Annotated in this window: 100 protein-coding genes and 2 riboswitches (1 of these 102 running past the window's edge); of the genes, 68 read left to right on the forward strand and 32 right to left on the reverse strand. The window is 71.0% G+C overall.

The features are described from left to right. The first annotated feature begins 396 nt into the window (after positions 1-396). From ctaC to ACZ43N_RS08050, 4 genes are all read left to right on the forward strand, one after another. Positions 397-1,356 (forward strand): aa3-type cytochrome oxidase subunit II, encoded by a 960-nt coding sequence (gene ctaC, locus ACZ43N_RS08035; protein WP_468095849.1) that lies wholly within the window; start codon positions 397-399, stop codon positions 1,354-1,356. Beyond that, on the forward strand, positions 1,353-3,098 hold the full coding sequence (gene ctaD, locus ACZ43N_RS08040) for an aa3-type cytochrome oxidase subunit I (protein ID WP_468095850.1): 1,746 nt from the start codon (positions 1,353-1,355) through the stop codon (positions 3,096-3,098). Before ctaC ends, ctaD begins: the two co-directional genes overlap by 4 nt. Further along, complete coding sequence (locus ACZ43N_RS08045; protein ID WP_468095851.1) at positions 3,095-3,493, forward strand: cytochrome c oxidase subunit 4; 399 nt, start codon at positions 3,095-3,097, stop codon at positions 3,491-3,493. Before ctaD ends, ACZ43N_RS08045 begins: the two co-directional genes overlap by 4 nt. Before the next feature lie 130 nt (positions 3,494-3,623). Next, on the forward strand, positions 3,624-4,871 hold the full coding sequence (locus ACZ43N_RS08050; RefSeq protein WP_468095852.1) for a L,D-transpeptidase: 1,248 nt from the start codon (positions 3,624-3,626) through the stop codon (positions 4,869-4,871). A 48-nt stretch (positions 4,872-4,919) separates the two neighbouring features. Here ACZ43N_RS08050 and ACZ43N_RS08055 read toward each other — a convergent pair whose 3' ends face one another. Next, a complete protein-coding gene (locus ACZ43N_RS08055) occupies positions 4,920-5,321 on the reverse strand; it encodes a response regulator (protein ID WP_468095853.1) in 402 nt (133 codons plus the stop codon). A gap of 154 nt (positions 5,322-5,475) precedes the next feature. On the opposite strand from ACZ43N_RS08055, the gene ctaE reads away from it, so the two are divergent. The 7 genes from ctaE to ACZ43N_RS08090 all read left to right on the forward strand — a co-directional run bounded on the left by ctaE (position 5,476) and on the right by ACZ43N_RS08090 (position 13,354). Further along, a complete protein-coding gene (gene ctaE, locus ACZ43N_RS08060; RefSeq protein ID WP_468095854.1) occupies positions 5,476-6,096 on the forward strand; it encodes an aa3-type cytochrome oxidase subunit III in 621 nt (206 codons plus the stop codon). Positions 6,097-6,194: 98 nt separating this feature from the next. After that, positions 6,195-7,004 (forward strand): cytochrome bc1 complex diheme cytochrome c subunit, encoded by an 810-nt coding sequence (gene qcrC / locus ACZ43N_RS08065; protein ID WP_468095855.1) that lies wholly within the window; start codon positions 6,195-6,197, stop codon positions 7,002-7,004. Beyond that, the gene (qcrA, locus tag ACZ43N_RS08070; protein ID WP_468095856.1) at positions 7,001-8,059 is read left to right on the forward strand and encodes a cytochrome bc1 complex Rieske iron-sulfur subunit; all 1,059 of its coding nucleotides are present in this window, start codon (positions 7,001-7,003) and stop codon (positions 8,057-8,059) included. The genes qcrC and qcrA overlap by 4 nt, the downstream gene beginning before the upstream one ends. After that, positions 8,056-9,696, forward strand: coding sequence for a cytochrome bc1 complex cytochrome b subunit (gene qcrB, locus ACZ43N_RS08075; protein WP_468095858.1), 1,641 nt, complete (start codon positions 8,056-8,058; stop codon positions 9,694-9,696). The genes qcrA and qcrB overlap by 4 nt, the downstream gene beginning before the upstream one ends. Positions 9,697-9,850: 154 nt before the next feature. Further along, on the forward strand, positions 9,851-10,915 hold the full coding sequence (gene trpD / locus ACZ43N_RS08080; RefSeq protein WP_468095859.1) for an anthranilate phosphoribosyltransferase: 1,065 nt from the start codon (positions 9,851-9,853) through the stop codon (positions 10,913-10,915). 295 nt (positions 10,916-11,210) lie between these two features. After that, a riboswitch (SAM riboswitch) is annotated at positions 11,211-11,327 on the forward strand. A 161-nt stretch (positions 11,328-11,488) separates the two neighbouring features. After that, positions 11,489-12,850, forward strand: coding sequence for an aminotransferase class V-fold PLP-dependent enzyme (locus ACZ43N_RS08085; protein ID WP_468095861.1), 1,362 nt, complete (start codon positions 11,489-11,491; stop codon positions 12,848-12,850). Positions 12,851-12,949: 99 nt separating this feature from the next. After that, the gene (locus tag ACZ43N_RS08090; RefSeq protein WP_468095862.1) at positions 12,950-13,354 is read left to right on the forward strand and encodes a hypothetical protein; all 405 of its coding nucleotides are present in this window, start codon (positions 12,950-12,952) and stop codon (positions 13,352-13,354) included. 376 nt (positions 13,355-13,730) lie between these two features. Here the strand turns inward: ACZ43N_RS08090 and ACZ43N_RS08095 are convergent, their stop codons facing one another. Continuing rightward, the gene (locus ACZ43N_RS08095) at positions 13,731-14,012 is read right to left on the reverse strand and encodes an Lrp/AsnC family transcriptional regulator (protein WP_468095863.1); all 282 of its coding nucleotides are present in this window, start codon (positions 14,010-14,012) and stop codon (positions 13,731-13,733) included. Next, complete coding sequence (locus ACZ43N_RS08100; protein WP_468095864.1) at positions 14,009-14,785, reverse strand: rhomboid family intramembrane serine protease; 777 nt, start codon at positions 14,783-14,785, stop codon at positions 14,009-14,011. Before ACZ43N_RS08100 ends, ACZ43N_RS08095 begins: the two co-directional genes overlap by 4 nt. A 191-nt stretch (positions 14,786-14,976) precedes the next feature. On the opposite strand from ACZ43N_RS08100, the gene ACZ43N_RS08105 reads away from it, so the two are divergent. From ACZ43N_RS08105 to ACZ43N_RS08125, 5 genes are all read left to right on the forward strand, one after another. Further along, entirely contained in the window at positions 14,977-15,216 is a 240-nt protein-coding gene (locus ACZ43N_RS08105; protein ID WP_055541554.1) for a hypothetical protein, read from the forward strand. A gap of 32 nt (positions 15,217-15,248) precedes the next feature. Next, positions 15,249-16,592 carry an NYN domain-containing protein gene (locus ACZ43N_RS08110; protein ID WP_468095865.1) on the forward strand — a complete coding sequence of 448 codons (1,344 nt, stop codon included), beginning with the start codon at positions 15,249-15,251 and terminating at the stop codon, positions 16,590-16,592. A gap of 260 nt (positions 16,593-16,852) precedes the next feature. Further along, on the forward strand, positions 16,853-17,887 hold the full coding sequence (locus ACZ43N_RS08115) for a C40 family peptidase (RefSeq protein ID WP_468095866.1): 1,035 nt from the start codon (positions 16,853-16,855) through the stop codon (positions 17,885-17,887). A 316-nt stretch (positions 17,888-18,203) separates the two neighbouring features. Then, positions 18,204-19,244 (forward strand): C40 family peptidase, encoded by a 1,041-nt coding sequence (locus ACZ43N_RS08120; protein WP_468095867.1) that lies wholly within the window; start codon positions 18,204-18,206, stop codon positions 19,242-19,244. A gap of 85 nt (positions 19,245-19,329) precedes the next feature. After that, complete coding sequence (locus tag ACZ43N_RS08125; protein ID WP_468095868.1) at positions 19,330-20,550, forward strand: Cif family virulence factor; 1,221 nt, start codon at positions 19,330-19,332, stop codon at positions 20,548-20,550. 33 nt (positions 20,551-20,583) lie between these two features. On the opposite strand, the gene ACZ43N_RS08130 is transcribed toward ACZ43N_RS08125, so the two are convergent. After that, complete coding sequence (locus ACZ43N_RS08130; RefSeq protein WP_468095870.1) at positions 20,584-20,955, reverse strand: winged helix-turn-helix transcriptional regulator; 372 nt, start codon at positions 20,953-20,955, stop codon at positions 20,584-20,586. Positions 20,956-21,039: 84 nt separating this feature from the next. On the opposite strand from ACZ43N_RS08130, the gene ACZ43N_RS08135 reads away from it, so the two are divergent. Next, on the forward strand, positions 21,040-21,948 hold the full coding sequence (locus ACZ43N_RS08135; RefSeq protein ID WP_468095871.1) for an NAD(P)-dependent oxidoreductase: 909 nt from the start codon (positions 21,040-21,042) through the stop codon (positions 21,946-21,948). Positions 21,949-21,971: 23 nt separating this feature from the next. Here ACZ43N_RS08135 and ACZ43N_RS08140 read toward each other — a convergent pair whose 3' ends face one another. Beyond that, entirely contained in the window at positions 21,972-23,213 is a 1,242-nt protein-coding gene (locus ACZ43N_RS08140; protein ID WP_468095872.1) for a glycosyltransferase 87 family protein, read from the reverse strand. A gap of 208 nt (positions 23,214-23,421) precedes the next feature. On the opposite strand from ACZ43N_RS08140, the gene ACZ43N_RS08145 reads away from it, so the two are divergent. After that, positions 23,422-24,564, forward strand: a complete 1,143-nt coding sequence (locus tag ACZ43N_RS08145) for a glycosyltransferase family 4 protein (RefSeq protein WP_468095873.1) — start codon at positions 23,422-23,424, stop codon at positions 24,562-24,564. A 60-nt stretch (positions 24,565-24,624) separates the two neighbouring features. Next, positions 24,625-26,262 (forward strand): GMC oxidoreductase, encoded by a 1,638-nt coding sequence (locus ACZ43N_RS08150; protein ID WP_468095874.1) that lies wholly within the window; start codon positions 24,625-24,627, stop codon positions 26,260-26,262. A gap of 18 nt (positions 26,263-26,280) precedes the next feature. On the opposite strand, the gene ACZ43N_RS08155 is transcribed toward ACZ43N_RS08150, so the two are convergent. Then, positions 26,281-28,077, reverse strand: coding sequence for an AMP-dependent synthetase/ligase (locus ACZ43N_RS08155; protein WP_468095875.1), 1,797 nt, complete (start codon positions 28,075-28,077; stop codon positions 26,281-26,283). Positions 28,078-28,385: 308 nt separating this feature from the next. Between ACZ43N_RS08155 and ACZ43N_RS08160 the strand changes: the two genes are divergently transcribed. The 6 genes from ACZ43N_RS08160 (at position 28,386) to ACZ43N_RS08185 (ending at position 33,706) form a co-directional block, all read left to right on the forward strand. Next, positions 28,386-29,183, forward strand: a complete 798-nt coding sequence (locus tag ACZ43N_RS08160) for a metallophosphoesterase family protein (RefSeq protein ID WP_468095876.1) — start codon at positions 28,386-28,388, stop codon at positions 29,181-29,183. A gap of 83 nt (positions 29,184-29,266) precedes the next feature. Next, on the forward strand, positions 29,267-29,707 hold the full coding sequence (locus tag ACZ43N_RS08165) for an SRPBCC family protein (RefSeq protein WP_468095878.1): 441 nt from the start codon (positions 29,267-29,269) through the stop codon (positions 29,705-29,707). 311 nt (positions 29,708-30,018) lie between these two features. Continuing rightward, complete coding sequence (locus ACZ43N_RS08170; protein WP_468095880.1) at positions 30,019-31,188, forward strand: ArsA family ATPase; 1,170 nt, start codon at positions 30,019-30,021, stop codon at positions 31,186-31,188. 57 nt (positions 31,189-31,245) lie between these two features. Beyond that, positions 31,246-31,752: a DUF5304 domain-containing protein gene (locus tag ACZ43N_RS08175; protein WP_468095881.1), complete on the forward strand. Its 507-nt coding sequence runs from the start codon at positions 31,246-31,248 to the stop codon at positions 31,750-31,752. A 95-nt stretch (positions 31,753-31,847) separates the two neighbouring features. Continuing rightward, entirely contained in the window at positions 31,848-32,801 is a 954-nt protein-coding gene (locus ACZ43N_RS08180; protein WP_099963902.1) for an ROK family glucokinase, read from the forward strand. 146 nt (positions 32,802-32,947) lie between these two features. Then, complete coding sequence (locus ACZ43N_RS08185; protein WP_468095882.1) at positions 32,948-33,706, forward strand: endonuclease/exonuclease/phosphatase family protein; 759 nt, start codon at positions 32,948-32,950, stop codon at positions 33,704-33,706. 156 nt (positions 33,707-33,862) lie between these two features. Here ACZ43N_RS08185 and ACZ43N_RS08190 read toward each other — a convergent pair whose 3' ends face one another. Continuing rightward, a complete protein-coding gene (locus ACZ43N_RS08190; protein WP_468095884.1) occupies positions 33,863-34,567 on the reverse strand; it encodes a hypothetical protein in 705 nt (234 codons plus the stop codon). Continuing rightward, complete coding sequence (locus tag ACZ43N_RS08195; RefSeq protein WP_468095885.1) at positions 34,560-35,477, reverse strand: alpha/beta hydrolase; 918 nt, start codon at positions 35,475-35,477, stop codon at positions 34,560-34,562. The genes ACZ43N_RS08190 and ACZ43N_RS08195 overlap by 8 nt, the downstream gene beginning before the upstream one ends. Before the next feature lie 197 nt (positions 35,478-35,674). On the opposite strand from ACZ43N_RS08195, the gene ACZ43N_RS08200 reads away from it, so the two are divergent. The 4 genes from ACZ43N_RS08200 (at position 35,675) to ACZ43N_RS08215 (ending at position 39,737) form a co-directional block, all read left to right on the forward strand. Further along, positions 35,675-36,475 carry a lysophospholipid acyltransferase family protein gene (locus tag ACZ43N_RS08200; protein ID WP_468095887.1) on the forward strand — a complete coding sequence of 267 codons (801 nt, stop codon included), beginning with the start codon at positions 35,675-35,677 and terminating at the stop codon, positions 36,473-36,475. A 69-nt stretch (positions 36,476-36,544) separates the two neighbouring features. Then, complete coding sequence (macS, locus tag ACZ43N_RS08205) at positions 36,545-37,798, forward strand: MacS family sensor histidine kinase (protein ID WP_468095888.1); 1,254 nt, start codon at positions 36,545-36,547, stop codon at positions 37,796-37,798. 77 nt (positions 37,799-37,875) lie between these two features. Beyond that, complete coding sequence (locus ACZ43N_RS08210; RefSeq protein ID WP_468096459.1) at positions 37,876-38,523, forward strand: response regulator; 648 nt, start codon at positions 37,876-37,878, stop codon at positions 38,521-38,523. 185 nt (positions 38,524-38,708) lie between these two features. Further along, complete coding sequence (locus tag ACZ43N_RS08215) at positions 38,709-39,737, forward strand: 6-phosphofructokinase (RefSeq protein ID WP_468095889.1); 1,029 nt, start codon at positions 38,709-38,711, stop codon at positions 39,735-39,737. Positions 39,738-39,842: 105 nt separating this feature from the next. Here the strand turns inward: ACZ43N_RS08215 and ACZ43N_RS08220 are convergent, their stop codons facing one another. Together ACZ43N_RS08220 and ACZ43N_RS08225 are read right to left on the reverse strand one after the other, a co-directional pair. Further along, positions 39,843-41,759, reverse strand: coding sequence for an anthranilate synthase family protein (locus tag ACZ43N_RS08220; RefSeq protein ID WP_468095891.1), 1,917 nt, complete (start codon positions 41,757-41,759; stop codon positions 39,843-39,845). A 120-nt stretch (positions 41,760-41,879) separates the two neighbouring features. After that, positions 41,880-41,936, reverse strand: a complete 57-nt coding sequence (locus tag ACZ43N_RS08225) for a trp operon leader peptide (RefSeq protein WP_101392327.1) — start codon at positions 41,934-41,936, stop codon at positions 41,880-41,882. A gap of 135 nt (positions 41,937-42,071) precedes the next feature. Between ACZ43N_RS08225 and ACZ43N_RS08230 the strand changes: the two genes are divergently transcribed. Beyond that, complete coding sequence (locus ACZ43N_RS08230; RefSeq protein WP_468095893.1) at positions 42,072-43,424, forward strand: class II 3-deoxy-7-phosphoheptulonate synthase; 1,353 nt, start codon at positions 42,072-42,074, stop codon at positions 43,422-43,424. A 152-nt stretch (positions 43,425-43,576) separates the two neighbouring features. After that, complete coding sequence (locus ACZ43N_RS08235; RefSeq protein WP_468095895.1) at positions 43,577-43,819, forward strand: (2Fe-2S)-binding protein; 243 nt, start codon at positions 43,577-43,579, stop codon at positions 43,817-43,819. Positions 43,820-43,850: 31 nt separating this feature from the next. On the opposite strand, the gene bfr is transcribed toward ACZ43N_RS08235, so the two are convergent. Next, the gene (gene bfr / locus ACZ43N_RS08240) at positions 43,851-44,330 is read right to left on the reverse strand and encodes a bacterioferritin (RefSeq protein WP_468095896.1); all 480 of its coding nucleotides are present in this window, start codon (positions 44,328-44,330) and stop codon (positions 43,851-43,853) included. 174 nt (positions 44,331-44,504) lie between these two features. On the opposite strand from bfr, the gene ACZ43N_RS08245 reads away from it, so the two are divergent. Beyond that, positions 44,505-45,152 carry a sulfite oxidase-like oxidoreductase gene (locus ACZ43N_RS08245; RefSeq protein WP_468095898.1) on the forward strand — a complete coding sequence of 216 codons (648 nt, stop codon included), beginning with the start codon at positions 44,505-44,507 and terminating at the stop codon, positions 45,150-45,152. 49 nt (positions 45,153-45,201) lie between these two features. Here the strand turns inward: ACZ43N_RS08245 and ACZ43N_RS08250 are convergent, their stop codons facing one another. The 5 genes from ACZ43N_RS08250 to thiO form a co-directional block, all read right to left on the reverse strand. Then, complete coding sequence (locus ACZ43N_RS08250) at positions 45,202-46,134, reverse strand: deoxyribonuclease IV (protein ID WP_468095900.1); 933 nt, start codon at positions 46,132-46,134, stop codon at positions 45,202-45,204. Positions 46,135-46,290: 156 nt separating this feature from the next. Beyond that, positions 46,291-48,201: a Stk1 family PASTA domain-containing Ser/Thr kinase gene (gene pknB / locus ACZ43N_RS08255; RefSeq protein WP_468095902.1), complete on the reverse strand. Its 1,911-nt coding sequence runs from the start codon at positions 48,199-48,201 to the stop codon at positions 46,291-46,293. Positions 48,202-48,450: 249 nt separating this feature from the next. Beyond that, positions 48,451-49,245, reverse strand: a complete 795-nt coding sequence (locus ACZ43N_RS08260) for a thiazole synthase (protein WP_468095904.1) — start codon at positions 49,243-49,245, stop codon at positions 48,451-48,453. 3 nt (positions 49,246-49,248) lie between these two features. Further along, complete coding sequence (thiS, locus tag ACZ43N_RS08265) at positions 49,249-49,449, reverse strand: sulfur carrier protein ThiS (RefSeq protein WP_468096461.1); 201 nt, start codon at positions 49,447-49,449, stop codon at positions 49,249-49,251. A gap of 23 nt (positions 49,450-49,472) precedes the next feature. Further along, on the reverse strand, positions 49,473-50,648 hold the full coding sequence (gene thiO / locus ACZ43N_RS08270) for a glycine oxidase ThiO (protein ID WP_468095906.1): 1,176 nt from the start codon (positions 50,646-50,648) through the stop codon (positions 49,473-49,475). Beyond that, a riboswitch (TPP riboswitch) is annotated at positions 50,646-50,757 on the reverse strand. (Overlaps the previous gene by 3 nt.) A 52-nt stretch (positions 50,758-50,809) precedes the next feature. On the opposite strand from thiO, the gene ACZ43N_RS08275 reads away from it, so the two are divergent. The 6 genes from ACZ43N_RS08275 (at position 50,810) to ACZ43N_RS08300 (ending at position 55,738) form a co-directional block, all read left to right on the forward strand. Continuing rightward, a complete protein-coding gene (locus tag ACZ43N_RS08275) occupies positions 50,810-51,193 on the forward strand; it encodes an avidin-fold protein (RefSeq protein ID WP_468095908.1) in 384 nt (127 codons plus the stop codon). A 32-nt stretch (positions 51,194-51,225) separates the two neighbouring features. After that, entirely contained in the window at positions 51,226-52,455 is a 1,230-nt protein-coding gene (locus ACZ43N_RS08280) for an NAD(P)/FAD-dependent oxidoreductase (RefSeq protein WP_468095910.1), read from the forward strand. Between the two features lie 94 nt (positions 52,456-52,549). Then, positions 52,550-52,915: an Rv2175c family DNA-binding protein gene (locus tag ACZ43N_RS08285; protein WP_159766865.1), complete on the forward strand. Its 366-nt coding sequence runs from the start codon at positions 52,550-52,552 to the stop codon at positions 52,913-52,915. 149 nt (positions 52,916-53,064) lie between these two features. Beyond that, on the forward strand, positions 53,065-53,727 hold the full coding sequence (thiE, locus tag ACZ43N_RS08290; protein ID WP_468095911.1) for a thiamine phosphate synthase: 663 nt from the start codon (positions 53,065-53,067) through the stop codon (positions 53,725-53,727). Positions 53,728-53,846: 119 nt separating this feature from the next. Next, on the forward strand, positions 53,847-54,770 hold the full coding sequence (gene metF, locus ACZ43N_RS08295; RefSeq protein WP_468095912.1) for a methylenetetrahydrofolate reductase [NAD(P)H]: 924 nt from the start codon (positions 53,847-53,849) through the stop codon (positions 54,768-54,770). A gap of 56 nt (positions 54,771-54,826) precedes the next feature. Next, complete coding sequence (locus ACZ43N_RS08300; RefSeq protein ID WP_468095914.1) at positions 54,827-55,738, forward strand: SCO2102 family sporulation regulator; 912 nt, start codon at positions 54,827-54,829, stop codon at positions 55,736-55,738. 10 nt (positions 55,739-55,748) lie between these two features. Here the strand turns inward: ACZ43N_RS08300 and ACZ43N_RS08305 are convergent, their stop codons facing one another. The 4 genes from ACZ43N_RS08305 to ACZ43N_RS08320 all read right to left on the reverse strand — a co-directional run bounded on the left by ACZ43N_RS08305 (position 55,749) and on the right by ACZ43N_RS08320 (position 61,438). Further along, positions 55,749-57,254, reverse strand: coding sequence for a phytoene desaturase family protein (locus tag ACZ43N_RS08305; RefSeq protein WP_468095915.1), 1,506 nt, complete (start codon positions 57,252-57,254; stop codon positions 55,749-55,751). Between the two features lie 566 nt (positions 57,255-57,820). Further along, positions 57,821-58,453, reverse strand: a complete 633-nt coding sequence (locus ACZ43N_RS08310) for a TetR/AcrR family transcriptional regulator (RefSeq protein ID WP_468095916.1) — start codon at positions 58,451-58,453, stop codon at positions 57,821-57,823. 35 nt (positions 58,454-58,488) lie between these two features. Then, positions 58,489-60,573, reverse strand: coding sequence for a YhgE/Pip family protein (locus tag ACZ43N_RS08315; protein ID WP_468095917.1), 2,085 nt, complete (start codon positions 60,571-60,573; stop codon positions 58,489-58,491). Further along, entirely contained in the window at positions 60,545-61,438 is an 894-nt protein-coding gene (locus ACZ43N_RS08320; protein WP_468095919.1) for an ATP-binding cassette domain-containing protein, read from the reverse strand. Before ACZ43N_RS08320 ends, ACZ43N_RS08315 begins: the two co-directional genes overlap by 29 nt. Before the next feature lie 167 nt (positions 61,439-61,605). Between ACZ43N_RS08320 and ACZ43N_RS08325 the strand changes: the two genes are divergently transcribed. The 3 genes from ACZ43N_RS08325 to ACZ43N_RS08335 all read left to right on the forward strand — a co-directional run bounded on the left by ACZ43N_RS08325 (position 61,606) and on the right by ACZ43N_RS08335 (position 63,730). Then, positions 61,606-62,145 carry an SAV_6107 family HEPN domain-containing protein gene (locus ACZ43N_RS08325; RefSeq protein WP_468095921.1) on the forward strand — a complete coding sequence of 180 codons (540 nt, stop codon included), beginning with the start codon at positions 61,606-61,608 and terminating at the stop codon, positions 62,143-62,145. Positions 62,146-62,280: 135 nt separating this feature from the next. After that, a complete protein-coding gene (locus ACZ43N_RS08330; RefSeq protein WP_468095923.1) occupies positions 62,281-63,051 on the forward strand; it encodes a methyltransferase in 771 nt (256 codons plus the stop codon). Between the two features lie 277 nt (positions 63,052-63,328). Then, positions 63,329-63,730 (forward strand): DUF3040 domain-containing protein, encoded by a 402-nt coding sequence (locus ACZ43N_RS08335; protein WP_055716614.1) that lies wholly within the window; start codon positions 63,329-63,331, stop codon positions 63,728-63,730. 368 nt (positions 63,731-64,098) lie between these two features. Here the strand turns inward: ACZ43N_RS08335 and ACZ43N_RS08340 are convergent, their stop codons facing one another. The 4 genes from ACZ43N_RS08340 to ACZ43N_RS08355 all read right to left on the reverse strand — a co-directional run bounded on the left by ACZ43N_RS08340 (position 64,099) and on the right by ACZ43N_RS08355 (position 69,805). Further along, positions 64,099-66,513 (reverse strand): transglutaminase TgpA family protein, encoded by a 2,415-nt coding sequence (locus tag ACZ43N_RS08340; protein ID WP_468095924.1) that lies wholly within the window; start codon positions 66,511-66,513, stop codon positions 64,099-64,101. Next, positions 66,510-67,874 (reverse strand): DUF58 domain-containing protein, encoded by a 1,365-nt coding sequence (locus tag ACZ43N_RS08345; RefSeq protein WP_468095926.1) that lies wholly within the window; start codon positions 67,872-67,874, stop codon positions 66,510-66,512. The genes ACZ43N_RS08340 and ACZ43N_RS08345 overlap by 4 nt, the downstream gene beginning before the upstream one ends. Then, positions 67,871-68,911 carry an AAA family ATPase gene (locus ACZ43N_RS08350; RefSeq protein ID WP_468095927.1) on the reverse strand — a complete coding sequence of 347 codons (1,041 nt, stop codon included), beginning with the start codon at positions 68,909-68,911 and terminating at the stop codon, positions 67,871-67,873. Before ACZ43N_RS08350 ends, ACZ43N_RS08345 begins: the two co-directional genes overlap by 4 nt. 285 nt (positions 68,912-69,196) lie before the next feature. Beyond that, complete coding sequence (locus ACZ43N_RS08355) at positions 69,197-69,805, reverse strand: beta-class carbonic anhydrase (protein ID WP_468095928.1); 609 nt, start codon at positions 69,803-69,805, stop codon at positions 69,197-69,199. Between the two features lie 355 nt (positions 69,806-70,160). Here ACZ43N_RS08355 and rsmH point away from each other — a divergent pair, with 355 nt between their 5' ends. The 16 genes from rsmH (at position 70,161) to ACZ43N_RS08435 (ending at position 88,139) form a co-directional block, all read left to right on the forward strand. Continuing rightward, the gene (gene rsmH / locus ACZ43N_RS08360) at positions 70,161-71,117 is read left to right on the forward strand and encodes a 16S rRNA (cytosine(1402)-N(4))-methyltransferase RsmH (protein ID WP_468095929.1); all 957 of its coding nucleotides are present in this window, start codon (positions 70,161-70,163) and stop codon (positions 71,115-71,117) included. Between the two features lie 111 nt (positions 71,118-71,228). Beyond that, complete coding sequence (gene ftsL, locus ACZ43N_RS08365) at positions 71,229-71,849, forward strand: cell division protein FtsL (protein WP_468095931.1); 621 nt, start codon at positions 71,229-71,231, stop codon at positions 71,847-71,849. A 5-nt stretch (positions 71,850-71,854) separates the two neighbouring features. Continuing rightward, positions 71,855-73,822 (forward strand): peptidoglycan D,D-transpeptidase FtsI family protein, encoded by a 1,968-nt coding sequence (locus tag ACZ43N_RS08370; protein ID WP_468095932.1) that lies wholly within the window; start codon positions 71,855-71,857, stop codon positions 73,820-73,822. A gap of 83 nt (positions 73,823-73,905) precedes the next feature. Next, positions 73,906-75,582 carry a UDP-N-acetylmuramoyl-L-alanyl-D-glutamate--2,6-diaminopimelate ligase gene (locus ACZ43N_RS08375; protein WP_468095933.1) on the forward strand — a complete coding sequence of 559 codons (1,677 nt, stop codon included), beginning with the start codon at positions 73,906-73,908 and terminating at the stop codon, positions 75,580-75,582. Between the two features lie 4 nt (positions 75,583-75,586). Then, positions 75,587-77,002 carry a UDP-N-acetylmuramoyl-tripeptide--D-alanyl-D-alanine ligase gene (locus ACZ43N_RS08380; RefSeq protein ID WP_468095934.1) on the forward strand — a complete coding sequence of 472 codons (1,416 nt, stop codon included), beginning with the start codon at positions 75,587-75,589 and terminating at the stop codon, positions 77,000-77,002. Further along, positions 76,999-78,072, forward strand: a complete 1,074-nt coding sequence (mraY, locus tag ACZ43N_RS08385; protein ID WP_468095935.1) for a phospho-N-acetylmuramoyl-pentapeptide-transferase — start codon at positions 76,999-77,001, stop codon at positions 78,070-78,072. Before ACZ43N_RS08380 ends, mraY begins: the two co-directional genes overlap by 4 nt. Further along, positions 78,054-79,481, forward strand: a complete 1,428-nt coding sequence (murD, locus tag ACZ43N_RS08390; RefSeq protein WP_468095936.1) for a UDP-N-acetylmuramoyl-L-alanine--D-glutamate ligase — start codon at positions 78,054-78,056, stop codon at positions 79,479-79,481. Before mraY ends, murD begins: the two co-directional genes overlap by 19 nt. A 94-nt stretch (positions 79,482-79,575) precedes the next feature. Then, a complete protein-coding gene (gene ftsW, locus ACZ43N_RS08395; protein WP_468095937.1) occupies positions 79,576-80,895 on the forward strand; it encodes a putative lipid II flippase FtsW in 1,320 nt (439 codons plus the stop codon). Between the two features lie 33 nt (positions 80,896-80,928). Continuing rightward, positions 80,929-82,017 carry an undecaprenyldiphospho-muramoylpentapeptide beta-N-acetylglucosaminyltransferase gene (gene murG, locus ACZ43N_RS08400; RefSeq protein WP_055521865.1) on the forward strand — a complete coding sequence of 363 codons (1,089 nt, stop codon included), beginning with the start codon at positions 80,929-80,931 and terminating at the stop codon, positions 82,015-82,017. A 24-nt stretch (positions 82,018-82,041) separates the two neighbouring features. Then, a complete protein-coding gene (locus ACZ43N_RS08405; RefSeq protein WP_468095938.1) occupies positions 82,042-82,845 on the forward strand; it encodes a cell division protein FtsQ/DivIB in 804 nt (267 codons plus the stop codon). A gap of 279 nt (positions 82,846-83,124) precedes the next feature. Then, positions 83,125-84,318 carry a cell division protein FtsZ gene (ftsZ, locus tag ACZ43N_RS08410; protein WP_468095939.1) on the forward strand — a complete coding sequence of 398 codons (1,194 nt, stop codon included), beginning with the start codon at positions 83,125-83,127 and terminating at the stop codon, positions 84,316-84,318. After that, entirely contained in the window at positions 84,315-85,046 is a 732-nt protein-coding gene (pgeF, locus tag ACZ43N_RS08415; RefSeq protein WP_468095940.1) for a peptidoglycan editing factor PgeF, read from the forward strand. Before ftsZ ends, pgeF begins: the two co-directional genes overlap by 4 nt. A 5-nt stretch (positions 85,047-85,051) precedes the next feature. Next, positions 85,052-85,771, forward strand: coding sequence for a YggS family pyridoxal phosphate-dependent enzyme (locus tag ACZ43N_RS08420; RefSeq protein ID WP_468095941.1), 720 nt, complete (start codon positions 85,052-85,054; stop codon positions 85,769-85,771). A 129-nt stretch (positions 85,772-85,900) separates the two neighbouring features. Further along, the gene (locus tag ACZ43N_RS08425; RefSeq protein ID WP_123544041.1) at positions 85,901-86,542 is read left to right on the forward strand and encodes a cell division protein SepF; all 642 of its coding nucleotides are present in this window, start codon (positions 85,901-85,903) and stop codon (positions 86,540-86,542) included. 60 nt (positions 86,543-86,602) lie between these two features. Further along, positions 86,603-86,899, forward strand: a complete 297-nt coding sequence (locus ACZ43N_RS08430) for a YggT family protein (protein WP_055538813.1) — start codon at positions 86,603-86,605, stop codon at positions 86,897-86,899. Positions 86,900-86,945: 46 nt separating this feature from the next. Continuing rightward, the gene (locus tag ACZ43N_RS08435) at positions 86,946-88,139 is read left to right on the forward strand and encodes a DivIVA domain-containing protein (RefSeq protein ID WP_468095942.1); all 1,194 of its coding nucleotides are present in this window, start codon (positions 86,946-86,948) and stop codon (positions 88,137-88,139) included. Between the two features lie 210 nt (positions 88,140-88,349). Here ACZ43N_RS08435 and ileS read toward each other — a convergent pair whose 3' ends face one another. Continuing rightward, positions 88,350-91,493, reverse strand: a complete 3,144-nt coding sequence (ileS, locus tag ACZ43N_RS08440) for an isoleucine--tRNA ligase (protein WP_468095943.1) — start codon at positions 91,491-91,493, stop codon at positions 88,350-88,352. A gap of 637 nt (positions 91,494-92,130) precedes the next feature. Here ileS and ACZ43N_RS08445 point away from each other — a divergent pair. The 6 genes from ACZ43N_RS08445 to ACZ43N_RS08470 all read left to right on the forward strand — a co-directional run bounded on the left by ACZ43N_RS08445 (position 92,131) and on the right by ACZ43N_RS08470 (position 98,203). Further along, positions 92,131-93,495 carry a TraR/DksA family transcriptional regulator gene (locus ACZ43N_RS08445; protein ID WP_468095945.1) on the forward strand — a complete coding sequence of 455 codons (1,365 nt, stop codon included), beginning with the start codon at positions 92,131-92,133 and terminating at the stop codon, positions 93,493-93,495. A gap of 78 nt (positions 93,496-93,573) precedes the next feature. Continuing rightward, entirely contained in the window at positions 93,574-94,185 is a 612-nt protein-coding gene (gene lspA / locus ACZ43N_RS08450) for a signal peptidase II (protein WP_468095947.1), read from the forward strand. Positions 94,186-94,266: 81 nt separating this feature from the next. After that, the gene (locus tag ACZ43N_RS08455; RefSeq protein ID WP_468095949.1) at positions 94,267-95,211 is read left to right on the forward strand and encodes an RluA family pseudouridine synthase; all 945 of its coding nucleotides are present in this window, start codon (positions 94,267-94,269) and stop codon (positions 95,209-95,211) included. Next, the gene (locus tag ACZ43N_RS08460; protein ID WP_468095950.1) at positions 95,208-95,699 is read left to right on the forward strand and encodes a GNAT family N-acetyltransferase; all 492 of its coding nucleotides are present in this window, start codon (positions 95,208-95,210) and stop codon (positions 95,697-95,699) included. Before ACZ43N_RS08455 ends, ACZ43N_RS08460 begins: the two co-directional genes overlap by 4 nt. A gap of 147 nt (positions 95,700-95,846) precedes the next feature. Continuing rightward, entirely contained in the window at positions 95,847-97,433 is a 1,587-nt protein-coding gene (locus tag ACZ43N_RS08465; protein WP_468095951.1) for a Na+/H+ antiporter, read from the forward strand. Between the two features lie 29 nt (positions 97,434-97,462). Further along, positions 97,463-98,203, forward strand: a complete 741-nt coding sequence (locus ACZ43N_RS08470; protein ID WP_468095952.1) for an SDR family NAD(P)-dependent oxidoreductase — start codon at positions 97,463-97,465, stop codon at positions 98,201-98,203. A 92-nt stretch (positions 98,204-98,295) separates the two neighbouring features. On the opposite strand, the gene ACZ43N_RS08475 is transcribed toward ACZ43N_RS08470, so the two are convergent. Continuing rightward, a complete protein-coding gene (locus ACZ43N_RS08475) occupies positions 98,296-99,411 on the reverse strand; it encodes a mechanosensitive ion channel family protein (protein ID WP_468095953.1) in 1,116 nt (371 codons plus the stop codon). A gap of 162 nt (positions 99,412-99,573) precedes the next feature. On the opposite strand from ACZ43N_RS08475, the gene ACZ43N_RS08480 reads away from it, so the two are divergent. Continuing rightward, positions 99,574-100,143: a dienelactone hydrolase family protein gene (locus ACZ43N_RS08480; RefSeq protein ID WP_468095954.1), complete on the forward strand. Its 570-nt coding sequence runs from the start codon at positions 99,574-99,576 to the stop codon at positions 100,141-100,143. Positions 100,144-100,177: 34 nt separating this feature from the next. Here ACZ43N_RS08480 and ACZ43N_RS08485 read toward each other — a convergent pair whose 3' ends face one another. Beyond that, a complete protein-coding gene (locus tag ACZ43N_RS08485) occupies positions 100,178-101,827 on the reverse strand; it encodes an alkaline phosphatase D family protein (RefSeq protein ID WP_468096463.1) in 1,650 nt (549 codons plus the stop codon). A gap of 249 nt (positions 101,828-102,076) precedes the next feature. Then, positions 102,077-105,223 carry a helix-turn-helix transcriptional regulator gene (locus tag ACZ43N_RS08490; protein ID WP_468095955.1) on the reverse strand — a complete coding sequence of 1,049 codons (3,147 nt, stop codon included), beginning with the start codon at positions 105,221-105,223 and terminating at the stop codon, positions 102,077-102,079. A gap of 213 nt (positions 105,224-105,436) precedes the next feature. Here ACZ43N_RS08490 and ACZ43N_RS08495 point away from each other — a divergent pair, with 213 nt between their 5' ends. Continuing rightward, positions 105,437-106,069: a hypothetical protein gene (locus ACZ43N_RS08495; RefSeq protein WP_468095957.1), complete on the forward strand. Its 633-nt coding sequence runs from the start codon at positions 105,437-105,439 to the stop codon at positions 106,067-106,069. 138 nt (positions 106,070-106,207) lie between these two features. On the opposite strand, the gene ACZ43N_RS08500 is transcribed toward ACZ43N_RS08495, so the two are convergent. The 3 genes from ACZ43N_RS08500 to ACZ43N_RS08510 form a co-directional block, all read right to left on the reverse strand. Further along, the gene (locus ACZ43N_RS08500) at positions 106,208-107,008 is read right to left on the reverse strand and encodes a DsbA family protein (RefSeq protein WP_468095958.1); all 801 of its coding nucleotides are present in this window, start codon (positions 107,006-107,008) and stop codon (positions 106,208-106,210) included. A 113-nt stretch (positions 107,009-107,121) separates the two neighbouring features. Beyond that, positions 107,122-107,808 (reverse strand): hypothetical protein, encoded by a 687-nt coding sequence (locus ACZ43N_RS08505; protein WP_468095959.1) that lies wholly within the window; start codon positions 107,806-107,808, stop codon positions 107,122-107,124. Positions 107,809-107,870: 62 nt separating this feature from the next. Continuing rightward, the gene (locus ACZ43N_RS08510; protein WP_468095961.1) at positions 107,871-109,220 is read right to left on the reverse strand and encodes a DUF2252 domain-containing protein; all 1,350 of its coding nucleotides are present in this window, start codon (positions 109,218-109,220) and stop codon (positions 107,871-107,873) included. Positions 109,221-109,448: 228 nt separating this feature from the next. Here ACZ43N_RS08510 and dnaE point away from each other — a divergent pair, with 228 nt between their 5' ends. After that, a complete protein-coding gene (gene dnaE / locus ACZ43N_RS08515; protein ID WP_468095962.1) occupies positions 109,449-112,988 on the forward strand; it encodes a DNA polymerase III subunit alpha in 3,540 nt (1,179 codons plus the stop codon). 108 nt (positions 112,989-113,096) lie between these two features. Here the strand turns inward: dnaE and ACZ43N_RS08520 are convergent, their stop codons facing one another. Continuing rightward, complete coding sequence (locus tag ACZ43N_RS08520) at positions 113,097-113,261, reverse strand: hypothetical protein (RefSeq protein WP_468095964.1); 165 nt, start codon at positions 113,259-113,261, stop codon at positions 113,097-113,099. 243 nt (positions 113,262-113,504) lie between these two features. Here ACZ43N_RS08520 and ACZ43N_RS08525 point away from each other — a divergent pair, with 243 nt between their 5' ends. Further along, positions 113,505-114,716, forward strand: coding sequence for an NYN domain-containing protein (locus ACZ43N_RS08525; protein ID WP_468095965.1), 1,212 nt, complete (start codon positions 113,505-113,507; stop codon positions 114,714-114,716). 133 nt (positions 114,717-114,849) lie between these two features. After that, positions 114,850-115,343, forward strand: partial view of an ABC transporter ATP-binding protein gene (locus ACZ43N_RS08530; protein WP_468095966.1) — the 5' end (the start) only. 532 nt of this gene lie beyond the right edge of the window; 494 of the gene's 1,026 nt are visible here — the first part of the coding sequence; it begins with the start codon at positions 114,850-114,852; its stop codon lies off the right edge, out of view.

Here is a 115,343-nt window from a genome sequence, read left to right on the forward strand (position 1 = left end):
CAGTTTTTTTCCCATCGACGTTTCCCTTCTGTTGTTTCCCCCCCCCCCCCCCCCCCCCCCCCCCCCCCCCCCCCGACCCGGGCGGGCACAGTGAAAGGACCCCTAAAGCCTGGGGGTGACCGAGGAGGGGTGGGGAACTGCGCGAAGAGCCACAACGCGCGCGGACCCGCCAAATCATCCGAACTCCCGAGCTATGAGGCGCACCCGGCACCCCCGGATAGCCGCTCCAAGTGACCCCCGGCGAGTTGGGACCCCCTCCCCGCGCGACCCCAAATCGCGTCCAGTAGGGTTTGGTCCGCATAAACATCCAAACCCCTGCCCGTCGCAGGGCGGCGACCGACCAGCGAGAAGGCCGCAGCCTGACCTGCGCGGGCGAGACTCTCGGGAAGGCGCTACGTGAGTCCCAACGGCTCCGACCGCTCGCCGCGGCGCCCGATGCGGCGGAAGCTGCTGCAGGCACTGACTGCGGGCCTGGTCCTGGCGACCGCCACCGGTTGCACATACAAGGACTTCCCTCGCCTTGGTATGCCCACCCCGACCACGGAAGAGGCTCCGCGGATCCTCTCCCTGTGGCAGGGTTCCTGGGCGGCCGCGCTCGCCACGGGCGTACTGGTCTGGGGCCTGATCCTGTGGAGTGCTTTCTTCCACCGGCGCAGCCGCACCAAGGTCGAGGTTCCCCCACAGACCCGGTACAACATGCCCATCGAGGCGCTGTACACGGTCGTTCCGCTGATCATCGTCTCGGTGCTGTTCTACTTCACCGCCCGCGACGAGTCGAAGCTCCTCGACATGTCCAAGAAGCCCGACGTCACGGTCAACGTGGTCGGCTTCCAGTGGAGCTGGTGCTTCAACTACATCGAGAACGTCGACGGCTCCACCGGCGACGCGGCCAAGGACGAGAACCTCGCCGCGATCCCGGACCGGTACAAGAAGGACTTCCCGGCCAACGCCGGCGGCGTCTACACCTGCGGTATCCCCGGTGACAAGAACCCGCAGACCGGCAACCCCGGCCCGACCCTCTGGCTCCCCAAGGGCAAGACGGTCCGCTTCGTCCTCACCTCGCGTGACGTCATCCACTCCTTCTGGGTGGTGCCGTTCCTGATGAAGCAGGACGTCATCCCGGGCCACACCAACGCCTTCCAGGTGACCCCCAACCAGGAGGGCACCTTCCTGGGCAAGTGCGCCGAGCTGTGCGGTGTGGACCACTCCCGGATGCTCTTCAACGTCAAGGTCGTCTCTCCCGAGCGCTACGAGCAGCACCTCAAGGAGCTCGCGGAGCAGGGCCAGACCGGTTACGTCCCGGCCGGTATTGAGCAGTCGAAGCACGAGAAGAACCGGGAGACGAACGTACTGTGAGCATCCTCAACGAACCTCAGGGTGCCGGGGCGGCGGGGTCCCACTACGAGGACGAGCAGCCCGTCCGGCGCCAGCGCCGCGGCGAGGTCGCCGTCAAGTGGCTGACGACCACCGACCACAAGACGATCGGCACGCTCTACCTGGTCACGTCGTTCGCGTTCTTCTGTATCGGCGGCGTCATGGCGCTCCTCATGCGCGCCGAGCTGGCCCGCCCGGGCACGCAGATCATGACGAACGAGCAGTTCAACCAGGCGTTCACGATGCACGGCACGATCATGCTGCTGATGTTCGCGACGCCGCTGTTCGCCGGATTCGCCAACTGGATCATGCCGCTGCAGATCGGCGCGCCCGACGTGGCGTTCCCGCGGCTGAACATGTTCGCGTACTGGCTGTACCTCTTCGGCTCGCTGATCGCGGTGGCCGGCTTCCTCACCCCGCAGGGTGCGGCCGACTTCGGCTGGTTCGCCTACTCCCCGCTGTCGGACGCCGTCCGCAGCCCGGGCGTCGGCGCCGACATGTGGATCATGGGTCTGGCCTTCTCCGGCTTCGGCACGATCCTCGGCTCGGTCAACTTCATCACCACGATCATCTGCATGCGCGCCCCCGGCATGACCATGTTCCGCATGCCGATCTTCACCTGGAACGTGCTGCTGACCGGTGTCCTGGTCCTGCTCGCCTTCCCGGTCCTCGCGGCCGCGCTGTTCGCCCTGGAGGCGGACCGCAAGTTCGGCGCCCACGTCTTCGACCCGGCCAACGGCGGCGCACTGCTCTGGCAGCACCTCTTCTGGTTCTTCGGCCACCCAGAGGTGTACATCATCGCCCTGCCGTTCTTCGGCATCATCTCCGAGGTCATCCCGGTCTTCTCCCGCAAGCCGATGTTCGGCTACATGGGCCTGATCGGCGCGACCATCGCGATCGCCGGCCTCTCCGTCACGGTGTGGGCGCACCACATGTACGTGACCGGTGGCGTGCTCCTGCCGTTCTTCTCCTTCATGACGTTCCTCATCGCCGTACCGACCGGCGTGAAGTTCTTCAACTGGATCGGCACGATGTGGAAGGGCTCGCTGTCCTTCGAGACCCCGATGCTCTGGGCGACCGGCTTCCTGATCACCTTCACCTTCGGTGGTCTGACCGGTGTCATCCTGGCCTCGCCCCCGATGGACTTCCACGTCTCCGACTCCTACTTCGTGGTGGCGCACTTCCACTACGTGGTGTTCGGCACCGTCGTCTTCGCGATGTTCTCCGGCTTCCACTTCTGGTGGCCGAAGTGGACGGGCAAGATGCTCGACGAGCGCCTCGGCAAGATCACGTTCTGGACGCTGTTCATCGGCTTCCACGGCACCTTCCTCGTCCAGCACTGGCTGGGCGCCGAGGGCATGCCGCGTCGTTACGCCGACTACCTGGCGGCCGACGGCTTCACCGCTCTGAACACGATCTCGACCATCGCCTCGTTCGTGCTCGGTCTGTCGATCCTGCCGTTCCTCTACAACGTGTGGAAGACCGCCAAGTACGGCAAGAAGGTCGAGGTCGACGACCCGTGGGGCTACGGCCGTTCCCTGGAGTGGGCGACCTCCTGCCCGCCGCCGCGGCACAACTTCCTCACCCTGCCGCGGATCCGCAGTGAATCCCCGGCGTTCGACCTGCACCACCCGGAGATCGCCGCGCTCGAGCAGCTCGCGCACGGCGCTCCCCGCGCCAACGAGCTCGCGGGCAGCGGCAGCGGCAAGGAGGCCGGCAAGTGAAGATCCAGGGCAAGATGTTCATCTGGCTGAGCGTCTTCGTCCTCGCCATGGCGATCGTCTATGGCGTGTGGTCGAAGGAGCCGGCCGGTACCACGGCGCTCTTCCTGGCCTTCGGCCTGTGCATCATGGTCGGCTACTACCTGGCCTTCACGGCCCGGCGGGTCGACGTGGGCGCGCAGGACAACAAGGAGGCCGACGTCGCGGACGACGCGGGCGAGCTGGGCTTCTTCAGCCCGCACAGCTGGCAGCCGCTCTCCCTCGGCATCGGCGGCGCACTCGCCTTCATGGGCGTCGTCTTCGGCTGGTGGCTGCTGTACTTCTCCCTGCCGATCATCCTGATCGGTCTGTGGGGCTGGGTCTTCGAGTACTACCGCGGTGAGAACCAGAACCAGTAACACGCGCCGAGCGCACGGAAGCCCGGACACTCCGACAGGAGGTCCGGGCTTCCCCCGTTTGCCACGCCGGACGTCCCTCACTCGGCCCACCCGGCGCGCCGTGCCCGACGGCCGTTCCTACGTTGAAGCCATGAGCACTGCACCCCGAAACCGCACGGTCGTCAGCTGCATCCTGCTGGTGGTCTCCCTGGGAGCGGGCGTCACCGCCTGTGGTTCCGGCGGCCACCCGCTCTCGGGCACGCCGTACGACGCGGCCGACCAGGTCTCCTTCAACGCCCCCGCGGGCGACGGCGAGAAGGCCGACCCGGACAAGCCCCTGGAAGTCACCGCCGAGGACGACGCGCGCATCACCGACGTCACCGCCGTGGACGCCGCAGGACGCTACGTGGCGGGCGAACTCGCCGCCGACGGCAGCCGCTGGCACTCCACCTCACCACTCGCCGCCAACGCCCGCTACACGGTCCGGGTGAGCACGGAGGACGAGGACGGTGCCCCCGGCCGCGATGAGCGGACCTTCGACACCGGCCGGCCGCGCGCCAAGAAGCGCCTGACCGTCACCTTCGGACCCAAGGGCGGCAAGTACGGCGTCGGCCAGCCCGTCACCGCGGAACTGAGCAGGGCCGTCAAGGACAAGGCGGCCAGGGCCGTCGTCGAACGCGCCCTCAAGGTGGAGTCCACGCCCGCGGCGGAGGGCGCCTGGCACTGGGTGGACGACAAGAAGCTCCACTACCGGCCCAAGGAGTACTGGCCCGCGGGCGCCACGATCAAGGTCCGCAGCACCCTGGAGGGCATAAAGGTCGGGGACCGTCTCTGGGGCGGCAAGGCCAAGCCCCTGACGCTCACCACCGGCGACAAGATCGTCGCCGTCACGGACGCGGCGGCGCACCGGATGACCGTCTACAAGAACGACAAGGTCATCAAGGAGATCCCGGTCACCACCGGGATGCCCGGCTATGACACCCGCAACGGCGTCAAGGTCGTCCTGGCCAAGGAAGGCACCGTCCGTATGACCAGCGCCAGCATAGGCGCGTCGGACTTCTACGACCTGGTCGTCCACAACTCCGTCAGGGTCACCAACAGCGGCGAATACGTCCACGCCGCCCCCTGGTCCACCGGCTCCCAGGGCTACGCCAACGTCAGCCACGGCTGCACCGGCATGAGCAACGCCAACGCCGAGTGGTTCTACGAGACGATCAACGAGGGCGACATCGTCAAGGTCGTCAACTCCGCCGGCGACATGATGGCCCCCTTCGGCAACGGCTTCGGCGACTGGAACCTCGACTGGCAGAAGTGGCGCGAGGGCAGCGCCCTCACCGCCGGCACCAAGCAGGCCCCCCGCACGGAGATCCAGGCGCGCCTGCGCCCCGAATCGGCGTGACGCCGGGCCCGCGCCCCTTCAGGGGGCGCGGGGACACGGGACACGGCCTCAGGCGCTCAGGGCCCGCTTCCCGCGCAGCAGGGAAGCCAGCGCCGAGGCGAACTCCACCGGGTCCACCGGCAGCGTCACCGCCCCGTCCGCCCGGCTCCACGTGGCCAGCCACGCGTCCTGCGGCCGGCCGATCAGCAGCAGCACCGGCGGGCACTCGAAGATCTCGTCCTTGATCTGCCGGCACAGTCCCATGCCCCCCATGGGCACGGCCTCACCGTCGAGGACGCAGACATCGATACCGCCCCTGTCCAGCTCCTTGACGACGGCCGCGGGGGTCGCGCACTCGACGAACTCCACGACGGGGACGTCAGGAGCGGGGCGGCGGCCGGTCGCCAGCCGCACTTGTTCACGGGTGTTGGAGTCGTCGCTGTACACCAGCACCGTGGCGGTCGGGCGCATTGTTCCTCCGTTACGCAGAAGATTCAGACGTCGTACGGACAAGGACCGATGCGCGGATGCTACTCCCTTGAACACCACGTCAGCACCGGTCCCGAAGGGAGCAACACTCCGAACGGCACCCCCCGGAGTGAGGGCGGGATAAGCGACCGACATAATGTCGGTCGTGGCGACAGCAACGACAGTAGATACCGGGCACGCGCACCCGTCGGTCAACCGGCCGAACCTCACCAGCGTCGGAACCATCATCTGGCTGAGTTCCGAGCTGATGTTCTTCGCGGCCCTCTTCGCGATGTACTTCACCCTGCGATCGGTGACCGGTCCGGACTTCTGGCACGAGAAGGCCGACGCCCTGAACTTCCCGTTCTCGGCGACCAACACCACCATCCTGGTGCTCTCCTCCCTGACCTGCCAGCTCGGCGTGTTCGCCGCCGAGCGCGGGGACGTGAAGAAGCTCCGGATGTGGTTCGTCGTCACGTTCGTGATGGGTGCGATCTTCATCGGCGGTCAGGTCTTCGAGTACACCGAGCTGGTCAAGCACGAGGGCCTGTCGCTCTCGTCCGACCCGTACGGCTCGGTCTTCTACCTGACCACCGGCTTCCACGGCCTGCACGTGACGGGCGGCCTCATCGCCTTCCTGCTGGTCCTCGGGCGCACCTACGCGGCCAAGAGGTTCACCCACGAGCAGGCGACCGCGGCCATCGTCGTGTCCTACTACTGGCACTTCGTCGATGTCGTCTGGATCGGCCTCTTCGCCACGATCTACATGATCAAGTAATCGGGCGGACGAGCCGGGCGGACCGTACGCCCGCCTCGATCCCGAGAACGACCCTTCCAGAAGCACCGACGCAGAAGATCCTGACACCGGGGTAATCCGTGAAAAAGCTCTCCGCACGACGACGCCATCCGCTGGCGGCGGTCGTCGTCCTATTCATCGCGCTGGCGGCCTGCGCGGGGCTGTACACCGCTTTGGCGCCCGCGGACAAGGCGGTGGCCGAAGAAACCGCGCAGACCCTCACCATCGAGGAGGGCAAGAAGCTCTATTCCGTGGGCTGCGCGAGCTGCCACGGCACCGGCGGTCAGGGCACCTCCGACGGGCCGAGCCTGGTGGGCGTGGGCGCGGCGGCCGTCGACTTCCAGGTCGGCACCGGCCGTATGCCGGCGCAGCAGCCGGGCGCTCAGGTCCCGAAGAAGAAGAACATCTACTCGCAGGCCGAGATCGACCAGCTCGCGGCGTACATCGCCTCCCTGGGCGCCGGTCCCGAGATCCCGACCGAGAACGCGTACAACCCCGAGGGCGCGGACATCGCCGAGGGCGGCGAACTGTTCCGGACGAACTGCGCTCAGTGCCACAACTTCACCGGCAAGGGCGGTGCGCTGTCCGAGGGCAAGTACGCGCCGAGCCTTGAGGGTGTCGACCCGAAGCACATCTACGAGGCCATGCAGACCGGCCCGCAGAACATGCCGTCCTTCCCCGACACCACGCTGTCGGAGGAGAACAAGAAGGACATCATCGCGTACCTCGAAGCGGTCAACAGCGATGACACCGTGGAGCCCGGTGGCCTCAGCCTCGGCGGACTCGGTCCGGTCAGCGAGGGCCTGTTCGGCTGGGTCTTCGGTCTCGGCACACTGATCGCTGTCGCCGTGTGGGTCGCCGCTCGGACCGCAAAGGCCAAGAAGTCATGAGTAGCCAAGACATTCCAGAAGAGAACCTGCCCGCTGAGCAGGACGCCCCGCACGGTGCGGTGAAGGTCGCGGACGAGGAGAACCCCTTCGCGGACCCCGGCCTCCCGCCCCACGAGCACCGGATCCAGGACATCGACGAGCGGGCCGCCAAGCGGTCCGAGCGCACGGTCGCCCTGCTGTTCACGGTCTCGATGCTGTCCACCATCGCGTTCATCGCCTCGTATGTCGCGATCCCCGTCGACGAGGCGATCTACGTCTGGCCGATCGGGCACATCAGCGCGCTGAACTTCGCGCTGGGCGGCACCCTGGGCCTGGCCCTGTTCTGTATCGGCGCGGGCGCGGTCCACTGGGCCCGCACCCTGATGTCCGATGTGGAGGTCGCCGACGAGCGTCACCCGATCGAGGCCTCGCCCGAGGTCCGCGCGAAGGTCCACGCGGACTTCAAGCAGGGTGCCGCCGAGTCGGGCATCGGCCGTCGCAAGCTGGTGCGCAACACGATGCTCGGCGCGATGGCCATGGTCCCGCTCTCCGGTGTCGTCCTGCTGCGCGACCTCGGTCCGCTGCCCGGCACCAAGCTGCGGCACACCACGTGGGCCAAGGGCAAGAAGCTCGTCAACATGAACACGGGTGAGCCGCTGCGTCCCGCGGACGTCGCGGTCGGGTCGCTGACCTTCGCCATGCCGGACGGCCTGGACGAGCACGACCACGACTTCCAGAAGAACATCGCCAAGGACGCCCTGATGATCGTCCGGATCCAGCCGGACAACATCAAGGACAGGCGTTCACTGGAGTGGTCGCACGAGGGCATCCTGGCCTACTCGAAGATCTGCACCCACGTCGGTTGCCCGATCTCCCTGTACGAGCAGCAGACGCACCACGTGCTCTGCCCCTGCCACCAGTCCACCTTCGACCTCGCCGACGCCGGCCGGGTGATCTTCGGCCCCGCGGGTCACGCCCTGCCGCAGCTGCGGATCACCGTCGGCGATGACGGCTACCTCGAAGCCGTGAGCGACTTCGAAGAGCCCGTCGGTCCTGCCTTCTGGGAGCGCGGATGAGCACTGCAACCACCACAGACGCGCGCGGCAAGCGCGGGAAGGCACCGGCCGGCGAGCGCGTCGCCGACTGGGCCGACGGCCGGCTCGGGATCTACTCCCTGGCCAAGGCCAACATGCGCAAGATCTTCCCCGACCACTGGTCGTTCATGTTGGGTGAGGTCTGCCTCTACAGCTTCATCATCATCATCCTCACGGGTGTGTACCTGACGTTGTTCTTCCACCCGTCGATGAACGAGGTGGAGTACGCCGGCCCGTACGTCCCGCTGCAGGGCCAGCTGATGTCCGAGGCGTTCAACTCGACCATGCACATCTCGTTCGAGGTGCGCGGTGGTCTGCTGATCCGGCAGATCCACCACTGGGCCGCGTTGGTCTTCCTCGCCGGCATGTTCGTGCACATGATGCGCGTGTTCTTCACCGGCGCGTTCCGCAAGCCGCGTGAGATCAACTGGCTGTTCGGCTTCCTGCTGTTCGTCCTCGGCATGTTCACCGGCTTCACCGGTTACTCGCTCCCGGACGACCTGCTCTCCGGCACCGGTGTCCGCTTCATGGAGGGCGCGGTCCTGTCCGTGCCGATCGTCGGCACGTACCTGTCGTTCTTCCTCTTCGGCGGGGAGTTCCCCGGCGGCGACTTCGTGGCCCGGTTCTACTCGGTGCACGTGCTGCTGCTGCCCGGCATCATGCTCGGCCTGGTGGTCGCGCACCTGATCCTGGTCTTCTACCACAAGCACACGCAGTTCGCGGGCCCCGGAAAGACGAACAACAACGTCGTCGGCATGCCGCTGCTGCCCGTGTACATGGCCAAGGCCGGCGGCTTCTTCTTCCTGGTCTTCGGTGTCATCGCGATCATCTCGGCGATCGCCACGATCAACCCGATCTGGACGATGGGTCCCTACCGTCCGGACCAGGTGTCGACCGGCGCCCAGCCCGACTGGTACATGGGCTTCTCCGAGGGCCTGATCCGTGTCATGCCGGGCTGGGAGATCAACTTCTGGGGTCACACGCTCGTCCTGGGTGTGTTCATCCCGCTGGTGATCTTCCCGCTGGTCCTGGTCGCGATCGCGGTCTACCCGTTCATCGAGTCCTGGGTCACCGGCGACAAGCGCGAGCACCACATCCTGGACCGCCCGCGCAACGCCCCGACCCGTACGGCCTTCGGTGTCGCGTGGATCACCTGGTACATGGTGCTGCTGATCGGTGGTGGAAACGACCTCTGGGCGACCCACTTCCACCTGTCGATCAACGCCATCACCTGGTTCGTCCGGATCGCGTTCTTCGTGGCCCCGGTCATCGCGTTCATCGTCACCAAGCGCGTCTGCCTCGGCCTCCAGCGCCGCGACAGGGACAAGATCCTGCACGGTCGGGAGACCGGCATCATCAAGCGCCTGCCGCACGGTGAGTTCATCGAGGTCCACGAGCCGCTCAGCCAGGAGCAGCTGCACACGCTCACGGCGCACGAGCAGTACAAGCCGGCCGAGATCGGTCCCGCGGTCGACGAGAACGGTGTCGCCCGCAAGATCACGCGTGGCCAGAAGCTGCGGGCCAAGCTGAGCAAGGGCTACTACGGCGAGGACAACCAGATCCTCAAGCCCACCGTCGAGGAGTACAAGGAGATCACGAGCGGCCACGGCCACCACTGATCACCCGCTTCGCCACACACGGTCGAAGGGCCCCCGTCCGATCTTCGGACGGGGGCCCTTCGCCGTGCTCGGAGCTGGATAGGGTGAGAGCACTCGATTGCCTTGCGTCCGCGGGCGGTGACTCCCCCGCGGCTACGACCACCAGGAGCGGCTGATGAGCGCTGTGACCCCCGCTGGAGGCGACACCGCGGCGGGCCGTTCCTGGCCCGAGGTGCTGAACGCGCTGCTGTCCGGGCGGGACCAGGACGCCGGCGCCACGTTCTGGGCGATGGACCAGATCATGCGCGGCGAGGCGACGGACGCCCAGATCGCCGGGTTCGTGGTGGCACTGCGGGCCAAGGGCGAGACCGTCGAGGAGATCACCGGGCTGGTGCGGGCGCTGTACGAGCACGCCAACGTCATCGAGGTGTCGGGGCGGACCGTCGACATCGTCGGTACGGGCGGCGACGGCGCCAAGACGGTCAACATCTCCACGATGTCGTCGATCGTGGTCGCCGGTACGGGCGCCAAGGTCGTCAAGCACGGCAACCGGGCCGCGTCCTCGGCCTCGGGCGCGTCCGATGTGCTGGAGAAGCTCGGCGTCAATCTGGAGCTGACGCCGCGGCGGGTGGCGGAGGTCGCCGAGGAGGCGGGCATCACCTTCTGCTTCGCGGTGAAGTTCCACCCGGCGCTACGTCATGTGGCCGCAGCGCGCGGGCAGTTGGGCATCCGCACGGTCTTCAACGCGCTCGGGCCGCTGGCGAACCCGGCGAAGGTGCGGGCACAGGCGGTCGGTGTGGCCGATCCCCGGATGGCGCCCATCATGGCGGGCGTCTTCGCGGAGCGCGGCAACTCGTCCCTGGTGTTCCGCGGCGACGACGGGCTGGACGAGCTGACGACCACGGCGACGTCGCGGGTGTGGGTCGTGCGCGACGGGAAGGTGACGGAGGAGGCGTTCGACCCGCGGGACGTGGGGCTTGAGCTGGTGCCGGTCTCCGCGCTGCGGGGGGCCGACGCGTCCTACAACGCGGATGTCGCACGGCGGCTGCTGGCGGGGGAGACCGGGCCGGTGCGGGACGCGGTGCTGCTGAACTCGGCGGCGGCGCTGGTGGCGCTGGATCCGGGGAGCGGGTCACTGGCGGAGCAACTGCGGGGCGGCATGGAACGGGCCGCGGAGTCGATCGACTCGGGGGCGGCGCGGAGGGTTCTCGAACGGTGGGTCGCGGCGACGAATCGGTAGGGCCGACGCGATCCGTGAGGGCGGCGTGGGGTGCGTTCGCGAGCACGGGCGAGTGGGGGGCTTGTCGCGCGGTTCCCCGCGCCCCCGAAGGCATGGGCCCAGCGGCCCGGCCTTCACCCTGAAAAGCACGGGGCGCAGCCCCGGTCGCTTTTCAGGGGCGCGGGGAACCGCGCGAGAAACGACGATCCACCCGCGCCCGCCAACGAACCGCGCACCCCCGAGCCATTCGGCGCCCGATCCCGCTATCCGGACAGGAGTTGCGCCTCGGCGATCACTTCGCGTACGTTCCTGATCAGGTCATGAGTGACAGCCACAAGGCCCCGGCCGGCTGTCCGGCAACCCTCCGTCCGTGGCGGGGTGCCCCGGGTGAAGACCGGGTCGTAGGCAGCAAGGTCTACGGCAAGCGCGGACCCCTCGCACGCTTGTGAAAAGCGTGGGGCCAGGGGTCCTGGTCGCTCGAGGGAGCCTTCCGTGAGCAAGCGAATGCGATAGGGCCGCCGAGCCCCGCCTCCGCGCACCCTTTTTCCTTCTTCAGCGTGCCTTCCTTCGGCACGCCCTCTCACGGGAGTTCCCATGTCTGTCTCCACCCTTGCCTCCGGCCAGTCCGTTTGTGCCCCGCTGTCCGTTCTCGGCCGAGATGTCACCGTCCCGCTCGTCACCGGCGGCGAGGTCACCTACGCCGCGCTCGACTACGCCGCCAGTGCCCCCGCGCTCCAGCGGGTCTGGGACGACGTGGCGGCGTACGCGCCGTACTACGGCAGCGTGCACCGCGGAGCCGGGTACCTCTCGCAGTTGTCGACGGACCTCTTCGAGAACGCCCGCCGTACCGTCGCCGAGTTCCTCGACTGCCGGGCGGACGACCAGTTGGTCTTCACCCGGTCCACCACGGACTCGCTGAACCTGCTCGCCGCCGCGCTTCCCGAAGACGGCCAGGTGTACGTCTTCGAGACCGAGCACCACGCCTCGCTGCTGCCGTGGCGGAACGCCCGCGTGTCGTACCTGGACGCGCCCCGGACGCCCGCCGAGGCCGTCATCACGCTGGAACACGCCCTCGCCGGCCGGGACCCCCACAGCCCGGCGCTGGTCTGCGTCACCGGCGCCTCCAACGTCACCGGGGAGATCTGGCCGGTGCGGGAACTTGCCGCCGCCGCGCACGCGCACGGCGCGCGGATCGTGCTCGACGCCGCGCAGCTCGCGCCCCACCATCCCGTCTCCGTGCAGGACCTGGACGTCGACTGGGTCGCCTTCTCCGGGCACAAGCTGTACGCGCCGTTCGGTTCCGGCGTCCTCGCCGGGCGCGCCGACTGGCTGCGGGAGGCGGACCCGTACCTCGCGGGCGGCGGTGCCTCCCGCAAGGTGGCCCGGCGTACGGACGGGGGAGTGGACGTCGAGTGGCACGAGACCGCCGCGCGCCATGAGGCCGGCTCGCCCAACGTCATCGGCGCGTACGCCATCGCCTCCGCCTGCAAGGCCCTCACCGAGGCCGGGTTCGACACGCTCGTCGCCCGTGAGCAGCATCTGATCGACACCGTCCGCGCCGGGCTCGCCGAGGTGCCCGAGGTCCGGGTGCTCTCGCTGTTCGGGGACGACGCCCCGCGGGTCGGCGTCATCTCCTTCGTCGTCGAGGGCTGGAACAGTTCCCACTTCGCAGCGGCCCTCTCCGCCGAGTACGGAATCGGCGTACGCGACGGCCTGTTCTGCGCCCACCCGCTTCTCCGCACCCTGCTCGGCAGCGCCCCGCAGACCCAGGGCGAGTGCGGCGCCCCCGAGGCCGCGCCGGGCGAGAAGTCCCTCAACGCGATCCGGGTGAGCTTCGGGGCCGGCACGCCCGACGAGCACGTCGAGCGGTTCGTGGGCGCGGTCAGGGAACTCGTCCGGGACGGCGCCCGGTGGAACTACCGCACCCAGGACGGGCGTTGCGTCCCCGCCACCTGATGCCGCATTGCCCCAAGGGACAACTGTTCGAGGAGGAACGGCCTGCATAGGGTGAGTGGGCGGTCGGTTTTCTGCGGCCGCTCATCACGGGGAGTGCAGATGAAACAGGGGACGAAGGGGCTCGCGGTCGCCGCTGCCCTGACGGTGGGCATGGTGCTGGCGGGCGGGGTGCAGGCGGAGACGGCCGAGGCCGCCATGGGCGACTGCAAGCCCAAGGGTTCCCTCTGCCTGTGGGACGCCAAGAACTACAAACAGAACATCTCGCTGTACAAGGTGCGGGCGTCCCCGTCCTTCAAGTGCGGCAAGGGCGCCTGGAAGCCTCCGCACGCCCACGTCGAGCACAAGCGGCTGCCACGCTCGACGTGGAACCGGACCACCAAGACGTGGTACGGGAAGAACAGCGAGGGTGACATCGAGCAGATCATCCGCAAGACCGGGTTGCGGGGGTCGACCGACCCGGACATCAGCGAGTACAAGTCCATCAGGTCGTACTGCTGGAAGTGACCTCCGACTGAGCCCGTCGGGGCGGTCGCCGGACGGGCGAAGGGCCGCCGCTCGCGCGGCCCCCGGGTCCCGCATGCTCCCCCCGGCGCAATGATCCGCAGCGCCCGCTCGGTGGCCTGCGTGAGAGGCCGCTCGGGCGGAACACGGTCTCGGCGAGGGCCTTGCCGGGCGGTGTCCGGTGGCCGAGGGCGCCCTTCGCGGTGATGACCAGGTCGGCGCAAGCGACGCCCGTTCACCCGTCGGCGTCCGGCAGGCGTGTGCGCCGGGCGTCTGCAGGGCGCCCGCGCCGCGTCCGAGGGGCCCCCGTCGCCGCAGCCGGCCAGGGCCGGCCGTACGCCGGTGTCGAGCGCGGCGCGGACCCGCTCGATCTCTCTCCTCAGCCGTCCAGTCCGATGGCGAACGCGGCCTCCAGGTCGTGCTGCGAGTACGTCCGGAACGCCACATGCGTGTCCGTCCCCAGCACCCCCGGGATCTTGCTGATGCGCCCGGGGATCACCTCGGCGAGGTCCTCATGGGCCTTGACCCGGACCATGGCCACCAGATCGTACGTACCGGTCACCGAGAACACCTCGGTCACCGAGTCGATCGCGGCGATCGACTCGGCGATCTCCGGGATCCGGTCCACGCTGGTCTTGATGAGCACGATCGCGGTGATCACGGCTGGTGTTCTCCCTCGGGGGCCGGAGCTGGGGCATTCGGTTTCACTCTAGTCCTCCGTCCATAACGCCCCCAGGCGTAGACGAACCCCACACCGAACCCGACGAGGTGCGCCAGATAGGCGACCCCCGGTCCGGACGTCTCCCGGCGTGCGGCCAGCCACTGCAGGGTCACCCAGAACGGCAGGGTCACCCACGCCGGGAAACGCAGCGGGAGGAAGAAGAGGAACGGGAACAGGCTCGTCACGCCCGCCCTGGGGAACAGGAACAGGAACGCTCCGAGGACGGCGGAGATCGCCCCGGACGCGCCCACCAGCGACTGCTGCGACCCCGCGTGCGCGACCGCGTACGCCACCAGGGCGAGGTATCCGCAGCCCACGTAGAAGAGGGCGAACTCCACATGGCCCATGCGTTCCTCGACCATCGCCCCGAAGACGAAGAGGAACAGCATGTTGCCGAGGAGATGCAGCCAGGTGCCGTGCACGAAGAGAGCCGTGAGGGGCGTGAGGACCGCGCGCGGCGCGCCGGTGACGAGTTCGACGGGTACGACGCCCCAGCGGCGGAAGTAGGCCCGCTGCGCGGCGAGCAGTTCGTCCCCGGTGCCGTACACGGGGTTCAGGCCCGCCGCCGGACCGATCAGGAAGACCAGACAGCAGGCGGCGATCAGCGCGTACGTCACCGGCGCCGACTCGTTCCGTACGGTCCGGTCGAGCGCCTGCCGTGCGCCGGGGACGGCCCGCGGGCCGAAGACGTGTGCGCTCCACTTGCCGATCATGAACAGAGCATGACGTAACGGGACCCACCCGCACAGACCGCCTCGCCGCCGCAGGGGTTCGTCGCCACCGCCGGAGGCACTCCACGGGCGGACGGGCGGCGAGTACCGGTCAGGCCGTAGGGTTACGAGCCACACGCACCGGGAGTCCGGCGCGCGCATCACGGAGACTGGAAGAAGGAAGAGCAGCCACGATGACGGTTCCCCTGCCGACGGCCACGACCCGCTGGCGCTGCACCCTGTGCGGCAACCTGACGCGGTTCGACGTGACCCGCTCGTCCAAGGTCGTCGAGTACGTTCACCTGGACCTCGCCGGGGAGCCGAAGGTCGAGGAACGCGAGGTGGTCAGTGAGACCATCGAGTCGGTCCGCTGCCGCTGGTGCAACGCCGTGGACCAGGTGGAACTCGTGGACAGGCCGGGCGCCGGCTCCTGACGGAGCCTGTCCCACAGACATTGGGGTGACGGATGGTGGAGACCGCAGGCGGGGGGCCGGGCGACGGCGCCGCTGAGGTGCTCGACCGTCCGCTGCCCGAGGGCGTGCGCCGGCGTGTCGTGCAGATCGTGTCGGACGGGTTCGGCGGCCTGACCGTCGGCGAACTGCCCGCACAGCTCCGGCAGTATGCGCGGTTCGCCCCGAACCGCCGGGTGAAGTTCGCGGGCAACGCGATGGCGGCCGCGGTCGAGAGTGACACGCTTTTCAGACAGCGGATCGGGGAGCGGTTCAGAGAGGCCCACCCGGAGCTGGCCGGTGCCCTGGACACGGGCGCCCCTCCGCCGGCCGCCGACCCGCTGGACGTGGCGGCTGCCGCGTACGTCCTGCGCCCCACGGGCTGGGTGAAGCTGGTCGCGGCGGCCGGCGAGGAGGCCCAGCGGGCGGACGCCGAGCGGGCCGACGAGGAGAACCGTGCCGAACTCGAGCGGCTGCGCGAGCAGCTCGCCGAGGCCCGCGACCACACGAGGGCCGAGACCGAACGGCTGCGCCAGGAGCTGGAATCGGCCAAGAGGGACGCCGACTCGCTGCACCGCAAGCTCCGGGCGGCCCTCAGTGACGTCAAGCGCGGCGAGGCCGCCCTGCGCAAGCTGCATGCCGAGATGGAGGCGCTGCGCGCCGAGGGGCACGCCCAGGTGTCCGCCGCCGAGAGCGAGACCCGGCGGCTGAAGGCCCGGCTCGGCGAGGCGGAGGCCGCCCTGGAGGCCGCCCGGCGGGCGGCCCGGGAGGGGCGCAGCGTCGAGGACATGCGCGTACGGCTGCTGCTGGACACCGTGCTGGACGCGGCCCAGGGCCTCCGGCGGGAGCTGGCGCTGCCGCCGGTCTCCGTGCGGCCCGCCGAGACCGTCGACGCGGTCGAGCCGGGGCGGATGACTCCGAAGGACATCGCCGCCCGCGCGCTGTCCGAGAACGACCCGGCGATCCTGGACCAGTTGCTCGCGCTGCCGCAGGCGCACCTCGTCGTCGACGGCTACAACGTCACCAAGACCGGCTATCCGCAGATGCCCCTGGAGAAGCAGCGGCTGAGGCTTCTCGGCCAGTTGTCGCAGCTCGCCGCGCAGACCGGCGCCGAGGTCACCTGTGTCTTCGACGGGGCCGAGCTGGCCGCGCCCGTGCTGCTGGCGCCGCCGCGCGGGGTGCGGGTGCTGTTCTCCAAGCCCGGCGTCACCGCCGACGAGTTGATCCGGCAGCTGGTGCGGGCCGAACCGCCGGGGCGGCCGGTCATCGTCGCCTCCACCGACCGCGAGGTGGCCGACGGCATCGCCAAGGCGGGCGCCCGGCCGGTGGCTTCGGCGGTGCTCCTCAAGCGGCTTTCCTGACCCTTCGGCCCCATCCGCGCCAACCGCAACGTACGGCCGGTATGACCGAATTGACGGAACTGTTGCGCAACGTAGCGTCAATCGAGCATTACTAGATGTGTGTTGAGTGTAAATAGTGCGCCGCGGGATGCGATTTTTCCCGCCTGGGATTTGAAGTGATCACCATTAGGTCACTAGGGTCTGGGCTCAAACCTCTGGACGGGTGATCGTTGCCGCCGGTCCCCCTCGGGCGATCGCTCACAAGAAGGAGTTCACCTACCGTGGCGTCCCACCGTCGACCCAAGCAGCCGAGTCGTGCACGAGTGAGCGTGCTCACCACCGCCGCCGCCGCTGCCGTGGCACTGACCTCGCAGGCGGCCAACGCCGCCCCCAGCGACAAGCCGAGCAAGGAAGAGGTCAAGGCCAAGGTCGACGCGCTCTACGAGGACGCGGGCCGGGCCACCGACAAGTACAACGGGGCCAAGGAGAAGCAGGAGAAGCTCCAGAAGGAGATCTCCACCATCCAGGACAACGTCGCCCGCGGCCAGGAAGAGCTCAACAAGCTGCGGGAGGGCATAGGCCAGGCGGCCAGTGCCCAGTACCGCACGGGTGGCATCGACTCCTCGATCCAGCTCTTCCTCTCCGCCGACCCCGACGACTACCTGGACAAGGCCGCCACCCTGGACCAGTTGAGCAGCCAGCAGGTCGAGCAGCTCAAGAAGATCCAGGAGAAGCAGCGGGCGCTCGCCCAGCAGCGCCAGGAGGCCGCCGAGAAGCTCGAGGACCTCGCCGAGACCCGCGAGACCCTGGGCAAGAAGAAGAAGGAATACCAGAGCAAGCTCGCCGCGGCGCAGAAGCTCCTCAACACCCTGACCGCCCAGGAGCGGGCCGCCCTCGCCGAGGAAGAGCAGCGCGCCAGCCGCGACGCCGGCGAGCGCGTCGAACTCGGCAAGGACGTGCCCGCCTCCGACCGTGCCGCCGCCGCGCTCGCCGCCGCCGACACTCAGCTCGGCAAGCCCTACGTCTCCGGTGGCAGTGGCCCCAACTCCTATGACTGCTCCGGCCTCACGCAGTGGGCGTACGCCCAGGCCGGTGTGACGATCTCCCGGACCACGTACACCCAGCAGAACGACGGCACGAAGATCGGCCGCAGCCAGCTCATGCCGGGCGACCTGGTGTTCTTCAACAACCTGGGCCATGTCGGCCTCTACGCCGGCAACAACACGGTCATCCACGCCCCCTACCCGGGCAAGGTCGTCCGCTACGAGTCGATGGACACCATCGGTTCCTTCCAGTTCGGTGTCCGGGTCATCTGACGCCACGCACGGCTCGAACGAGGCCGGTTGTCACTCACCGTGACAACCGGCCTCTTTCTGCTTCAAGATCAGGACACGGTGCCGCCCGAACGGGCGAATTCCCGCACCTCGCGCTGACCCCCCGCCCCGCTGATTACCTGCGTCCCGAGGGGGACATCACGCTCTGTGGCCACAGAGGTCTTTGGCTGTGACCGGGTCGCGCGGCTACTGTCGGCCGCGCCTGCCTCACGCGCCGTGAGAACGCCCCGGGAAGAGGGGGCCCCGACGCGGTGCCGAGGGAGGATCCTGTCCGCCGTCGAAGGGAGTGCGGCTTCCCGTGGGGTCCCACAGTCGCCTTGTACCGTCCGGGTTCGACCGGGGCGCAGCCACCGCCCTGGGCGTGCTGTCCGCCGCGGCCGCCGCTCTCGGCGCCATCCCCGTCCAGCAGGCCGCCGCCGAGCCGCACGACCACGCCACCCGTGCCGAGCTGGACCGGCTGTACGAGCAGGCCGAACGGGCCACCGAGGCGTACAACAAGGCCGACGAGCGGGCCGACGAACTGCGCGACCAGGTCGGTGCCGCCCAGGACGCCATCGCCCGCACACAGGAACGCGTCAACACCATGCGGGAGTCGCTCGGTTCGCTCGCCGGCGCGCAGTACCGCGCGGGTGCCATCGACCCGTCGCTCGCCCTGTTGTTCTCCACCGAACCGGACGACTACCTCGCCAAGGCCTCCGCGCTCGACCGGATCAGCACTCACCAGGCGGGCGAACTCCGCGACCTCCAGCAGGCCGTGCGGGACCTCGCCCAGCAGCGCCAGGAGGCCACCGGCAAGCTCGCGGAGCTGGAGAAGAGCCGCAAGGCCGTCGCCGCGCACAAGCGGACCGTCGAGCAGAAGCTCGCGAGGGCCCGTGAACTCCTCAATGCCCTCCCCGACGAGGAGCGCGCCGCGTACGAACGCGCCTCCCGCTCCGGCCGCACCGAGATGGAGCCGGAGACCCCCGGCCCCTCCGGCGCCGTCGCCCCCGGCAGCTCCCGTGCGGCCGCCGCCGTCTCCGCGGCCCGCTCCGCCCTCGGCAAGCCGTACATCTGGGGCTCGGCCGGCCCGCACGGCTTCGACTGCTCGGGTCTGATGGTCTGGTCGTACGCCCAGGCCGGAGTCGCGCTCCCGCGCACCTCGCAGGCCCAGCGGTACGCGGGCACCCAGGTGCCGCTCTCCCGGGCCCAGCCGGGGGACCTGGTCACGTACCGCTCCGACGCCAGCCATGTCGGTATGTACGTGGGCAACGGCCAGGTCATTCACGCCCCCTACCCGGGCGCCCCCGTTCGCTACGACCCCGTCGGCATGATGCCGATCGCGTCGGTCACCCGCCCCTGACCGACGCCATAGCCGCCACCGCCGTACCGGCCCCGGACCCGACCGCCCTGCCGCAGGGTGGCCGGGCCGCCGTACGATCGGGAACGTGGCTGGTCGAAGGCGTGTGCTCGCGGGAGGCACGGGAGTCTGTCTGACGCTGACCCTGCTCGCCGGCTGCGGCGCCGCGGCACCGGACTCCGCGCGCTCCGACGTCGAGGCGATGCTCGCCCGGCGGGCGGCGGCGGTCCTGGAGCGGGACGCGACGGCGTACCGGGCCACCGACGAGCCGACCGGAAGTGCGAGCGGCCAACTGGCCACCGGGGCGGTCGAGTTCGCCAATCTCCGCGAACTGCCGCTGGACTCCTGGTCATACGACCTCACCGGCTTTCGGCGCACCGGCGACCGGGCAACCGCCGAGGCCGCTCTGCGCTACCGGATACGCGGCTACGACAAGGCGCCCGTCACCGCCGTACGGACACTGGTCCTGACCCGGGACGCCGACGGCCGCTGGCGGGTCGCCTCCGACGAGCCGTCGGACAAGGGCACCGAACAGCTCTGGGAGCAGGGGCCGGTACGGGCCGTCCGAGGTGAGCGGAGCCTGGTGCTCGGCGTGGGGAGGTCGGACGCCAACCTGCGGGAGTACGCGCGGCTGGCGGACCGCGCCGTGCCCGCGGTGACCGAGGCCTGGGGCGACGACTGGCCGCGGCGGGTCGTGGTCCTCGTACCGAAGTCGCTGGACGAGATGGCGGGGCTCCTCGGGGCGCCCGCCTCCGGCTACCGGGGGATCGCCGCCGTCACCACCGGGGAGGCCGGGGGCTCGGCCAGGGCGCCGGCGGACCGGATCATCGTCAACCCCGACGCCTACGCCGTGCTCGGCGGGTTCGGCAAGCAGGTCGTCCTCACCCATGAGACGACCCATGTCGCCACCCGGGCCCACACCAACGCCGCCACGCCCCTGTGGCTCTCCGAGGGCTACGCCGACTGGGTCGGCTACCGGGCGACCGGCCGCAGCGCCCCGGAGGTGGCCCCGGAGCTGCTGCGGGCGGTGGCGCAGGGGCGGGTGCCGGACGCGTTGCCGAGGGACGCGGACTTCGAGTTCACCGGCGACTCGGGCCGGCTCGCCCGCGCCTACGAGGGCGGCTGGCTGGCCTGCCGGCTCATCGCGGACCGCTGGGGCGAGGTGCGCCTCGACGAGTTCTACCGCGCCGTCGGCGCCCACGGGAAGCGCGCCGGGGCGGTGGAGGGCGCCCTGGAGGACGTCCTGGGCACGACCCTCCCCGCGTTCACCGAGCGGTGGCGGGAGTACGTACGGGCGCAGCTCGGCTGAGCCCCGGCCCCCCCGGCCGGTGGGCGGGGGCTCCTATCCGCGCGGGATCTCGGCCGCGTCGACCACCTCGGTGCCTTCGCGGCGCATCCGCTCGACACCCCAGGCACCGAGCGGCTCGAGCGCCCGGTTGAGCGTGCGCCCGTCCTCGGTCAGGGAGTACTCCACCCGCGGCGGCACCTCGGCGTACACCTCCCGGTGCACGAGACCGTCCTCCTCCAGCTCACGCAGGTGCTGCGTCAGCATCTTCTCGCTCACCCCCGGCATCCCCCTACGGAGCTCGGCGAAGCGGCGTACGCGATGGGTCTCCAGCTCCCAGAGGATGAATCCCTTCCACTTGCCGCTCAGTACGTCGAACGCGGCGTCGATGCCGCAGATGTACGGCCCCCGTCTCGGCGCCTTCACCATGACCGATCCCCCTTACGGAAAGGTAAGTACCGCAGTAATTAGTGGGTACTTCCGAGCCTAGTTGCGCTGTTCGAGCATGGAGGGGTGAACGCACCCCAGAACCCCCCTACCAGCAAGGACAGTTCCGTCACCGTGATCGGGCTCGGCCCGATGGGCCAGGCGATGACCCGCACCCTGCTTGCCGCCGGCCACCAGGTCACCGTGTGGAACCGCACCGCCGCTCGCGCCGACGGGGTCGTCACCGACGGCGCGACACTCGCGGCGACACCCGGCGAGGCGGTCGAAGCGAGTGATCTCGTGATCCTCAGCCTCACCGACTACCGGGCGATGCACGACATCCTCGACGGCGCCACCGCGTCCCTCGCGGGCCGGACGCTGGTCAACCTGAGCTCCGACACCCCGGACCGCACACGCGAGGCGGTGACCTGGGCCGAGGGCCACGACGCGGCCTTCCTCACCGGAGGCGTCATGGTCCCCGCGCCGATGGTCGGCACGGAGGCGTCCCGGGTCTACTACAGCGGTGACGCCCCGGTGTTCGAGAGCCACCGGGAGGTGCTGGCCCGGCTGGGGACACCGCTGTACCTGGGCGGGGACGCGGGCCTCGCCCAGCTGATGTACCAGGCCCAACTCGCCGTGTTCCTCACCACCTTGTCCGGGCTGATGCACGCCACCGCGATGCTGGGGACGACGGGAACGCCGGCCAGGGACGCGCTGCCGGAGCTGCTGTCCTTCACCGACACGATCGGCGCCATGCTGAGGGCCGGTGAGGAGAACCCCGGCGCCGCGCTCGACGTGGGGGAGCACCCGGGCGATCTCAGCACGGTCACCATGATGGGCGCGACGTCCGACCACATCGTGGAGACCAGTGCCTCACTCGGCCTCGACCTCGCGCTCCCCCTGGCCGTGCAGGCCCACTACCGGCGCGCGATCGAGAACGGACACGGCGGCGACAACTGGACCCGCATCATCGACAGCATCCGGGGCCGCGGCTGATTCCGTCGCCGCGCCGGGCGCGCTCAGGAGTTCAGCGACTCCTTGGTGCGGGCCGTCCGGCCGGGGGCCGCCGCCCGGCGCGGATGCGGGACCGTGCCCCGCCACAGCTCCAGGGCGGCGATGAGCGCGGCCACCACGAGGAGGCCGTTGCGGACGAGGAGCAGGGTGATGCCCAGCCAGTCGCTCATGACCACATGGGCGAACCAGAGGGGGAACTCCAGCACCGTCACGAAGGACGCCAACAGGACCAGAGCGGCGGGCCACAGCATGCGACCGGCCCGGAAACAGAGACAGACGGCCGCGAGACCGACCAGCCACACCATGTACTGGGGGCTGATCACCCTGCTGGTCGTCGTGAACATCAGTACCGCCGTGAACGCGGCGTCCGCGAGGGTGTGCGGGGCGAACCGCCGGGCCCGCACCCGCCACAGCAGCAGCCAGGCGAAGGCCGCCCCGCTGAGCAGCAGGGCCGCGTTGCTGACGACGTCGACATGGTCGCCGAGGAACTCGACCGAGCCGTAGTTCAGCAGCACCTGGCCGTCCCAGCCGAAGTGCCGGGCGATGTGGAGGACGAGGGCGCCGAGCGACTCCACCTCGGTGCCCCGGTCGCGCTGGAAGGTCAGGAAGGCGAAGGAGCCGGGCATCCAGACGGCGAAGACGAGTGACAGGCCCGCCGCCGTGGCCGCCGCGGAGAGCCACGCCGTACGGCCGCGGGCCCCCAGGAACAGCAGCGCCGGCCACACCTTCAGCAGGGCCGCGAAGGCCGTGAGCGCCCCCATCACCCGCGGGCGGCGGCTGCCGGCGAGGAGCGCGGCGACCGCGACCGCCGTCACCATCACGTCGTACCGGGCGTACACCGTCGGGCCGATCAGCGGCAGGGCCACCGTCCACATCCAGACGCCGCGCCGGGTTCGGCCGGGCCTGCCGCCGGTGTGCAGGAGCAGGGCGAGCACCGCCAGGTCGGCGAGAAAGGCGAGGACGAAGAACGCGGAGGCGTACTCCAGGAAGGGCAGCAGCGCGGGGGAGAGGATCGCGAGGGCGGCGGCGGGCGGGTACTGCCACGTCACGTCGTCCAGGGGATACGTTCCGCCGCGCAGCGTGTCGTACCAGCCCCGGTAGATGACCGACACGTCGGTGGTCACGTCCGGGCCCGGGAACACCCACACCTTGAAGACGAACAGCAGCAGAACCAGCCTGGTCGCGCCCCAGACCGCGATCGAGGCGAACGGGGGCCGTCGCGTCCCCGTCATGTCCACCTGAGCCATCCGATGCCCCTGTCCGAAGTGCCGCCGCGCCCGGCGTGCCGTTTCCGCGCGGGTTCCCCCACGATTGTGCGGGTGGGGGACATGATCTCCCGTCCGGCTGAGACGGCGGTGAAGCAGGGGCGGATCCTGTGCGAGGTGGCTCGTGGACGGATCCGTGCGAGGTGCCTCGCGACGGGCGTCCGGGCCCGGTTCGGTAGGGTCGGCGGCGATGCACAAGACCCTGATCGTGACCAACGACTTCCCGCCCCGGCCCGGCGGCATCCAGGCGTTCCTGCACAACATGGCGCTGCGCCTGGACCCCGAGAAGGTCGTGGTCTACGCCTCGACCTGGAAGCGGAACCGGGAGGGCGTCGAGGCGACGGCCGCCTTCGACGCCGAGCAGCCCTTCACCGTCGTCCGCGACCGTACGACCATGCTGCTGCCGACGCCGGGTGCCACGCGCACGGCCGTGCGTCTGCTGCGGGAGCACGGCTGCACGTCGGTGTGGTTCGGGGCGGCGGCCCCGCTCGGCCTGATGGCCCCCGCGCTGCGCAGGGCGGGCGCACGGAGGCTGGTGGCCACCACGCACGGGCACGAGGCGGGGTGGGCGCAGCTGCCCGCCGCCCGGCAGCTGCTGCGGCGGATAGGCGAGGGCACGGACACGATCACCTACCTCGGCGAGTACACGCGCTCCCGGATCGCCACGGCCCTCACCCCCGAGGCCGCCGGGCGCATGGTCCAGCTGCCGCCCGGCGTCGACGAGAAGACCTTCCACCCGGCCTCCGGCGGCGACGAGGTCCGCGCCCGGCTCGGGCTCACCGACCGGCCGGTGGTCGTGTGCGTCTCCCGGCTGGTCCCCCGCAAGGGCCAGGACACGCTGATCCAGGCGATGCCGGCCGTCCTCGCCAAGGAGCCGGACGCGGTCCTGCTGATCGTCGGCGGCGGGCCGTACGAGAAGGATCTGCGCCGTCTCGCCGAGGAGACCGGCGTGGCCGGGTCGGTCCGCTTCACCGGCGCCGTCCCCTGGTCCGAACTGCCCGCCCACTACGGCGCGGGCGACGTCTTCGCCATGCCGTGCCGTACCCGGCGGGGCGGGCTGGACGTGGAGGGCCTCGGCATCGTCTATCTGGAGGCCTCCGCCACCGGCCTGCCCGTCGTCGCCGGTGACTCCGGCGGTGCCCCCGACGCCGTGCTCGACGGCGAGACCGGATGGGTCGTGCGGGGCGGTCACGCGGAGGAGGTGGCGGAGCGGGTCGTCACCCTGCTCGGTGACTCCGAGCTGCGTCGCCGGATGGGGGAGCGGGGGCGCGAGTGGGTGGAGGAACGGTGGCGGTGGGACACGTTGGCCGAAAAGTTGGAGTTGTTGCTGTAGGGGCAAAAGGGGCATTGAGTATCTCTGGTGGGAATGGGGGCGTCCGCCCATCCTGTGTGCATGACAGAGAAACTGACGCAACCTCACCTTTCTCGCCGTCGTATGCTCGGCCTGGCCGCCCTCCAGACGGCCGCCGCCCTCGGCCTCAGCAGAGTCGGCCTCCAGTCGGCCCGCGCCGCCGAACCCGACGCCGTCGACAACGCCCCGGCGATCGTGATCGGTTCGGGCTACGGCGCCGCCGTGGCCGCCCTCCGCCTCGGACAGGCCGGCATCCGCACGGTCGTCCTGGAGATGGGCCGTCTGTGGAACACGGCAGGCCCGGACGGCAAGGTCTTCTGTTCGACGAGGGAACCGGACAGCAGATCCATGTGGTTCAAGACCCGCACGGAGGCCCCGCTCGCCACCTTCCTGTGGCTGGACGTCGTCAACAGGGACATCAGCCCCTACCCCGGCGTGCTGGACCGGGTCCGCTACGCCAACATGTCGGTCTTCCTGGGCCGCGGCGTCGGCGGCGGCTCCCTCGTCAACGGCAGCATGGCCGTCACCCCCCTCCAGTCGTACTTCGCCGAGCAGTTCCCCACCGTCGACACCGCCGAGATGTACGACACGTACTTCCCGCGCGCCCGCGCCATGCTCGGCGTCAACACCATCGACCCGGCGTGGTTCGAGTCCACCGAGTGGTATCGCTTCAGCCGTGTCTCCCGCGCCCACGCCCAGAAGGCGGGCCTGCGGACCACCTTCGTGCCGAGCGTCTACGACTTCGGCCACATGCAGCGCGAGGCGGCCGGCACGGCGACGAAGTCGGCCCTCGCCGGGGAGGTCATCTACGGCAACAACCACGGCAAGAAGAGCCTCGACAAGACGTATCTCGCCGCCGCCCTCGGCACCGGCAACGTCACCATCCACACCATGGAGCGGGCCAAGGGCATCCGCAGGGAGAACGACGGGACGTACGTCGTCACCGTCGACCGTATCGACGACACGGGCACGGTCGTCGAGACCAAGGAGTACGGCTGCACGTACCTCTTCCTCGGCGCCGGGAGCGTCGGCACCACCGAACTCCTCGTCCGGGCACGGGCCAAGGGCACCCTGCCCGCGCTGAACACGAGCGTCGGCACCGGCTGGGGCACCAACGGCAATGTGATGCTCGGCCGGGCCAACCACCTGTGGGACACCGTCGGGGCGAACCAGTCGACCATGCCGGTGCTGGGCATCGACGACTGGGCCAACACCGCCAACCCCGTCTTCGCCGAGATAGCACCGCTGCCCACGGGGCTGGAGCACTGGGTCAGCCTCTACCTCGCCCTCACCAAGAACCCCGAGCGTGCGTCGTTCACCTACGACGCCGCGAGCGACTCGGCAAAGCTCGGCTGGAGCGCAGCCCAGAGCGCGGTCTCCGTCGCCATGGCCAAGAAGCTCTTCGACCGGATCAACGCGGCCAACGGCACGATCTACCGGTACGACCTGTTCGGCTCGTCCAACAAGGTCTTCGCCGACGACTTCACCTACCACCCGCTGGGCGGCTGCGTGCTGGGAAAGGCGACGGACGACTACGGGAGGGTGAAGGGCTACTCGAAGCTGTACGTCACCGACGGCTCGCTGGTGCCCGGCTCGATCGGGGTCAATCCCTTCGTCACCATCACCGCCCTCGCCGAACGCACGATGGCGCGGGTCCTCACCGAGGACGCCGCGCCGTAGTGGTGCATCCGGGGCGGGCTACTTCGCGTAGATCGCCTCGATCTCGTCCGCGAAGTCCTTCGCCACCACGTTCCGCTTGAGCTTCAGGGACGGCGTCAGGTGGCCCGAGTCCTCCGTGAACTGGGAGGAGAGAATGCGGAACTTCCGCACCGATTCCGCTTTCGACACCGCGGCGTTGCCGTCGTCGATCGCGGCCTGGACGGCCGCGTTCAGATCGGCGTCCGCGCTCAGCGACGCCGCGGTGGACCCCGCCGGCTTGCCGTGCTCGGCGGCCCAACGGCCCAGGAACTCCTCGTCGATGGTGACCAGCGCGCCCACGAACGGACGTCCGTCGCCGACGACCATGCACTCCGCGACCAGCGCGTGCGCCCGGATACGGTCCTCGATGACGGCCGGGGCGACGTTCTTGCCGCCCGCGGTGACGATGATCTCCTTCTTGCGGCCGGTGATCCTGAGGTAGCCGTCCTCGTCGAGGGTGCCGATGTCACCGGTGTGGAACCAGCCGTCGGCCAGCGCCTCCGCCGTCGCGCCCGGGTTGTTCCAGTACTCCTTGAACAGGTGGTCGCCGTGCAGCAGCACCTCCCCGTCGTCCGCGATGCGCACGACGGAACCCGGCAGCGGCTGCCCGACCGTCCCGATCTTCTGCCGGTCCCACGGGTTGAACGCCGTCGCCGCACAGGACTCCGTCAGGCCGTAGCCCTCCAGCACCGTGAAGCCGATGCCGCGGAAGAAGTGGCCCAGACGCTCGCCCAGCGGGGCGCCGCCGGAGATCGCGTACTCGCCCTTCCCGCCGAGCACCGCCCGCAGCTTGCTGTAGACGAGTTTGTCGAACACCTTGTGCTTGATCTTCAGGCCCAGGGCCGGGCCCGTCGGGCTGTCCAGCGCCTTGCTGTACGCGATCGCCGTGTCCGCGGCCTTGTCGAAGATCTTGCCCTTGCCGTCGGCCTGCGCCTTGGCCCGCGCGGAGTTGTAGACCTTCTCGAAGACCCGCGGCACACCGAGGATCAGCGTCGGCCGGAAGGAGGCCAGTTCGTCCGTGAGGTTCTTGATGTCCGGCACGGTGCCCAGCTTGATCGGCGCCATCATCGGCGCGACCTGCACCAACCGGCCGAAGACATGAGCGAGCGGGAGGAAGAGCAGCACGCTGCACTCGCCCGTGCGGAACAGGGGCCGCAGCCGCTCCACCACGTTGCCGCACTCGGCGAAGAAGCTGCGGTGGGTGAGGACGCATCCCTTCGGGCGGCCCGTCGTGCCGGACGTGTAGACGATGGTCGCCGGGTCGTCGGCCTTCGCCAGCGAACTGCGCTCCTCGACGGCCGCGTCGGTGACGTCCTGGCCGAGGCGCCCCAGCTCCTCCACACCGCCGCCCTCGATCTGCCACAGGTGCTTGAGCGCGGGCAGCCGGTGGCGCACCGACTCGACGGCGGCCGTGTGCGTGTCCAGCTCCACGATGATGGCGGTGGCGCCCGAGTCGGAGAGGATCCACTCCACCTGCTCCGGCGAACTGGTCTCGTACACCGGCACGGTGACCGCGCCGGCCGACCAGATCGCGAAGTCCAGCAGCGTCCACTCGTACCGGGTACGGGACATCAGTCCGACCCGGTCGCCCGGCTGGACGCCGGCGGCGATGAGCCCCTTCGCGGCCGTCCGCACCTCGGCGAGGAACTGGACCGCGTCGACGTCCTGCCAGACACCGTCCACCTTGCGGGCGATGACGGCGACATCGGGATGCTGCGCGGCGTTTCTGCGGACGATGTCGGTCAGATTGCCGTCCGCGGGGACCTCGTACAAAGCCGGAAGGCTGAACTCGCGCAAGACTGCTGCTCCTCATAGGGCGCCGGCGCCACGACGTACGCGTGTGATGCGACGGTGCGGTCCAAGGCTGGGGCTAGCGCTCAGGTCCCCCTTGGTTCCTCACTGGTTGAAAACCTGAGCATGACTGGACTGCCCGGACGTTACCCGTCGGTATGGCTTCTCCGCGAGGGGGGTGCGGGGAGATGTTTTCCGCGTCACACGTATGGGGTTCTCCGGGAACAATAATCCCCACACTTACTGACTGGCCAGTAACCACAGGTTCGGTCGACTCTGTTCACCTATGCCGCACCCGCCTACGCTTGATCGTCATGGCACCCACACCAGGCGGTAACCGCAGGACACGTATTCATGTGGTCAGTGACGTGCACGGCAACGCGCGCGACCTGGCCAGAGCCGGCGAGGGTGCCGACGCCCTGGTGTGCCTCGGTGACCTGGTCCTCTTCCTCGACTACGCCGACCACTCGCGCGGGATCTTCCCCGACCTGTTCGGCGCCGAGAACGCCACCCGGCTCGTCGAACTGCGCACCGCCCGGCGCTTCGAGGAGGCCCGCGACCTCGGCGCCCGGCTCTGGTCGGGCATCGGGCAGGACCGTTCCGCCGTGATCGAGAAGGCCGTGCGCAAGCAGTACGCCGAGCTGTTCGCGGCGTTCCCGGAGCCGACGTACGCCACGTACGGCAATGTCGATATGCCGAGGCTGTGGTCCGAGTACGCGGGGCAGGGGACGACCGTGCTGGACGGGGAGCGGGTCGAGATCGGCGGCTGGGTCTTCGGGTTCGTGGGCGGCGGACTGCGCACCCCCATGCGCACGCCGTACGAGATCAGCGACGAGGAGTACGCCGCGAAGATCGAGGCGGTGGGAGAGGTGGACGTGCTGTGCACGCACATTCCGCCCGAGGTGCCCGAGCTGGTGTACGACACGGTCGCACGACGCTTCGAGAGGGGGAGCCGGGCGTTGCTGGAGGCGATCCGCCGGACCCGGCCCCGGTACTCGTTGTTCGGGCACGTCCACCAGCCGCTGGCGCGGCGGATGCGGATCGGGGCGACCGAGTGCGTGAACGTGGGGCACTTCGCCGGGAGCGGTAAGCCGTGGGCGTTGGAGTGGTGAGTCCGCACGCGCGGTAGCCTTCACGCTGCACATACGTGCGCACCCACCTCCCTCACCGGACCGTCTCTGGAGGAGCCACGGCGATGGCGGAATTCACCAGTTCGAGCATCACGATCGAGGCTGCGGCGGCCGATGTCATGGGAGTGATCGCCGACTTCGCCCGCTACCCGGACTGGACGGGTGAGGTGAAGGAGGCGGAGGTCCTGAAGGCCGACGGCCAGGGGCGTGCCGAGCAGGTGCGGCTCGTCATGGACGCCGGGGCGATCAAGGACGACCAGACGCTCGCGTACACCTGGACCGGGGCGAACGAAGTGTCCTGGACGCTGGTCAAGTCGCAGATGCTGCGGTCGCTGGACGGGTCGTACATCCTCAAGCCGGTGAGCGACTCGGTGACCGAGGTGACGTACCAGCTGACCGTGGACGTGAAGATTCCGATGCTCGGGATGATCAAGCGGAAGGCGGAGAAGGTGATCATCGATCGGGCGTTGGCGGGGCTGAAGAAGCGGGTCGAGTCGGGGGCCTGAGCCCCTGCCCACCCGCCCCCGACTCGCCCTGGTGACAAAGGTGCCCGTTGAGCGCCCAAGGGGGCAGGGGTGCGCGTGTGTTCGCGGCTGCGCGTGCGCCGTGGCGGGTCGCGCAGTTCCCCGCGCTCCTTCGGGGTGGGCGGTGACTCTTTGACGCCGTCCGCCGCCGCTTTCCTTCGCGCTCTCCCATGGTCGCCGTCTCCAGCCGCGGGCAGTCGTGCCGCTGGGGCGGCACGGGTGGGCGCGGCGGCACCCCGTTCGCGTGGTGAGCGGAATCCCTGGCCCCGTTCGGTGGGTTACCGTTCAGCTCCATGCGCACCATCCTGATCACCGGGCAAGGCGGCAGCGGCCGTACGACGGTCGCCGCGGCCACCGCGGTGGCCGCGGCTCTCGAGGGCTGCCGCACGCTCGTGCTGAGTGCCGACCGGACGGACAGTCTCGGGGCGGTGCTGGGGACACCCACCGGCGCGGCACCCGTACGGGTCGGCCCGGAGCTCACCGCGTGGCGGCCCGACGCCGCCGCGGGCTTCCGCGAGGACCTCGTCGCCTTCCAGGAGCGCGCCGCCTCCGTGCTGGATCTGCTGGGGGCCGGCCGGCTGGACGCCGAGGAGCTCACCCCGCTGCCCGGAGCCGAGGAGCTGGCCCTCCTGCGCGCGCTCCGTGACGCGGCGCTGTCCGAGGCGTACGACCTGCTCGTCGTCGATCTGCCGCCCGCCCCGCAGGCGCTCGCCCTGCTCGGCCTGCCCGAGGAACTGCGCCGCTACCTGCGGCGGTTGCTGCCGGCCGAACGCCAGGCGGCCCGGGCCCTGCGACCGGTGCTCGGCCGGCTGGCCGGCGTGCCGATGCCCGCCCAGTGGCTGTACGAGACGGCCGCCCGCTGGGACGTCGAGCTGGCCGCCGTCGCCGCGGTCGTCGACGATCCGGGCACGACGGTTCGACTGGTCGCCGAACCCGGCCCGGCGGGCGCCGACCACATCCGTGTGGCGAGCGTGGGACTCGCCCTGCGCGGCCTCCCCGTGGACACGCTGGTCGCCAACCGGGTCCTGCCCGAGGCCACCTCGGACACCTGGCTCGCGGGCCTCGTCGCCCAGCAGGACAAGACGCTGTCCGAGTGGCGCGCCACCCACCCCCTGCGGGAGGTCCCCCACCTCGGCCGTGACGCGCGCGGCACCGACGACCTCACCGCTCTCGACGTCCCCCCTGCGGGTGACAGGCCCGCCCGGGTCGAGTGGCCCGTCACCGACCGGCTCGCCGACGACGGCGTGCTCGTCTGGAACATCCCGCTGCCCGGCGCCATACGCGACGAGCTGGACCTCATCCGACGCGGCGACGAGCTGGTCGTCACCGCGGGGCAGTTCCGGCGTATCGTGCCGCTGCCCTCGGCCCTGCGCCGCTGCACGGTCGACGGGGCGGCTCTGCGGGACGGCGAGCTGAGGATCCGTTTCGCACCGGACCCCCGGTTGTGGCCCCGGACCCGGTGAACCCCATACCCCCGTTCGGGTAACGTCGAAGGTACGAACCGTAGGCAGGAGTCCGCCATGAGCGAAGAGCGCCCCACGTCCGATGCCGCTCGTCAGGACGCGGCCGGCCAGGCCGGTGCGGACGAGTACGAGGTGCGGGCGACGGACGCCGACGCCTGGGCCACCGCGTGCGAGGAGGACCTCGCCGCGGAGAAGGCCCGCCGCCGGGCGCAGCACGGGCCGCCCCCGGGCTCGGCCGCCGAGGAACTGCGCAAACTGGTCGACACCGTCGCCGACAAGCTGTCCGGGCTCCAGTCACCGCTGCTCGGCGCGGTGGCGGGCGGAGCGGCCCAGCAGATGGTCAGCCAGGTCGTCCGGCAGGCCAAGGCCGCCGTCGAACCCGTCATCGAACGCAACCCGGACGTCTTCGACCACCTCGCCGCCGCGGGCAACGAACTGCTCGCCGCGTACCGCTCCGCCGTCGAGGCCCAGGAACGCCGCTGGACCACCCGTGACACCGCTCACCGGGAACACCGCGACGAGGACGACGGTCCGGGCCCCGGGGAACGCATCGACCTGGACTGACGCCGGGCTGTCCGCCCGGCGGACGACGGGAGCCCCGGTGCGGGGCCCTCGGGTACGGTTGGCCGTAGCGGGGCTCGACCGAAACTGAGGGATTCATGGGACTCACCATCGGCGTCGACATCGGCGGTACCAAGATCGCGGCCGGTGTGGTCGACGAGGAAGGCAACATCCTCTCGACCCACAAGGTGCCGACCCCGGGTACACCCGAGGCGATCGTGGACGCCATCGCCGCCGCCGTCGAGGGCGCGCGAGCCGGACACGAGATCGTCGGCGTGGGCATCGGCGCTGCCGGTTACGTCGACCGCCAGCGCTCCACGGTCTACTTCGCCCCCAACATCGACTGGCGCAACGAGCCGTTGAAGGAGAAGGTCGAGGCCCGCGTGGGCCTGCCCGTCGTCGTCGAGAACGACGCCAACGCGGCCGCGTGGGGCGAGTACAAGTTCGGCGCGGGCAAGGGCCACCGCAACGTCATCTGCATCACCCTCGGCACCGGCCTCGGCGGCGGCATCATCATCGGCAACAAGCTGCGCCGCGGGCACTTCGGCGTGGCCGCCGAGTTCGGCCACATCCGCATGGTGCCCGACGGTCTGCTGTGCGGCTGCGGCAGCCAGGGCTGCTGGGAGCAGTACGCATCGGGGCGCGCGCTGGTGCGGTACGCCAAGCAGCGCGCCAATGCGACCCCCGAGAACGCCGAGATCCTCCTCGGCCTCGGCGACGGCACTCCCGACGGCATCGAGGGCAAGCACATCTCCATGGCCGCCCGCCAGGGCGACCCCGTCGCCGTCGACTCCTACCGCGAGCTGGCCCGCTGGGCCGGCGCCGGTCTCGCCGACCTCGCCTCCCTGTTCGACCCGTCGGCGTTCATCGTGGGCGGCGGCCTGTCCGACGAGGGCGAGCTGGTCCTCGACCCCATCCGCAAGTCGTACAAGCGCTGGTTGGTCGGCGGGAACTGGCGCCCGGTCGCCCAGGTCATCGCCGCCCAGCTGGGCAACGAGGCCGGCCTGGTGGGCGCGGCCGACCTGGCGAGAGAACCCGACCCGATCATGTGACCTCCGGTCAGCGACGGCCCCGTGCCCCCGAAGGGGCGCGGGGCCGTACCCGTGGGCGGCTCCGCCGCGCGGGCGGGACGAACCACGAACACACCCAGGTCGCAAACGGACAAATACCCCTGTGCTCGGGGCGTATCTTGATCCCCATGGCGACGAACCCGCTGCCCAACTCCCGCACGAACCCCGACGGTTCGGCGACCATCCGCGTCCTCAGCTACAACATCCGCTCGATGCGGGACGACACCGACGCCCTTGCCCGGGTGATCAAGAGCTGCGCCCCCGACCTGGTCCTCATCCAGGAAGCGCCTCGTTTCTTCCGCTGGCGCAAGAAGCTCGCGCGACTCGCCGCGGCCTCCGACCTCGTCACCCTCTCCGGCGGCGCCACCGCCTCGGGACCCGCCCTGCTGTGCGGCCTGCGCGCGACCGTCGAGCGCACCGAGGACGTCCTGCTGCCGCTCACCCCCGGCCTGCACCGACGCGGCTTCGCCACGGCGGTGGTGCGCTTCGGCCGAGCCCGCCTCGGCGTCCTGTCCTGCCACCTCTCCCTGCAGCAGGACGAGCGGTACGAGCAGGGCGGCATGCTCCTCGACCGGCTGGCCGCACTGGGCGTGGAACACGCCGTCGCGGGCGGCGACCTAAACGAACGCCCGGACGGCCGCACGTTCCGGCGTCTGGCCGGCGCACTCCAGGACTGCTGGGCCATCGCGCCCTGGGGCAGCGAGTGCACCTCCACCCCGGCCGACCCGCACCAGCGCATCGACGCCGTCCTGGCCACCCCCGGCATCGAGGTCCTCGGCTGCGGGGTGCCGCTCGACCTGCCGGGGATCACCCGGCGCGACCTGAGGGCGGCCACGGACCACCTTCCGGTCCTGGCCGCTCTCAGGGTGCCCGCCGCGTCGCCCTAGCCGACGGCCACCGGCCGCTGCTTGGGCTCGTTCAGGTTCCTGACCCGTCCTTCGCCGCTCGCCGGATGCGAGTCCCATTCCGGCGGACGACGGCGCCCACAAGGGCGAGGCCCGCCCGGAACGTCCCGGGCGGGCCCCTCGTACGGCGGCGGGGGGTCAGACGACCGCGCCCCGCCCCGGATCGTCGTCGTCCTCGTCCTCGCTCTTCATCCGCATCACCAGCGTGGCGAAACCGCCGAGGAAGCCACCGATGCCCAGGGTGGTCAGCCACCAGGTCATGTCCCAGCCGAGCAGCACGGCGAGCAGCAGCAGGACCGGGCCGCCGACCACGCCCAGCCAGGCGAACTTGGCGGTCGCGTCGGCCTCCGGCAGCGGCGGCGGCTCCGGAGGCACGAAATGGCCCTCGTCGTCGTCATCGTCGTCGTCCTCGGCGGTGTCCTCGCCCACCGGGTCGGGAACGGTGTAGTCCCGCGGGCCGACGCCGGGCGCGAACGCGACCGAGCTGCCCAGGGGCTTCGGGGCCGCGGGTCCGGCACTGTCGGGGGGGCCGCCGGCGGGCTTGTCCGAGGACTCCTCCGGATCGGCCTCCAGCAGCGCCAGGTCCTCCACCGAACGGAATGGCTTGGCGCCCGGCGGGTCGGGCGGCTCCTCGCCGAACCCCGCAACGATGGCCCGCCAGGCGGCGTCCTCGTCGAACGGCACGTGCTGCTCCTCGCCCGGCGAGTCCTCGGACGCGGCACCCGGACCGCCCGATCCGCCGGAACCCGGTCCGCCCGAGCCCGATCCGCGCGAGTCACCGTGGCGCTCACCGAGTGGCGCGCCCTTCTCCTCCGGCTCACGCTCGGAGTCGTGCTCAGCCACCAGTGGCCGTCCCTTCCCTCTGCTCCATGGATCCCGCACCGAACCGCCCCGCGGATCCCGACCCGGACTGTTGTACGGATTCCGTCCCGGACTCCTTCACCGACTCCGCCCCGGAGCCCTCCGCGGACTCCGCCTCGGTCCCCTGCGCGGCATCCGGCGCATCGCCCCCCACGACACGGGTGACGAACGCCAGACTCTCCTCGAAAACGCGGTCCGCGTCGTGGTCCAACGTCGCGACATGGTGGCTGTGTTCCAGCAGGACCTCGGTGACGTCCGTGGACGACACCCGGCCGAGCACCCGCTCGGAGTCGGAAGCCGGCACCACATGGTCCTCGGTGCTGCGCAACAGCAGCAACGGCTGCGTCACCTGGGGCAGTTCCCCGTCGACCAGCCGCAGGAAGGTCCGCAGGGAGTACGCCGCGTGCAGAGGCACCTTGTCGTACCCCAGCTCCGTGACGCCCTCCTTCGCGATGTCGTCGGTGATCCCCCTGGTGGTGGGGACGAAGTGCCGGAGCAGGGGGAGGGCGCGGGCCGCCAGGCCGTGCACCTCGTTGGCCGGGTTGACGAGCACGACGCCGTCGACCGCGTCCCCGTGCTTCGCGGCCAGCCGCAGCGCCAGCGCGCCGCCCATGGACAACCCGGCCACGAAGACCCGCGCACAGCGCTCGCGCAGGGCGCGCAGCTCGCGGTCCACCTCCGCGTACCAGTCCTGCCAGCCGGTGATCCGCAGGTCCTCCCATCGGGTGCCGTGGCCCGGCAGCAGGGGCAGGACGACGGTCAGGTCGTGCTCGGCGAGGTACCGGGCCCAGGGGCGCAGCGACTGCGGGGAACCGGTGAAGCCGTGACAGAGGAGGACTCCGACCTGCCCGCCCTCGTGGCGGTAGGGCTCGGCTCCAGGAAGGACCGGCACGGTTCGGTCTCCTGTTCATGAGAAGGGTGTGAAACGAGTCCCGGTGTGGTTCACCGTACGCGACCGCACTGACACCGACCAGGGGCTTCGGTCGGCGGGGGAGGCGTGGAGGGCGGGGCGCCGGGCTGTTCGTCAGTCGTCCGGGTTAAGGTCTGATCCTCAGAACACAGAGAGGCACTCGGTTGTTGTACGGCGCGATGAAGGTCGCCATCGGGGGACCGCTCAAGGTCACCTTCCGGCCCTGGGTGGAGGGCCTGGAGAACATTCCGGCCGAGGGCGCGGCGATCCTGGCGAGCAACCACCTCTCGTTCTCCGACTCGTTCTTCCTGCCCGCGGTCCTCGACCGCAAGGTCACCTTCATCGCGAAGGCGGAGTACTTCACGACGCCCGGCGTGAAGGGCAAGCTCACGGCGGCCTTCTTCAAGGGCGTCGGCCAGCTCCCCGTGGACCGCTCCGGCGCGCGCGGCGCGGGCGAGGCCGCCATCAAGAGCGGCATCCAGGTCCTGGAGCGCGGCGAGCTGTTCGGCATCTACCCCGAGGGCACCCGCTCGCCCGACGGCCGCCTCTACCGGGGCAAGCCCGGCGGCCTCGCCCGCGTGGCCCTCGCCACCGGCGCGCCCGTCATCCCCGTCGCGATGATCGACACCGAGAAGATCCAGCCGCCCGGCAAGGTCCTGCCGAAGGTGATGCGGCCCGGTATCCGGATCGGCAAGCCCCTCGACTTCAGCCGCTACCAGGGCATGGAGCACGACCGCTTCGTCCTGCGGGCGCTGACCGACGAGGTCATGTACGAGATCATGAAGCTCTCGGGCCAGGAGTACGTCGACATCTACGCGACCGCCGCCAAGCGGCAGATCGCGGAGGCGGCCAAGGCGGAGAAGGAGGCCGACAAGGCCGCCAAGGCCGCTCTCGCCAAGGCCGAGAAGGACCAGGCGGCCAAGGAGCAGGCCGAGAAGGAGCAGGCCGAGAAGGCGGACCGGGACCGGCCGGCTTCGTAGCGGTCGCGTTCCCGGATACGGTCGCGTCCCGACAACGCGTCCGTCGTGGGTGGGGTGGGGGTCGGGCACATGCCGAAGCGCGAGAGAGTCATGAGGATGTCGGTCGAGCTGCCGCTGTGGCGTGCGCTCACCGGCTACCGGGTCCTGACGATGATCTACGCGGTCGGCCTGTTCATCAGCGCGTACGGCAGGTTCCAGCGCCCGTGGCTCGCGATCGTCTACTTCGTGGTGCTGGCCGGCTGGACCCTGGCGACCCTCCCCAAGGTCGCCAACGCGGCCAGCTGCACCAAGCGGTTCCTCGCCGCCGACCTCACCATCGCGGTCGTCGGCATCCTGCTCACCCGGCTCGCCGACTCGCCGGCGCGGATCGAGGGCGGAGGCCCGACGCTGCCGTCGATATGGACGGCGGGCGCCGTCCTGGCCTTCGCCGTCAAGGGCGGCTGGCGGTGGGCGGCCTTCGCCTCCACCCTGGTCGCCGTCGCCAACCTGGTCCAACGCGGCGCGCCCACCCGCGACACCATCCACAACGTGCTGCTCGTGTGGGTCGCCTCCATCGCCATCGGCTATGTCGTCGAGGTCGCCCGCGCCTCCGAGCGCACCCTCGCCCGCGCCCTGGAGATCGAGGCCGCCACCCGGGAACGGGAGCGCCTCGCCCGCGACATCCATGACAGCGTGCTCCAGGTCCTCGCCATGGTCCAGCGGCGCGGCACCGCCCTCGGCGGCGAGGCCGCGGAGCTCGGCCGGATGGCCGGCGAGCAGGAGGTCGCGCTGCGCACCCTGGTCTCCGGCGGCCTCGTACCGGTCTCACGGATCTCGGAGGACGCGGCCGAGGGGGCGCTCGTCCGGGCGGTGGACGAGCCGGACGAGCCGGACGCGACGGAGTCCGGCCACGGCCCGGTGGACCTGCGTTCCCTCCTCGTCCCCTATGCCGGGGCGATGGTCACCCTGTCCGAGCCGGGCGGCCCGGTGGAGCTGGGTGCGCACGCCGCGCGGGAGCTGGCCGCCGCCGTCGGCGCCGCCCTGGACAACGTGCGCCGGCACGCGGGTGAGCGGGCGCGGGCCTGGATCCTGGTCGAGGACTGGCCGGACGAGGTCGTCGTGACCGTACGGGACGACGGTCCCGGCATCCCCGAGGGGCGGCTCGCCCAGGCCGAGGGCGAGGGGCGGCTCGGAGTGGCCCTGTCCATCCGAGGGCGGCTGCGCGACATCGGCGGCACGGCGGAGCTGATCTCGGTGCCGGGACAGGGCACGGAAGTCGAACTGAAGGTACCCAGGGCCTCGGAAGCACCGAAGGACACACGGGGGAAGGCGGAGAAGCGGTGACGGAGCACAACGTGCTGGACGGGCAGGAGCTGCCGGGCGTCGACGGGCGGGAGCAGCCGGGCGGCCCGATCAAGGTCATGGTGGTCGACGACCACCCCATGTGGCGTGACGCCGTCGCCCGCGACCTGACCGAGTCCGGCTTCGACGTGGTCGCCACGGCGGGCGACGGAGAACAGGCGGTGCGCCGCGCCAAGGCCGCCGCGCCCGACGTCCTCGTCCTCGACCTCAACCTGCCCGCGAAGCCCGGCGTCCAGGTCTGCAAGGAACTGGTCGGCGCCAACCCGGCCCTGCGCGTCCTCGTGCTGTCGGCGAGCGGCGAGCACGCGGACGTGCTGGAGGCGGTGAAGTCCGGTGCCACGGGCTATCTGCTGAAGTCCGCCTCGACCGAGGAGCTGATCGACGCCGTACGCCGCACCGCGGTCGGCGACCCCGTCTTCACTCCCGGCCTGGCCGGTCTGGTCCTCGGCGAGTACCGCCGCCTCGCCTCCGAGCCGGCGCCCGCCACGGGCGCGGACGAGCCGGGGGCGCCGCAGCTCACCGACCGGGAGACCGAGGTGCTTCGCCTCGTCGCCAAGGGCCTGAGCTACAAGCAGATCGCCGAACGCCTCGTCATCTCGCACCGCACGGTCCAGAACCACGTCCAGAACACCCTCGGCAAGCTCCAGCTCCACAACCGGGTTGAGCTCGTCCGCTACGCCATCGAACGCGGCCTCGACGACGAGTAGACCGCCGCCCGGGAGGCCGGCCCGACCCGGTGGATCGGCAAATGCGTCGATAGACCAATCCGAGGAGTAAACCAACCGCCCGACAGTTCACCGGAATTGCCCTTACTCGGTCATGTCGAAGTGACCTGCGTCACCATTACGGTGCTGCGGAAGGCTTACGGCAACCGCGGTGAAGGGATATTTCCATGCGGGTCGGAGTACTGACCGGAGGCGGCGACTGCCCCGGGCTCAACGCCGTCATCCGGGGCATCGTCCGCAAGGGCGTGCAGGAGTACGGCTATGACTTCGTCGGCTTCCGCGACGGCTGGCGAGGTCCGCTCGAGAACGACACCGTCCGCCTCGACATCCCCGCCGTGCGCGGCATCCTGCCCCGCGGCGGCACGATCCTCGGCTCCTCGCGCACCAACCCGCTCAAGGAGGAGAGCGGCATCCGCCGCATCAAGGACAACCTCGCCAAGCAGGAGGTCGAGGCGCTCGTCGCGATCGGCGGCGAGGACACCCTGGGCGTGGCCGCGCGGCTGTCGGACGAGTACGGCGTGCCCTGTGTGGGCGTCCCGAAGACGATCGACAACGACCTGTCGGCGACGGACTACACGTTCGGTTTCGACACGGCCGTGGGCATCGCGACCGAGGCGATCGACCGGCTGCACACGACGGCCGAGTCCCATATGCGTGTCCTGGTCGTGGAGGTGATGGGCCGCCACGCGGGCTGGATCGCCATCCACTCCGGCCTGGCCGGCGGGGCCAACGTGATCCTCATCCCCGAACAGCGTTTCGACATCGACCAGGTGTGTGCCTGGGTGACGTCCCGTTTCAAGGCCTCGTACGCGCCGATCGTGGTCGTGGCGGAGGGCGCGATGCCGAAGGACGGCCAGATGGTCCTGAAGGACGAGTCCCTCGACTCCTTCGGGCACGTCCGGCTGTCCGGCGTCGGGGAATGGCTGGCCAAGGAGATCGAGAAGCGGACGGGCAAGGAGGCCCGTACGACCGTCCTCGGCCATGTCCAGCGCGGCGGCACGCCCAGCGCGTTCGACCGCTGGCTCGCCACGCGTTTCGGGCTCCACGCCATCGACGCGGTCCGCGACCGCGACTTCGGCAAGATGGTCGCGCTGCGCGGCACGGACATCGTCCGCGTCCCCATCGCCGACGCGACGGCCAAGCTCAAGACGGTGGATCCCGCGCTGTACGAGGAGGTCGGCGTCTTCTTCGGCTGACCGGGGACGGGGTTCGCGTGCGTTGCCGGGTGCGGGTGGGTGCTTTGCAGGGGCGTGGGGAACCGCGCGACCAGCCCCCACCCACCCGCCCCCGGCAAACAAGAGCTACTGCGCCCGCAGGGCCCGCAGCCCTGCCACCAGCTCCCGCACCACGCTCATCCCGTCCAGCGTCAGCACCGACTCCGGATGGAACTGCACCCCCGCGAACCCGGGCCCCCGCAACGCGTGCACCTCCCCGGTACCGCTACGGCTGACCTGCACCCCGTGCGCGGCCAGCTCCTCGGCCGCCCCGTCGTCGCAGCGCGCCACGAAGCTGTTGTAGAAGCCGACGACCTCCTCCCGCCCGAACAGGTCGACCGAGGTCTGCGCCCCCTGGTACGGCACCTCCTTGCGCACGATCTCCAGTCCCAGCTCGGCCGCGATCAGCTCATGGCCGAGGCACACCCCGAGCACCCCGTACGGGTGGTCCCGCAGCACCTCGGCGGTCAGCCCCCGCAGGAACCGCATCTTCGGGTCGTCCGCGTCCCCGGGGTCGCCGGGCCCCGGCCCCAGCACGACCAGCCCGGCGTGCCCGAGCACGGCCTCCCTGAGCCCCGGCTCGTCATACCGCCGTACCGTCACCTCCAGCCCGGACGAGCGCAGCAGATGCGCGAGCATCGCGGTGAACGTGTCCTCCGCGTCCACCACGAGTGCGTGCCCGGTCAGCTCGGCCGTGCGCTCCTGCATCCGCAGCCAGAACGGCGCCAGCGACGCGCGTCGCCCGTCCAGCGCCGCCCGCACCCTGGGGTCCTCCGCGAGCCCCGGCCGCACCCGCTCCCGCTCCGGCCGCCCGGGCCGCACGCCCAGCGCCGCCAGCACCCCCGCCGCCTTGGCGTGGGTCTCGGCGACCTCGCCGGCCGGGTCGGAGCCTCGGACCAGCGTGGCGCCGACCGGCACCTTGAGCGTGCCGTCGGCGGCGATGTCGGCGGTCCGGATCAGGATCGGCGAGTCCAGGGTCTGCGCCCCGCCCTCGTCCCGCCCCAGCAGCGCCAACGCCCCCGAGTAGTAGCCGCGCCCACCCACCTCGTGCCGCTCGATGACCCGGCAGGCGTTCTGCACGGGCGACCCGGTGACGGTCGCCGCGAACATGGTCTCCCTCAGGACCTCCCGCGCATCCAGCGAGGAGCGCCCGCGCAGCTCGTACTCGGTGTGCGCGAGGTGTGCCATCTCCTTCAGCCGGGGCCCGACCACGACCCCGCCCATGTCGCCGACCGTGCACATCATCTTGAGCTCCTCGTCGACGACCATCGACAGCTCCTCGATCTCCTTGCCGTCGGCGAGGAAGGCCAGCAGGTCCTCCGGAGTGGGCCCGCCGGCCGGATACCGGTACGTGCCGCTGATCGGGTTCATCACGACCGTCCCCCCGGACATCCGGACATGCACCTCGGGACTGGCCCCGACGAGGGTCCGCCCACCCGTCTCCCGCCCCCGCCCTTCCGAGGAAGGCCCTTCGGGCCCTTTCTGTTCCCCGGTGTGGACGACGAACGTCCAGTACGCGCCCCGCTCGCCCTCCAGCAGTCGCCGGAACAGCGCGAGCGCGTCGGCGCGTCCGAAGCCGGGGACCGTGCCCTCGTACGTCCGCCGGATCACGAAGTTGGCGCCCTCGCCCCGCCCGATCTCCTCGCGCAGCACCCGGCCGACGATCTCCGCGTACTCCTCGTCGCCGACGTCGAAACCGCCGCCCTCGACCCGCACGTCGTGCGCCGGCAACTGCGCGAGCGCCCGCTCCAGCGGCACCTGGTACGACTCCTCCGGCACCAGCACCGACAGGGGCGTGCCGTCGTCGCGGACGTCGAAGCCGCGTTCGCGGATCTGCCGGAACGGAACGAGGGCCAGTCCCTCGTCGGGGAGGTCGGCGAGCCGCTCGCAGGCCGAGACCGGGCCGATCAGGACCTCCACGGTGTCGTGGCCGTGGAGGCCGGGTGTGCGGCGGCGCAGCAGCGCGAACGGGCGGTGGTCGTGCAGGAGTCGAGCCAGGTCCATCGGGTTCTCCTCTTGGCGGATCGGTGCGTGATCGCTGCGTGTCGAGGAGGGACGGCCCGGTGGTGGAAACACGGAAGGCCGCCCCTCGGGCGGCCTTCGCGAAGTCGTGCGTACGCGCAGTCAGTGGGCCGCCGGATGAGCGGTCCACCACCAGTTCTGGTTCGAGTGCGCGAACATGCGCCGCACCCTACCGGAGGCGGTCCGCTGGCGCCACGGGCCACGCCCCGCGGTCCCCGTCCCGATCGAGCGGGGTTCGTCTCACTTGATGAGCAGGGGGATGGACGTCCGACACGACCCCGTAATGTGGACGTCGTGACCGTGAACGCTAAGTCCAGCGCGAGCGCTGGCAACACCTGGCGAGACCTGCCCGCGGCGCAGCAGCCCGAGTACCCCGACCCCGAGGCTCTGCGCGCAGTCGTTGCGGAGCTCGAGTCGTATCCGCCGCTCGTCTTCGCGGGCGAGTGCGACCAGCTGCGCGCCCGGATGGCGTCCGTCGCCAAGGGAGAGGCGTTCCTCCTCCAGGGCGGCGACTGCGCAGAGGCCTTCGACGCCGTCTCGGCGGACCACATCCGCAACAAGCTGAAGACGCTCCTCCAGATGGGCGCCGTCCTCACGTACGCGGCCTCCGTGCCCGTCGTGAAGGTGGGCCGCATCGCCGGCCAGTACTCCAAGCCGCGCTCCAAGCCGACCGAGACCCGCGACGGCGTGACGCTCCCCACCTACCGGGGCGACTCCGTCAACGGCTTCGACTTCACCGAAGAGGCCCGGATCCCGGACCCGGAGCGTCTGAAGCGGATGTACCACGCCTCCGCCTCCACGCTGAACCTGGTCCGCGCCTTCACCACCGGCGGCTACGCCGACCTGCGCCAGGTGCACGCCTGGAACCAGGACTTCGTGAAGTCGTCCCCGTCCGGCCAGCGCTACGAGCAGCTCGCCCGCGAGATCGACAACGCGCTGAACTTCATGCACGCCTGCGGGGCCGACCCGGAGGAGTTCCGCACCGTCGAGTTCTTCTCCTCGCACGAGGCGCTGCTGCTCGACTACGAGTCGGCGCTGACCCGCGTGGACTCGCGCACCGGCCAGCTGTACGACGTCTCGGCGCACATGGTGTGGATCGGTGAGCGCACCCGCCAGCTGGACCACGCGCACATCGAGTTCGCCTCGAAGATCCGCAACCCGATCGGCATCAAGCTCGGCCCGACGACCACGGCCGAGGACGCGTTGCAGTACATCGAGCGCCTCGACCCGGACCGCGAGCCCGGTCGTCTCACCTTCATCGTGCGCATGGGGGCGGACAAGGTCCGCGACAAGCTGCCCGAGCTGGTCGAGAAGGTCACCGCCTCCGGCGCGACCGTGGCGTGGGTGACCGACCCGATGCACGGCAACACCTTCGAGGCGGCCTCCGGCCACAAGACCCGTCGCTTCGACGACGTGCTCGACGAGGTCAAGGGCTTCTTCGAGGTCCACAAGTCCCTGGGCACCCACCCGGGCGGCATCCATGTGGAGCTCACGGGCGACGACGTCACCGAGTGCGTGGGCGGCGGCGACGAGATCTTCGTCGACGATCTGCACCAGCGCTACGAGACCGCCTGCGACCCCCGGCTCAACCGCAGCCAGTCCCTCGACCTGGCCTTCCTGGTCGCCGAGATGTACCGGGACCAGTGAGGGGCGCAGCTGTCACAGCAGCGTGAGTGGGGCGCGGATCACATACGATCCGCGCCCCACTCCACTTTTGCGCTCCCCTGCCGCCGGGTAAGGTTAGGTTAGCCTCACCGATCATCATTCGGGGTGGCCTTACGCATCTGTCCCGGCGGGAGGTGAACCGCGTGTTCGTCTGCAGTTGCTTCGGCATCACCGAGCAGCAGGTCAAGAAGCATGCGGCGGACGGCGCCTGCACCCCTCGCCAGATCGCGTCGGCCTGCAAGGCCGGCACGGACTGCGGTTCGTGCGTCCGCCGTATCCAGGCGATTCTGGGCAGGGGCGCGTGCCCGCGCCGGGAGTCGGCCGACCAGGGGCAGCCGGCCTTCTCCGATCTGCAGCAACTCGAGGAAGCCGCTTAGCCCGTCCGGTCCCGCTCCTCGATGCGAGGGCTCAGCTCTCCGGCTGTTCGATCAGCTGCGCGATGTAGAGCGCCTCGCCGAGCTTCTCCAGCAGTTCGAGCTGGGTGTCCAGGTAGTCGATGTGGTGCTCCTCGTCGGCCAGGATCGACTCGAAGATGTTCGCGGACGTGATGTCGCCCTTGGTCCGCATCACCTCGATGCCACGCTTGAGGCGGTCGATCGCCTCCACCTCGATCTGCCGGTCGGCCTCGAACATCTCCTTTACGGTCTGGCCCACGCGGACGTGGAACAGTCGCTGGTAGTTCGGCAGGCCGTCCAGGAACAGGATCCGGTCGGTGAGCACCTCGGCGTGCTTCATCTCGTCGAACGACTCGTGCCGTGTGTACTTCGCGAGCTTCGTCCAGCCGAAGTTCTCCTGCATCTTCGCGTGCAGGAAGTACTGGTTGATCGCGGTCAGCTCGGCGGTCAGCTGCTCGTTGAGGAATTCGATGACCTCGGGGTCGCCCTGCATCGCAGAGGCTCCTTCCAAGCGGGGAACTGGAGGGTTGCGCCGCGATGATTCCACCGGCGTTGAAGATCGTCCAGTAAGTGCAAGCTTAGTAAGTTAGCGCAGCCTTAGTTCGTTTTGTCCCAGTCGGGCGGGCCCTGGTCATGTGCACCACTCGGGGTCTGTCAGGATGGAGTCATGGGTCAGCCGGTGGGACGCGAGTCGGGAGATCGCGCATCTGAGAACGCGGTACAGCCGCAGCTTCCGCCGGGACAGCGACTCCAGCGCGGCTGGCCGGTGACGCACTACGGTCCCGTACCCAAGTTCCGCCCCGAGCGGTGGGACTTCCGGGTCTTCGGCGCCACCGCGGACGGCGAGAAGCACAGCTGGACGCACGACGAGTTCACCGCACTGCCGTACGCCTCGGTCGTGGCCGATCTGCACTGCGTGACGAAGTTCAGCATGGTCGGCGCGGAGTGGGGCGGCATTCCCGCCCGAACGATCCTGGAGCTCGCGCCCCCGGCCGCCGAGGTCACCCATGTGATGGTGTGGGCGGAGTACGGCTTCAGCTCCAATCTCCGGCTCACCGACTTCGCCTCGGACCGCACGATCTTCGCCACCCACAAGGACGGCGAACTCCTCACCGCCGAGCACGGCTTTCCCCTCCGGCTCATCGTGCCCCACCTCTATGCCTGGAAGGGCCCCAAATGGGTGCGGGGCATCGAGTACATGACCGCCGACCGGCGAGGCTTCTGGGAAGAGCGCGGCTACCACAACATCGGCGACCCGTGGCGCGAGCAGCGCTACTCCTACCAGGAGGAACCGGGGGAGGGCCCCGACCTCTGACCGGGGCCGGCTCGCGCGCCCCACGGCCGCGGCCCGCCCGGGCGGCGGGTCAGCAGTCGCGAAGCTTCTTCAGGCGTTCCACGTCCGCCGCGTGGCCCTCCTTGCCGCCGGGGGTCTCGATGATCAGGGGTACGCCCTCGGTGGCCGGGTGGGTCATCAGGGCGCGGAACGGGTCCTCGCCGATATGGCCGGAGCCGATGTTCTCGTGGCGGTCCTTGTGGGCGCCGACCACGTCCTTGGAATCGTTGGCGTGGATCAGTTTCAGCCGGCCCTCGCCGACGGTGTCGACCAGCAGGTCCAGCGTGCGGTGCATCCCGTCGGGCCCGGTCAGGTCGTGGCCCGCCGCGAAGACATGGCAGGTGTCCAGGCAGACGCCGAGCTTCGGATGGGCGTCGAGCGCCTCGAAGTACGGGCCGAAGTCCCAGGTCCGCGAGCACAGGGAGGCGCCCTGGCCGGCGGTCGACTCCAGCAGCAGGAACGGGTCGTCGTCGTGGGTCAGCTCGTCCAGCAGCGGCAGCAGATACGCGCGCACCTGCTTCAGGGCGACCGAACGATCCCGGCCACCGGTCGCGCTCCCGGTGTGCACGACCACGCCCAGGGCGCCGATCTCCCGGCCCCGGCGCAACGAGTGCCGCAGCGACTCCACGGACTTCTCGACCGTCGCCTCGGTGTGCGAGCCGAAGTTGATCAGATAGGGGGCGTGCACATACGCGGGGATCGACTCGGCCGCGCAGGCCGCCCGGAACTCCTCGTCCTGCCGTGGGTTCCCGACAGGCGTCGCCCAGCCCCGCGGGTTCGCGACGAAGACCTGTACGGTCTCGGCCTTCAGATCACGGGCGTAGGAGAGCCCGACCGAGTTCAGCCCGCCGGCGACGGGCACATGTCCGCCGACGGGGTTGCGCGACGGACCGGCCACCGGGGAGACGGAGCCGGACGGGGGCGAGGAGGGGCCGGGAAGGCCGGGGGACTGCGCAGTACTCACCGCACAAGGGTGTCATGCGGCAGGAGTCGCCCGGTCGGCGGATGCCATGGGCGCCCAGTCGTCCGCTTCCCGGCGGAGGCGGGTGCCGGCGGGCGCCCGAGCCCCGGTGCCGTCGGCCGGCCCGAGACGTCTCGGGCCCGGCACAGGGTGGCGCGGTCAGCCGATCTCGATCGTGATCGTCGATCCCTTGGGCGCCTTCCCGCCGCCTTCCACCGACTGCCCCTTGACCTCGTCACCGAAGAGCCCGAGAAGCCCCCGGTCCTCGTCGACCTCGAAGCCCGCGTCCTCCAACTGCTGCCTCGCCTCGTCGACGCTGTCGCCCACCACGTCCGGGACCTCGATCATCTCGGGGCCCTTGGAGATCGTCAGGGTGACGGTGTCGCCGGTGCCGACCTGCTTGCCCTCGCCCGGGGACGTCTCGGCGACCAGGCCCTTGTCGAACTGGGAGTGGACCTGCTCCGAGGAGATCGTCACCTTCAGACCCTCGTCCTCCAGCGCCGCGGTGGCGTCGTCGACCGAGTCACCCACCACGTCCGGGACCTCCACCGGGGCTCCCCGGCTGACCACGAGCGCGACGGCCGAGCCCGAGGACACCTCGGTGCCGGCGCCGGGGTCGGTGCGGATCACCTGGCCCCTGATGATCTCGTCGCTGAACTCCCGTGTCACCAGGCCCGGCTCCAGCCCGTCGCTCTTCAGCCGGGCCTTCGCCTTGTCCAGCCGGTAGCCCTTCAGGTCGGGCAGCGCCACGGTCTCGGGGCCCTTGGAGATCGTCAGCGTGACGGTGTCGGTGTCCCGGATGCGGTCACCCGGCTCCGGGTCGGTGCGTATCACCGCGCCGCGCCTGACCGTGTCGCTGAACTCGCGCTCGACCTTGACGCCGAGCCCCGCTCCCTCGATCCGCTTCTTCGCGGCGGCCTCCGACTGTGCCAGCACCGCCGGGACCTTGGTGAACTGGCCCGAGCTGATGTACCAGATGCCCCCGCCCACGCCGAGCACGAGCAGCACGGCGACGACGATCGCGAGCAGGCCGCGTCGGGGCGTGGTGCCGCCGCGGGTGCGCCGGGGCGGCGGCGGGGGCGTCTCGAACCGGCTCGTCCGGCCCAGTTCGTCGAGCCCCGCCGAACGGGACACGGTCAGCGACCGCGGGATGACGCTCGTGCGGTCCTCCCCGTTGTCGTGCCCGGCACTTCTCGCCTGCGGCGGCACCGCGTCCAGCTGCTCGACGCTCAGCGCGCCCCGCGCCTCCAGCGTCTGCGCGAGCAGCGCGACCGCGTCGTACGGCCGCAGCTCCGGGCTGCGGGCGGTCGCCGAGGCGACCAGCTCGTCCAGTTCGTACGGCAGGCCGGGCACGGCGGCCGACGGCGGCGGTACGTCGTCGTTCAGCGCGTGGTACAGCACCTGGGCGGGGGTGTCCCCGCCGTGGGGTTTGCCGCCGGTGAGCATCTCGTAGAGCATCACCCCGCACGCGTACACGTCCACGCGGGTGTCGGTCGTGCCGTGCTCCAGCTGCTCCGGGGCCAGGTAGGCCACGGTGCCGAGCACGGTGCCCGTGGTGCTGGTGACGGTGTCCACGGCGCGGACCAGCCCGAAGTCGGCGACCTTGACCCGGCCGTCGTCCCCGATCAGCACGTTCTCCGGCTTCATGTCCCGGTGCACGAAACCGGCGCGGTGCGCCGCGCCGAGGGCGGCGAGGATCGGCTCCAGGATGTCCAGCGCGGCCCGCGGCTGCAGGGCGCCGCGCTCGCGCAGCACGTCACGGAGGGTGCAGCCGGCGACGTACTCCATGGCGAGGTAGACGTACGACCCGTCGGTGCCCTGGTCGAAGACCCCCACCACGTTCGGATGGGAGAGGCGCGCCACCGATTTGGCCTCGCGGATGAACCGCTCCACGAACGAGCCGTCCGCGGCCAGGGTCGGATGCATCACCTTGAGCGCGAGCACCCGGTCCAGGCGGGTGTCCACGGCCCGGTAGACCGTGGCCATCCCGCCGACCGCGATCCGCGCCTCGACTCGATACCGGCCGTCGAGCACCTGGCCGACAAGCGGGTCCTGAAGGGTCGTGTCCACGCACGTGAGTCTACGAGCCGTCAGGGACACCCCCACCGGTTCCGGCGCGACAGGGACGGACTGCAGCAGACCTGTGACCGTCCCGCACGGGCCGGGGTTCCGCTGGGAACCCGGGGGATGCCGTGTCGTCGGCGGCTGCGGGTTCGTGGCCTGCCGCGAGCGACCACGGCCGACCCGCGGCCGCCCACGCGTTGAACCCCTCCGCCCCGGGGGCGTCCGGCGCCACCCCGCCCCTGGGCGCGAAGCGGTTCAGAACGCCGGCCGCTCCGGGTCCAGCCGGGCCAGGCCCTCGCTCGGGGACGACGCCTCCGCGAAGTGGCGTCGGGGGATGCGGCCGGCCCGGTACGCGAGGCGGCCCGCCTCCACCGCGTTCCGCATGGCGGCAGCCATCAGCACCGGCTCCTGCGCCCGCGTCACCGCGGAGGCGAGCATGACGCCCGCGCACCCCAGCTCCATCGCGAGCGCCGCGTCCGACGCCGTACCGGCCCCCGCGTCCAGGATCACCGGTACGCGCGCGTGCTCCACGATCAGCTGGAAGTTGTGCGGGTTGCGGATGCCGAGCCCCGAACCGATCGGCGACCCGAGCGGCATGATCGCGGCACAGCCGACGTCCTCCAGCTTCCGCGCGAGCACCGGGTCGTCGTTGGTGTACGGCAGCACGGTGAAACCGTCGTCGACCAGCGTCTCGGCGGCGTCCAGCAGCTCGATCGGGTCCGGCAGCAGGGTCCGCTCGTCGGCGATGACCTCCAGCTTCACGAGGTCCGTGCCGAGCGCCTCCCGGGCGAGCCGCGCGGTGAGCACGGCCTCGCCCGCCGTGAAGCAGCCGGCCGTGTTGGGCAGCACCCGGATGCCCAGTTCGCCGAGCACGGAGAGCACCGAGCCGTGCACGGCGGCGTTCACCCGGCGCATCGCGACCGTCGTCAGCTCCGTGCCGGAGGCCACCAGCGCGCGCTTCAGCACATCGAGGCTGGGGGCGCCGCCCGTGCCCATGATCAGGCGGGACGAGTAGGTCGTACCGCCGAGGACGAAGGGGTCGTCTGCCATGGGTCAGCCTCCTTGGACGGCGGTCAGGACCTCGACACGGTCCCCCTCGGAGAGGAACGTCGACGGCCACTGCGCGCGCGGGACGACGGTTTCGTTGAGCGCGGCGGCGACGCCGGACGGGGACGCGGTGAGCGTGCGTACGAGCGTGCCGAGGGCGGTGCCGGGAGCGACCTGTCGCCGCTCCCCGTTGACGAGGACGGTCATGACGCCGGTGCGGTCCACGGCGCTCATACGGGCTGCTCCGACAGTTCCCTGCGCGCGCCGGCCCGGAACCGCAGCGGTGTGAAGTCCCGCGCCACCTCGGGCAGTTCACCGCTGATCAGGACGTGCGCCAGGACGTCGCCGGTGACCGGGGTGAGGAGCACCCCGTTGCGGTGGTGGCCTGTGGCGAGGAGCAGGCCGTCGAGTTCGGTGGGGCCGAGGAGCGGGGCGTTGTCGGGGGAACCGGGGCGCAGTCCCGCGCGGGTCTCCGTGAGCGGGAGCTCGGTGATGCCGGGGACGAGTTCATGGGCGTCCCGCAGCAGTTCGTACACCCCGCCGGCGGTGACCGTCGTGTCCCAGCCGAGCTCCTCGCTGGTGGCGCCGACGACGAGTTCGCCGTTCTCGCGCGGCACCAGGTAGACGTGGCTGCCGCGGACCACGGCCCGTACGGTCCGGGTCAGGAAGGGCGCGTACCGCTTCGGCACGGTCAGCCGCAGCACCTGTCCCTTCACGGGCCGCACCGGCGGCAGGACGTCGTCCGGGACCCCGGCGAGCCGCCCGCTGTGGCTGCCCCCGGCCAGGACCACCCGCCCGGCGGCCAGCTCGGCGCCGTCGTCGGCCCTGACCCCGGCGGCCCGCCCCCGCACCACGGAGAGCTCCTCGGCCCAGGCCCGGTGGAACACGACCCCGGCCCGCTCGCAGGCCGTGACGAGGGCCCTGGAGAGCCGCCTCGGGTCGATCTGGTGGTCCCCGTCGACCCGCAGACCGCCGCGTACCCCCGGCGCCAGCAGCGGCTCCAGACGGCGGCACTCGCGCCCGTTCAGCCACTCCGACTCCAGGCCCGAACGGCGTTGCAGCGCGTGCAGTTCCCGCAGGTGGGCCCGGTCGTCGGCGTCGAGGGCGACGGCGAGTGTGCCGGAGCGGCGGTAGCCGAGATCGGTGCCGCTCGCCTCGGTCAGCTCGGCCGCGAAGTCCGGGTAGCGGCGCGCGGACTCCAGGTTGAGCCCCAGCAGCGTCTGCTCGCCGTAGTGCAGCTCGGTCACCGCGGCGAGCATCCCGGCCGCGACCTGGGCCGCCCCGCCACCGGGTTCGGGATCCACGACGGTGGTGGTGAACCCCAGCTGGGCGGCCCGCCAGGCCGTGACCAGCCCGATGATCCCGCCCCCCACGACGAGGACGTCTGAGGTGTGCGTACGCGACATGGGCGTCCAGCCCCTCCCTTCGCCGGCATGACCCGGATCAGGTTCGTACGGTCGGAGGCCGCCAGCCTCCCTCTCAGCCCGGTGCGTCCGGGCTCCCGCGAGTGCTCTACGGTGGCCCACCCTAGCCCGTGCCGTATCGCTCAGTAAGGGAGCCTCCGCCCATGGCCCGCTCGCTCGACGGACTCGTCCTCGCCCCCGTTGCGGACCAGGCCCCAGGTCAGGTAGGCACCCGCACCCGGTTCGCGTACCACGAGAAGGACGGTGAGATCTGGGCCGAGTACGCGGGCGGCGACGTCGTACGCGGCCATCTCGTGGGTACCCGTGAGGGTGACCGGCTGGACTTCCGGTACGTCCAGCTGAGGACCGACGGGACGACGGCGTCCGGGCACTGCGTGTCCCTGCTGGTCGAGCTGCCCGACGGGCGAGTGCGGCTGGAGGAGACCTGGGAGTGGGAGTCGCGGCCCGGCAGCGGGACGAGCACGGTGGAGCAGATCGAGTCGGCGGACGGCGCTGTGGAGCAGGTCACGGCACATCACGACTGCTGACTGACGGATCGTCAGTTGTCTATGGTGATCAGGTGAGCGAGCAGACACGGGCAGCGGGAGGGACGACGGCGCGCCGGGTCGTCGTCGTGGGCGCGGGCATGGCCGGGGTGCAGACCGCGGTCGCCCTGCGCGAACAGGGATTCTCCGGCGAGGTGACGCTGATCGGCGCCGAGCCCCACCAGCCGTACGACCGGCCGCCCCTGTCCAAGGCCGTGCTGCTCGGCAAGGCCGAGGGCTCCGCCTTCGACGTCGACTTCGAGGCGCTCGGCATCGAACTCCGGCTGGGCCGGGAGGTCCTGGGCGTCCGCCCCGCCGAGCACGAGCTGGACACCGCCACCGGACCTGTTCCGTACGACATCCTGGTCCTGGCCACCGGAGCCGAACCGATCCGGCTGCCGGGTGCGCACGGGGTGCCCGGGGTGCATCTGCTGCGCACCCTGGACGACGCCGAGCGGCTGCGGCCCGTGCTGGCCGAGCAGCACGACATCGTCGTCGTGGGCGCCGGCTGGATCGGCGCCGAGTTCGCGACCGCCGCCCGCGAGGCCGGCTGCGCCGTCACCGTGGTGGAGGCCGCCGACCGGCCGCTCGCCGGGGCGCTGCCCGCCGAGGTGGCCGCGCCGATGACCGCCTGGTACGCCGACAGCGGCACCGTGCTGCGGACCCATGCGCGCGTGGAGCGCGTCGAACCCGGAACGGTGGTGCTGGACGACGGCTCCCGCATCTCGGCCGGAGCCGTGGTCGTCGGCATCGGAGCCCGCCCGGCGACGGCCTGGCTGAGGGACTCCGGCATCGCGCTGGGCGCGCACGGAGAGGCCATCGCCGACGACCATCTGCGCACCTCCGCGCCGGACGTCTACGCGGTGGGCGACGTCGCCTCCTTCCCCTCGCGCCGGTACGGCGAACGCCTACTGGTCCACCACTGGGACAACGCCCTCCAGGGCCCCCGCACGGTCGCCGCGAACATCCTCGGCGAGACGCCGGAGCCCTACGACCCCGTCCCGTACTTCTGGTCGGAGCAGTTCGGCCGTTTCGTCCAGTACGCGGGGCACCACCCCGCCGCCGACACCATGGTCTGGCGCGGCGACCCCACAGGCGCCGCCTGGACGGTGTGCTGGCTGCGCGAGGACCGCCTGGTGGCCCTGCTCGCCGTCGGCCGGCCCAGGGACCTGGCCCAGGGCCGCCGTCTCATCGAGTCGGGGACCCCGATGAACCCCGGCCTGCTGGGGGACCCGGCGCGGCCCTTGAAGGCGGCGACGGCGTAGCACGGCCGCCCCGCCCCGCCTCCGCCACGGCGTCCGCCCCCGGAGGGCCCCGCTCGGCTACCCACTGTCGGTCCCAGATGGCAGTCTTGGTGACGTGACCGAGATTGACGCAAAGATCGATGCTCTCGTCCCCGCGTGGCTGACCCTCCCCGACATCGCCGAGATGCTCGGCGTCGAGGTGACCCGTGTGCGGCAGCTGGTCAAGGAGGGCCAGCTCATCGCCGTACGCCGTGGTGAGAACCGCGCGCTGCACGTCCCCGCCGCCTTCATCGACGGAGACCGGGTCGTCAAGGGCCTCTCCGGCACCCTGACGCTGCTGAAGGACGACGGCTTCACCGACGAAGAGATGCTGGAGTGGCTCTTCACTCCCGACCCGAGCCTGCCCGGCACGCCGGCCCAGGCCCTCAGCGAGAATCGCGGCACGGAGGTGAAGCGCCGAGCGCAGGCGCTCGCCGTGTGATCACCACAGGCTGAGAAGCCGCACCACCGGCAAGATCCGCAACACCGCACCACCTGAACAGCACCGTGCGGCGTACGGCAGCCACGGGCCCGAGCGGTCCCGCCGTCGTACGCCGCACCGACACAGCACCGCCGACGGGGGACCCTCGCATGACCGACGCCGCCGCCCAGCTCGCCGACGCCCGGCTCTACCTCTGCGTGGACGCCCGCCGGCGCCAGGGCGACCTCCCGGAGTTCCTGGACGCGGTCCTCGGCAGCGGCGTGGACATCGTCCAGCTGCGCGCCAAGGGCATGGAGGCGGCACAGGAGCTGGAGCACCTGGAGCTGTTCGCCGAGAAGTGCCGCCGGCACGGCAAGCTGCTCGCCGTGAACGACCGGGCCGACGTGGCGCACGCCTCGCGGGCCGCGCACACGGGCGGCGCGGACGTCCTGCACCTGGGCCAGGGCGACCTCCCGGTGCCCGCCGCCCGCGCGATCCTCGGCGACGGCGTCCTCATCGGCCGCTCCACGCACTCCGAGCAGGAGGCCGCGGCGGCCGCCGTCCAGGAGGGCGTGGACTACTTCTGCACGGGCCCCTGCTGGCCCACCCCCACCAAGCCCGGCCGGCACGCCCCGGGCCTCGACCTCGTGCGGTACACCGCCGCGCTGGGCACCGACCGGCCCTGGTTCGCTATCGGGGGCATCGACCTCGACAACCTCGACGAGGTCGTCGAAGCGGGCGCCCGCCGGGTCGTCGTCGTCCGCGCGATCACCGAGGCCGACGATCCCGCCGCCGCGGCGGCGGCGTTCGCCGAGCGTCTGCGCGCCCTCTGACGCGGCATGACGCCGGTATGACAGCGGCGTGTCCAAGGCGTGGGACACCCGGGCCGACAAAGCAGACAAAACGGGGTTCTCTGGTTGGGGGACGGCCCCGACCTGACTAACCTGCGTCTATGGCCCTAGGAACCGCCTCCACCAGGACTGATCGCGCCCGGACCGTGCGTGACATGCTCGCCACGGGCAATTCCACGTACTCGTTCGAGTTCTGGGCTCCCAAGACCGAGAAGGGCGAGCGGAACCTGTGGAACGCCCTGCGCAGGGTCGAGGCGGTGGCCCCCAGTTTCGTCTCCGTGACCTACGGAGCGGGCGGTTCCACACGCGCCGGCACGGTCAGGGCGACCGAACAGATCGCCGCCGACACCACGCTCACCCCGGTCGCCCACCTCACCGCCGTCAACCACTCCATCGCCGAACTGCGCAACATCATCGGCCAGTACGCGGACGCCGGTATCCGCAACATGCTCGCCGTCCGCGGCGACCCGCCCGGCGACCCCATGGGCGAGTGGGTCCCGCATCCGCAGGGCCTGACGTACGCCGCCGAACTCGTCCACCTCATCAAGGAGTCGGGTGACTTCTGCGTGGGTGTCGCCGCCTTCCCGGAGATGCACCCGCGGTCCGCCGACTGGGACGCCGACGTGGCCCACTTCGTGGACAAGTGCCGGGCCGGCGCCGACTACGCGATCACCCAGATGTTCTTCCGCCCGGACTCGTACCTGCGTCTGAGGGACGCGGTCGCGAGGGCCGGCTGCGAGACCCCCGTCATCCCGGAGGTCATGCCGGTCACCAGTGTCAAGATGTTGGAAAGGCTTCCCCAACTCAGCAACGCGGCCATCCCGAACGCCCTGAAAGAGCGGATCGTCACAGCCAAAGACGATCCGGCCGCTGTACGCTCCATTGGCATCGAGTTCGCCACGGAGTTCTGCGCGAGGCTGCTGGACGAGGGAGTCCCCGGACTTCACTTCATCACCCTGAACAACTCCACCGCGACTCTGGAAATCTACGAGAACCTGGGCCTGCACCACCCACCGAGGGCCTAGACCGGTCGCACTCGCGTACGACACACTGCGTAGCGGCCACAGGGAGAGGGGCGTACATGGGCTGGACGGTCCTCTACATCGCGTTCGGCGTCGTCGCGTTGTGGCTGCTGGGCGAGGTGCTGCTGCAGTACAAGGCGCGGCTGCGCTGGCGGCTGCTGGCCTTCGTGGGATTCCTCTGCGTCGTCCTCGGCGTCCTGATGCCCAACGTGATCGTCATCGGGGTCGGCGCCATCGCCTTCGCGGTCGGGCAGACGTATGTGACCCTGTCCTTCCGCCGTGGTTTCGAGGCGGGTTGGGCCGTCCGCCCCCGCTCCGGTGAGGGTGCGGAGCCCGCAGCGGACAAGCCCGGCAAGAAGCGGCGCCGGGGCGGTGAGCCGGAGCGTCAGGATCCCACCCTGGAGGTCTCCGACCTGCAGCCCACGGCCGGCGGAACGTACCAGCAGGACGACGACCCCTTCGACCAGGACGACGACGTCTTCGTCCGCCCGAAGTCCACCCCCTCCGCGGCCGGGGCGACCCCCGTGTACTCCCCGGAGCCCATGCCCGACGACACCAGCACATACGGCGTCTACCGCGAGGACAACGCCTACGCGGCCGCCTCGGGCCAGTCCTCCGCGACCGCTGACCAGACCCAGGACGAGGCCTTCGCCTACTACGGCTACGACCAGCAGGGCTACGGCTACGACCAGTCCCAGCAGCAGTACGCCGCCTACTCCGACCCGTACATCGGCACCCAGACCTACGACGCCACCGCCTCCTACGATCCGTCCTACGGCCAGCAGGGGTACGGGCAGCAGGGCTACGGGCAGGACCAGTACGGCAACGGCGCCTACGTCGGCGAGACCCCGCCCGGCGGTGTCTGGGTCCCTCAACAGCGCAACACCGACGACCCGTTCGGCTCCGAACTCCCGACGGACCAGGCGTACCCGTACCAGGGCAACGGGTACGACGAGCAGTACCGTTTCTGACGGCCGGCTCTCACTGCGAGCCGCGGAAGCCGGGCCCCTCCACGATCAGCCCGGCCACCAGGGAGCCGGACATACCGGCGTGCGGGAGGCCGCCGCCGGGGTGTGACCAGCCGCCGACCGTGAACAGGTTCGGCAGCGCTGTGGTGTTGGACGGGTGCAGAAGCCGGCCGTCGCCCGCGGCCAGCGCCGGGGCCGGGATCGCGCCGCCTGCCGCACCGGTCGTCCGCTCGAGGTCCGCCGGAGTGCGCACCTCGTGCCAGAGGAGCCGGTCCCGCAGGCCGGGAACGGCACGCTCCGCCGCGGTGATCACTTCCCGCCCCTGCCGCTCGAAGACCTCCGGCTCCACCCGGCCGCGGGCCGGCACCACCGAGCTGATCACGATCGCCTCGTGCTCGGAGTCCGGCACCAACGCCGGATCGTCCGGGCGCAGCACCGTCACCGTGGGCCGCGCGACCATCCCCGACGAGGCGCCGAACACCGACTCCAGCTCGCTCTCGCGGTCCTCCGCGTGCACCACCGTCCGGTGCGCCGTGCCCTCCGGCCGGCCACCCCGCAGCGCGAGCAGCACGGTCAGCCGGCTCGTCCGCACCTGCTGGGCCGGCACCTCGCCGTCGCTCCGGACAGCCGACTGCCGCACCACCCGGCCGAGGACCTCGGGCGCGACGCCGGCGACCACGAAGTCCGCCTCGGCCACCGACCCGTCCGCCGCCTCGACCCCGGCCGCCCGGCCGTCCTTCTCCACGATCCCGGTGATCTCGGTGCCGAAGACGAACTCGACCCTCCGGGCAAGGCACCGCTCGTGGACCGCCCGCGCCAGCTCCCGGATGCCGCCCCGGACGTACCAGGTGCCGAAGGCGTGCTCCATGTAGGGCAGGACCGACGCGCTCGCCGGGGTGGTGCGGGGGTCCAGTCCGTACGCCAGGGCGTGGCTCTCCAGCAGGGCCGTCAGCCGGGGGTCGCGCAGCTCCCATGCGCCGATCTCGGCGAGGGTGCCGGCGCGGCGGGTGCGCAGCAGCCGCTTGTGGGGCACCGCAGGATAGGGCTCGCGCTCGGCGAGGACATGCCAGTCGGGCCACAGCGGCTCCTCCAGGAGGGGCCGTCGGGTGCGGTCCCACGCCTCGCGGGCCCGGACCAGGAAGTCGCCCCAGCGGTCGCCCGCCCCCGAACCGAGTGCCGTGTTCAGGGCGGCGACCACGCCCGCGCGCGAGGCGTTCGGCAGCCGCAGGTCCGTGCCGTCCGCGAAGACGTGCCGCGCGGCCGGATCCACCTGGACCAGGTCGACGCACTTCTCCAGCGGCTCCTTGCCGGTCTTCAGGAACAGATCGCGGTAGACGGCGGGCAGCGGCAGCAGCGCCGGGCCCGTGTCGAACGCGAAGCCGTCGCGCTCGTACCGGCCCACCGCACCGCCGTAGGTCGTCGTGCGCTCGTACACCACCACCCGGTGGCCCGCGACGGCCAGCCGGGCGGCGGCCGCCATGGCGCCGAGACCGGCGCCGATCACCGCGATTCTTGCCATGTCTGCGACCTTAGCGGGCGTGTTCGGGGCCCGGCGCGGAGGTCCTGGCGAGTAGGTGCGCGGACGTTCTCGTGACCATGGAGGCACCGAGGGGGCTGGGCGTGCGTGCGCGGGACTGAGTACGCGTACCCAGTGGGGGAGATGAGTAGGGGCGCGGACGTTCTCGTGACCATGGAGGCACCGAGGGGGCTGGGCGTGCGTGCGCGGGACTGAGTACGCGTACCCAGTGGGGGAGATGAGTAGGTGCGCGGATGGGCTCCCCTCGGTGCGAAGGGGAGAGTGGAGGCACGGGAAGGGGCGGGGCTCCGGAACCGCCGGCACGGGGCGGCGGAACGGGTCTCGCACCCCGACCGCTCCTTCCGTCGACGGGGTCGAAGGCATCGACGGGTCGGCGGGAGCGAGGCACGGGGGACTGCGGGGGTGGGGGGTGAAGGGGGGAACGGGGAAGCGCCGGTTCGAGGTGGCCCGCGGGGGAGCGGCCAGTCCGAACCGGCGCTCTCGTTCGTGCGCGGGCGCCCGCCCGCGAGAGGGGCGCCCGGCACGCGGCGGGGCGCGCCCGGGTACGCCTACCGGTTGCCGCTGACCCTGCCCTGGAGCAGCCGCGACAGCGCCGAGTGCACATCGTCCAGGGAGCGATCCGGCTGGAAGGCCTTCCAGTCCAGGGCGGCCACCAGGACCATGCCGACGAGGGCCGACGCCGTGAGACCGATGTCGATCTCGTCGCTCAGCTCGTCCGCCTCGACGCCCTCGCGGAGCACCTTCTCCACGACCGCGACCGCCTCCTGCCGGACGACCATGAGCGTGGACTGCCACGCCCGGTTGGTGCGCCACAGCTCGGCCACGTACAACTGCGTGAACGACGGGTAGCGGTCGATGAAGACGAGCCCGGCCCGGATCATCGCGTCCAGGGCGTCGACCCGGCTGCCGCCGTCCTTGGCGGTGCGGTCGGCCGCCTCCCGCAGCGATGCGGTGAGGAGGCCCACGCCGTGCCGCAGCAACTCCTCGAAGAGGACCGACTTGCTGGCGAAGTTGTAGTAGACGGTGCCCTTGGCCACGCCGGCGCGCTCGGCGATCTCGTCGACCGTGGTGGCGGAGAACCCCTGCTCCGCGATGAGGGTGACGGCCGCCTCGTAGAGTTTCTGCCGGGTCGCCTCGCGGCGGCCCCCGCCTGCGCCGCCGGGGGCTTTGCTGCTTTCCATGGCCCTGATTGTCACAGGAACCGTGCGGTGCGCGGTCACAGAGTCAACTCCGGGTGCAGTCGGTCGAGGGTCCACACCTGCTTGCGGCGGGCCGACACGGCGGTCAGGGCGAGCGCGCCCGCGGTGAAGGCCACCAGCACGGCGCACGCCTGCCAGACCGGGCCCAGACCGCCGCCCGTGATCAACCGCCGCAGGGCGTCCACGACGTGGCTCATCGGCAGGAACGGGTGGACCGCGTTGAAGAAGTCCGGGCTGGTCTGCACGGGATAGGTACCGCCCGCGGACGTCAACTGGAGCATCAGGAAGGCGAGGACGAGGATCCGGCCCGCGGCTCCGAAGCGCGCGTTGAGCCACTGCACGATCGCCGCGAAGCACGCCGTCACCAGGAACAGGAAGCCCACCGTCCCGGCCGCCCGGGTCATCTGCAGCCCCACCGCCCAGTGGAGCACCGCCATGAGCGCGAGCGTCTGGAGCACGCCGAGGGCGGCCACCGGGAGCCAGCCCGCCACGGCGATCCGCCAGGCCGGGGAACCCGCCGCGAGAGCACGCCGGTTGAGCGGCGGGATCAGCATGTATGCCACCATCGCGCCCACCCACAGGGACAGCGGGATGAAGTACGGGGCGAACCCGGTGCCGTAGTTGGGCGCCTTGTGGAGGTCCTTGCTGGCCAGGCGGACCGGGTCGGCCATCACCTCGGTGCGCCGGTCGCGGTCCTTCTCGTCGTAGTCCGGGATCCGGTCGGCCCCGTCGTGCAGTCCGCCCGCGAGCTTGCCGGAGCCGTCGGCCAGCTTGTACATGCCGCCCTTGAGGTCGTTCGCGCCCGTCTTCAGGTCGCCGACGCCCGTGTCGAGGTTCTCGGCACCGGTCTTGGCGGTGCCGAGACCGGTGTGCAGCGTCTTGGCGCCCTTGGCGACCTTCGTGGCACCCTTGTTGAGCGCGTTCACCTTGGTGACGGCGTTGTCGAGATCCTCGGACAGGGTCGGCGCGGCCTTGGCCAGGGCGCGGGCCTGCCGCTCCAGAGTCCTCAGGTCCTTCTTGAAGGCCTTCAGGTCGCCGTCGTAGTTCTTCACCACGCTGTTGACGTCCTCGGCGAGCCGTGCCGCCTCCGCCGCGGCTTCCTTCGCCTTCTTCAGGTCCGCGCAGGCCGCGTCGGGCAGCACCGGGTCCTCGCAGCGCCGCTTGTAGACGTCGTCGAGGGTGTTCGAGGCCTTCCGCGTGCCGGTCTCGGCGGCGGGGGCCGTGGTGACGAAGGCCGCGAGGTGGTTGCGGATCGTCGCCGACGAGTCGGCGACCAGGGTGGCGGTGTCGGCGATCGTGTCGCCGTTCTCGTCGAGGAAGGGCCGGACCTTGTCGGCGGCGCCGTTGACCTTGTCGGCGAGGCTCTGGGTACCGTTCGCGACCTGCTGGGCGCCGTCCTGGAGATCGCCCGCACCCTGGTCCAGGTCGGTGAGCCCGCCGGACAGCTTGCCGCTGCCCTCCTTGGCGGCCTTCAGCCCGTCGGCGAGGTCCTTGGAGCCCTTCTCCGCCTTGTCGATACCGCCCTTGAGGTCGTCTGCGCCGTCCGCGGCCTTCTCGGTCTTCTCATGGATGTCGGAGAACGAGATGAAGATCCGGTCCAGGAACGACCGGGACGTCTTGGTCGACGCCGCCGTCCGCACCTCGGAGAACACCGTCCGGGAGATCTGCCCGACGATGTAGTTGTTCGCGTCGTTCGTCCGCACCTGGAGGGCGCCCGTCTCCGGGGTGTCTCCCGAGCTGGACGCGATCCGCTCGCTGAAGTCCGAGGGCATGGTCAGCGACAGGTAGTAGGTGCCGTCCTCGACACCCTCGCGGGCCTCCTCGGCGCTCACCTGGTGCCACTCGAAGGTGTCGCTGTCCCGCAGTCCTTCGGCGATGTCGTCGCCCGCCCTGATCTCCTGCTTGCCGGCCGACGCCCCCTTGTCGTCGTTCACCAGCGCCACCGGGATGCGGTCCAGACGGCCGTACGGGTCCCAGAAGGACCACAGGTACAGGGCGCCGTACAGCAGCGGCAGCAGCATGAGCGAGGCCAGCGCGGCGCGCGGGAGTTTCCCCCGCCCGAACCGCCTGAGCTCAAGCGAGGCGAGTTTCGGTGCGCGCATCGCCCTTCTCCTTGTCGTCGTCGCTGCGGTCGGTGTCGGTGTCGGTGTCGGTCTCGGCCCCGGCCTCGGTGTCGGCCTCGGGGTCGGTGTCGGTCGCGGCTTGGGTGCCCGCCTCGGTACCGGCCCCGGTCTCGCTCTTCTTCGCCGTGGACACGACGAGCGCCCCCTCCGGGGCCTCGCTGCACACCGCCACGACCGTGGTCCCGGACTCGGTGAGGGACCGCAACAGGGCCCATATCTCGGTCCGTTCGGCCTCGGAGAGCTTCAGGTCGGTGTCGTCGACGCCGAGCAGGCGGGGCCGGCCGATGAGGGCCAGGGCGAGCGAGAGCCGCAGGGCCTCCACCCGGTCCAGGTCACGCACGGCGGTCCGGTCACCCTTGGGCAGCGACGCGAGGCCGAGTCCGGCGGCGGTCAGCGCGGTGTCGATCCGTCGCTCGGCCTCGGCCGTACGCTCGCTGCGGGGCCGGAGCAGTCCGCGCAGGGAGCCGTCGAACCGCCGCTGCAGCAGCGCGCGTTCCCGGAGGTGCTCGCCGACGGTGAGCGCCGGGTCCAGGTCGGTGACACCGGGGACATGGGCGAGGGCACTGACCCGGCGTACGGCGGCCATCTGCTTCGGCAGCCGCAGGGCGCCCACCGTGGCGTGCCCCTCGCTCGGTTTCATGCGCCCGGTGAGGGCGAGCAGCAGACAGGTTCTGCCCGACCCCGAGGGGCCTTCGACGGCGACCAATGATCCGGGCTCGGCGTGGAACCCCACCCCTCGGAACACCCATCCGCGCGGGCCCTTGATCCCCAGGTCCTCGGCGCCGACGGCGACGCCGCCCGCCTCGTCGGTGGGTGCGGCGGCTGTCGTAGGCGGCTCGTCCATGTCCCCTCGCGTGTTTTTGAACTGACTGGTCAGTGCAAAAATACCTCGAACCTTCGATCGAGGCAAAAGCCCAGGTCAGAACGGATTGTCAGTGGCATACCTCACGATGGGCCCATACGGCACCCCGTGTCAGGGCGTGCCGTCACATAGACGACAGGAGGTTCGTCATGGCCACCTACCACGCAGCAGCCGCCAACCGGCGCCGCGCCACCGGCCCTGCCCCCTCACTGACCGGCCCGGCGAGCGACGTGCACCCCGTGCTGCGCCGGACGACGGCCCCGCCCGCCGCCCTCGACCTCCTCGCCCAGGCCCGCGCCGGCCTCGACGAGGCATCCGCCCTCCACGCCCCCAACGAGCGGTACGCGGCGGCCCATCTGGCCGCCCTGCGCACCGCCGCCGCCGTGCTCGCCGCCCGGGGCCGCCCCGAGCCCACCCCGAAGCGCCGGGCGAAGATCCGCAGCGCCTGGGAAGTGCTCCCGGAGATCGCGCCCGAACTGACCGAGTGGAGCGCGCTGTTCGCCTCCGGTGCCGCCCGCCGGGCACGGGCCGAGGCGGGCATACGGGGCGCGGCGAGCGCCCGCGACGCCGACGACCTGATACGCGACGTGGCGATGTTCCTCCGCCTCGTCGAGCGGATGCTGGTGCTCCAGCCGGTCCTGCCGCAGCCCCGGCAGGACGGTGGCGGCGGGGTCCCGGACGCGGGCTGACCACCCGTCCCGGCGCCGCCCATTAGGGTTGGGGACACCCGTAACCTCCGTCACGGCCGTCCGGCCGCCGGCGGAGCCCGCAATTCCACCGCTCCGCCGCACACCAGGCGGTGCCGCGCCGAGGAGTCAACTGCCGTGTCGGACCCGTCGCGCCCCCGCGCCTCCCTCCGTACCGCCGTGGTCTGGGACGTTCTTCAGGACGCCCTCGAGCGCCGCGTGAAGGCCACGGGGCGCGAGTCGCTCGACGTGCTCGACACCGGGGGCGGCAGCGGCATGTTCGCGGTGCCCGTGGCCCGCCTCGGTCACCGAGTCACCGTCGTCGACCCCAGCCCCAACGCGCTGTTCGCGCTGGAGCGCAGGGCCGCCGAGGCCGGTGTCGCCGACCGGGTGCAGGGGGTCCAGGGCGACGCGCACGGCCTCTTCGACGTCGCCGAGCGCGGCGGCTACGACGCCGTGCTGTGCCACGGCGTCCTGGAGTACGTGGACGACCCCGCCGAGGGCATCGGCAACGCGGTCGCCGCGCTGCGCCCCGACGGCGTCCTCAGCCTGCTCGCCGCCGGACTCGGCGGCGCGGTGCTCGCCCGGGCCCTCGCCGGCCACTTCAAAGAGGCCAGGCAGGCACTCGACGACCCGAACGGACGCTGGGGCGAGGGTGATCCCGTACCCCGCCGTTTCACCGCCGAGCAGCTCACCGCGCTCGTCGAGAACGCGGGCCTCGCGGTGGCCGCCGTACACGGCGTCCGGGTCTTCGCCGACCTCGTCCCCGGGGTCCTCGTCGACACCGAGCCGGGTGCCCTGGACGCACTCCTCCAGCTGGAGGCCGCCGCCGCGGAACTGCCCGCGTTCCACTCCGTGGCCACGCAACTGCATGTGCTCGGAGAGACCCGGGGCGCCGCCGATGCCTGAGCGTCTCCGGTGACGAGCCCGCTGATCAGGTGCGCGGCGGCGGATGGAGTACGCCACAGGCCCCCCGATCGGGCGCTCGGAGCCGTATGATCGAGGGAGACCGTCCGGCATGACGGGCCGTTCGCTGGGGAATCCACACCTCAGCGAGTCGGGGTGCCATGGCGGGTTCCGGTTGGCGAATTGGCGTAGAGGGGCGGGTTTCAAGGGGGCGATTCCCTGCCTATCCTGAAGAGGACCCCCCGGGTCGCCCCGGCGACCGCACGATGAGGAGGACTCCGTGCCGCTCTCAGAGCACGAGCAGCGCATGCTCGAGCAGATGGAGCGAGCGCTGTACGCCGAAGATCCCAAGTTCGCGTCAGCGCTTGAGGGAAGCGGGCTGCGTACGTACACCCGGCGGCGGGTCTACCAGGCGGTCGCGGGCTTTCTGGTGGGTATCGCGCTCCTCATGGCCGGAATGGTCGCACAGCAGATCTGGGTCAGCGTGGTGGGTTTCCTCGTCATGCTGGGCTGCGCCGTGCTCGCCGTCACCGGTTGGCGCAAGGCCCCGAAGCCGGGTGAGCAGCCCACCGGTCCCACAGGCTCCGCCGGTGCCCGTCGTCAGACACGACAGCGCCGCTCCATGATGGATCGAATCGAACAGCGCTGGCAGCGCCGCCGCGACGAACAGGGCGGCCACTGAGCCCTCAGGGGTTCCGGCCCTCCCGCCATACCTGAGACAGATGAAGGGTGACCTCCCGAGTGGCGGTCACCCTTCACTCATGTCCAGAATCGAACACCGGCCGTCCTCGCGCCGGCCGTCCTCGCGCCGGCCGTCCTCGCGCCGTTCGTTCTCGCGCAGGTCGCCCTCCGTGACACGCCCCGGCATCGGCTCCCCGTCGTACGGGACGGCTCGTGCCTTGTTGCCCGCTGACCGAAGCCGCCCGTGCATCGCCGGTGTTCACACGCCCGCGGCAGGCAGTCCGTCGCGCTCCGGCCGTCCCTGACACACATCTGCCCCCACCGGGCGAACCCGGTGGGGGCAGACTCATCCCGTGCCCGGCAGAGCCCTCAGTGGTTCTGGCCGGTCGGGGCCGATGGTCGGCGCAGGGTCGGGCGGTGAGCCGCCAGTTCGGTCATGAGGGCCGACCAGCGGGCCGATGCCGCCCAGGTCACGCGGACGGTCGAACGGGGCAGGAAGAGCGCCCGGAAGCGGGACCGGCGGCCGACCCGGGCCCGGAGCCCGGCCGCCACCTGGTGCGCGTCCTGGGCGAGCCCCGCCGCCACCTGCGGGTGCGGAGCGTAGAGAACCTGCTCCACGGCCGCCGCCAGCCGGTGCACCGCTGCCTCGGCCGGTTGTTCGAGCCGACCCAGCCGCACGATCCGCGCGGCGGCCTTGCGTGGCGTTTGTGACTCGTCCGGCGTGATCCCGTAGTCCCACGCCGTGTCGGTCACCTCCTGCCAGACCGCCAGGGTATGGGCCGCGGCCTCGGCGGGCGTCCGCCCGTGCGCGCCCAGCCGTACGGACCGCATCCGCATCCGCCACAGCATCGGCAGCAGCGGAAGGGCGAGCAGCGCGAGCACCCCGGGCACGGTCAGCAGGGTCCAGGGGGAGAAGAACACCAGCCCCCAGAAACCGCGCTCCTCGTCGTCCGAACCGGGCAGGGCCGCCGCGGACTCGGACGAGCAGCCGCCCTCCAGACGCACCTGCTGTGCCGTGCAGCTCTCGCTCTCCGACGGCTCCGCGGACGGCGCCGAGGACGCCGACTCCGAAGGCCGGGGCACATCGGGCAGGCCGTTGTCACCGGACGCCTCGGGCTGGGTGTACTCGGGCGTCGTCCCCCGGTTCGGGGTCGGTTCGAAGCGGGTCCAGCCCACGCCCTCGAAGTACAGCTCGGGCCAGGCGTGCGCGTCACGCAGCCCCACCGACATCGAGCCGTTCGCCTCCGGAGTGCCGGGTGTGAACCCCACCGCGACCCGCGCCGGAATGCCCAGCGTACGGGCCATGGAGGCCATCGCGAACGAGAAGTGGACGCAGAAGCCCTCCTTCTCCTGCAGGAACCGGGAGATGGCCCGCGAGCCGGTCCCGCTCTGCACCTCGGTGTCATAGGTGAACTCGCCGCTGAACGCGAACCAGTCCTGGAGCTTCACGGCCCGCTCGTAGTCGTTCGCCGAGCCCGCGGTGACCTCGCGAGCGGTCCGCGCCACCACCGGCGGCAGCGACCTGGGCACCTTGGTGTACTCCCGCTTCAGGGCCGGCGGCGGCTCGGGCGCCGCGGCCAGCTGCTTGGCGGTGGGCCGTACGATCAGGCTCCTGGCCGTGTACTGCGCGCCCTTGGTGTCCTGGCCGTGGTCGCCGACCAACGTGCGTCCCACCGGCTCGTACCGCCAGTCGCCGTCGATGTCCACGGACGTCACCGGATACGGCATCGGCAGCCAGTTCTGCGCGTAGTCCTTCGCCGCGGCTATCCGGGTCTCGATCTCGTTCCGCTTGACGTCGGGACCCAGGCCGTTGGGCGTGCCGAAGTCGTCCGGGACCCCGGTGATGGACCGCTCGGTGGGCTTCCAGGAGGTGCCGTCGAAGTCGTCCAGGGAGACGATCCGCAGATACATCTCCTGGATGTTGTCGGTGTTCGTGCGGTACGAGAGGACCTGGCGGTCCTGGTCGACGTTCAGGCTCTCGCTCAGCTGGACCAACGGGTTCACCGCGGCGATCGTGCCGCCCCCGGAGCCCGCGCCGATCCCGGCGCCCGCCCCGCCCAGCAGTCCGCCGTCGAGGGCGGGCAGCCCGAGCGGCACCACCAGCGCGATGCCCAGCGCGACCGCGCCGATGCGCCGCCCCGTGCGGACCGGTGCGACGGCGCCGCCGGCCTCCACGGCGGGAGCGCGCGAGGCGCCGCCGAAGACCCGGCCCCACTGCGAGAGCCGGTCACGGCTCTCGGCCAGCAGCAGCATCAGATAGCCGACGGAGGCGATCAGGAAGAAGAGCCACGCGGCGCCGTCGGACAGCCCCGCCGCCACCGAGTAGAGCGCCAGCAGCGGCAGACCGGCCGGGGCCGCGCTGCGGAACGTCACCGCGAGCGCGTCGACCATGAGGCCGATGACCAGGACCCCGCCGATCACCATCAGCTGGATGCCGTCGGTCAGCGGCGCCGGGATGGCATACCGGCCGACGTCATCGGCACCGGCCCGCAGCAGTGATGCGAAGTGCTGGAACGCCTCCGGGCCCGGGAACAGCCCGGCCACGGCCTGCTGCCGCGCGAAGACCAGGGCCAGCATCACCAGCGTGACCAGGGCCTGCGCCGCCACCGTCAGCGCCCGGGCCAGCGGTACCCGCCGGGCGAGCGCTCCCACCCCGCTCTGCACGGCCAGCATGACGGCCGCCTGGAAGATCCAGGTCGCCGGCTCGACCAGCGGCAGCAGGGCGCACGCCGCCATGATCGTGGCGGCCCAGGCGCACAGCGCCAGCCTCGCCCGACCACTCATGACCGTCCCTCCGTCCCGATGCCGGACACCATGCCGATGCGCTGCCGGTCCGCCTGGCGCCACAGGTCCGCCAGCGAGGCGCCGCGCGGCACGCTCAGCGCCGTCCAGCCCGCCTCGTGCAACAGGCGCAGCGACTCCTCGCCCGCGCTCTCGCGGCCCGCGCCGGGTACCTCGCCCGCCTCACGGGTCCACGTGTCGCTGTCCAGCAGGAAGGCGATCGCCCCGCCGCTGCGCCGGCGCATCCTGCCGATCAACCCCGCCTGCTCCTCGTCGAGGTCGCCGAGGAAGGCGACCAGCAGCCCCTCGTTGCCACCGCGCAACACGTCGTATGCAGGGGAGAGGCTCGTACCGTCGGAGTGGTCGATCACCGCGAGGGTGTCCATCATCAGTCCGGCCGCGTCGGCGGACTCCTGGCTGGAGCCCGCGAACCCGTCGGCCCCCTCGCCCGGCACCGAACTGCCGGTGTCCGTCAGCAGCCGGACCGAAAAGCCGCGTTCGAGCATGTGCACCAGCATGGACGCGGCGCCCGAGACGGCCCATTCGAAGGCCGAGTCGGGGCCCGCGCCCAGGTAGGCCACGGCCCGGGTGTCCAGCAGGACGGTGCAGCGGGCGCGCTGTGGCTGCTCCTCGCGGCGCACCATCAGTTCGCCGTAGCGGGCGGTGGAGCGCCAGTGCACCCGGCGCAGGTCGTCGCCGCGCCGGTAGCCGCGGGGGATCACGTCGTCCTCGCCGGCCAGCGCCAGCGAACGCTGCCGGCCGTCGCCGTACCCCTTCGCCTCACCGCTCAGCCGTACCGGCGGCAGTGCCTCCACGCGCGGGATGACTGTCAGGGTGTCGAACGTCGAGAAGGAGCGGGTCAGCTCGCACATCCCGAACGGGTCGGTCAGCCGCAGCTGGAGCGGTCCCAGGGGATAGCGGCCGCGCAGATCGGAGCGGACGCGGTACGACACCTCGCGACGGCCGCCCGCCTCGACCCGGTCCAGGACGAACCGGGGACGCGGACCGAGCACGTACGGCACCCGGTCCTGGAGCATCAGCAGCCCGGTGGGCAGCCGCGAGACGTTGTCCATCCGCAGGTGGACGCGGGCCTCGCTGCCGGCGGGCACCCGCGCGGGGGAGAGGCGCCGGCTGCCCGCGACCCGGTACCGGGTGCGGTACAGCACGGTCGCGCAGACCAGCGGCAGTACGGCGAGCAGCAGACCGACCCGGAGCAGATCGCTCTGCCCGAGCACGTACGCGCATATCGCGGCCGCCACTCCGGCGGCGAGGAAGGAGCGCCCGCGTGTGGTGAGCCCGGTGAGAGCCGTGCGCAGCCCGCCCTTGTCCTGCTCGGGGGTGGGCGCGGGCCCCGCGGTGGTCATCCAAGCCTCCGCGGCGGCTGCTGCGGATACGCGGGCGCCGGGTGGGCCGAGCCGAAGCCGCCCTGCGGCGGCGCGGCCTGCGGCACGGGCGTGCGCTGGAGGATCTCCTGGACGACCTGCTCCGGCGTCCGGCGGTTGAGCTGGGCCTGCGCGGTGGGCAGCAGCCGGTGGGCGAGGACCGCCACCGCCAGCGACTGGATGTCGTCCGGCAGTGCGTACTCCCGGCCGCTCAGGGCGGCGGTCGCCTTCGCCGCACGCAGCAGATGCAGCGTGGCGCGCGGCGAGGCGCCGAGTCTGAGGTCGGGGTGGGTGCGGGTGGCGCCGACCAGGTCCACCGCGTAGCGCCGCACCGTCTCCGCGACGTGCACGCCGCGGACGGCCTCGATCAGCTTCACGATGTCATGGGCGTGGGCCACCGGCTGCATGTCCTCCAGCGGAGAGACGCCGCCGTGGACGTCGAGCATCTGGAGCTCGGCCTCCGGGCTGGGGTAGCCGACGGAGACGCGGGCCATGAAGCGGTCCCGCTGGGCCTCCGGGAGCGGGTAGGTGCCCTCCATCTCGACCGGGTTCTGCGTGGCCACCACCATGAAAGGGTGCGGCAGCTCGTACGTCTGTCCGTCGATCGTGACCTGGCGCTCCTCCAGGGACTCCAGCAGCGCCGACTGCGTCTTCGGTGACGCGCGGTTGATCTCGTCGCCGATCACGATCTGCGAGAAGATCGCGCCCGGCTTGAACTCGAACTCCTTGCGCTGCTGGTCCCAGATGGACACACCCGTGATGTCCGACGGCAGCAGGTCCGGCGTGAACTGGATACGCCGTACCGAACAGTCGATGGACCGCGCCAGTGCTTTGGCCAGCATGGTCTTGCCGACGCCGGGGACATCCTCGATCAGAAGATGTCCCTCGGCGAGCAGCACTGTCAGCGAAAGCCGTACGACCTCAGGCTTGCCCTCGATCACCGCCTCGACCGAACTGCGGACTCGCTCCACAGTGCTGGTCAGATCAGTGAGGCTCGCTCGATCGTCATAGGTCGTCACCCGGCCCTCCTCGGCCCGTTCTTTCTCCGGGCCGACGCTCTGCGATGCGGACCGGCCCACCCCGAAACACGGGCACCACGCGCAAACAGTTCCGCGTGTTGCCACACTTGCATTCTTGCTGCCGTTACCGATTCGTGTCACTCGCCTGTGGATAACGGTCGGCTATTTGTCAGGCCTGCACCGTTTTGAACGCCGAGATGCCTGGAGATTGACAGGAACCCCAGGCGCCGGAAGGCCGTCCGGGTGTGCGGGGAGGGCGGGTGCGCGTGGCCGGTTCGACTCCGTTCAGGCCTGGCTGATCTCGCGCAGCAGACCCGTCTTCACGTCGAAGACGAAGCCTCGCACGTCATCGGTGTGCAGCAGGAACGGGTTGGTCCGCACGCGCTGCATGGACTGCCGTACGTCCTGGTCCACGTCCCGGAAGGACTCCACGGCCCAGGCCGGACGCTGGCCGACCTCGGCCTCCAGTTCGGTGCGGAAGTCCTCGGTGAGGGCCTCCAGGCCGCAGCCTGTGTGGTGGATGAGGACGATGCTGCGTGTGCCCAGCTTGCGCTGGCTGATGGTGAGCGAGCGGATCACGTCGTCGGTGACCACGCCGCCCGCGTTGCGGATGGTGTGGCAGTCGCCCAGCTCGAGGCCGAGCGCGGCGTGCAGGTCGAGGCGGGCGTCCATGCAGGCAACGACGGCGACACGCAGGACGGGGCGGGCGTCCATCCCGGGGTCGGTGAACGCGGCGGCATACCGCCCGTTCGCCTCGACCAGCCGGTCGGTGACGGTGCCGGCGGTTATGGCGCCTTCGGTTTCGGTGGGAACTGATGCGGAGGTCGTCATAGCCATGACGTTACTGGTCACGGGAGCCGTTGGCGCTCTGTGAGAGGGGACAAAGAACGTCATTGAGGGTTGTTGTGAGGTAACCCACAGGGGTGGCGGGATTGCACCACTCCGAGTGATTTCTCTGCTTTCCGAGCTTCGCTCCGCGGGTGGCGTCGCGACGCGCAGGCCGGTTGATTGACCGCGAGAGGCCGTGGACTAAAGTGACGCGGAGCGGGAGGCGAGAACCCCCTGCTGGACTGACATCACCGAGAGATCCGGTCACTGCCCGGCATCTCCCCGCGTGCGCGGCGCGTACGTACGGCTCGGCCTCCTCCCGCTCCCGGTCGGCCGGCACTTCCGGCGCCGGCCGGCTTCCCCTTCCTGAGCGGGCGGGGACCCGGCGGTGCGTACGGCCCGCCGGACTTGAGAGGGCCCCTTGACCGAGAGCCGACACGTTCCCGTCATGCTCCAGCGGTGCCTGGACATGCTGGCCCCGGCCCTCACGGAGCCCGGCGCCGTCGTCGTCGACTGCACACTCGGGCTCGGCGGCCACAGCGAGGCGCTCCTCACCCGCTTCCCCGAAGCCCGGCTCGTCGCCCTCGACCGCGACAAGGAGGCGCTGCGCCTCTCCGGGGAACGGCTCGCCCCCTTCGGTGACCGCGCCACCCTGGTGCACGCCGTCTACGACGAACTCCCCGACGTGCTCGCCCGCCTGGGCGTCCCGCACGTCCAGGGCGTCCTGTTCGACCTCGGCGTCTCCTCCATGCAGCTCGACGAGGCCGACCGCGGCTTCGCCTACGCCCAGGACGCCCCGCTCGACATGCGCATGGACCAGACGACCGGCATCAGCGCCGCCGAGGTCCTCAACACCTACCCGGCCGGTGAACTCGTCCGGATCCTCCGGGCGTACGGCGAGGAGAAGCAGGCCAAGCGGATCGTCTCCGCGATCGTGCGCGAGCGCGAGAAGGAGCCCTTCAGCAACAGCGCGCGCCTGGTCGAACTGATCCGCGACGCCCTGCCGCAGGCCGCCAAGCGCACCGGCGGCAACCCCGCCAAGCGCACCTTCCAGGCGCTGCGCATCGAGGTCAACGGCGAACTCACCGTGCTGGAGCGGGCGATCCCCGCCGCCGTCAAGGCCCTCGCGGTCGGCGGCCGGATCGCCGTGCTGTCGTACCACTCGCTCGAAGACCGCCTCGTCAAGCAGGTGTTCGCGGCGGGTGCAGCCTCCACCGCGCCCCCCGGGCTGCCCGTCGTCCCCGAGCGCTACCAGCCCAGGCTCAAGCTCCTCACCCGTGGTGCCGAACTTCCCACAGAGGAAGAGGTCGCCGAGAACCGGCGTGCCGCCCCCGCGCGGCTGCGTGGGGCCGAGCGCATCCGGGAGGACGTCGAGTGACGCGGACGAGGCGGCCGGAACACGCCGCGTGAGGGGGACGGTGGTGAGTCCGACGATCGAACTCGCCGACGCCGGGAGTGAGTCCGAGAAGCGATCTGGCAGGGAGGGTGTGTGACCAGGAAACCCGAACTGAGGGGCCGGGCCGCCCGTCTCGCGCGGCTCCTGCCCGCCGGTTCCGGCCGGGCCGCCCGCGCCCCGTTCGTCCTCCTCGTCGTCGTTCTCCTGGGCGGCGGCCTCATCGGCCTCCTCGTACTGAACTCCGCGCTGAGCGAAGGGTCGTTCCTCCTCGACGACCTCCAGGACGACGTGAAGAACTACACCGACGAGGAACAGGCACTCCAGCGGGACGTGGACGCCTACTCCGCCCCCGAGGCACTTCAGCGCCGCGCCCGCGAGCTGGGCATGGTGCCCGGCGGCGACCCGGCCTTCCTGGGCCCGGACGGCCGTGTCAAGGGCGTCCCGAGCCCCGCCGCGCCGCAGTCGCCGGCGAGCGTGCCCCTGGTCCTCCCTCCCGAGGCGCTCGGTCACGCGCCCTCCCTGAGCCCCACCCCGCCCCCTACTCCCACGCCCACCTCGCCCTCCACGCCGTCGGGCTCCGCGGCGACCCGGCCGCCCGCATCGGCCCCCGGCGCCACCTCCGAAGCCGTCCGCGGTGTCGCCCCCGGAGGCGCGCCCGCCCCCACCGGCCCGCCCGTGCGGTCCACGCCGCTCTCGACGAACCCCGGCAGGTGACGGAAGTGGCCGATTCAGGCAGGCAGCCGCCCCGCCGCCGCGTACCGGGCCCCGCCCGGCCCGTGCGACAGGACGGCCGGCAGCGGCGCCCCGGACCCGGCGCCCGCCCCGCGGGGCAGCGCCGGCCGAGCACCCCCCGGCGGCCGGCTCCGCGCACCATCCGCCTGGGCAGCCCGCGCCCCCGGCTGCGCCTGGTGAGCCTCGCGCTCACCCTGGTGATGATCGCCTTCGTCGTACGGCTGCTCCAGGTACAGGCCGTCGACGCCGACGAGTACGCGGCCAAGGCCGAGCGGAACCGCTACGTCGGCCGGGTCCTCGCCGCCGAGCGGGGCGGGATCACCGACCGCAACGGCGTCGACCTGGCGATCAGCGCGGACGCCAACGACATCACCGCCGACCCGACGATGTTCACGCGTGAACAGCTCAAGGTCGATGACGGGCCCGAGCAGGCGGCCGCGCTCCTCGCGCCGATCCTCGGCGCCGAGCAGGAGACGATCGCCCAGAAGCTGCGCACCAGGAACACGCGGTACGTACTCCTCGCCCGCCGCCAGACCCCCCAGGTCTGGAACCAGATCAGCGATCTGAAGGCCGCGCTCGTCAAGAAGTCCAAGGACGACCGGAGCACCGTCAACTTCCTGGCCGGCGTCTTCCAGGAGCCCAGCAGCAAACGCGTGTACCCCAACGGCGACCTCGCCGCCGGGATACTGGGCTGGGTCAACGCCGAGGGCAAGGGCGGCGGCGGCATCGAGCAGCAGCTGAACAGCAAGCTGGCCGGCAAGGACGGCAAGATCCGCTACGCCCAGTCCGGCGGCCGTCTCGTCCCCACCGCGGGTTCCGCCGAGACCCCCGCCGTGGCCGGCTCGGACGTCGAGCTGACCATCGACCGCGACATCCAGTGGGCCGCGCAGAGCGCCATCACCGAGCAGGTGAAGAAGTCCAAGGCTGACCGCGGCTACGTGATAGTGCAGGACACCCGCACCGGCGAGATCCTCGCCATGGCCAACTCGCCCGGCTTCGACCCCAACGACCTCACCAAGGCGAACCCGGACGCCCTGGGCAACGCGGCCCTCCAGGACGCCTACGAGCCCGGCTCCACCGCCAAGGTCATGTCGATGGCCGCCGTACTGGAGGAGAACGTCGCCACCCCGCAGACGCACGTCACCGTGCCCAACCGGCTGCACCGCGGCGACCGCCTCTTCAAGGACGACATCGACCACCCGACCTGGTACCTGACGCTCAACGGCGTGCTCGCCAAGTCCAGCAACATCGGCACGATCCTCGCCACCGGCGAACTCGGCGACACTCAGCGGGAGTCCAATCGGATCCTCCACTCCTACCTGCGCAAGTTCGGCATCGGCAGCTACAGCGGGCTCGGCTTCCCCGGCGAGACCAAGGGCATCCTCGCCGCGCCCGGCGACTGGTCGACGTCGCAGCAGTACACGATCCCTTTCGGTCAGGGCGTCTCCATAAACGCCATGCAGGCGACCTCCGTCTACTCGACGATCGCCAACGGCGGCGTCCGCGTGGAGCCCACCCTCGTCCGTGGCACCAAGGGACCGGACGGCCGCTTCACTCCCGCTCCGAAGCCGAAGAAGACGCGCGTCGTGAGCGGGAAGACGGCGAAGACCCTGGCCAGAATGCTGGAGTCCGTCGTGGACGACGAGGAGGGCACCGGCACCAAGGCACGCATCCCCGGCTACCGGGTCGCGGGCAAGACGGGTACGGCGAACCGCGTTGATCCGGCCACCGGCAGGTACAGCGGCTACACCTCGTCGTTCGCCGGGTTCGCACCCGCGGACAAGCCGCGGATCACCGTGTACTGCGCCATCCAGAACGCGACCAAGGGCAACTACTTCGGCGGCCAGATCTGCGGGCCCATCTACAAGGAGGTCATGGAGTTCGCCTTGAAGACACTCCAGGTCCCGCCGACCGGCGCCGGGCCGGCGAACCTGCCCGTCAGCTTCAAGCCCTGACCCGCCCGCCGCCCGGCGGGCCCCGTACCGCTGACCCCTCCCTGATCACCCTCTGATCAGCGCAACCAGCCAGGAACGTACTCGTGATCATGATCACTCCCGACTCCGGGAACAACGCCTCGCCACCGCCCGCGCACAAACCCTCGCTTCGCTCCGGCGGGGGTGCGCCCGGTACGCTCACCGCCGTGCCACACGCTGATCAGTCCCCCATCACCCAGAAGGGCGTTTCCGTGACATATGCCGGACCGCCCAGGCCGGCCCAGGTCTCCGCCACACCCCTCGCGGAGCTCGCCGGACACCTGGGTGCCGCACAGCCGGAGACCGGGGAAGCCGCGGCCGGGGTCACGGGCATCACCCATGACTCGCGCGCCGTTCGCCCCGGCGACCTGTACGCCGCCCTGCCCGGCGCCCGGCTGCACGGCGCCGACTTCGTGAACCAGGCGGCCGGCCTCGGCGCCGTCGCCGTCCTGACCGACCCGAGCGGGGCCGAGCGCGCCGCCGCCACCGGTCTCCCGGTCCTCGTCGTCGACGACCCGCGCGCACGGATGGGCGAGCTGGCGGCCACGATCTACGGCCGCCCGGGCCGCGACCTGCTCCAGATCGGCATCACCGGCACGTCCGGCAAGACCACCACCGCCTACCTCGTCGAGGGCGGCCTGCGGACGGTCCGCTCCACCGGGCTCATCGGCACCGTCGAGATGCGCATCGGCGACGAGCGCATCAAGTCCGAGCGCACCACCCCCGAGGCCACCGACCTCCAGGCCCTCTTCGCCGTCATGCGCGAACGCGGCGTGGACGCGGTCGTCATGGAGGTCTCCAGCCACGCCCTGGTCCTCGGCCGGGTCGACGGCTGCGTCTTCGACGTCGCCGTGTTCAACAACCTCAGCCCGGAGCACATGGAGTTCCACTCCGACATGGAGGACTACTTCCAGGCCAAGGCGGGGCTGTTCACGCCCGAGCGCAGCAGGCTCGGCGTCGTCAACCTCGACGACGAGTACGGCCGCCGGCTCACCAAGGAGGCGACCGTCCCGGTCGTCACCTTCTCCGCCGAGGGGCACCCCGACGCCGACTGGCGCGCCGTGGACGTCGAGGTCGGCCCGATGGACTCGACGTTCACCGTGATCGGCCCCAAGGACGAGCGGATCACCGCCCGGTCACCGCTGCCGGGCCCGTTCAACGTCGCCAACACCCTCGCCGCGATCGTCGCCCTGGCCGTCGCCGGGATCGACCCGCAGACCGCCGCCGACGGCGTCGCCGCCGTGCCGGGCGTACCGGGCCGTCTGGAGCGCGTGGACGCGGGGCAGCCCTACCTCGCGGTCGTCGACTACGCCCACAAGACGGACGCCGTCGAGTCGGTGCTCAAGGCACTGCGCAAGGTCACCGAGGGAAGGCTGCACGTGGTGCTCGGCTGCGGCGGCGACCGGGACCGGACCAAGCGCGCGCCGATGGGCGCCGCCATCGCCCGGTTCGCCGACACGGCCGTACTGACCTCCGACAACCCCCGCTCCGAGGACCCCCTCGCGATCCTCGCCACCATGCTCGAGGGCGCGGCCTCCGTGCCGGTCCACGAGCGCGGTGAGGTCCTCCTCTTCGAGGACCGTGCCGCCGCGATCGCCGCGGCCGTGGCCCGCGCGGAACCCGGCGACACCGTGCTGGTCGCGGGCAAGGGCCACGAGCAGGGCCAGGACATCGCCGGCGTGGTACGTCCCTTCGACGACCGCCAGGTGCTCCGCGAAGCTATCCAGCAGACCCAGGGATGAACTTGTGATCGCCCTCTCTCTCGCCGAGATCGCAGAAGTCGTCGGCGGGCAGACGCACGACATACCGGATCCGTCGGTCCAGGTCACCGGACCCGTCGTCCGGGACTCCCGTGAAGTGGAGCCCGGCAGCCTCTTCGTCGCCTTCGCGGGCGAGCGCGTGGACGGCCACGACTTCGCCGCCGCGGTCGTCGAGGCGGGCGCGGCAGCGGTGCTGGCGTCCCGCCCCGTCGGCGTACCCGCGATCGTCGTGGCCGACGTCCAGGCGGCGCTCGGTGCCCTCGCCCGCCATGTGGTGCGCGAACTCGGCACCACCCTCGTCGCCCTCACCGGATCCGCGGGCAAGACCAGCACCAAGGACCTGATCGCCCAGGTGCTCAGGCGCAAGGCGCCGACCGTGTTCACGCCCGGCTCCCTCAACAACGAGATCGGGCTGCCCCTCACCGCGCTCAGCGCCACCGAGGAAACCCGTTTCCTCGTCCTGGAGATGGGCGCCCGCGGCATCGGCCACATCCGCTACCTCACCGGCCTGACCCCACCGAAGGTCGGCCTCGTGCTCAACGTCGGCACAGCCCACATCGGCGAGTTCGGCGGCCGGGAGCAGATCGCACAGGCCAAGGGCGAGTTGGTGGAGGCCCTGCCGCCCGCCGCCGAGGGCGGCGCCGCGATCCTCAACGCCGACGACCCCCTCGTGCGCGCCATGGCCTCCCGCACCAAGGCCAAGGTGGTCCTCTTCGGAGAGTCCGACGAAGCGGACGTACGCGCAGAGAACGTACGGCTCACGGACGCGGGACAGCCCTCGTTCCGCCTTCACACACCCTCCGGTGCAAGTGATGTGACCATGCGCCTGTACGGTGAGCACCACGTGTCGAACGCGCTCGCCGCGGCCGCCGTCGCCCATGAGCTGGGCATGTCCGCGGAAGAGATCGCCACCGCGCTCTCCGAGGCGGGCTCCCTCTCCCGTTGGCGGATGGAGGTCACCGAGCGCCCGGACGGCGTGACGGTCGTCAACGACGCCTACAACGCGAACCCCGAGTCCATGCGGGCCGCTCTGCGCGCGCTCGCAGCCATGGGCAAGGGGCGGCGGACCTGGGCGGTGCTCGGCAAGATGGCCGAGCTCGGGGACGAATCGCTCGCCGAGCACGACGCGGTCGGACGGCTCGCCGTCCGGCTCAATGTCGGCAAGCTCGTCGCCGTCGGGGGCAGGGAGGCCTCCTGGCTGCAACTGGGCGCATACAACGAGGGTTCGTGGGGTGAGGAGTCGGTGCACGTGTCCGACGCACAGGCGGCGATCGACCTGTTGCGCAGTCAGTTGCGCCCGGGGGACGTCGTACTCGTGAAGGCGTCCCGGTCGGTCGGGCTCGAGAGTGTGGCGCAGGCGCTGCTCGACGGCGGCAACGAGGGTGAGGTTGCCGCGCGATGATGAAGCAGATCCTGTTCGCAGGAGTCATCGGTCTCTTCCTGACCCTGGTCGGCACCCCGCTGCTGATCAAGCTGCTGGCCCGCAAGGGCTACGGCCAGTACATCCGTGACGACGGCCCGCGCGAGCACGCCAGCAAGCGCGGTACGCCGACCATGGGTGGTATCGCCTTCATCCTGGCGACGATCGCTGCGTACTTCCTGGCCAAGGTCATCACGGGCCAGCCGCCGACCTTCTCCGGTCTGCTGGTGCTCGGCCTGATGGGCGGCATGGGCCTCGTCGGCTTCCTCGACGACTACATCAAGATCGTCAAGCGTCGCTCGCTGGGTCTGCGCGCCAAGGCCAAGATGGCCGGCCAGCTGATCGTCGGTATCGCCTTCGCGGTCCTCGCGCTGCAGTTCCCGGACGCCCGCGACCAGACGCCGGCCTCCACCAAGCTCTCCTTCGTGCAGGACTTCGGCTGGTCCATCGGCCCCGTGCTGTTCGTGATCTGGGCGCTGTTCATGATCCTCGCGATGTCGAACGGCGTGAACCTCACCGACGGTCTGGACGGTCTCGCCACCGGTGCCTCGGTGCTCGTGTTCGGCGCGTACACCTTCATCGGCGTGTGGCAGTTCCAGGAGTCCTGCGCCAACACGCTGACCCTGACCAACCCGGAAGCCTGCTACGAGGTACGGGATCCCCTCGACCTCGCGATCGTCGCCTCCGCGCTGATGGGAGCCTGCCTCGGCTTCCTGTGGTGGAACACCTCGCCCGCGAAGATCTTCATGGGTGACACCGGTTCGCTCGCCCTCGGCGGCGCGCTCGCCGGACTCGCGATCTGCTCCCGCACCGAGCTGCTCCTCGCGCTCCTCGGCGGTCTGTTCGTCCTCATCACCATGTCGGTCGTCATCCAGGTCGGCTCGTTCAAGCTCACCGGCAAGCGCGTCTTCCGCATGGCACCGCTCCAGCACCACTTCGAGCTCAAGGGCTGGTCCGAGGTCCTCGTGGTGGTCCGCTTCTGGATCATCCAGGGCATCTGCGTGATCGTCGGACTGGGCCTGTTCTACGCGGGATGGGCGGCGGACAAGTGACCGACTGGCAGGGCAAGCACGTCACCGTCGCCGGGCTCGGCGTCTCCGGCATCCCCGCGGCCAAGGTCCTGCACGGCCTCGGCGCCGCCGTCACGGTCGTCAACGACGGCGACGACGAACGCGCCCGGGCCCAGGCCGCCGACCTGGAGGCGCTCGGCATCACCGTGCGCCTCGGTGACGGCGCCACCCTGCCGGAGGGCACCGACCTGGTCGTCACCGCGCCCGGCTGGAAGCCCGACAAGCCGCTGTTCGCCGCCGCCCGCGAGGCGGGCCTGGAGATCTGGGGCGACGTCGAGCTGGCCTGGCGCCTCCGCGGCCCGGACGCGGCGCCCTGGCTGGCCGTCACGGGCACCAACGGCAAGACCACGACCGTCCAGATGCTCGCCTCGATCCTGAAGGCCGCCGGGCTGCGCACGGCGGCCGTCGGCAACATCGGGGTCTCGCTGCTGGACGTCGTCCTCGGCGACGAACAGTACGACGTACTGGCCGTGGAGCTGTCCAGCTACCAGCTCCACTGGGCGCCCTCGCTGCGCGCCCACTCCGCCGCCGTCCTGAACCTCGCCCCCGACCACCTCGACTGGCACGGCTCCATGGAGGCGTACGCCAAGGACAAGGGCCGCGTCTACGAGGGCAACCGGGTCGCCTGTGTCTACAACGTGGCCGACAAGGCCACCGAGGACCTGGTGCGGGAAGCGGACGTCGAAGAGGGCTGCCGGGCCGTCGGGTTCACGCTCGGCACCCCGGGCCCGTCGCAACTCGGCGTCGTGGAGGGCATCCTGGTCGACCGCGCGTTCGTCGAGAACCGGCAGAAGAACGCCCAGGAACTCGCCGAGGTCTCCGACATCGACCCGCCGGCCCCGCACAACATCGCCAACGCCCTCGCCGCGGCCGCCCTCGCCCGCGCCTTCGGCGTGCCCGCCAGGGCCGTACGGGACGGCCTGCGGGCCTTCACCCCGGACGCGCACCGCATCGCGCACGTGGCCGACGTGGACGGCGTCACGTACATCGACGACTCCAAGGCCACCAACACGCACGCCGCGCAGGCCTCGTTGGCGGCCTACGAGTCGATCGTGTGGATCGCGGGCGGACTCGCCAAGGGCGCCACCTTCGACGAGCTCGTCGCCGGGGCGGCGAAGCGGCTGAGGGGCGTCGTACTGATCGGCGCGGACCGCGCGCTGATCCGCGAAGCGCTCGCGCGACACGCCCCGGAAGTGCCGGTGGTGGACCTCGACCGGACAGACACTGGGGCGATGCTCGCGGCGGTCCGCGAGGCACGGGCGCTCGCCCGGGCGGGCGACACGGTGCTGCTGGCGCCGGCCTGCGCGTCGATGGACATGTTCGTCAACTACAACAGGCGCGGGGACGCGTTCGCGCAGGCAGTGCGCGAACTCGCCGCCGCGGACGGCTGACCGGCCCGCCCGTGCCTGGCGGCGGAGCTGGGCGAACCTGGGAGGGAACGCGTGACACGGATGTGGTCGGTGCGCCGCGGGAAGGGCGCCCCCGATGCCCAGTAGCCGTACCGGGCGCCCTCCCGTCCAGCGCCCCGCCCGCCGGCCTCCCGTCCCGCGCCCGTCGCGCGAGAATCCCGTACGCCGCCTCCACACGCGGGCGCGGCGGGCCTGGGACCGTCCGCTCACCGCGTACTACCTGATCCTCGGCGGCAGCCTGCTGATCACCGTGCTGGGGCTGGTGATGGTCTACTCGGCCTCGCAGATCAAGGCACTGCAGATGTCGTTGCCGGGGACCTTCTTCTTCCGCAAGCAGTTCCTCGCGGCCGCGATCGGCGGCCTTCTGCTCCTGGTGGCCTCACGGATGCCCGTGAAGCTGCACCGGGCCCTCGCGTACCCGATCCTGGCCGGCTGCGTCTTCATGATGGCCCTGGTACAGGTGATAGGGCAGTCGATCAACGGCAACCAGAACTGGATCGCCGTCGGCGGCTCGTTCCAGATCCAGCCCAGCGAGTTCGGCAAGCTGGCGCTGGTGCTGTGGGGAGCCGATCTGCTCGCCCGCAAGGAGGACAAGCGGCTGCTGACCCAGTGGAAGCACATGCTGGTCCCGCTGGTCCCGGTGGCGTTCACGCTCCTCGGGCTGATCATGCTCGGCGGCGACATGGGCACCGCGATCATCCTCACGGCCATCCTGTTCGGCCTGCTGTGGCTGGCCGGGGCGCCGACCAGGCTGTTCGTGGGCGTGCTGTCCGTCGCCGGGCTGATCGGCTTCGTCCTGATCAGGACCAGTGAGAACCGTATGGCCCGACTCGCGTGCATCGGTGCCACGGAACCGGGGCAGGGGGACACCTGCTGGCAGGCCGTGCACGGCATCTACGCTCTCGCCTCGGGCGGAATCTTCGGCTCCGGGCTCGGTGCCAGTGTGGAAAAATGGGGCCAACTCCCGGAAGCGCACACCGACTTCATCTTCGCCGTCACCGGTGAGGAACTGGGTCTCGCGGGGACGCTGTCGGTGCTCGCCCTCTTCGCGGCTCTAGGCTATGCGGGTATCCGCGTGGCCGGACGCACGGAGGACCCCTTCGTCAGGTATGCCGCGGGAGGCGTGACCACCTGGATCACCGCTCAGGCGGTGATCAACATCGGTGCGGTGCTCGGTCTGCTGCCGATCGCCGGAGTCCCGCTCCCGCTGTTCTCCTACGGGGGTTCGGCCCTGCTGCCGACCATGTTCGCCATCGGGCTGCTGATCGCCTTCGCACGCGACGAGCCCGCTGCGCGGGCGGCGCTTGCGATGCGGCAACCTCGCTTTGGTAGAAAGCGGGGCGGCGGCCCTTCGGGGCGGCCCGGGAGATGGAACACGATGCGACGGCGTGCCTGAACGGCGCGTTCGTCCGGAGAGCGGTGAATTTCGGTGCATGTCGTCCTCGCCGGTGGCGGAACCGCCGGTCACATCGAGCCCGCGCTCGCCCTCGCGGACGCCCTGCGCAGGCAGGACCCGACCGTGGGCATCACGGCCCTGGGCACGGAGCGCGGCCTTGAGACACGCCTCGTCCCCGAGCGCGGCTACGAACTCGCGCTGATCCCCGCCGTACCCCTGCCACGCAAGCCCACGCCCGAGCTGATCACCGTGCCCGGCCGGCTGCGCGGCACGATCAAGGCGACCGAGCAGATCCTGGAGCGCACCAAGGCGGACTGCGTCGTCGGCTTCGGCGGCTACGTCGCCCTGCCCGGCTACCTCGCCGCCAAGCGCCTCGGGGTGCCGATCGTCGTCCACGAGGCCAACGCCCGCCCCGGCCTCGCCAACAAGATCGGCTCCCGGTACGCCGCCCAGGTGGCCGTCTCCACCCCGGACAGCAAGCTGCGCGACTCCCGCTACATCGGCATCCCGCTGCGCCGCTCCATCGCCACCCTCGACCGCGCCGCGGCGCGCCCCGAGGCCCGCGCCCTGTTCGGCCTCGACCCGAACCTGCCGACGCTGCTGGTCTCCGGCGGCTCGCAGGGCGCCCGCCGCCTCAACGAGGTGGTCCAGCAGGTCGCGCCCTACCTCCAGCAGGCCGGGATCCAGATCCTGCACGCGGTCGGTCCGAAGAACGAACTGCCGCAGGTGCACCAGATGCCGGGGATGCCCCCGTACATCCCGGTACCGTACGTGGACCGGATGGACCTCGCGTACGCCGCGGCCGACATGATGCTCTGCCGCGCGGGCGCGATGACCGTCGCCGAGCTCTCCGCCGTCGGGCTCCCCGCCGCCTACGTCCCGCTGCCCATCGGCAACGGCGAACAGCGGCTGAACGCCCAGCCGGTGGTCAAGGCCGGCGGCGGACTGCTGGTCGACGACGCGGAGCTGACCCCCCAGTGGGTCCAGCAGAACGTCCTGCCCGTGCTCGCCGACCCGCACCGGCTGTACGAGATGTCCCGCGCCGCCAGCGAGTTCGGCCGCCGGGACGCCGACGACCTGCTCGTCGGGATGGTGTACGAGGCGATCGCGTCGCGCCGCTAGGGGCGCGGCAGAAGGCAGGGGAGCGTGGCCGGACCGACCACCGCCGAACGCGGCGCGGACGACGATCTGGACTCCGGCCCGCTTCCGGGGCGCCGGCGGCGGCTGCCCGGCCCGCGAACGCTGATCGCTGTCGCGGTCGTCCTGGTGCTGCTCGGCGGGGTCTCGGTGTGGGCCCTGTACGGGTCGTCGTGGCTGCGGGCCGAGCGGGTCTCCGTGTCGGGTACCCGGGTGCTGACCGAGGCGCAGGTGCGCGGGGCCGCCGAGGTGCCCCTCGGGGATCCGCTGATTTCCGTGGACACCGAGGCGATCGAGTCACGATTGCTGAGGAAATTGCCCCGAATCGACTCGGTTGAGGTCATTCGTTCCTGGCCTCGCGGAATCGGCCTGAAAGTCACCGAACGCACCCCGGTCCTGATTGTCGAGGCCGCCGGAAATTCGGGCAAGTACGTCGAAGTGGATGCGAAGGGTGTTCGCTTCGCCACCGTTTCGCGTGCCCCGAAGGGTGTTCCCGTCCTGGAATTGGCGCTGTTCCGCCCGGGATCCTCGGCGGCCAGTCTGCGGCGGTTCGGTGAGGACCGGCTGGTGCGCGAGGCGGTGCGGGTGGCGGGTGACATTCCGGCCGCGGTCGCGCCCGAGACCCGGGTCGTCACGGTTCGTTCCTACGACTCCATCTCGTTGGAGTTGAGCGGGGACCGTACCGTCGCCTGGGGGAGCGCGGAGGAGGGGCGCGCGAAGGCGCGCGCGCTCAGTGCTCTGCTGGAAGCCGCCCCCGACGCCGGGCACTTCGACGTGAGTGTTCCCACGGCGCCTGCGTCATCAGGGAGTTGACGGGTATCCGTGCAGGCCAGCACCCTGGTTGGGCACCGCTACGGCTGATCACATAGGGTGAAAAGAAAAACGGGAGGTTCGGCGTGTTCGTTGAACGTGCGCCACTTGTCGACTTAGTGTCCTGTTCGGAAGAGTCCAAGGAACAGACACACTGGTAACCCTAAACTTCAGCGTTAGGGTTCGGGTCGGCGTTCGGACCGTCCCACTTCGGCATCAGTCGTCGGATCGCGGGTACCCCGCGAGGCGGCGACACGTAACTCGAGGCGAGAGGCCTTCGACGTGGCAGCACCGCAGAACTACCTCGCAGTCATCAAAGTCATCGGTGTCGGCGGCGGTGGTGTCAATGCCATCAACCGGATGATCGAGGTCGGTCTCAAGGGCGTCGAGTTCATCGCCATCAACACCGACGCGCAAGCTCTGTTGATGAGCGACGCCGACGTCAAGCTCGACGTCGGCCGTGAACTCACCCGCGGACTCGGCGCCGGCGCCAACCCGGCGGTCGGCCGCAAGGCCGCCGAGGACCACCGCGAGGAGATCGAGGAGGTCCTCAAGGGGGCCGACATGGTCTTCGTGACGGCCGGCGAGGGCGGCGGCACCGGTACCGGCGGCGCGCCCGTCGTGGCCAACATCGCCCGCTCGCTCGGCGCCCTCACCATCGGCGTGGTCACCCGCCCCTTCACCTTCGAGGGCCGCCGCCGCGCCAACCAGGCCGAGGACGGCATCGCCGAGCTCCGCGAAGAGGTCGACACCCTCATCGTCATCCCGAACGACCGGCTGCTGTCCATCTCGGACCGCCAGGTCTCGGTGCTCGACGCCTTCAAGTCGGCCGACCAGGTCCTGCTCTCCGGTGTCCAGGGCATCACCGACCTCATCACCACACCGGGCCTGATCAACCTCGACTTCGCGGACGTCAAGTCCGTCATGTCCGAGGCCGGCTCCGCCCTCATGGGCATCGGCTCGGCCCGCGGCGACGACCGCGCGGTGGCCGCCGCCGAGATGGCGATCTCCTCGCCGCTGCTGGAGGCCTCCATCGACGGCGCCCGCGGTGTCCTGCTCTCCATCTCCGGTGGCTCCGACCTCGGTCTCTTCGAGATCAACGAGGCCGCCCAGCTGGTCAGCGAAGCCGCCCACCCCGAGGCCAACATCATCTTCGGCGCGGTCATCGACGACGCCCTCGGCGACGAGGTCCGCGTCACGGTCATCGCGGCCGGCTTCGACGGCGGACAGCCCCCGGCCAAGCGGGACAACATCCTCGGCTCGACAGCGGCCAAGCGTGACGAGCCCGCGCCGGCGCGGGCCTCCGAAACCCGTCCGTCCTTCGGCTCTCTCGGCAGCGTCAAGCCGAAGGAGGAGCCGGTGCCCGCCGCCCCGGAGCCGGTGAGCGAGGTGCCCGTCGCCCCGCCGGTCCCGCCGTCCCGGTCCTACACGGACAGCGCGGCGGAGGAGTTGGACGTACCGGACTTCCTCAAGTGATAGGACAGCGCGAGAACGTGAGCGGCGCGCACTTCGCCTTCACCGACAGGTGGGGCGGGGTGAGCGCCGCTCCGTATGAGCAGCTCAATCTCGGCGGGGCGGTCGGGGACGATGCCGACGCCGTGACGACCAACAGGGAGCTGGCCGCGAAGTCGCTGGGCCTGGATCCCGGCCGGGTCGTCTGGATGAACCAGGTGCACGGCGCGGACGTGGCGGTGGTCGACGGACCGTGGGGCTCCGCCGTCGACATCCCGTCCGTCGACGCGATCGTCACCACCGGGCGCGGTCTCGCGCTCGCGGTGCTCACCGCCGACTGCGTGCCCGTGCTGCTGGCCGACCCCGTCGCCGGGGTCGCGGCCGCCGCCCACGCCGGCCGGCCCGGGATGGTCGCCGGGGTCGTCCCCGCCGCCGTCAAAGCCATGATCGAACTCGGCGCCGACCCCGCGCGGATCGTCGCCCGCACCGGCCCCACCGTCTGCGGCCGCTGCTACGAGGTGCCCGAAGCGATGCGCGCCGACGTGGCCGCCGTGGAGCCGACGGCGTACGCCGAGACCAGTTGGGGCACGCCCTCCGTGGATGTGAGCGCCGGAGTGCACTCCCAGCTGGAGCGACTGGGGGTGCATGACCGGGAGCAGTCGCCGGTGTGCACGCTGGAGTCGCGCGACCACTTCTCGTACCGCCGCGACCGCACCACAGGGCGACTCGCGGGATATGTCTGGCTGGACTGAGGGGCATGACCGACCGTAAGGCACAACTCGCCGCGAACCTGGCGAAGGTGGAGGACCGCATCGCGGCGGCGTGCGTGGCCGCGGGGCGCAAGCGTGCAGAGGTGACCCTGATCGTGGTCACCAAGACGTATCCCGCGAGCGATGTGCGGATCCTGTCGGAACTCGGTGTGCGTCATGTCGCCGAGAACAAGGACCAGGACGCGGCGCCCAAGGCGGCCGAGTGCTCGGATCTGTCCCTTGTGTGGCATTTCGTGGGGCAATTGCAGACGAACAAGGTCCGTTCTGTAGTGCGTTATGCGGATCTCGTACAGTCCGTCGATCGTTCCCGGCTCGTCACCTCGCTGTCGAAGGAGGCGGTCCGGGCCGGACGTGAGGTGGGGTGCCTCATCCAGGTCGCCCTCGACGCGGACGAGGGCGGCCGGGGGGCGCGCGGTGGTGTCGGGCCGGACGGAATCGAAGGCTTGGCCGCCCTCGTGGCGGACTCCCCGGGGCTGCGGCTCGATGGTCTGATGACCGTAGCGCCGCTCACCGGCGAGTACGCGGGGCGCCCGCGCGCGGCCTTCGAGCGGTTGATGGATTTGTCGACCCACCTGCGCCGCGCTCATCCGGCTGCGAACATGGTCTCGGCAGGGATGAGTGCGGATCTCGAGGAGGCCGTGGCGGCCGGAGCGACACATGTGCGCGTCGGCACTGCGGTACTCGGAGTCCGTCCCAGGCTCGGGTAACGTCGCCAAGAAGTCGGACCACAGCAGAAAATATGGTCATTCCGCCGAGAGGCGGGCGCAACGACCTCGTGGATCGCGGGCACTTGGGAAGTCGTCAGTCGATCCACCACAGAGCGGAGGACTCAGAGCATGGCCGGCGCGATGCGCAAGATGGCGGTCTACCTCGGCCTCGTGGAGGACGATGGGTACGACGGCAGGGGATTCGACCCCGATGACGACTTCGAGCCCGAGCTCGACCCCGAGCCCGAGCGGGACCACCGGCGCCATGAGCCGGTGCACCAGTCACACCAGTCACATCAGCCCCAAAGGGATGAATCGGTGCGAGTGGTGCAGCCTCCGGCGCAGCGCGAGCCGGTGGCGCACGCCACTTCGCTTCCCGCGGAATCGGTGCGACCCGCCCGGATCGCGCCCGTGGCATCCATCACACAAGACCGTTCCAGTCTGGAGAAGAACGCACCGGTGATCATGCCCAAGGTCGTGTCCGAACGAGAGCCGTACCGGATCACGACGTTGCACCCGCGGACCTACAACGAGGCCCGTACCATCGGGGAACACTTCCGTGAGGGCACCCCCGTGATCATGAATCTGACTGAGATGGACGACACAGACGCGAAGCGACTTGTCGACTTTGCGGCCGGTTTGGTGTTTGGTCTTCACGGCAGCATCGAGCGGGTGACGCAGAAGGTGTTCCTGTTGTCGCCTGCTAACGTCGATGTCACGGCGGAGGACAAGGCCCGCATCGCAGAGGGCGGGTTCTTCAACCAGAGCTGAGACGCACCACCGGAAACAGCAGTACAGGCAGCACGGAATGGGGAGAGGGAAACACCGGACATGAGCGTGGTCTTGACGATCCTCTACATCGCGCTGACGGTGTTCTTCATCGTGCTGATCTTCCGGTTGGTCATGGACTACGTCTTCCAGTTCGCCCGCTCATGGCAACCCGGCAAGGCGATGGTGGTCGTTCTGGAGGCCACCTACACTGTCACTGATCCACCGCTCAAGCTTCTGCGGCGGTTCATTCCGCCGCTGCGTCTCGGGGGCGTGGCGCTCGACCTGTCCTTCTTCGTGCTGATGATCATCGTTTTTATCCTGCGCACGGTAGTGGCCAGCGGGATGGGGACGGTGTGAGAGATGCGGTCTTGCCGAATGCCGACGACTACGTTGAGGTGAAGAGATGCCGTTGACCCCCGAGGACGTGCGGAACAAGCAGTTCACGACCGTCCGCCTCCGAGAAGGCTATGACGAGGACGAGGTCGATGCCTTCCTCGATGAGGTCGAAGCCGAACTGACGCGCCTGCTTCGTGAGAACGAGGACCTGCGTGCCAAGCTCGCCGCGGCCACGCGCGCTGCTGCCCAGAATCAGCAGAACATGCGCAAGCCTCCCGAGCCGCAGGACCAGCAGCAGGGTGGCATGCAGCAGGGTGGCATGCAGCAGGGCGGTATGCAGCAGCAGGGCATGCGAGGTCCTGGCGCTCCCGTACCCGCTGGGATATCGGGCCCGCCGCAGCAGATGGGGGGCCCCATGGGTGGCCCGCCCCAGCTGCCGAGCGGTGCTCCGCAGCTGCCCGCCGGCCCCGGTGGCCAGGGGCAGCAGGGTCCCGGACCGATGGGTCAGGGGCCGATGGGCCAGGGCCCGATGGGTCAGGGTCCCATGGGTCAGCCCCAGATGGGGCAGGGCCCGATGGGCGGCCAGCCGCCCATGCAGCAGCAGATGGGTGGCCCGATGGGCGGCCCCATGGGCGGTCCGATGGGCGGCCCCGGTCAGGGCCCGGGCGGCGACAGCGCCGCGCGTGTGCTCTCGCTGGCCCAGCAGACCGCCGACCAGGCGATCGCCGAGGCCCGTTCCGAGGCCAACAAGATCGTCGGCGAGGCCCGTAGCCGCGCCGAGGGTCTGGAGCGGGACGCCCGTGCCAAGGCCGACGCCCTGGAGCGGGACGCGCAGGAGAAGCACCGTGTCGCGATGGGCTCCCTGGAGTCCGCCCGCGCCACGCTGGAGCGCAAGGTCGAGGACCTGCGCGGCTTCGAGCGCGAGTACCGCACGCGTCTGAAGTCCTACCTGGAGTCGCAGCTGCGTCAGCTGGAGACCCAGGCGGACGACTCGCTGGCCCCGCCGCGCACCCCGGCGACCGCGTCGCTGCCGCCGTCCCCGGCGCCGTCCATGGCTCCGGCCGGTGCGAGCGCGCCGTCGTACGGCGGTCAGGGTATGGGTGGCGCCCCGGCGCCGGCCGCGCCCTCCTACGGCGGTCAGCAGCAGATGTCTCCGGCCATGACCCAGCCGATGGCTCCGGTCCGGCCGCAGGGCCCGTCGCCGATGGGGCAGGCTCCCTCGCCGATGCGTGGGTTCCTCATCGACGAGGACGACAACTGATCATCACGGGTACGCCGTAGGCGTCGGCAGCGTTCAGGGCGGGGCCCCGGATCTCTTCGATCCGGGGCCCCGCCCTTGTGCTGCGCGCGTTCGGTTTTTGGTCTGGTTGTTCGGAGGTGGGGCGGATGTCCTATGGTCACGACGCCGAAGGCCCGGCGGCACCACGTGTGCGGTGTCGCCGGGCCTTCGGCCTCGACTGGAGGGGCGGCGTCACGCCTTGCGGAGGCGGAACGTCAGGGTCAGGGCCTCGTCCGTGAACGGGGCGCCGTAGCTGTCGTCGGCGTCGCCGGAGGCGAAGTCCGTCGCGAGGACCTCGTCGGCGATCAGACCGGCGTGCTCGGTGAGCGCGGCGGTCACCGCCTCATCGGTCGCCGTCCAGCGCAGCGCGATGCGGTCGGCGACGTCGAGGCCACTGTTCTTGCGGGCCTCCTGGATCAGACGGATCGCGTCACGGGCGAGGCCCGCCCGGCGGAGCTCCTCCGTGATCTCCAGGTCCAGGGCCACCGTCGCACCCGAGTCGGAGGCGACCGACCAGCCCTCGCGCGGGGTCTCCGTGATGATCACCTCGTCCGGCGCCAGGCTGATCCTCTCGCCGTCGACCTCCACCGACGCCGTGCCCTCACGCAGGGCGAGGGAGAGTGCGGCGGCGTCCGCGTTCGCGACGGCCTTGGCCACGTCCTGGACGCGCTTGCCGAAGCGCTTGCCGAGGGCACGGAAGTTCGCCTTGGCGGTGGTGTCCACCAGGCTGCCGCCGACCTCGCTCAGCGAGGCGAGCGAACTCACGTTCAGCTCTTCCGTGATCTGGGTGTGCAGCTCGCGGTCCAGGGAGTCGAACCCGGTGGCTGCCACCAGGGCGCGGGACAGCGGCTGGCGGGTCTTGACGCCCGATTCCGCGCGCGTGGCACGACCCAGCTCGACGAGACGGCGGACGAGCACCATCTGCTTCGACAGCTCCGGGTCGATGGCGGTGAGTTCCGCCTCCGGCCAGGACGCCAGGTGCACGGACTCAGGAGCGCCCGGGGACACCGGCACGATCAGGTCCTGCCAGACCCGCTCGGTGATGAACGGGGTCAGCGGGGCCATCAGCTTGGTGACCGTCTCGACGACCTCGTGCAGTGTGCGCAGCGCGGCCTTGTCGCCCTGCCAGAAGCGACGGCGCGAGCGGCGGACGTACCAGTTCGACAGGTCGTCCACGAACGCCGAGAGCAGCTTGCCGGCGCGCTGGGTGTCGTACGCCTCCAGGGACTGCGTCACCTGGTCGACCAGCGCGTGCAGCTCGCTCAGCAGCCAGCGGTCCAGGACGGGGCGGTCGGCGGGGGCCGGGTCCGCGTCGGACGGCGCCCAGTTCGACGTACGGGCGTACAGGGCCTGGAAGGCGACCGTGTTCCAGTACGTGAGGAGGGTCTTGCGCACGACCTCCTGGATCGTGCCGTGGCCGACGCGGCGGGCCGCCCAGGGGGATCCGCCGGCCGCCATGAACCAGCGGACCGCGTCGGCGCCGTGCTGGTCCATGAGCGGGATCGGCTGCAGGATGTTGCCCAGGTGCTTGGACATCTTGCGGCCGTCCTCGGCGAGGATGTGGCCGAGGCACACGACGTTCTCGTAACTGGACCTGTCGAAGACCAGCGTGCCGACCGCCATCAGCGTGTAGAACCAGCCCCGGGTCTGGTCGATGGCCTCGCTGATGAACTGGGCCGGGTAGCGGCTCTCGAAGAGTTCCTTGTTCTTGTACGGGTAGCCCCACTGCGCGAACGGCATCGAGCCCGAGTCGTACCAGGCGTCGATGACCTCCGGGACGCGCGTGGCGGTGCTGCCGCAGCCGTCCTCGGGGCAGGTGAAGGTGACCGCGTCGATGAACGGTCGGTGCGGGTCCAGCTCCGACTGGTCGGTGCCGGAGAGCCGGCTCAGCTCCTCGCGGGAGCCCACGCAGGTGAGGTGGCCCTCCTCGCAGCGCCAGATCGGCAGCGGGGTGCCCCAGTAGCGGTTGCGGGACAGTGCCCAGTCGATGTTGTTGTTCAGCCAGTCGCCGAAGCGGCCGTGCTTGACCGTGTCCGGGAACCAGTTGGTCTTCTCGTTCTCCTGGAGGAGACGGTCCTTGACGGCGGTGGTGCGGATGTACCAGGACGGCTGCGCGTAGTACAGGAGCGCGGTGTGGCAGCGCCAGCAGTGCGGGTAGCTGTGCTCGTACGGGATGTGCTTGAAGAGCAGGCCCCGGGTCTGGAGGTCCTCGGTGAGCTTTTCGTCCGCCTTCTTGAAGAAGACGCCGCCGACCAGCGGGACGTCCTCCTCGAACGTGCCGTCCGGGCGGACCGGGTTGATCACCGGCAGGCCGTACGCGCGGCACACCTTGAGGTCGTCCTCACCGAAGGCGGGGGACTGGTGGACCAGACCCGTGCCGTCCTCGGTCGTCACGTATTCGGCGTTCACCACGAAGTGGGCGGGCTCGGGGAACTCCACGAGCTCGAAGGGACGTTGATAGGTCCAGCGCTCCATCTCGGCGCCGGTGAAGGACTGGCCGGTGGTCTCCCAGCCCTCGCCGAGCGCCTTGGCGACGAGCGGCTCGGCGACGACGAGTTTCTCCGTGCCGTCCGTGGCGACCACATAGGTGACGTCGGGGTGGGCGGCGACCGCGGTGTTGGACACCAGCGTCCACGGCGTGGTCGTCCACACCAGGAGCGCGGCCTCGCCCGCGAGCGGACCGGAGGTGAGCGGGAAACGGACGTACACCGAGGGGTCGACGACCGTCTCGTAGCCCTGCGCCAGCTCGTGGTCCGAGAGCCCGGTGCCGCAGCGGGGGCACCAGGGAGCCACCCGGTGGTCCTGGACCAGCAGGCCCTTGTTGAAGATCTCCTTCAGCGACCACCAGACGGACTCGATGTACTCGGGCTCCATGGTCACGTACGCGTCGTCGAGGTCGACCCAGTAGCCCATGCGGGTCGTCAGGTCGGAGAACGCGTCGGTGTGGCGGAGCACGGACTCACGGCACTTGGCATTGAACTCGGCGATGCCGTACGCCTCGATGTCCTTCTTGCCGTTGAAGCCGAGCTCCTTCTCGACCGCCAGCTCCACCGGCAGGCCGTGGCAGTCCCAGCCCGCCTTGCGGGCCACGTGGTAGCCGCGCATGGTGCGGAAGCGGGGGAAGACGTCCTTGAAGACGCGGGCCTCGATGTGGTGGGCGCCCGGCATGCCGTTGGCCGTGGGCGGGCCCTCGTAGAACACCCACTCGGGGCGCCCCTCGGACTGCTCCAGGCTCTTGGCGAAGATCTTCTGCTCGCGCCAGAAGTCGAGCACCGCGTGCTCGAGCGCGGGCAGGTCGACCTGGGCGGGCACCTGGCGGTACGTCGGCTCTGTCATGAGCGAGCTTCCTCCAACGGACTTGCTGCCTTCCGTCGGAGGGACGAGAGCCTTCATCCTTTGTACGCCGTGTGCGGCGCGCTCCCGCGGTACCACCCTCCTTGGCCCGTCTGTGCGTCGTACGCCTCGACGAGCCCCCTCATTGAGGTCGCGATGCCGGGTCTACTCGCCGCGCCCCAGGGGTCTCGGCTTTCTTCCGGCGGCTCCGGGGTGATCTTCACGTCGCGCTCGCCCCCGGGCTTCCACCGTCCCCGGGTCGCTCTTGGCTGCGTACGGCGCTACTCGTCCCCATCCACGCTTTTCGCTGCGCCCAGTGTACGGCGCCGGGCGGACAGCGGCCGACCGGTTTTGTGCCGCCGGTGGAGAGCCGGGCCGGGCCTTTGGCGGGCTCGGCGACCGGGTGACCCGGTGACCTGCGCCGTGACCCGAATGGAGCGGCCCAGGCGTCCGGATCCCGGGACCTGCGGCGGGGCGGAATACCCGGCGGGGAGCTGGGCACAACGCTTGCAGGCTCGCCGCGCGACGGTCGCGGGGCGGTCGGAATGGGTGGTGTGCCCCGTTGCCGCGGGACTCGGGTCGATTTATCGTCCCAGCACGATTCGCGTGCAAGATCACAATATGTGAAGGGGCCGCGGCCATGGTGGCGAAGGACGTGAGCGGCAGAAAGCGGGTCCCCGCGACTCCGGGAGCGAAGGCGGCCACCAGGAAGACGAGCGCCCGGAAGTCGGACGCCGAGCGAACCACCGGGGAGAAGGGAGCCGCGAAGACCGCCGCCGTCGGGCCGAGGGCCGGCGCCGGGAAGGAGGGCACGCCGGGTGCCGGGGCCGTGCGGGTGACCAGGAAGAAGGCGGTCGGCACGAAGACCACCAAGGCCACGAAGAGCGCGAGGAGCGCGAAGGGTACGAAGGCGACCGAGAGTACGGGGACGAAGGCCGCGACCAAGGCGGGCCCGGCCGTGACGAGCGCCGCGAGGAAGGCCCCGGCGAAGACGAGCGTGGCGAAGACGACCGCGGCGAAGACGACGGCGGCAAAGAAGACCGCGGCGAAGACGACCGCGGCGAAGACGACGGCGGCAAAGAAGACCGTGGCGAAGACGACCGCGGCAAAGAAGACCGCGGCAAAGAAGACCGCGGGGAAGCCGACCGAGGCGACGAGGACCGTGGCGAAGACGACCGAGGCGACGAAGACGACCGAGGCGACGAGGACAGTGGCGGAGACGACCGAGGCGACGAAGACGACCGAGGCGAAGAAGAACGCCGCCCGGAGGACCACGCCCCGGAAGGCCCCGGTGAGCAGGACCACGGCCGCCCGGAGGGCCGCGGTGAAGGAGAGTGCCGCCGGGGAGACGGTGGCCGGGAAGAGCGCGGCCACGAAAGCGGTGGCCGAGAAGAATGCCGCTGCGAAACCGGCGGCCGGGAAGAGCACATCCAAGAAGAGCACCGCCGCGAGCACCTCTGCGCAGAGCAAGGTCAAGACGGCGGGCGCGGCCGAGGCCGCCGAGACGACGGGAGCCACGACGGTGGTTGCGAAGAACACTCCTGGTACGGCTACGGCGGCGAAGAAGCCCACCGCCGTCCCCAAGGCACGGCCCGCCGCGGCGGACCCCGGCGAGCTGGCGGTACGGCCCGGTGAGGACCCCTGGAGCTCCGAGGAGGTCGCCGAGGCCCGCACGGAGCTGCAGTCCGAGGCGCAGCGCCTGCATGCGGAGCTGGAGGCGTCCGAGAAGTCGCTCACGGGCCTGATGCGGGACTCGGGCGACGGGGCCGGCGACGACCAGGCCGACACCGGTGCCAAGAACATCACGCGGGAGCACGAGCTGGCGCTGGCCCACAACGCGCGCGAGATGCTCGACCAGACCGAGCGTGCTCTGGAACGGCTCGCCACGGGCACGTACGGCCTCTGCGAGAACTGCGGCAACCCGATCGGCAAGGCCCGCATGCAGGCCTTCCCGAGGGCCACGCTGTGCGTCGAGTGCAAGCAGAAACAGGAACGCCGACAGTGATCCTCGCCTGAGCCCCTGGTCCACCGGGGTCGTGTCGTACCTTTGTCCTCAGTCAGGAACCTAGGTTGAGGGACTCACGTGGCAGAGGCGGAGCGCATCATCGGTACGCCGGACATCCCAGAGGCGGCGGGCACGGACCCGGAGCAGTCCGACGGCGGGAACGGCGCAGACGCGGCGCAGGCCGACGCGCCCGCGCGCCCGCGCGGCAAGCGCCGTATCGCCGTGCTGTTCGGGGTCGCCGCGCTGGCGTACGCGCTCGACCTGGTCAGCAAGATGATCGTGGTCGCCAAGCTGGAGCACCACGAGCCGATCGAGATCATCGGGGACTGGCTGAAGTTCGAGGCGATCCGCAACGCGGGCGCGGCCTTCGGCTTCGGCGAGGCCTTCACGATCATCTTCACGATGATCGCGGCGATCGTGATCGTGGTGATCGCCCGCCTCGCGCGCAAGCTCTACAGCCTGCCCTGGGCGATCGCGCTCGGGCTGCTCCTCGGCGGCGCGCTGGGCAACCTCACCGACCGGATCTTCCGCTCGCCGGGCGTCTTCGAGGGCGCCGTCGTCGACTTCATCGCGCCCAAGGGCTTCGCCGTGTTCAACCTGGCGGACTCGGCGATCGTCTGCGGCGGCATCCTGATCGTGCTGCTGTCCTTCCGGGGACTCGACCCGGACGGCACCGTCCACAAGGACTGAGCTCCGGGGCACGGCCGGGGCCGTCGGGGGTTTTCCACAGGCGCGGTCGGGCGTGTCGTGGCGGTCCGGCATACTCGACGGGTGAGCACGATTCCCGAGATCCGTACCCTGCCCGTGCCCGACGGCCTGGAGGGCGAGCGCGTCGACGCCGCCATCTCCCGCATGTTCGGCTTCTCCCGTACCAAGGCCGCGGAGCTCGCCGCCGCGGGGAAGGTCACGGTCGACGGGTCGGTGGTCGGCAAGTCGGAGCGGGTGCGCGGCGGGGCCTGGCTGGAGGTCGAGATGCCGCAGGCGCCCGCGCCGGTGCAGGTGGTGGCCGAGCCGGTCGAGGGCATGGAGATCGTCCACGACGACGATGACGTGGTCGTGATCGTCAAGCCGGTCGGTGTGGCGGCGCACCCCAGCCCCGGCTGGTCCGGGCCGACCGTCATCGGCGGGCTCGCCGCCGCGGGTTACCGGATCTCGACGTCCGGCGCCGCCGAGCGCCAGGGCATCGTGCACCGGCTCGACGTGGGCACGTCCGGCCTGATGGTGGTCGCCAAGTCGGAGTACGCGTACACGTTCCTGAAGCGCCAGTTCAAGGAGCGGACCGTCGACAAGCGGTACCACGCGCTGGTCCAGGGCCACCCCGACCCGACGAGCGGCACCATCGACGCGCCCATCGGGCGGCACCCGAACCACGACTACAAGTGGGCGGTCACCGCCGAGGGCAAGCCGTCGGTCACGCACTACGACCTGGTCGAGGCGTTCCGCGCGGCCTCCCTGCTCGACATCAAGCTGGAGACCGGGCGCACGCACCAGATCCGCGTCCACATGTCCGCCCACCGGCACCCCTGCGTGGGCGACCTGACGTACGGCGCCGACCCGACGCTCGCCAAGCGCCTCGGCCTCACCCGCCAGTGGCTGCACGCCGTCCGGCTGGGCTTCGAGCACCCAGGGGACGGGCGCTGGGTCGAGTTCGAGAGCGACTATCCGGCCGATCTGCAGAAGGCACTCGACCAGGTGCGGGAGGAGACGTACGCGTGAGCGACGTCCGCGCGAGCCGGGAGCCGGTCGCCTACGCCGTGCGCGTCGCCGACGACCCGGCCGACCGTGAGGCGTGCTTCGCGGTGCGCAAGGAGGTCTTCGTCGTCGAGCAGGGCGTGCCGGAGGACCTCGAGTACGACGCGTACGACGAGGTGGCCGTGCATGTACTCGCCGTGCGGGAGGACGGGGTGCCCCTCGGGGCGGGACGGTTGCTCCACGGTGAGGCCGCCGCCGGAAAGACCGGTGGGGAGCCGGGTGTCGGGTCCCTGGGACGGCTGGCGGTCGTGCGGGCGGCTCGCGGGCTGGGCGTCGGCATCGCGCTGGTGCGGGCCGTCGAGGAGGCGGCACGCGCGCGCGGGCTGACCGCGCTGGACCTGGGCGCGCAGACGCATGCGCTGGGGTTCTACGAGCGGTTGGGCTACGAGGCGTACGGGCCGGAGTTCCTGGACGCGGGGATACCGCACCGGGCGATGCGACGGTCGCTGTAGGGCGCCTGCCGCCTGCCGGATTTCGCGGACAGCGGGTCGCGGGGGCGACCGCGGGGCGGCGTGGGGGCGGATCGGCTGGTACGGGCGGGGCGTGGCACTCTGGGGGGCTGTTGAGGTAATCGTCCAGACCTCGTCGGGGTGCTCCGCGTGGATCAGTTGGCCCTGTTGTTCGTCCTGTTGCTGGGTGCCGTGCTGAGCGTGCCGGTGGGGGAGCGTTTCGGGCTGCCGGCGCCGGTGCTGATGACGCTGCTGGGGATCTCCCTCGCCCTGCCGGGCTTCGTGCCCAATATCGACATCCCGCCGGAGTTCATCCTGCCCCTGCTGCTGCCGCCGTTGCTGTACGCGGCGGTGCGGCGGACCTCCTGGCGGCAGTTCGCGGCCAACCGGCGGCCGATCTTCCTGCTGGCCGTGGCGCTGGTGTTCGTGACCACCGCAGCGGTGGCCGCCGTGGCCAACGCGATCGTGCCCGGGCTGCCCCTCGCGGCCGCCGTGGCGCTGGGCGCGCTGGTCGCACCGCCCGACCCGGTGGCCGCGACGGCCGTGGCCGGCCAACTCGGGCTGCCGAGGCGGCTGGTGTCGATCCTGGAGGGCGAGGGGCTCTTCAACGACGTGACCGCCATCGTGCTCTACCACGTGGCGATCGCGGCCGCCGTCAGCGGCTCGTTCTCGCTGCCCCGTGCCGCGCTCCAGCTCCTGCTCTCCGGTGTCGTGGCCGTCGCCGTGGGACTCGCGCTCGGCTGGGCGGCCAACAAGCTGATGGACTTCGTCGACGACGCCACCCTGCAGATCGGTCTGACCCTCCTCGTGCCGTACGCGGCGTATGTGATGGCCGAGGAACTGCACGGGTCCGGGGTGCTCGCCGTGCTCACCACCGCGCTGTTCCTCGCGGAGTACGCGCTCGGCGCGGACGACGTCATGACGCGGTTCGCCGGGCACACCGTCTGGGACGTCGTGGACACGCTGGTCACCGGGGTGGCGTTCGGGCTGATCGGGCTGGAGCTGCACAACGCGATCAGGACGGCGTCCGGACGGTGGCCGGACATGCTGGGCTGGGCGGCGGCGGTCGTGGCCGTGGTCGTGCTCGTCCGGCTGGTGTGGCTGCTGCCGGCCACGTGGCTCGCCCGGCGGTTGCACGCGCGGCGTGACTACGAGGAGGAGATCCCGATGTCGTGGCGCGAGACCGTGGTGATGTGGTGGGCGGGGATGCGGGGCGTGGCGTCCGTGGCGTTGGCGCTGGCGATTCCGCTGGAGACGTCGGACGGGGGGCCCTTCCCCGATCGGGACGAGATCGTGTTCATCGCGTTCGGTGTGATCATGGCGACGCTGGTGCTGCAGGGGCTGACGCTGCCCTGGCTCGTACGGCGGTTGGGGGTGCGGGCGGATGAAGGCGCCGAGAAGGAGTTCCGGAAGGAGTTGGCCGTGCGGGCCGCGAAGGCGGCGAAGCGGCGGCTGCATGAGATCGAGGACGAGGAGGAGCTGCCGGAGGAGATGGCCGAGCGGTTGCTGCGGCGGGCCTTCGAGATCGGGGTGCGGATCAGCCCCGAGATGGGGGAGGAGGAGCGGCGCGAGGGCCATGAGCAGCGGGTGCGGCGGCTGCGGCGGATGCGGCGGATCCAGGGGGAAATGTTGAGCGCGGCGCGGCACGAGGTGTTGGCGGCGCGGAGTGAGCCGGGGGCGGATCCCGAGGTGGTGGACCGGGTGCTTCGGCATCTGGATGTGCGGAGCCTGCGGTGACCGGGCGGCATGTTTCATAGGGTCGGGGCATGGCACGCAACGTGGTGATCAGTGGTGGCGGTACGGGGATCGGGCTCGCGGCGGCGCAGGTGTTCGCCGCGGGTGGGGATCGGGTCCTGTTGCTCGGGCGGCGGGCCGAGGTGTTGGAGAAGGCGCAGGTGGACGGGGCGGTCACATACGCGGCGGATCTCGCCGACGCGGAGAACGTGCGAGGGGCCGCCGAGTTCGTGCGCAGTGAACTCGGCACCGTCGACGTGCTGATCCACAGTGCCGGCGGGAACGGTGGACTGGAGCCCCGGACGGAGAGGGACGATCCGCTCGATGCTGTCGCGCACGACTGGCAGGTCAACTTCCGGCTGAACACGCTGACCGCCGTGCTGCTCACGGAGGCGTTGCGGGAGCAGCTGGCCTCGCCCGGCGGGCGGGTGCTGTTCCTGTCGTCCATCGCCGCGTACCGGGGCTCGGGGAGCGGGGCGTACGCCGCGTCCAAAGCGGCGCTGCATCCGTACGCGTTCGACCTGGCGCGGGAGTTCGGGCCCCGCGGGATCACTGTGAACGTCGTGGCGCCGGGATACATCGAGGACACCGAGTTCTTCGGCGGGTCGATGGAGGAGGCCCGGCGCGCCCGGCTCATCGCCGAGACCTCCACGGGCCGGGCCGGTACACCGGCCGACGTCGCCGAGACCCTGCGCTGGCTCGCCTCGCCCGGCGCCGGCCACATCACCGCACAGGTCATACAGGTCAACGGGGGTGCGGAGAGGGGCCACTGAGGAACCACTGGAAGCCGCGACGGCGGGTGCCGGCCCCGAGGGCGCGGGCACCCGCCGTCGACACGACCAGGGTCCTGTCGTGGCCCCGGCCGTCACCTCCCGGTCGACCTCGGGGTTTCGTGGACCCGGCTTCGGGTGGGGCGGGGAAGATGGGCGTCCGGACGGGGGTGGGTCGGGGGGAGGACCGCGTCGGCCGTGTTGACCCTCGGGAGGGCGTACGGGTGGGTCTCCGTCAGCCAGCGGACCAGCTGCTCCCGGACCGTGACGCGGACCGTCCACAGGTCGTCCGGGTCCTTGGCGGTGACCAGGGCGCGGACCTCCATGGTGGACGGGGTCGAGTCGGTGACGGTCAGGTCGTAGTGGCGGCCGTCCCACGCGGGGCACTCCCGCAGGATGTCGCGGAGCTTCTCCCGCATCTGCGGCAGCGGAGCGGCGTGGTCGACGTGCAGGAAGACCGTGCCGGTCATCTGGGCGCCGCCGCGCGACCAGTTCTCGAAGGGCTTCGAGGTGAAGTACGACACGGGCATCGTGATCCGGCGCTCGTCCCAGGTCCGTACGGTCAGGAACGTGAGCGTGATCTCGTCGACCGTGCCCCACTCGCCCTCCACCACGACCACGTCACCGAGGCGGACCATGTCGCCGAAGGCGATCTGGAGCCCCGCGAACAGGTTGCTCAGTGTGGACTGCGCGGCGATACCGGCGACGATGCCCAGGAGACCCGCCGAGGCCAGCAGGGAGGCGCCCGCGGCCCGCATCTGCGGGAAGGTCAGCAGCATGGCGGCCGCGGCGACCACACCGACGATCGCGGAGACCACCCGCATGATGAGTGTCACCTGGGTCCGCACCCGGCGTACCCGGGCCGGGTCGCGGTGGGCACGGGCGTACCTGCTGTACGAGGTCTCCACCACCGCCGCCGCCATACGGATCACCAGCCAGGCCGTCGCCCCGATCAGCACCAGCGTCAGGGTCCGGCCGATGGCGGTCCGGTACTGCTCCAGCAGTTGCGCCTCGTCGTACGACGCTCTGAGGAAGGCCGCGCACAGGACCAGTTGGTAGGGGATGCGGCCGCGGCGCAGCAGGCCCCACAGAGGTGTCTCGTGGTGCCGCTGGTCCGCCTTGCGCAGCAGTAGGTCGGTGGCCCAGCCGATGACGAGCGTCAGGACGACCGAACCACCGATGACGATCAGTGGGCGGAGTAGGTTCTCCATGCCTTCGAACGTAACCGCCGGCGCGGGGTGATGAACATGTGACTTCGGACGCGCTCTGGGTACGGGCCCCTCGGCACGCGTACGGACCGCCGTCGGAATCGGCGCCGCACCCACACCGGACCGGCGCCGGTCACTGTCGTACCCGGCTGGCACCATGGCCTCATGAACATCATGCTCTTCCACTCGACCTACGGCCTCAGACCGGCGGTCCACCGGGCCGCGGAACGGTTGCGGGCCGCCGGACACGAGGTGTGGACCCCCGACCTCTTCGACGGACGGACGTTCGACACGGTCGAGGAAGGCATGGCCTTCAACGAGGAGCTGGGCAAGGAGGAGCTGCTCAAGCGGGCGGTCCTGGCCGCCGCTCCCTACTCGGAGCGAGGGCTCGTCTACGCCGGGTTCTCGCTCGGCGCCGCCGCCGCGCAGACCCTCGCCCTGGGCGACGCGAAGGCCCGCGGGCTGCTGCTCCTGCACGGCACGTCGGACATCGCGGCCACCGCCTCCGTGGACGGCCTGCCCGTGCAGCTCCATGTGGCCGAGCCCGACGCGTTCGAGACGGACGACTGGCTGAGCGCCTGGTACCTCCAGATGCGCAAGGCCGGCGCCGACGTGGAGATCTACCGGTACGCCGGCGCAGGCCACCTCTACACCGACTCCGACCTGCCCGACTACGACGAGGAGGCCGCCGAGGCCACCTGGCGGGTGGCCCTCGGCTTCCTCGAAACCCTCTGACGGACGAAGCGCGGCCCGGACCGGTACGGGCGGACTACACCGGGTCGTACGTCCGCTCCACCTTCTGCGTCCCGCTCCGCGTCCGGTACGAGCGCGCCCACGAGGACCTGGCGTCGGGCTTCGTCCGGTCGGACAGGACGTAGAAGTCCATCTGCGCCCGCGCGGCGGTGACGTCGAGGACGCCGTAGCCGTGCCGGTCGGTGTCGACCCAGTGGACGTGCCGGTTCGCGGCGCGGATCAGCGGGGAGGCCACCGCCGAGACGGTGCCCTCGGGGACCTTGACGAGGTCGTCGAGGTTGTCCGAGGTCACCGAGGTGACGACGAACTCCGTGGCGGCGGAGGCCGACAGCGGGTACGTACCGGCGTTGACGGGCACGTCGTTGGCCCAGGCCATGTGGATGTCGCCGGTGAGGAAGACCGTGTTGCGGATGGCGTTCTCCCGCAGATGGGCGAGGAGTTCGCGGCGGTCGTCCGTGTAGCCGTCCCACTGGTCGGGGTTGAGGGCCAGACCCTCCTGCGGGAGGCCGAGCAGCTCGGTCAGCGGTTCGATCAGATCGGCGGTGAGGTTGCCGAGGGCGAACGGCGCGATCATCACGGCGTTGCCGACCAGCCGCCAGGTCGTGTCGGAGGACTTCAGCCCCGCCTTCAGCCAGTCGAGCTGGGCCCGGCCCGTCAGCGTACGGTCCGGGTCGTCGACCTTGCCGTTGCCGACGCCCACCTGCTGGGAGCGGTAGGAGCGCAGGTCGAGCAGTGAGAGGTCGGCGAGCTTGCCGAAGCGCAGCCGGCGGTAGGTGGTGCCCGCGATCGCCGGGCGCACGGGCATCCACTCGAAGTACGCCTGCTTGGCCGCCGACCGACGGGCCGCCCAGGTGCCTTCCGCGCCCTCGGTGTGGTTCTCGGCCCCGCCCGACCAGGCGTCGTTGGCGATCTCGTGGTCGTCCCAGATCGCGATGACCGGCGCGACCGCGTGCAGCGCCTGGAGGTCGGGGTCCGTCTTGCAACGGCCGTGCCGGACGCGGTAGTCGGCGAGGGAGACGATCTCGTGGGTGGGAGCGTGCGGTCGTATGACCTTGCCGCGGCTGCCGTACTGGCCGGTGCCGTACTCGTAGATGTAGTCGCCCAGGTGGATCCAGGCGTCCAGGTCGCCACGCGCGGCAAGGTGGCGGTAGGCGGCGAAGTGGCCGCCCTCCCAGTTGGCGCAGGAGACCACGCCGAAGCGCAGCCCTGCCGGGGCGGCGTCGGCGGCGGGGGCCGTGCGGGTGCGGGCGGCGGGCGAGTCGGTGCCGCCGGCCGAGAAGCGGAACCAGTAGTCGGTGGCCGGGGCGAGGCCGCGGACGTCCGCCTTCACGGTGTGGTCGGAGGCGGCGGTCGCGGTGACCGAGCCCTTGGCCACGACGGTGGTGAACGCCTTGTCCAGGGCGACGGTCCAGCCGACCTCGACGTCCGGGCCGACTCCGGAGCCGGGTACGGCCTCCGAGGTGGGTGTCACACGGGTCCACAGCAGGACACCGTCGGGCAGCGGGTCGCCGGAGGCGACACCGTGCAGGAACGCGGGGGCGTCGGCGGCGCTCGCGGGGAACGCGGCGGCCAGTGGTGCCGTGAGGACCGCGCCCGCGGCGGCCGCCTTGACGACCGTACGGCGGCGCGGAGCGGAGGACGAGAGGCCCGGCCGGGCGGGCGACATGCCTCTGGGGTCGGCGGGGACACCGGGGCTGGAGTGAGATCTGCGACTGGTCACGGCGGATGAGATTACTGATCAGTAGCGATTTGGGTAAGGCGTATGACGTGAAATCCGCTCAATGTTCAGATCGCGGTGGCCTGTTGGCCGGTCGTGCCGGTCGCAAGGGTCTTGTCGGTCGCATTGGCGTGTCGGGCGTGTCGGGCGTGTCGGGGGCGTCGGTTGGTGCGGGCGTCCGTGGCCGCCCGCCGGGTGTCACCGACCGTCGGCGTACCTCAGTGCCAGGGCGATCAGAGCGGCACGGTCGCCGCAGCCCGTGCGGTTGCGCAGGCTCGCCAGGTGCTTCTCGACGGTGCGCGGTGAGAGGAAGAGATGCTCGGCCATCTCCTGGTTGCCGAAGCGGCGGCCGAGCAGTTGCAGCACCTCGTACTCCCTGGCGGTCACTCCTGCCCGCCGCAGTTCCGCCGGGATGGTGTCGTGTCCCTGGCGGCGCCGGGGGACGGCGGAGCCCGCGTCGCGCAGCAGGGCGCGGCACGCCGCCGACACCCTGGTGGTGCCCCGGTCGTGGAAGAACTGCTCGGCGGAGCGCAGCCATTCGACCGGCCGGCCCCAGCCGTCGGAGAGGGCCGCCCCGGCGCCCAGACGCAGACACAGGTGGGCCGCGAGAGGGATGGCGCCGGTCCCGACCAGGGCCTCCTCCGCGGACTTCGCGGCCTCGGCCGACCGGCCCTCACGGCCCAGCAGCACGGCTCGGGACCAGCCGACGAAGGGGCGGTCCCAGTGGACCTGGGTGAGCCGGTCGGTGCCGGGGCCGTCCAGCTCCGCCCAGCCGACCGTGCCCCGCAGGGTGCGCAGCAGCAGATAGGGCCCCAGGAAGCCGCTGACCCCGCGGGTGCTGGGCAGTGCGCGCATCACGCGGTCCGCCTCGGTGAACTCGGCCAGGGCGCGGTCGTGTTCCTCCCGCATGAGGGAGCAGATGCCCTGGGCCCATCCCCATACGGAGGTGTCGTAGCCCCAGACCGCCCCCGCGCTCCGTCCGGCCAGCGCGTTCCGCAGGGCCTCCAGGGTGGTCTGCAGGCGCTCGCGTTCACCGAGCGCGGCGGCGACGATGCCGTCCACGCCGACTCCGATCAGCTGCACCTCGCGCAGCCGCAGCCGCCCGGCCGTCTCCCGCAGCCGTCGGGCGGACTCCACCGCGAGGTCCTGTTCGTCGCGGAGCACATGGGCGAGGGTCAGATGCATGTCGGCCCAGGCCGTCATGAGGGTCGCGCCGGTCTCCTCGGCCGCCCTCCGTGCGGCCGTCAGGCGGTCCGTGCCGGTGAAGCGGAGCCGGTCGAGCACACCGAGCTCCAGCAGACCGCGGATGCGCCACACCGGCAGGGCGTGGGCCTCGGCCGTCGCCACCAGGCGGGCGAACGTCTTCTCCGCCTCGGCGAGGCTCTGGGGCCGCAGGCAGTAGCCGAGCATGTTCAGCGCCTTGCAGCTCACCTCCGGCAGTCCGACCGCCTCGGCGGTGGCAACGGCACCCTCGGCGAGCGCCCGTGCGGTCTCCAGCCGGTCCGGGCGCCGGGAGTTGAGGACCAGGTGCGCGGCGACCGCATCCAGGGAGGCCCGCGACCCGGGGTCGGGGTCGTCGCCGAGCAGTTCCCTCGCCCGCCGTACGGTGGCCAGGCCCTCCTCCCACTGCTGTGCCGTGGCCGCGGCCCGGGCCCGGGTCACGAAGCCCGCCACCCGCCGGATGGACGGCGCGCCCGACGCGGTCAGGACGTCGTCCAGCCGGTTCCCGAGCTCCGGTACGCGCCGGACGTCACCGGTGAGGACCAGGGTGCGGAGCAGTTCCTCCAGCAGCCCGGCCACGACCTCGGGCGGGCTGTCCGGGGCGCCGGCGGTCAACTCCAGCCCCCGGTCGAGGAGTTCCGCCGCCGTCAGCAGTGCGCCGCGTGCGACGGCCTGCCGCCCGGCGCGGGTGAGCAGGACGGCGGCCCGCGCCCGTCGGCCACCTGCGACACACAACTCGGCGGCCAGCCGGTCGAGATCGTCGCCGGACTCCCCGCCGATGAGCCCGCCGGGCTCGTGGAGCCCGGCGGCGTGGCCCGGGTCCGCCGCTCCGGTCCCGCTGCGACCCTCGGCCCGGACCCGGCCCGCCGTCGGGTCCTCCGGTTCCGTACCGTCGCCGTGGGTCCGCGCGCCGGCGGGGCCCCCGTCCCGCGGGGCCCCCGCGGTTTCCTGCACCGGTCCCGCGCTTCGCGCGGACTCGATCGCGTCGGCGGCGGCGAGGCAGAGGGCGGCGCGTTCGGTGGGCAGGAGACGGTGGGCGATGGCGTCGGCGGTCAGGGCGTGGCGGAAGGAGTGCCAGCCGGGCTCTTGCGAGGGGGAGCCGCCGGAGACCAGGTCGGCGTGGGCCGCGTGGCGGAGATGGGTGAGGGCGGTGGCGCGGTCGAGACCGGCGACGCGGGCCGCGATGTCCACCGGGAACCGTCGCCCCAGGACCGCCGCCGCCTCCAGCAGCGCCACGCCGGGTGCCGCCAGCCGGTCCACGCGTTGCAGGACGGCGGCGGCGACGGTCGCGGGGACACCGGCGTCGAGGGAACCGGCCACCGTCCAGCCGCAGGCGCTGTCCCGGACGAGGCTGCCGCCGTCGACCATGGCCCGCAGCAGTTCCTCGACCACGAAGGGCACACCCTCGGAGACGGCATGCAGCCGCTCCAGTACGGCCGCGGGCACCTCGTCCGCGTCGCCGTGGCCGAGACAGCGGGCGGCCAGTTCGGCGGTGCCGGCGGGCCCGAGGCGGGTCAGCCGCAGCGAGCGGGCCGTGCGGCGGGACGCGGCGCCCTCGACCAGGTCGAGGGCGGGGCCGGGTTCGCCGCGCAACGTGGCCAGCAGGACCGCCCGTTGGCCGGCCAGGTTGTCGGCCAGATAGTCGACGATGGCGAGGGTGTCGGCGTCCGCGTCGTGCAGGTCCTCAAGGACCAGCACACAGGCGCCGTCACGGCCCAGCACCGCCAGGAGCCGTAACACCGCCTCGGCGTACCCGACGAGGGGCGCCCCGTCCTCCGGCGCCAGCCCGCACAGCCGGGACAGCAGGGGCTCGTACAGGCCCAGGTTACTGTCCGAGGGCGCGCCCTGCCCGCGCAGCGCGGAGAACACGGCCTCCGCGAGCGGGCGCAGCGGCACGGCGCGCCCGGCCGACGCCGCCCGCCCACGCAGGACCCGTGCTCCGCAGCGCGCCGCGGCGGACGCGGCCTCCTCGACGAGCCGGGACTTCCCGATGCCGGGCTCGCCCAGCACGAACACCGACGAACCCCGCCCCTCGCGGGCCGCCCGCACGGCGGAGGCCAGAAGGTCCCGCTCCGCCTCCCTGCCGACCAGCGCGGGTGCCGACAGTGATGAGAACGACGACACCTCAAGGCTCCCTGCGCCGCGTCGAATACGCCTTCGAGGCGTACAGGGTAGTACCCGCCTTCACAGGGGCCGCACAACTATATGGGGGATCTTCCCCGATGGCCGGGGGCCCGGCACCGGGGCACGCTTCCTTCCGGCAGGGCAGGGGGACAGGGCATGGCCCGGGGGGACATGCCCTGCCTGCCACTTTTCTCGTTGCGCTGGGAGGTCGTCATGCAGGGTGCCCGGATCTGGGCCGTCGCCGGGGTGCTGGGCGTGGCCCTGTGCGGGTGTTCGTCATCCACCGGGTCCACGGGGGCGGGCAGCGGCGGCGGATCGTCGTCGGGCGGGGCCGCGGCGGACACGCCCGAGGTGCCGGTGACCACCCAGGACCTGGAGCGCGTCTGCAGTGACGGGCTCGGCTTCAAGGGGCTGCCGTCCTACGACCGCGCGAAGAAGTCCGTGCACCCGGCTCAGCTCATGCGGAGCGACGGCGACGGCTGGACGAGCAGCGTGCCCTCCGACGGCGACTTCCCCAAGGGCTGGTTCCTCGACTACATGGACAAGCCGGAGAAGGCCGAACTGGTCGTCTGCGTCGAGCGCACCAAGGCCACCGCGACCGGCAAGGTGTGCGACATGGAGGCCGACGGCAAGCCGCTGAAGATCAAGACGTACAACACCACGTACCGGCTGCGGGTGGTCGAGGCGCGCACCGGCAAGGAGCAGTACACGTACACCGGCAAGGCCGAGTCCGACGAGTGCCCGTACTACATCCTCACCTCGAAGGGCGAGGACGCGGACAAGTACTACAACGAGGTGCGCCCCGAGGACTACCGCAAGCGCGTCAAGCCGTACATCGCGCCGTAACAGGGCCGGCCGGCTCGGCCGGGCCCTCTGCCTCCGCCGGCCAGGTGCCGCGGGCGGACCGGGCGGGCGGGTGTTCCTGGCGGCCTCCGGGAACACCCGCCCGCCGCACGGCGACGGCGAACGGCGCGAACCCGGGCGTTACTTGGTGACGCCCGCGTCCTTCAGGGACTTCTCCCAGTCGGCGACCGACGACGGGTTGCCGACCACCTTGTCGTTGATCTTGATGGTCGGGGTCGACCGGACGCCCTTGGACTGGTCGAAGGACTTGCTCATCCTCATCGCCCAGGCGTCGTAGGTGCCCTTCTCCACGGCGTCCTGGAACTTCTTGTTGTTCTTCAGGGCGTCGACCGTGTTCGCCACCTTGATCAGATAGCTGTCGTCGGCGAACTTGTCGGTCGACTCCTCCGGGTGGTACTTCGCGGAGTAGAGCGCGGCCTTGTAGTCGAGGAAGGCCTCGGGGCTGACGTTCAGGGCGGCGCCCATCGCGCTCAGCGCGTTCTTCGAGCCCTCGCCGCTGAGATTGCCGTCGAGGAAGGTGCCCAGGGTGAAGGACAGCTTGTAGTCGCCGTCCTCCATGCCCTTGTCGACCGTCTCACCGACGGTCTGCTCGAACTGGGCGCAGGCGGGGCAGCGCGGGTCCTCGTACAGGTGGACCACGTTGTCGGTCTTCGAGTCGCCGATGACGACGGTGGTGCCGTTCCTGCCCGAGGTGTTGGCGGGCGCGACCACCGTGGCCTCGGCGGCGGCCTCCCACGCGGTGGGCTTGCTGGTCTGCACCACGGCGTAGCCGATACCGCCGGCCGCCGCGAGGACCGCGACGACCGAGGCGGCCACGATCATCTGCCGCCTGACCTTCGCGCGCTTGGCCTGACGCTCGCGCTCCAGCCGCAGCCGCTCACGGGCCGCCGACTTCGCCGCCTTGCTGTTCCGATTGCTCATGTGGGTGAACTCCCTGGGGGACGCGCACACGCCGGTGCGCGGGATACGTGGGTGTGGACTGCTCGTGCTCGCAAGCGCCCGGGAGCCCGTGGCTCACCGAACGCCCGGAAGGGTCACGCGAAGGTGACCGAGCACGGCGGTCCGCGCCGTCCCAGGGAGTGGGCGAAGAGAAGGGTGCGCGCGGTGGCCCGGCGGTGCGCGGTGCGGGCCGGCCGCTGCTTCGCCGGGGCGCAGGGCAGTGTGACCGCGGCGACCGCGAGCAACAGCGGCCGGAAACCGGCGGCGACTGCGGCGCCGAGCAGCTGGGCCAGCGCCCGCTCACCCCGCCGCAGCCAGGCGGCGGCCAGCAGACCCACACCGATGTGCGCGGCGAGCAGCAGCCAGGCGGCGGCCGGTCCGGCGCCCGACAGAAGAGTGGCCGCCCGGTCGGAGTGGCCGGTGACCCGCGCCAGCGGGGCGCCGACGCTGCCGCCGCACAGAACGTCCAGGCCGACCTGGCGCAGCGGACCCGTGACCGGGCCGCCCGCCTCGCCGTAGCAGGCGTGCTGACCTGCCGTGAACACCGTGTCGGCTGCCAGCTCCAGCGGGATCAGCACGGCGGCGATCCGTCCGAAGCCACGTTCACGGCGGCCCGCCAGCGCGTACGCGACGACGAAGACGGCGGCGGTGATCGCGGCCACGGTGACCAGCGGCAGCGGGGCCCGGGACAGCAGGACGTGCGACGCGGTGCTGAGCGTCACGACGAGTGCCGTGAACAGTGCCGCGCGCACGGCTCTGATGTGGGTCCCGGATATGTCCATACCGCTGGAGAGTCTCCCACGTACCCCTGTAAGGGAGCCTTAAAGGCTCCCTGTGCGCTGCCCTACAGGCCCGGGATCCGGCCGTTGCGGAACAGGTCCACGAAGATCTGGTGGTCCGCACGTGCGCGTGCGCCGTAGGTGTGCGCGAAGTCCGCCAGCAGGGGAGCGAATCCCTCCTCGTCGGCGGCGATCGCCGCGTCGATGGCCCGCTCCGTGGAGAACGGCACCAGGGACTGGCCGGAGAGGTCGTCCGCCGCCGCATGCATGGTGGCCGTGGCCCGGCCGAGGTCGGCGACGACCGCCGCGATCTCCTCCGGGTCGTCGATGTCGCCCCAGTCCAGGTCCACCGCGTACGGCGACACCTCGGCGACCAGCTGGCCCGCGCCGTCCAGTTCGGTCCAGCCGAGCCACGGGTCGGCGTGGGCCTGGAGGGCGCGCTGGGAGATCACCGTGCGGTGGCCCTCGTGCTGGAAGTAGTCCTGGATCCGCCGGTCGGTGATGTGGCGGGAGACGGCCGGGGTCTGGGCCTGCTTGATGTAGATCACCACATCGTTCTCCAGGGCGTCGGTGGCGCCCTCCAGCAGGATGTTGTACGACGGCAGCCCGGCCGAGCCGATCCCGATGCCGCGGCGGCCCACGACGTCCTTCACCCGGTACGAGTCGGGGCGGGTCAGGGAGGACTCCGGGAGCGTCTCCAGATAGCCGTCGAAGGCGGCCAGCACCTTGTAGCGCGTGGCCGCGTCCAGCTCGATGGAGCCGCCGCCCGGTGCGAAGCGGCGCTCGAAGTCACGGATCTCGGTCATCGAGTCGAGCAGCCCGAAACGCGTCAGCGAGCGCGCGTCGCGCAGCGCGCCGAGCAGCGGGCCCTGCGCGGTGTCCAGCGTGAACGGCGGCACCTCGTCCCGCTTGGCGCCCGCCGCGACCGCGTGGATCCGCTCCCGGTAGGCGGCCGCGTACACGGTCACCAGCTCCGTGATCTGCTCGTCGCTGAGTGCCTTCGCGTACCCGACGAGCGCCACGGAGGCGGCGAAGCGCTTCAGGTCCCAGGTGAAGGGGCCGACGTAGGCCTCGTCGAAGTCGTTCACGTTGAAGATGAGCCGGCCCGTGGAGTCCATGTAGGTGCCGAAGTTCTCCGCGTGCAGGTCGCCGTGGATCCACACGCGCGAGGTGCGCTCGTCGAGATAGGGGCCGGTGTCGGTGTCCCCGCCGCCCCACCCGGAGCTCGCCTCGCTCAGGTCGTGGTAGAAGAGGCACGCCGTACCCCGGTAGAACGCGAAGGCCGAGGCCGCCATCTTCCGGAACTTCACCCGGAACGCGGCCGGGTCGGCGGCCAGGAGCCGGCCGAAGGCGGTGTCGAAGACGGCGAGGATCTCCTCGCCGCGTCGCTCGTCGTTGAGCTGCGGAACCGACATCGCTGGGTGCCTCCTGGTACATGACGAATGGGACGGCTGGTCCGTCCCCTGGGCAACGTCCGAAGGGGCGCGGGAGTGCCCGCGACTCCTTCACGAAAGGTACGGGGGAGAGCCCTCGCGGTGTCAGTGCCGAGGCATAGACTTCGACGCTGTCCCCCAGACTGTCCGCAGCCCGTCGGGGACCCGTCGTCGACCTGTCGTCCGCAGTTCTCCCTGGAGGCCGAAGCCGTGTCAAAGCCGCCGTTCACGCACCTGCACGTCCACACCCAGTACTCGCTGCTGGACGGTGCCGCGCGGCTCAAGGACATGTTCAACGCGTGCAACGAGATGGGCATGACCCACATCGCGATGTCCGACCACGGCAACCTCCACGGCGCGTACGACTTCTTCCACTCCGCGCAGAAGGCCGGGATCACACCGATCATCGGCATCGAGGCCTATGTCGCCCCCGAGTCCCGGCGGAACAAGCGCAAGATCCAGTGGGGCCAGCCGCACCAGAAGCGCGACGACGTCTCCGGTTCCGGTGGTTACACCCACAAGACGATGTGGGCGGTGAACGCGACGGGCCTGCACAACCTCTTCCGCCTCTCCTCGGACGCCTACGCCGAGGGCTGGCTGCAGAAGTGGCCCCGTATGGACAAGGAGACCATCGCCAAGTGGTCCGACGGAATCGTCGCCTCCACCGGCTGCCCCTCCGGTGAGCTGCAGACCCGGCTGCGCCTCGGCCAGTACGACGAGGCGCTGAAGGCGGCCGCCGAGTACCAGGACATCTTCGGCAAGGACAGGTACTTCCTGGAGCTGATGGACCACGGCATCGAGATCGAGCACCGGGTCCGCGACGGCCTGCTGGAGATCGGCAAGAAGCTCGGCATCCCCCCGCTGGTCACCAACGACTCGCACTACACGTACGCCCACGAGGCGACCGCGCACGACGCCCTGCTGTGCATCCAGACCGGCAAGAACCTCTCCGACCCGGACCGCTTCAAGTTCGACGGCACCGGCTACTACCTGAAGTCCACGGACGAGATGTACGCCATCGACTCCTCGGACGCCTGGCAGGAGGGCTGCGCCAACACCCTGCTGATCGCCGAGATGGTCGACACCAAGGGCATGTTCGAAAAGCGCGACCTGATGCCCAAGTTCGACATCCCCGAGGGGTACACGGAGGTCAGCTGGTTCCGCGAGGAAACCATGCGCGGCATGCAGCGCCGCTTCCCGGACGGCATCCCGGACGACCGCATGAAGCAGGTCGAGTACGAGATGGACACCATCATCTCGATGGGCTTCCCGGGCTACTTCCTCGTCGTCGCCGACTTCATCATGTGGGCCAAGAAGCAGGGCATCGCGGTCGGCCCCGGCCGGGGTTCCGCGGCCGGTTCGATCGTCGCCTACGCCCTCGGCATCACCGACCTCGACCCCATCCCGCACGGCCTGATCTTCGAGCGGTTCCTCAACCCCGAGCGCATCTCGATGCCCGACGTCGACATCGACTTCGACGAGCGCAGGCGCGTCGAGGTGATCCGGTACGTGACCGAGAAGTACGGCGCCGACAAGGTCGCCATGATCGGCACGTACGGCACCATCAAGGCCAAGAACGCCATCAAGGACTCCGCGCGCGTACTGGGCTACCCGTACGCGATGGGCGACCGCATCACCAAGGCCATGCCCGCCGACGTCCTCGGCAAGGGCATCCCGCTCTCCGGCATCACCGACCCCAGCCACCCCCGCTACTCGGAGGCGGGCGAGGTCCGGTCGATGTACGAGAACGAACCGGACGTGAAGAAGGTCATCGACACCGCCCGCGGTGTGGAGGGCCTGGTCCGGCAGATGGGTGTGCACGCCGCCGGCGTGATCATGTCCAGCGAGACCATCACCGAGCACGTCCCCGTCTGGGTCAGGCACACCGACGGCGTGACCATCACCCAGTGGGACTACCCGAGCTGCGAGTCGCTCGGCCTGCTGAAGATGGACTTCCTCGGCCTGCGCAACCTGACGATCATGGACGACGCCGTCAAGATGGTGAAGTCCAACAAGGGCATCGACATCGACCTGCTGTCGCTGCCGCTGGACGACCCCACGACCTTCGAACTGCTCCAGCGCGGCGACACCCTCGGCGTCTTCCAGTTCGACGGCGGACCCATGCGCTCCCTGCTGCGCCTGATGAAGCCCGACAACTTCGAAGACATCTCCGCCGTGTCGGCTCTGTACCGGCCGGGCCCGATGGGCATGAACTCCCACACGAACTACGCGCTGCGCAAGAACGGGCAGCAGGAGATCACGCCGATCCACCCCGAGCTGGAGGCGCCGCTCAAGGAGGTCCTGGACGTCACCTACGGTCTGATCGTCTACCAGGAGCAGGTGCAGAAGGCCGCCCAGATCATCGCCGGCTACTCGCTCGGCGAGGCCGACATCCTCCGCCGCGTCATGGGCAAGAAGAAGCCCGACGAACTGGCGAAGAACTTCACCATCTTCCAGGCCGGCGCCCAGAAGAACGGCTACAGCGACGAGGCCATCCAGGCCCTGTGGGACGTGCTGGTCCCCTTCGCCGGATACGCCTTCAACAAGGCGCACTCCGCCGCGTACGGGCTGGTCTCCTACTGGACCGCCTACCTCAAGGCGAACCACCCGGCCGAGTACATGGCCGCGCTCCTCACCTCGGTCAAGGACGACAAGGACAAGTCCGCGATCTACCTGAACGAATGCCGGCGCATGGGCATCAAGGTGCTCCCGCCGAACGTCAACGAGTCGGTGCACAACTTCGCCGCCCAGGGTGACGACGTGATCCTGTTCGGCCTGGAGGCCGTGCGCAACGTCGGCACCAACGTGGTCGACGCGATCATCCGGTCCCGCAAGGCGAAGGGGAAGTACGCCTCCTTCCCCGACTACCTGGACAAGGTCGAGGCCGCCGCCTGCAACAAGCGCACCACGGAATCACTGATCAAGGCCGGTGCCTTCGACACCCTGGGACACACCCGCAAGGGCCTCACCGCGCAGTTCGAGCCGATGATCGACAACGTGGTGGCGGTCAAGCGCAAGGAGGCCGAAGGCCAGTTCGACCTCTTCGGCGGCATGGGCGAGGAGCAGAGCAGCGAGCCCGGCTTCGGCCTCGACGTGCAGTTCACCGACGACGAGTGGGACAAGGCCTATCTCCTCGCCCAGGAGCGGGAGATGCTCGGCCTCTACGTCTCCGACCACCCGCTCTTCGGCCTGGAGCACGTGCTGTCCGACAAGGCCGACGCGGGCATCGCCCAGCTCACCGGCGGCGAGCACGCGGACGGCGCGGTCGTCACCATCGGCGGCATCATCTCCGGCCTCCAGCGCAAGATGACCAAGCAGGGCAACGCCTGGGCCATCGCCACCGTCGAGGACCTCGCCGGCTCCATCGAGTGCATGTTCTTCCCGGCGACGTACCAGCTCGTCTCCACCCAGCTCGTCGAGGACGCCGTCGTCTTCGTCAAGGGCCGCCTCGACAAACGCGAGGACATCCCCCGGCTCGTCGCGATGGAGCTCCAGGTCCCCGACCTGTCCAACGCGGGCACCAACGCGCCCGTGATCCTCACCATCCCCGCCACCCGGGTGACCCCGCCGATGGTCAGCCGGCTCGGCGAGATCCTCACCCACCACAAGGGCGAGAGCGAGGTGCGCATCAGGCTCCAGGGGCCCACCAAGACCACGGTGCTGCGCCTCGACCGGCACCGGGTGAAGCCGGACCCGGCCCTCTTCGGCGACCTGAAGGTGCTGCTCGGTCCGTCCTGCCTGGCCGGCTGAGAGCGGACCTCGGGGGACCGAGGGGCGTGACCGCGCGAGGGGCGCATCCGGAACTCGCGGATGCGCCCCTCGGTGCAACGGGGCTGCGAACAGCCCGTCACGCGGATGTCAGTTGTGACCGAAGCGCTTGTGCCGGCCCTTGCGGGCCATGTCGCCGGGGGTCACCGAGGAGACGTGCTGGTCGGCGGTCGACTCCATGGAGGACTGCTGCACCTCCCGCTGACCACGCTCGGACTGGGGCTGCTTACGGTCCTGCTTCTTGTTCTTGGCCATGGTGATCTGCCTCCTGTGGGGGATCTAGGGGCCAGGGCCGCGACCAGATTCACATAGCCCGACACGCCGCGCATGTCGGGGAATCACCGTCCGTGACGACCGTTGTCGTCACCTGCGGCGCGATGGACGGCGCGACCGGCGAGTACGCCACGCCGATGATCCAGTTCCGGCCGTTAACCTCCGCCAGGTCGGGCAGACTCGAAGGAAGCCCTAAGCACACCTCCCGGAAAGAGGGTGGATCGCGTGGACCGCTGCATCGTCCTGGTGGACGCCGGGTATCTGCTCGGCGCGGCCGCCAGCCTCCTCGCCGGGGAACCCTCCCGCTCCCGCATCACCGTCGACCACACGGCCCTCATCCAGGGTCTGCGCGAACGCGCCGAGGCAGACACCGAACGCCCCCTGCTGCGCATCTACTGGTTCGACGGCGCCCCCGACCGCGTACCGCAGCCCGAGCACCGCAGGCTGCGCGTGATGCCCCGGGTGACCGTCCGGCTGGGCGCGCTGACCCGCAGCGACGGGCGCTGGGCACAGAAGGGCGTGGACGCCGCCATGCACGCCGAGCTGACCGAACTTGCCCGCAACCGGGCCTGCTCCGACGTGGTGCTCGTGACCGGCGACGGGGATCTGCTGCCGGGCATGATGGCGGCCAAGGAGCACGGTGTCGCCGTACACCTGTGGGCGGTGCAGGCCGCCGACGGGGACTACAACCAGTCCGAGGACCTGGTCGCCGAGGCCGACGAGCGGCGGGTGCTCGACCGGGCGTGGATCACCAAGGCCGTGCGGGCCAAGGAACTCGGCGGGATCTGCGCGCCTCCTCCCGTACCCCGCCCGGAGATCGCCGCGATCCTGTCGGCGCCCCTCCCCGACTCGGCCCTGGCCGGCGCGGAGCGGGCGGCCCCCGAACCCGAGCAGGCCCCCGTGGGGCGCAACGGCACCGCGGAGCGAGTGCCGGCCGCGGCCAAGGGCGTACCGACGCCGAAGGACCTCGCCGCCCTGCGCGGGCCCGGCGCGCACACCGCGCCGGCTGCGACGACCGCCACGCTGCGGTGGTCCTCCGACAAGGGGTGGGTGGACCGGCCCGGTGTCGCGGCGGAGTCGCCGGAGGAGGCGGCGATGCCGACGCTGGCGCAGCTGACGACGGCCGAGCAGCGCTGGGCCGACCGCGAGGAGGACATCACCACCGTCGGCGGCGATCCCTTCGAGGTCGGACAGGTGTTCGCGCGGCGGTGGATGTCGCGGCTGACCGACCAGTCCCATCTGCAGAAGCTGTCCGCGATGTATCCGCGGGTGCCGCACCGGGTGGACGGGGAGCTGCTGCGGTACGCGGCGCGGTTCGGGCTCCTGGCGCACAAGGACGACCAGATCGACGAGCACGACCGGTATGCGATCCGGGCCGGGTTCTGGCGGGAGATCGATGTGCGGACGGCCGCGGAACACGCGCCGGCCGGAGAGTGAGCGCCTCATGGCTCCGGCCTGCCCGTTCGCGGGCGGCCGCCGGGTCGTGGTGGCGCGTGGTGCCGCTTCCCGCGCCCCTGGAGGGGTGACCCGGAGGTAATTCGGTGGCCGGGACCCCGTAGGCTCGTCCCTCGTGAGTACGCGTTCGGCACAGGCGGTCCGGCATGACGGGGATGTCGTGTGTGCCGTGCGGAGCCTCACCAAGACCTATCCGGCGACCCGGGGGCGGCGCGGGGCGCCGGGAACCCCCGAGGTACGGGCCAACGACGCGGTCTGTCTCGAGGTCCGGCGCGGGGAGATCTTCGGACTGCTCGGGCCCAACGGGGCCGGCAAGACCACACTCGTGCGGCAGCTGACCGGGCTCATGCGGCCCGACGACGGCACCGTCGAGATCCTCGGGCACGACATCGTGCGCCACCCGGAGCGGGCCGCGCGCATCCTCGCCTACCTGGGCCAGGAGTCGACCGCGCTGGACGAGCTGACCGTGGCACTCGCCGCCGAGACCACCGGACGGCTGCGCGGCCTCGACGTACGGCGGGCACGCGCCGAGCGGGACGCCGTCCTCGACGAACTCGGGCTGAGCGGCCTCGCCTCACGGCCGCTGAAGAAACTGTCCGGAGGGCAGCG

The sequence above is a fragment of the Streptomyces sp. NPDC030814 genome, from assembly GCF_055572155.1.

Bases quoted from the DNA above. Each gene is read 5' to 3' on its own strand.
- ACZ43N_RS08050 (WP_468095852.1), top strand. From the start codon at position 3,624: ATGAGCACTGCACCCCGAAACCGCACGGTCGTCAGCTGCATCCTGCTG.
- ACZ43N_RS08055 (WP_468095853.1), bottom strand. From the start codon at position 5,321: ATGCGCCCGACCGCCACGGTGCTGGTGTACAGCGACGACTCCAACACC.
- ctaE (WP_468095854.1), top strand. From the start codon at position 5,476: ATGTCGGTCGTGGCGACAGCAACGACAGTAGATACCGGGCACGCGCAC.
- qcrA (WP_468095856.1), top strand. From the start codon at position 7,001: ATGAGTAGCCAAGACATTCCAGAAGAGAACCTGCCCGCTGAGCAGGAC.
- qcrB (WP_468095858.1), top strand. From the start codon at position 8,056: ATGAGCACTGCAACCACCACAGACGCGCGCGGCAAGCGCGGGAAGGCA.
- trpD (WP_468095859.1), top strand. From the start codon at position 9,851: ATGAGCGCTGTGACCCCCGCTGGAGGCGACACCGCGGCGGGCCGTTCC.
- ACZ43N_RS08085 (WP_468095861.1), top strand. From the start codon at position 11,489: ATGTCTGTCTCCACCCTTGCCTCCGGCCAGTCCGTTTGTGCCCCGCTG.
- ACZ43N_RS08090 (WP_468095862.1), top strand. From the start codon at position 12,950: ATGAAACAGGGGACGAAGGGGCTCGCGGTCGCCGCTGCCCTGACGGTG.
- ACZ43N_RS08100 (WP_468095864.1), bottom strand. From the start codon at position 14,785: ATGATCGGCAAGTGGAGCGCACACGTCTTCGGCCCGCGGGCCGTCCCC.
- ACZ43N_RS08105 (WP_055541554.1), top strand. From the start codon at position 14,977: ATGACGGTTCCCCTGCCGACGGCCACGACCCGCTGGCGCTGCACCCTG.
- ACZ43N_RS08110 (WP_468095865.1), top strand. From the start codon at position 15,249: ATGGTGGAGACCGCAGGCGGGGGGCCGGGCGACGGCGCCGCTGAGGTG.
- ACZ43N_RS08130 (WP_468095870.1), bottom strand. From the start codon at position 20,955: ATGGTGAAGGCGCCGAGACGGGGGCCGTACATCTGCGGCATCGACGCC.
- ACZ43N_RS08140 (WP_468095872.1), bottom strand. From the start codon at position 23,213: ATGGCTCAGGTGGACATGACGGGGACGCGACGGCCCCCGTTCGCCTCG.
- ACZ43N_RS08145 (WP_468095873.1), top strand. From the start codon at position 23,422: ATGCACAAGACCCTGATCGTGACCAACGACTTCCCGCCCCGGCCCGGC.
- ACZ43N_RS08150 (WP_468095874.1), top strand. From the start codon at position 24,625: ATGACAGAGAAACTGACGCAACCTCACCTTTCTCGCCGTCGTATGCTC.
- ACZ43N_RS08160 (WP_468095876.1), top strand. From the start codon at position 28,386: ATGGCACCCACACCAGGCGGTAACCGCAGGACACGTATTCATGTGGTC.
- ACZ43N_RS08165 (WP_468095878.1), top strand. From the start codon at position 29,267: ATGGCGGAATTCACCAGTTCGAGCATCACGATCGAGGCTGCGGCGGCC.
- ACZ43N_RS08170 (WP_468095880.1), top strand. From the start codon at position 30,019: ATGCGCACCATCCTGATCACCGGGCAAGGCGGCAGCGGCCGTACGACG.
- ACZ43N_RS08175 (WP_468095881.1), top strand. From the start codon at position 31,246: ATGAGCGAAGAGCGCCCCACGTCCGATGCCGCTCGTCAGGACGCGGCC.
- ACZ43N_RS08180 (WP_099963902.1), top strand. From the start codon at position 31,848: ATGGGACTCACCATCGGCGTCGACATCGGCGGTACCAAGATCGCGGCC.
- ACZ43N_RS08185 (WP_468095882.1), top strand. From the start codon at position 32,948: ATGGCGACGAACCCGCTGCCCAACTCCCGCACGAACCCCGACGGTTCG.
- ACZ43N_RS08200 (WP_468095887.1), top strand. From the start codon at position 35,675: ATGAAGGTCGCCATCGGGGGACCGCTCAAGGTCACCTTCCGGCCCTGG.
- macS (WP_468095888.1), top strand. From the start codon at position 36,545: ATGCCGAAGCGCGAGAGAGTCATGAGGATGTCGGTCGAGCTGCCGCTG.
- ACZ43N_RS08210 (WP_468096459.1), top strand. From the start codon at position 37,876: ATGGTGGTCGACGACCACCCCATGTGGCGTGACGCCGTCGCCCGCGAC.
- ACZ43N_RS08215 (WP_468095889.1), top strand. From the start codon at position 38,709: ATGCGGGTCGGAGTACTGACCGGAGGCGGCGACTGCCCCGGGCTCAAC.
- ACZ43N_RS08220 (WP_468095891.1), bottom strand. From the start codon at position 41,759: ATGGACCTGGCTCGACTCCTGCACGACCACCGCCCGTTCGCGCTGCTG.
- bfr (WP_468095896.1), bottom strand. From the start codon at position 44,330: ATGCAGGGCGACCCCGAGGTCATCGAATTCCTCAACGAGCAGCTGACC.
- ACZ43N_RS08245 (WP_468095898.1), top strand. From the start codon at position 44,505: ATGGGTCAGCCGGTGGGACGCGAGTCGGGAGATCGCGCATCTGAGAAC.
- ACZ43N_RS08260 (WP_468095904.1), bottom strand. From the start codon at position 49,245: ATGGCAGACGACCCCTTCGTCCTCGGCGGTACGACCTACTCGTCCCGC.
- thiS (WP_468096461.1), bottom strand. From the start codon at position 49,449: ATGACCGTCCTCGTCAACGGGGAGCGGCGACAGGTCGCTCCCGGCACC.
- thiO (WP_468095906.1), bottom strand. From the start codon at position 50,648: ATGTCGCGTACGCACACCTCAGACGTCCTCGTCGTGGGGGGCGGGATC.
- ACZ43N_RS08275 (WP_468095908.1), top strand. From the start codon at position 50,810: ATGGCCCGCTCGCTCGACGGACTCGTCCTCGCCCCCGTTGCGGACCAG.
- thiE (WP_468095911.1), top strand. From the start codon at position 53,065: ATGACCGACGCCGCCGCCCAGCTCGCCGACGCCCGGCTCTACCTCTGC.
- metF (WP_468095912.1), top strand. From the start codon at position 53,847: ATGGCCCTAGGAACCGCCTCCACCAGGACTGATCGCGCCCGGACCGTG.
- ACZ43N_RS08300 (WP_468095914.1), top strand. From the start codon at position 54,827: ATGGGCTGGACGGTCCTCTACATCGCGTTCGGCGTCGTCGCGTTGTGG.
- ACZ43N_RS08305 (WP_468095915.1), bottom strand. From the start codon at position 57,254: ATGGCAAGAATCGCGGTGATCGGCGCCGGTCTCGGCGCCATGGCGGCC.
- ACZ43N_RS08310 (WP_468095916.1), bottom strand. From the start codon at position 58,453: ATGGAAAGCAGCAAAGCCCCCGGCGGCGCAGGCGGGGGCCGCCGCGAG.
- ACZ43N_RS08315 (WP_468095917.1), bottom strand. From the start codon at position 60,573: ATGCGCGCACCGAAACTCGCCTCGCTTGAGCTCAGGCGGTTCGGGCGG.
- ACZ43N_RS08320 (WP_468095919.1), bottom strand. From the start codon at position 61,438: ATGGACGAGCCGCCTACGACAGCCGCCGCACCCACCGACGAGGCGGGC.
- ACZ43N_RS08325 (WP_468095921.1), top strand. From the start codon at position 61,606: ATGGCCACCTACCACGCAGCAGCCGCCAACCGGCGCCGCGCCACCGGC.
- ACZ43N_RS08340 (WP_468095924.1), bottom strand. From the start codon at position 66,513: ATGAGTGGTCGGGCGAGGCTGGCGCTGTGCGCCTGGGCCGCCACGATC.
- ACZ43N_RS08345 (WP_468095926.1), bottom strand. From the start codon at position 67,874: ATGACCACCGCGGGGCCCGCGCCCACCCCCGAGCAGGACAAGGGCGGG.
- ACZ43N_RS08355 (WP_468095928.1), bottom strand. From the start codon at position 69,805: ATGACGTTCTTTGTCCCCTCTCACAGAGCGCCAACGGCTCCCGTGACC.
- mraY (WP_468095935.1), top strand. From the start codon at position 76,999: ATGATGAAGCAGATCCTGTTCGCAGGAGTCATCGGTCTCTTCCTGACC.
- murD (WP_468095936.1), top strand. From the start codon at position 78,054: ATGGGCGGCGGACAAGTGACCGACTGGCAGGGCAAGCACGTCACCGTC.
- ftsW (WP_468095937.1), top strand. From the start codon at position 79,576: ATGCCCAGTAGCCGTACCGGGCGCCCTCCCGTCCAGCGCCCCGCCCGC.
- ACZ43N_RS08420 (WP_468095941.1), top strand. From the start codon at position 85,052: ATGACCGACCGTAAGGCACAACTCGCCGCGAACCTGGCGAAGGTGGAG.
- ACZ43N_RS08425 (WP_123544041.1), top strand. From the start codon at position 85,901: ATGGCCGGCGCGATGCGCAAGATGGCGGTCTACCTCGGCCTCGTGGAG.
- ACZ43N_RS08430 (WP_055538813.1), top strand. From the start codon at position 86,603: ATGAGCGTGGTCTTGACGATCCTCTACATCGCGCTGACGGTGTTCTTC.
- ACZ43N_RS08435 (WP_468095942.1), top strand. From the start codon at position 86,946: ATGCCGTTGACCCCCGAGGACGTGCGGAACAAGCAGTTCACGACCGTC.
- ileS (WP_468095943.1), bottom strand. From the start codon at position 91,493: ATGACAGAGCCGACGTACCGCCAGGTGCCCGCCCAGGTCGACCTGCCC.
- ACZ43N_RS08445 (WP_468095945.1), top strand. From the start codon at position 92,131: ATGGTGGCGAAGGACGTGAGCGGCAGAAAGCGGGTCCCCGCGACTCCG.
- ACZ43N_RS08470 (WP_468095952.1), top strand. From the start codon at position 97,463: ATGGCACGCAACGTGGTGATCAGTGGTGGCGGTACGGGGATCGGGCTC.
- ACZ43N_RS08475 (WP_468095953.1), bottom strand. From the start codon at position 99,411: ATGGAGAACCTACTCCGCCCACTGATCGTCATCGGTGGTTCGGTCGTC.
- ACZ43N_RS08480 (WP_468095954.1), top strand. From the start codon at position 99,574: ATGAACATCATGCTCTTCCACTCGACCTACGGCCTCAGACCGGCGGTC.
- ACZ43N_RS08485 (WP_468096463.1), bottom strand. From the start codon at position 101,827: ATGTCGCCCGCCCGGCCGGGCCTCTCGTCCTCCGCTCCGCGCCGCCGT.
- ACZ43N_RS08495 (WP_468095957.1), top strand. From the start codon at position 105,437: ATGCAGGGTGCCCGGATCTGGGCCGTCGCCGGGGTGCTGGGCGTGGCC.
- ACZ43N_RS08500 (WP_468095958.1), bottom strand. From the start codon at position 107,008: ATGAGCAATCGGAACAGCAAGGCGGCGAAGTCGGCGGCCCGTGAGCGG.
- ACZ43N_RS08505 (WP_468095959.1), bottom strand. From the start codon at position 107,808: ATGGACATATCCGGGACCCACATCAGAGCCGTGCGCGCGGCACTGTTC.
- ACZ43N_RS08510 (WP_468095961.1), bottom strand. From the start codon at position 109,220: ATGTCGGTTCCGCAGCTCAACGACGAGCGACGCGGCGAGGAGATCCTC.
- ACZ43N_RS08520 (WP_468095964.1), bottom strand. From the start codon at position 113,261: ATGGCCAAGAACAAGAAGCAGGACCGTAAGCAGCCCCAGTCCGAGCGT.